Raw genomic sequence first — 115,343 nt, forward strand, 5'->3', positions numbered from 1 at the left:
AGCGCGTCTGCCAATTCCGCCACGACCGCATATGTTGAATGCGCCAACAGAAAATAATATATCACACGACCCGATAAAAGGTCAAGTTTTTGTTTCATTATTTCCCCGAACTTTCCCCGACCTAAAAAAAACACAAGCTCCGCAAAGCCATTCCATTGTCCGATGAACGTCATCTCCGTAGGATAAAGGTATGCCGGTGAACCAACAAATCAGCTTGCAACTTTACTATCGAAACGGAGGGCTCAGCTTGCCGCATATTTCAATCCGCATGTACGAAGGGCGTACGGACGATCAAAAAGAAGAGATTGTCCAAGTGTTCACGAAGGAGCTGTCGCGTATCATCGAGAGAGAACCAGCATTTATAACGATCGAGTTTAACGAAATTCCGATCGACGACAATGCGCCTGCTAATCTGAGGAACAAGAGGTGAAGAAGGATGGCCAGTAAGCTGGAACCTAGAGGAGCGGGAGCAGCGCCATCCCCTCGTATAAGAGCGGGCGGAGGCCACGTGCTGCTGGGCTATATGTGGAAGTATAAGGCGTTGTATTTCATATCATTGCCTGGGTTGTTTTATTTTCTGTTATTCAAGTACGTACCGCTCATGGGCTCCGTTATAGCCTTCCAGGACTTCAATCTGTTTACCGGCATAACGGGCAGCAAGTGGGTGGGGCTCAAGCACTTCGAGCGGATGTTCTCGCATTACGACTTCCTCAACATTTTAAAGAATACGCTGTTGTTAGGCATCTACGACATTCTGTTCGCGTTCACCGCGCCGATTATCCTCGCGCTGCTGCTGAACGAAGTACGGCTCATGCTTTACAAAAAAATCATCCAAACGATTATGTACGCGCCGCATTTCTTGTCCTGGGTAATTGTAAGCGGTATCTTCGTCGGCATTCTGTCGCCGGAATCCGGTGTTCTTAATGTAGTGCTCGGCTGGTTCGGCATCGATCCCATCTACTTCCTTGGAGACGACTCCTACATTCGGAGCGTACTCGTAGGCTCGGGATTATGGCGCGATGTCGGCTGGGGTACGATCATCTATCTGGCGGCGCTCGCGGGCATCAATCCCGATCTGTACGAAGCGGCGGAGATTGATGGCGCCGGACGCTGGAAGCAGACGCTCAGCATTACGATCCCGGCACTGTTGCCAGTCATAACGATTCTGTTCCTGCTCAAGATCGGCGACTTCCTGGATTACGGCTTCGAGCGCGTGTTCGTCTTCCAGAATCCGCTTAACATCCGCAATAGCGAAATATTGGACACGTATATTTACAAAGCCGGCCTCAAGCAGCTGCAATTCAGCTACGCAACGGCGATTGGCGTGTTTAAATCCGTAGTCGGCCTGTTCCTGCTGCTCATCGCGAACACGCTCAGCAAGAAAGCGACCGGAGAATCACTGTACTAACGAAGGGGTGACCACGAGGTGAGACACGCAAGCGTAAGCAGGAAGATATTCCTGATCGCCAATTATCTGTTTCTGACGCTGCTCGGCTTGACGATGTTCCTGCCGTTTATGAACGTCATCGCGCAATCGCTCAGCAGCGGAGGAGCAATTGACCGCGGCGAGGTCATGTTCTGGCCTGTCGAATTTACGACGCATTATTACAAATATGTATTCGAGGATGTGTCCATCTGGCGCGCGTTCGCCATCTCCGTTTATATTACGGTAGTGGGTACGACCATTAACCTGGCGGCAACATCCACACTCGCATACCCGCTCTCGCGGCAGGAATACGTTGGACGCCGTCTGCTTCTCATTCTGATTCTGTTGACCATGATTTTTAGCGCGCCGCTTATTCCGCAGTTCATCCTGATGCGCGAGCTTCATTTGACGAATACGTTATGGGCGCTTATGCTGCCGACGGCGATCAGCGCGTTCAACCTGTTCGTGCTTCGTTCCTTCTTCGCGCAGCTGCCGACGGAAATTATCGATGCAGCGCGGATCGACGGCTGCGGCGAAACAAGGACACTGTGGAGCATCGTGCTGCCGCTGTCCAAACCCGCTTTGGCGACGGTCGGCATCTTCTATTCGGTGACGAACTGGAACAAGTATATGGATGCGCTGTATTATATTAATGACCGGAGCTTGTACCCGCTTCAGGTAAAGCTGCGTGAGCTGCTCATTACGGACGATCTTGCCGATACCGGCAATCTGGCGTTCGAAGTGACGTCGCAATCCGTGCAAGGCGTGCAGATGGCCGTCATTCTGGTCGCTACGCTGCCCATTATTATGCTTTATCCGTTTCTGCAAAGGTTTTTTATCAGCGGCATGCTGATCGGTTCGATAAAGTCCTAAAAAAACGACAAGCCGACACAAAGACAGTCCATTGTGACTCCCGAAGCGAACCCAATATACTGGTAATGAGTTTGGAAGCGCTTTAGCGCAAAACCAACAACTTTAAGAAAAGAGGGGTAAACAATGACCAAATTCATGACTCGCGCCGGTATCCTGCTGACGACATTCGCCATGCTGGTCGCATGCTCCGGCAACAACGGAGGGAGCTCCAACACGGGCACAACCACGGAAAAGCCGTCCTCCACGAACGCCGGGGTGGAAAAACCCAAGGAGCCCGTTAAATTTTCGATTTCCATGAGAACGCTAAACGTAGCGTATGTCGAAAAACATCCCAACATCAACGATGACAAGTACGTAAAAAAGCTGGAGGAGATGACGAATGCCGATCTGGACATCCGCCTCATCCCGCATAACGAATATCAAGACAAGATGGTCCAGATGTTCGCGACAAACGATATTCCGGACGTCGTGCAAGGCAGCGGCGGCATCAGCGGCCCGGAGCTGGCCGGCGCGGTAGAGAACGGCGTGTTCCTCCCGCTGAACGATCTGCTTAAAGAGCATGGCCAGGATCTGCTGAACTTTATTCCGCAAGAGGCATGGGACCGGATGACGGATTCCAAGTCAGGCAATATTTACGGCATTCCCGAAGTACTGTCGAACCCGTCCCGCCGCGCAACCTGGATCCGAACTGACCTGCTCAAAAAAGTCGGCAAAGAAATTCCGACTACGGTCGAAGAGACGCTCGACGTGCTTCGCGCCTTTAAGGCTGCCGGCGTCGAGCAGCCGTTTGCAGGACGTCAGAACTTTAAGTACGCTGATACATTTTTCGGCTCTTACGACGTGTTCGGTTATTTGAACCAATTCAAGCTGTTCCCGGACGGACAGGTAAAACCAAGCTTCTTCGATACCGAGAACATGAAAAAAGCGATCGAGACCTACAAAACGATGTACGACGAAGGACTCATCAGCAAGGAATTCGCTACGATTGAAAGCACCGACTTCCGCAGCAACGTCACAAGCGGCAAAGCCGGCATGTGGTCGATGAATGCCAACGAACTGCCGATCTGGGGCGCTCAGCTCAAGAACAACGTGCCGGATGCAGAGGTTGCCCTTATCCCGTCTCCAGTAGGAACGGATGGGAAAGGCGGGTATGCCCACTACAACCCGGTCACTCGTTCGTTCTACATCAACGCGGCGGCCAAAGACAAAGCGGCGGACATCGTGAAGTTTTTCAACTGGATGGTAAGCGAGAAAGCGGAGCTGTTCTTCAGCTTCGGCATCGAAGGCGACGACTACAAGGTAGAAGGCGGAGAGGCCAAGTTCGAAGTGCCGACGGATACGGAAGGCACCGACAAGCTCCGGTATTTAAACGGTTGGCTGTGGATGATTCAGGACACAACGTATAATAAACGCGTGTCCTCGCTCTCCGAATCCGGCAAACAAATGATCGACGCTTTCGACAACATGTTGTCCAAGGAAGGACGCAGCGCCATCGAGTTCGACCCGCGTCTGGAAGCGCTCGTGCAGAACCCGGATCTAAATCCGAAGTCCGACGAAATGCCGCCGCTCATCCTGGAACAAGTTCTTCGCATCGTCTACGGCAAGGACAGCATCGACTCCTACGACAAAGTGCTGGAGGAGTATCTATCCAAAGGCGGAGCGGATATTATCAAAGAAGCGACGGAGCGTTACAATAACAAAGAGAACGCGTTCGAATAGGAGGAAGGGGTAACCCGCTTACCGCCAGCCAGAAGGCTCTCCAGCCCGGCACCGTGCCGAGCTGGAGGGCGTCTTGCCATCCTCCGCCCGTTCGCGAAAGCATACTAAGCAGAGAAGAGGGGATGTTCCATGTATCGTATCCTGGTTGTGGACGACGAGCCCATGATTCGCAAAGGATTGGAGAAGCTTATCTCCCAGACCGCCTCAGCAGAGGTGATCGTGGAGACGGCGGAGAACGGAGCCGACGCGCTTGATCGAATCCAGGCGAACAGACCGGATTTTGTCTTTACCGATATACGGATGCCCCGAATGGACGGGTTGGAGCTGTGCAAGCATATACGCGAAAATGACAGTTCAATCGACGTTGTCGTCGTCTCGGGCTACAGCGACTTCGAATACGCGCAGAAATGCGTCTCGTACGGCGTGAAGGAATATATTTTGAAGCCGGTTACGCGCCACGGCGTGGCTGAGACGATCGGCAAGCTGATTGCCGGGATGGCCGCCAAACGTTCCATCGGCTTTATCCCGATGGCGGAGCAGGAAGCATGGATTGAACAGTTGGAGGAAGCGGTATGGCATCTGGACGATTCGGCCCGATCGGTCGCCGAAGGGCGCATAAGGCAATATTGCGAGGAGCAGTCCATCTCGGCCGTTCAACTGCGCGACATGCTGTATGAAGTCATGCTCAAGCTGGTCAAAAACCTGAACAAACGCGATGTGTACAACTTCCCGGAGCCGACTGGGCCGGAAGAAGCGGAGCCCGGACCGGATTCCAGCTTCCGCTGGATGAGGGCAGAGCTGGACGATGTGATGAAGCTGATTCGCGGCAAGCGCCGCGGCAACGTGAAGGATCCCGTCGAGGAAGTGAAACAATACATTGAGCAGAATTTATCCAAGGAGCTGACGCTGGAGGACGTAGCGGATCGTCTCGGCCTCAATCCATCCTATTTCAGCCAGTTGTTTAAGCAGATGACAGACGAGACATTTGTGCAATACCGGATCAAGCGAAGGATGGAGCGGGCCAAGAAGCTGCTGGCGCTGCCTCATTACAAGATTACGGACATCTCGCACGAGGTCGGCTATGCGGATCACCCCCATTTTACAAAGACGTTTAAGAGGATGACGGGTTGCACGCCATCCGAATACCGCGACATGCTGGGGATCGACTGATGCGCAAGAGCTTATCGAAGCAGCTGTTTTTTTATTTTTTTGTGCTTATTCTGTTCTCGATGTCCATGGTGGGCATTTTCTCGTACGTGGAATCGTCCAGGGCGATCGACGAGCAGGTGGAGAAATATTTGACGACGGTCATTAACAGCGCGTCCATGCAGACGGACAACCAGCTGCAGACGTTCGAGCGCGTGACGGATTCCATTTTGTCGCAGCAGCAAGTGAAGAAATTTCTGGATATGACGCCAGGGGACAGCTACGCGTATTACGAGTTCACGAACGAGATTCGGAAAGATATTTTTAACAAAATTCATATTACGTACCCGACCCAAATCAATATGATTTATATTTTGGGGTATCACGGGCGTTCCATCTTTGACGGCAATCAAGGTTTTTCGTCCCATAGCGTCGATACGTCGGAGCGGCTGCAGGAGCTGAACGGGAAGACGGAGGATAACGGCCGAATCTCGATCTTAAGCACGAGTCTGCTGGAGAAGGATTCCGGGAAGGTCATTACGGTGACCCGCAAAATTAGAGGGTATTCCTCCTACAATATTAAGGGCGTGCTCGCCATCGAATTCCACGAGGAGCAGTTGACTCAGTTATGGAAACAGATGGATCTCGGCGAAAACGGGTTCTTCTTTATTCTGGACAGCCAGGGCGAGGTCGTCTACGCGCCGGATACGGAGCCGATGAAACAATTGCTGGCGACGGCCACTCCCGGACGGATCGTAAACGGTGGAGAAGAAAGATTTATAGCGGACGTAGGCGGGGAGGAGAAAATGATCGTCTCCCGAAGGTCGGACTACTCCGGCTGGAGTCTGGCAATAGCAATGCCTTTAAAGGAGCTGCGCGCGCCGATCTCGGCGATTCGCACGACAACGATCGGAGTCGGCCTGCTGACACTGGCGATTGCATTATTTCTCGCGCTGCGCTTCGGTCGGTCTATCGTAAAGCCCATACGCACGCTCATGAACGGCATGCGCGAGACGGAGAAGGGCAATTGGCAGACGGTGCAGGTAAAGCGTCGGGAAGATGAAGTCGGCGGCCTCGTCCATAGCTTTAATCTGATGGTCGGCCGCCTCTCGGAGATGATCGAGCGGGTGTACGACGCGGAGCTAAAGGGACAGAAGGCGCAGTTGGAGCTTCAGGATATCCAGCTGGAGCGCCAGAAGGCGGAATTTCAGGCGCTGCAGCTGCAGATTAATCCGCACTTCCTGTACAACACGCTGGAGACGATCAATTGTTACGCGATCGTACAGGATTCCGACGATATATCGGAGATCGTAGAGGCAATGGCGTTTATGCTGCGTTATTCCGTCCAGACGAATCTGGAGGAGAGCACCATTGTCAACGAGCTCAATCATGTCAGAAATTATTTGATTATACTCAAGCATCGAATCGGAAGAGAATTCGAGCTGGAGGTTGCGCTGGAGCCATCGCTGCTACTCGAGAGAATGGTGCGTCTGACGCTGCAGCCTGTCGTGGAAAACGTGTTTCAGCATGCTTTCCCGAACGGAATCGAGCCGCAGCATGCCATCCGCATCGATGCGCGACTGGAGTCCGATCGATTGCTTGTCACGGTAGAGGATAACGGGGAAGGGATGACCGAGAAACGGCTGGCGAAGCTGCGGCAGCGGCTGAAGGAGAATCGGTTGGCTGACGATGACGAGCCGCAGCAGACCAGAAGACGCGGCGGCATCGGCATTCTGAACGTACATCGCAGAATCCAGATGGTTTATGGAGACGATTACGGCATTGAGATCGACAGCACGTTAGGTCAAGGCACCGTCATTACGATGGTGATGCCTCGCGAGCTTAACAAAGGGAGATAACGGGAGGAGAATGGGACATGAACATGGATTTGACAGGCAAGATTGCATTGGTAACCGGGGCAAGCGGTGGAATCGGAAGAGGCGTTGCCGTGGAGCTCGCCAAACACGGAGCGAAGGTAGCAGTCAATTACTTGAGCAGCGAACAGGGCGCGGCAGAGACGGTCGCCGAGATCGAAGCGCTAGGCGGGAAAGCGCAGGCGTTCCAGGCCGACGTAACGGATGTTGAAGCTATCGGTCGGTTGGTGTCCAAGATCGAGAACGCATTCGGAGGTTCCATTGACATTCTGGTCAATAATGCCGGGCATCTCGTGCAGCGGCTGGCAAATGCCGAAATGACGGAAGAGCTGTACGGCAAAGTGATGGACGTCAATCTTAAGAGCACCGTATTCGTCAGCAAAGCCGTTCTTCCCGGCATGAAGGCAAGCGGCGGAGGCAGAATCGTCAATATGACATCCGTTGCCGCCCATAACGGCGGCGGCCCCGGCGCGTCCATTTACGCGGCGAGCAAAGCGGCAGTGTTGTCCTATACGAAGGGACTTGCGAAGGAGACGGCGAGCGACGGCATTCTTGTCAACGCCATATCGCCGGGCTTTATTGGAGGAACGGCCTTCCACGCAACGTTTACGCCGGATGCCGCGAGACAAGCGACGGTGCAGGGCATACCGCTGCGCAGGGAAGGAACGCCGGGCGACGTCGCCGGCGCCGTGCTGTATCTCGTCTCCGAGCTGTCCGCTTACGTAACTGGCGAGACGATCGAGATCAACGGCGGAATGTTTATGCGATGAGCGCGCCGAAGATGTTTCTGCGAGAAGGGAAAAAGGACGACACGCTGGGTCGGCTTGTCTCCGAGCTGGATGCCATTATGGCGGCGAATCCGGAAATTCCGACAGAGCCTGGCGGCTGGTGGCATCAATATGTCTGTCCGGTGCATCATACGGAGCTGCTGTTTGATGAGCTCAAGGAAGACGATGGACGATATGAATGTCCCAAAGGCTGTGTGCTGGAGGGCGAGCCTTACCATGGAGCGTGGCTCGTCTTCCGGCACCAGGCGATGGCAAGGTTCGCGTTGCAAGCCTCTGCCGTGTTTGCGGCAACGGGCGAACGCCGGTACGGCGATTACGGCAAGGGAATCATCGTCGCCTATGCGAGACAGTTCCCGCTATATCCCGTCCATCCGGACGCTCAGCCCTGGATGCTCAAAGGACGCGCCTTCCATCAGGCGCTGACGGAAGCGATCTGGGCAACGACGCTGCTGCGAGCCTATGTGCTGCTCAAGGACAACGGCTTGGATGTGGAGACGGGGCAAGACGATTTTAACAAATTTTTGGATATGCTCGGAAGCAGCATGGAGCAATACCATCATATTTTGACTGTGGAAAGAAATCAGCCGGAGAATAATTATACGGCCTGGTTAAATGCGGCTTTATGCTGCGTTTACGCTGCAAGCGGCGACGAGGTAAAGCTGCGTTCGCTGCTGGAGCGAAAGGGCGGTCTGCTCCACCATCTGGAGATTGCCGTCCAGGCCGACGGGCTGGAGTTCGAAGGCAGCGTCTATTATCATGTGTTCGTGTTGCGAGCGTATATGATAGCCGCGGAGATGGCGGCCAGATTCGGCATCGATCTTTATGCGATTCGCGGGCAAGGCGCGCGGAGCATGGAAGGGATGCTGGATGTTCTGACGAAACTTGCCGACGAACGGGGGTGGCTGCCTGCTCTGCATGACGGGCCATACGGGAGAACTCCCTATAGCCGCGAAATCGTCGAAATTTTCGAAATCGGATATACGAAATATCGCAAACCGGACTACAAACGAATTCTTGCCTTCTATTATAAGGAGTTAAATCCCGAGAGCGGACAGCGAGACGGGCTTGAATACATGCTTTACGGATATCCTTGGGGTCCTGATTCCGTTCTCCCCAATAAAGCTGAGGTTAATGAGCCGGGAGGACGTTCCTGCCTGCTGCCGGACAGCGGCTTCGCGGTATTGAGGCATCCCGATAATCTGCTGAGCGCTCTCGTCGATTATGGACCGCATGGCGGCTCCCACGGGCATTTCGACAAACTTAATCTCATGTTAAGCTTGGCGGGTTTGCCGCTGTCTCCCGACCCTGGAACCGTTCCGTACGGCTCCGAGCTTAAAAAGGGCTGGTACCCATCCACGCCATGCCATAATACCGTCAGCGTGAATCGGAGATCGCAGAACGAGACCGCGGGCCGCTGTCTGAGCTACAGCGCCCATGACCGCGTAGGCACATTTATAAGTATGGCTGCGGACGACGCCTATGAAGATGCGAAGTTGAAGCGTCATGTAGCGGTCGTCTCGGATTATGTGATTGATTGGATGCAGGTGAGACTGCAAGAAGAGAGTGAGTTGGACTGGTGGTTTCACTTTCTCGGGGAGCCGGAGGCTGCGGGGGAAGAGAGCCATTGGGAGCGTATGGAGCAGTCTGTCTCCTTAGGCGATAGAGACGGTTACCAGTATATAAAAGGGATCGGCAAGCTTCGTTCAGAAGCGGCGAGCGGAATCGATGAATACAAATACGCTTCATTCCGCATACGACTGACCGGCGAGCGCTCGGATGCCGGGATGAGCGCAGACGATCGTATGGCTTCCATCTCGCTGTTGTTCCCCTCGGGATCAACGTTGTGGCAAGTGGAGTCGCCTGGCATTGCGACGGATCCCAGCGTGCCCATGAACGGTGTTATGGTGCGTCATGTTGGCACGTCCATAGACTTGGTGGCCGTCTATCGCACCGGCGCCGAACGGGCTGAGATCCGGTGGAGCAGCAACAACGACAATGGCTCCGACAGCGGAAATCGTGTGCTTGTCATAACTACGGAAGCCGGTTGCCGGACGTATGAGCTGACGGAAAATGGATTAAAGGAAGGGGAGACGGACATTTGAACCTGATCAAGCTGTTCGAGCCGCGGAGCGGCGTATTGTCGGTGCCGTATTCGCCGCAAGAAGGAACGAAGCTGCTGGAGAATCCGCCTCGTTTTACCTGGATGCCGGCCCTTGCGGAAGGCGGAACGTACGTCCTCCAGCTATCCTCTTCGCCTGAATTCGCGGACCGTGAGACGACCCAATTTCATCCTATTCCATACAATCTGTTCACGCCGGATGCGCCGCTGTCTCCCGGCACTTATTATTGGCGTTACGCTCTGGCTCAAGACTCCGATGGAGGCGATAGAGCGAGCAGTTGGAGCAAGGTCCGATCGTTTGCAGTGGAATCAGGCCTGCCGGAGACGCCGTTGCCTGCACGATCGGTCAGATACGCGCATACTGGAGGTGCGCATCCAAGATTATGGCAGAGTCCGGACGGCGTCGCCGCTCTTCGGTCCCGTATCGCAGAGGATGCCGCATATTGCGGCTGGGATACGTTCTACGAAGGTTCAGTGAAGCCTTGGCTTTCGCGGGACCTTATCCCGGAGCCCTCCCCCTACCCAGGCAACAAACGTGTCGCGCATCTGTGGCGCAAGATGTACATCGACTGTCAGGAAATATTTTACGCCATCCGCCATCTTAGCGTTGCCGGAGTTATCTTGCAGGATGATGTTCTATTGGCCCGTGCAAAGCAGTGGCTGCTCCATGCCGCATTGTGGGATGCCGAAGGGACGACATCGCGGGATTACAACGACGAAGCGGCGTTTCGCGTGGCAGGAGCATTGGCTTGGGGGTACGATTGGCTGTACGACGAGATGACGGAGGAAGAGCGCCGGCTGGTTCGGGAGGCGCTGCTTGCGCGCACGCGTCAGGTCGCCTTCCATGTCATTGAAAGGTCGAAGATTCATCAGGTGCCGTTCGACAGCCATGCGGTCCGATCCTTGTCCTCCGTGCTTGTCCCCGCCTGCATCGCGTTGCTTCACGAAGTGCCGGAGGCGGCGGTGTGGCTGGATTACGCTCTGGACTATTTCTCTTGCCTCTACTCCCCATGGGGGGGAGAGGATGGAGGCTGGGCGGAAGGTCCGATGTATTGGACGACCGGCATGGCATTTGTGACGGATGCGCTTAATCTCATTAAAAGCTACAGCGGCATAGATCTTTACAAACGGCCTTTCTTTGCGCGGACGGGCGACTTCCCGCTTTATTGCTCCAGCCCGGATACCGTGCGGGCAAGCTTTGGCGATCAGTCTTCATTGGGCGAACCTCCGATTTTGAAGACGGGCTACAATATCCGGCAGTTCGCCGGAGTGACGGGCAATGGTCTGTATCAATGGTTTTATGAGCAAACCAAACATAATGATCCCGATCCCGATTCAAAATTTTATAACTACGGCTGGTGGGACTTCCGATTCGACAATCTACAGTATCTGCACGACAATCCTGCGGTGGAGCCCATCCTTCCGGAAAACGGCGTTATAGAACCTGTGAAGTGGTTCCGGGATATCGGCTGGGTCGCGATGCATGATCGGATGGACGATCCCTCGGAGCATCTTATGCTGCTGACGAAGAGCAGCGGCTACGGCTCCATCAGCCATAGCCATGGCGATCAGAACGCCTTCTTGCTGCATGCGTACGGAGAGCCGCTGGCTATCGAGAGCGGTTATTATGTCGCCTTCGGCAGCACGATGCATAAGCATTGGCGGCGGCTGACCAGATCGACGAATAGTCTACTAATCGATGGTCAGGGTCAATACGCCGGCGACAACAAAGCGCTCTGCAAAGCGGCGTCCGGCGTCGTGGAGGAGGTCCGTTCCAGCGCGGATCACGGCTACAGCCGATGCGACGCCACGGCAGCGTACAAGGAGAATGTCCCTTATCTTAAGCGATTCGTTCGAGAGATTTATTGGTTCGACCAATCGTATTTCGTTATTGTCGATTATGTCGATCTGGAGCGGAAGGGGAAAATAGAGTGGCTGATGCATACTCTATATGAGATGGAGCTGTCGAGAGCTTCATTTCTTGTGAAGGGAAAGAAGGCGGATATGGATGTCCGGTTCGTCTATTGCTCTTCGGGTCATCTGGGGCTCACGCAGCATGACGAGTTCACGGACGTGGATCCGGCCGAATACGAAGGTCAGCCGAAGCAGTGGCATCTGCATGCCGAGACCCCGGAGGCAGAGAGCCATCGGCTCGTTACGCTGCTCGTACCGAGAAAGAAAGGCGACACCAATTTCGTTTCGAGCATAATGGATGACCAAGGGCATGGCGTACATCTTTACTTCACTAATGAGACCGGCATCACTCGAATGATAGAGGTTGCCAAAGGATATTGACTATGATCACTTCTCGTGTAAAACACAAACAAGGTTCAAGCTTCCAGGCTTGGACCTTGTTTGCGTCTAACGCCCCTCCGCTAATGGACAAGAGATGTTTTTGTTGAATTTACGGCTGAAATAAGCGAATATAAGGATATTAAACTTTGCAAGCGTTTATCATTTCGACTGCAGGGAATTCAAGGCGGTCGTATTCGCAATTAATTTAATGACTAAATTATAAGGGCGGAAAAGCTGGGAAGTCCGTCTTGCGGAGGGGGCGGGAAGAGTGAACGGAATTCGGACGCACGGGCTCGCTTTCACCAATAAGTTGTTTATAAAGATTTTATTATGTTTTCTATCGTTGTTAGTACCGATTGTCATTATCGGCTCCTATGTTTACAACGACGTCAAGGGGCTTGCCGAAAGGGATGTGTCCCAGAAGTTGGCGAACAATTTGGTTTCGTCGATACAAACGATAGATTTGCATTTGGGCATGGCTCATTCTACAATTAACAATTTGCTGATCGGGGACATTATTCAACAGCATTTGCGGCCTTACTCGGAACTGGGCGATACCGGCAAGATGAATATGCAATTGATTGTCCGAGCGGTTGGAGCGCACCAGAATACGTACAGCTCGTTTATCGAAAGCATATTTCTGTATATTGACAAGGATAAGGTATACACTGGCGACGGAGTCATCGATTTCCCGATATTTTTCGAAAAGTTTTATCGCAGCAGCGAATACGACACTGATTATTGGTCGGAACAATTGGAGAAAAGCGACTTCTTCAAGCTATTGCCGGCTACCGTCATGAAAAATTACGGGAACACGGGTAAGCGGGTCATTCCCAGCGTGACGACGCGTTACATTAACGGCGAATTGGCGACGATGGTAACGAGCTTGTCGCTCAGGGCGATTGAACAAAATTTGCGAAGTCATTCCATCTATAACTCGACGGGCTATCTGGTGCTCGATCAATACAAGGATTCGATCATCAACGATCGTGTTGACGACGCTTCCATCGACCTTATCCGGCAGGAGGTTACGGAGCCCGGGCAAGCGGAATTTCTAACCGTTAACGGTAAGCGTTCGCTGGTGATCCTGACAGGTTCGGAGGACCTCGGCTGGGACTATTATTCCATTACGCCGGTTGCTTCGTTTAGTCATGAATCGCAGCGAATTCTTGATTTGCTTATTTGGATATGCATCAGCCTGATGATCATCGGCATATTCTTTTCGTTCGTCTTCAGCGTGCATTTATATAATCCGATACGGAATATCCACAATATTTTGACCCGCAACGAGCTTCGCGATAAGGCTGTTTACGAACGCCGCTCCAATGACGAATTAAAGATGATCGGCAATCGAATCTATCAGCTTATGAATCAAAACAATGAAGCGGTAAATCAGTTGAATCAATATTCCAACGAGCTGCTGGATCATTTTTTTATTACGCTGATTAACGGAAATCCGGCGGCTCAACTGGGGACGACCAGACAGATGCTGGACAAAATCGGCTTCCAGGGAGGAAGATACTTGTGCTGCTGCTTTATGTTCCAATACAAAGAGCGCTTTAACAGCGAAATTAAAAAGCCGGAAAGGGCGCTTATCCAGGATAAACTTAAAAACGTGCTTTGGGGGATCATGCGTCAATACGTGACCTGTTATACGGTTAAGCATGAACAGAATTTTTACGTTTGTCTGATCCAGCTTCAATCGCAGGAAGACCGTGCGCAGCTTAACAGGGCGCTGGACAATATTAAAAACACGTTCGCCTACGACATGGTTTATTGCGAGCTGACAATCGGACTTGGCAAGGTGTACGATTCCGTACATGATCTGGGCAAATCCTATAACGACGCGCTTACTGTCATTAACCGGATCGACGGGGATTCGTCCATTCAGATCGTGGACGCGATTGATATCAGGATCGAAGGCACCTATTACTACTCGTTCCCCGACCAGAAAAAAATAGTCAATGTGCTGCGCGCGGGCAACCGGGAGCAACTGGAGGCGGAAGTACGGGACTTGATCGAAATGAACGTGAGCCGCAATGTCGCTTATAAGTATATGGGCATGCTGCTTGTAGAGCTGATGAATACCGGCATCCGGTATTTGAACGAAAAGCAGATGAACCGTCAGAAGCTGCTCTCGCTCAGCGAAGAAACGGCTCTCGGGGGACCTTTGCTTAACAATGAGCTGGAGGAGCGGGTAGGCCTCCTTCTTGATTTTTATATGCGAATTATCGACGAGTCCGAAGCAGGGAAAATAGAAAATCGTAAGACCGAAGCGGTTGTCGCCTCGATCACGCAATATATTGAACTGCACTTTGCCAAAGATATCTACCTAGAGACGATCGCGGATGAAATCGGGCTTTCGGCAAAATATATATCGCGCATGTTCAAGGAATCGACGGGCGTCACGATTTCCGATTACATCAATGGCTTTCGCATGGACAAGGCGAAGCAACTGCTGGTCAACACCGATATGAAAATCACGGATATAGCGGAGCAAGTCGGAATCAACAGCCGTACGACATTTCTCCGCGTCTTTAAAAAACATGAAGGTTTATCGCCAACGGATTACAGAAATGTCCGTCCTGCCGGGCAAAAACACGATTAGTGGCCTTTTTGGTCACGTGGAAAAATGAATCGTCAACGACAAGGAGCCGAAATGGAGCACAATGCTCCCTTTTGGCTCTTTCGGCATAGAGGCATCCCGGCTTACACTAGGCTCGTAAACCAAACCAACAAAAAACGGAGGTCAAAACATGAATTTCAATGCGACAGGATTGAAAAGGAACAAAAGCCGGTTAATGCTCGCAATGTGCGTCATTATGACGATGGGACTCACGGCGGCCTGCTCCGGCGGAAATGCCGGCTCAAACGAGCCATCGGCAAAACCTCAGGAAACGGGCGGCGCGTCGAACGATTCCGGCAAAGGTTCCGAGCCTGAGCCGTTAACGCTTACCTGGATGCGTTATGAGCACCCGAATCAGGCGCTCCCGGAAGACGCTACGATTATCAAAGAGATTGCGCGAATAACGAATGTAACCATCTCGCTGCAAAGCGTTCCGCAAAGTAATTACGAAGACAAGAAAAAAACGTTGATCGCAACAAATAACGCACCGGATATTATGTTGGTAAAGCAGGACGATTTGTCCAACTTTGCCGATTCGGGCATCTTCCTGGATCTTACGCCTTATTTGGATCGAATGCCTAATTTCAGCAAGGTGCTTGAAGAGAAGCCGGAGATCAACAAAAATAAAATCGACGGCAAGCTGTACGGCTTCCCGCTTGTACAAAAGCTGGCTGCTTCGCAATCCGGTCAAGTGCCTGTCATTCGGGTTGATCTTCTGGAAAAACATAATCTGGAGGTACCTACAACCTATGAGGAGCTGTACGAAGTGTTAAAGGCGCTGAAAAGCGAATATCCGTCCTCATACCCTTTTGCCAGCCGCGCGGCAAACGGCTTGAGCGGTACGGAAAACTTGATTAATCCCATCGCCTTTGGTTTTGGCAGCGGTTATACCAACGTAAACGGCGCCAAGGTTTATTACGATCCTCATGCGGGAGAATATCGATTCGGGCCTTTCTCGGAAGCGTTTAAAGAGGCCATTGCCTACTTGCGCAAGCTGTACGAGAACAACTTGCTTGATCCGGACTACACGACGGCAACCTCGCAAATTTGGCAGGAGAAGCTGAGCTCGGGACAATCCTTTTATTATCAAGACAACACCGGCTTTGGCGTTAATTTCAACAAGGCGCTTCAGGAGAAGGATCCGGACGCCGGATTTGATTTGCTGCCGATGCTGGAAGGCGGAGACGGCAACGGCGTCAAGCGGGGCGAGCTATACCAGTTGGATCATTTGTCGGAATCGTATGCAATCAGCGCCGACGTGAAGAACCCGGAGAGAGTCGTCGAGTTTATGGATTGGCTGTACTCCGAAGAAGGCGTCAAGCTGACTTCATGGGGAATCGAATCCGAGCATTACACGATGGAGAACGGCGAATTTAAGATCAACGATTCATTTTTCAGCAAGTTCCTCGATGCTCCAAATCCTTATCTGGCTAAGGATAGCGAGCTTGGTACCGGTTATTTGGGATTGTCCCTGCATAACGACGCAACGTACGACTTGAACAGTCAGCCGGAATTGATGCAGGAATGGACACGCAAAAACATTCAGGCGGTTGAAGACGGCCTGGCGTTTAGAATGCCTTACGACCCTTCCTTTACGCAAGAAGAGCGCGAAGAACTGAAAAAGCTGAGAACGAAGCTTGATGCTTATTTGACGCAAACCATGGATAAATTCATTATGACCAAAAACGGCCTGGACGAGTGGGACAGTTTCCTGGAGCAGTGCCGCAGCAATGGCGCCGAAAGGATTGTAGAAATTTATAACACCGCGCTGGCTAGAGCGAAGTAAAAGTCTGGAGGTCGATCCGAATGTCATCAGAGCGCGCTTCGAGCAGCGGTTGGCTGCAGGTCAGCAGAAAGCTGAACAAAAGCAAGTTTCTGTACGCCATGCTTGTTTTGCCGATTTCGTATTTTCTCGTTTTTCATTATGCTCCGATGCTGGGCAATCTGATGGCTTTCCAGGATTTTTCGATCAGAAAGGGGCTGCTGGGCAGCCCCTGGGCCGGCTTCAAATATTTTGAACAGTTTCTGTTTGAGCCGTATTTCTGGAAGGTCGTTAGAAACACCTTGCTGCTTAATCTGTATTCGCTTATTTTTTATTTTCCTGCTCCGATTATTTTTGCCATATTGGTTAATGAGCTCATTGGGAGCAAGTTCAAACGCGTCATCCAGACCGTTGCATATGTGCCTCACTTTTTGTCCACCGTTGTTGTCGCGGGCATGCTGGTCAACTTCTTGTCCGTATCGGGACTGATCAATGAAATCATTACCTGGTTCGGCGGCTCGGCGCAAACGTTTCTGTCCCAGGCGGATTGGTTCCGTACCATTTTTATCGGCTCCGAAATCTGGCAAGGTTTGGGCTGGAGCTCCATCGTTTATTTGGCAGCCTTGACTGCCATCGACCCCGGTCTTTATGAAGCGGCGACGATCGACGGCGCGAACCGCTGGCACAAGATCAGGCACATTACTCTTCCCGGCATCTCCGCCGTTGCTACGATAATGCTGCTATTGTCCATTGGACAAATGCTATCGGTGGGCTTCGAGAAAATATTGCTGCTTTACAGCGGTCCTACCTACGAAACGGCTGACGTGATCCAAACCTACGTATACCGCAGGGGACTGATCGACGCCGACCTTAGCTTTGCGGCGGCGGTAGGCATATTCCAGTCCGTCATCTCGTTGATTCTGATCGTTTCTGCCAATCAACTCTCCAAAAAAATAAACGGAACAAGATTATTTTAAGAGGTAGTTCAAAAAGTCCATAACGGAGGGACGACATGCTGAAACGGAAAATGGGATGGTTCGATTACTTAAACGTCCTGCTGATGCTGCTTATAATAGTTGTTATATTTTATCCGATCTATTACATGGGAATTGTTTCGGTCAGCTCCGGTCTGGCCGTTCAGCGTGGAGAGGTGTACCTGTTTCCCGTGGATTTGACCTGGAAGGCCTATGAAATCGTATTAAACGACCCTATGATTTTACGCTCTTACGCAAACACGCTGTTGTATACCTCTCTCGGCGTTCTCATTAATTTGACGCTGACGATCATGTGCGCCTATCCGCTCTCGCGGAAGCACTTGTACGGCAAGGGGATCATTGCCTTTTTTGTGATCTTTACGATGTTTTTTGACGGAGGTTTGATTCCAAGATATATGGTGGTCCATTCGCTGAACATGGTCAACACGATATGGGCGATCGTTTTGCCGACAGCCATCAGCGTTTTTAATCTGATTTTAATGAGAACCTTTTTCGAAAATATTCCGGATGAGCTTCATGAATCGGCGATTGTGGACGGCGCCGGGGAGGCGCGCACGCTCCTGCAAATTATTTTGCCTTTGTCGATGCCGGTCATAGCGACGATCTTTATTTTTTATACGGTAGCCCATTGGAACAGCTTTTTCCCGGCGCTTATCTACCTGAACGAAAAAAGTCTGTACCCGCTGCAAATTATTGTGCGGAATATCGTCATCCAGGGCGAGCTCGCCGCGCAGGTTACGGAGATGGGGACCAGCGAAGGCATGTCCGTGATGGCACTGAACGTGAAATACGCGGTCGTATTTATTGCCATATTGCCCGTATTGGCCGTATATCCGTTCGTTCAGCGCTTTTTCGTACAGGGTGCGATGCTTGGCGCCGTAAAGGGATAACCGCACCCGTGCACCCCATAGACAACAAAGCGGCCTATCTGCTATAATCCAGTTATCTTAATGAATAAGTTATAGTATGATTATTCATGAAAATACTGATCGAAATTAACGGGAGGGCGGGTTTTATGAGTCATTATTCATTAATCCAATTAATAAGTAAATACCCTGAATTGGCGGAATGCGAGGCGGATATCGCCGCTGCCGCCGACACTATCGCGGCAAGCTACAGGGCAGGAGGCAAGCTTCTGCTGTGCGGCAATGGAGGCAGCGCATCCGATTGCGATCATATCGTCGGTGAGCTTATGAAGGGATTTATGTCGAAACGACCTTTGCCGGAAAAAGTACGGTCGGCGTTCTCGGCGCAATTTCCGGAGAACGGCGACTATTTGAGCGATCATTTGCAAGGCGCCTTGCCCGCCATTTCTCTAAACGGATCTTCCGCCTTGGCGAGCGCTTATGCAAATGATGTGGCCGCCGATATGGTATATGCCCAGCAGGTATATGGATACGGGCAGCCGGGAGACGTATTGCTGGGCATCAGTACTTCGGGCAATTCCGCCAATGTCATTCGGGCGCTGCAAACGGCCAAAGTCCGTAAGCTGATAACGATCGGATTAACGGGACGTAGCGGGGGCAAGATGTCCGACCTGTGCGATATTGCCATTAAGGTGCCATGGGACTTAACGCCGGACGTCCAGGAACGGCATTTGCCGATCTATCATACGCTTTGCATAATGCTGGAAGATTATTTTTTTCTTCAGGGTTGAACATTTTGAAACTTAAGGGGGATGGAGATGGATAATGCAGTGAAATGGGGAATTCTCGGCCCGGGGAAAATTTCGGACACATTTGCCGGGGAACTAAGATTTGCGCCTGAAGCCCGTATCGTTGCGGTCGGTTCGCGCTCGCTAAAGCGCGCGGAGGCGTTTGCGGCGAAGCACGGAATCGAACGCGCCTACGGCAGCTATGCGGAACTGGCCCGCGACCCGGAAGTAGACATTGTGTATATCGGGACGCCCCATCCGATGCACAAGGAGGATGCGTTGTCATGTCTGCGGGCGGGCAAGGCGGTTCTTTGCGAAAAAGCGATTACGATGAACGCGGCCGAGCTGCAAGAGATGATCGATGTGGCCCGGGCTAACGGAGTGTTTTTGATGGAGGCGATGTGGACGCGGTATTTGCCGGCGATTGCCAAAGTGAGAGAGTGGCTGGCGAGCGGAGTGATCGGGGATATCGGCTTGGTCGATCTCCGCTTCGGCAATATGTCGGCATGGGATCCTTCCAGCAGACTGTTCGATCCGGCACTGGGCGGCGGCACGCTTCTTGACGTAGGCGTATATTGCGTTTCCTTTGCATCGATGGTGCTGGGACGAGAGCCCGATACTATACAAAGTCTGGTCAAGATCGGTACAACCGGGGTAGACGAAGTTTTTACGGCGTTGTTCGGTTACGACAATGGGCAAATGGCCTCCATTATGGCCGGTCACCGCTTGAAATCGAAACACGAGGCGGTCATTCTGGGCTCTGAAGGCGAAATTCGTATTCCCGACTTTTGGAGGGCCAAGTCTGCGACTTTGACCCTGCATGGACGCTGCGTGGAAAATTTCGTCGATACCTTGGAGCTGAGAGGCTCCTTGCACGAGGCGAACGAAGCAATGCGCTGCGTCAAGGCAGGCAAGATGGAGAGCGACATTATGCCGCTTGCGGAATCGCTTGCGATTATGCGGACGATGGATCGCCTGCGGGCCGATTGGGGTTTGCAATATCCTTCCGACGCCTTGGCGGGAGGGATTAGAGCTGACTAAAGGAACGCTGCATATGATAGGCAATGCGCATATCGATCCGGTTTGGCTATGGGCTTGGCAGGAAGGCTTTCAGGAAGTGAAGGCTTCGTTTCGCTCCGCGCTGGATCGGATGAAGGAATTTGATTTTTTTGTATTTACCTGCAGCTCGGCGGCGATGTATGAATGGGTGGAACGCAATGAGCCCGTCATATTCGAAGAAATTCGGCAGCGGGTCGCCGAAGGACGATGGGTCATCGTTGGCGGATGGTGGATACAACCGGACTGCAATATTCCCGGCGGCGAATCGTTTGTGCGGCAGGGCTTGCTGGGCCAGCGATATTTTATGGAGAAGTTCGGCAAAACGGCCAGCGTCGGATACAATGTCGACAGCTTTGGGCACGCCGGCATGCTGCCGCAAATTTTGCGAAAAAGCGGCTTGGACGCTTATGTGTTCATGAGGCCGATGCCGCATGAGAAGTCGTTGCCCGCTCCCCTGTTCTGGTGGGAATCGGACGACGGCTCTCGCGTTATGTCATTCCGGATTATTCATAAATACGAAAGCTGGGGAAAAGAGCTTGAGCAGGGAGTTGCGCGAACGGCGGAGCAACTGATCGAGCCTATTAGCGACCTGATGATGTTTTACGGTGTCGGCAATCATGGGGGAGGCCCTACGATCGCCAATATCGAAAGCATCGTGGAGATGAATGAACGGACGGATTTGCCTGAGCTTGCGTTCAGCTCGCCGGACCGTTTCTTCGAAACGATTAGAGAAAGAGGCGATGTTTTGCCGGTTGTGCATGATGATCTGCAGCATCACGCGGTAGGCTGTTACGCGGCCCATTCCGGCATCAAAATGTGGAATCGGCGGGCGGAAAATCGGCTGTCAGCAGCAGAACTGTTCGCCGTCGTTGCCGAGAAGGAGACGGGGCTGCCGTATCCGGACGATTACAGGCGCGCTTGGAAAAACGTGCTGTTCAACCAGTTTCACGATATATTGGCCGGAACAAGCATACGCGAGGCCTACGATGACGCCCGTGACGAATTCGGAGAAGCGCTGGCGATCGCGGGCCGCGGGCTAAACGGCGCGTTGCAGTCGTTGTCGTGGAATATCGGAATTGACAAAGAAGAAGGCATGAAGCCCGTCGTCGTGTTCAACGGTCATTCGTGGTCGGGAACGATGCCCGTCAAGCTGGAGCTTGGGGCGATGGGAAGCAAGCCGCTTGTGTTGGATGAAAGCGGGCGGATCATCGAGGTGCAGGTCGGACAGGCCAGTTCGACAACCGCCGACCCGAACGGCCGTTTTAGCTATGCCTTTGTCGATGACCTGCCTGCCATGGGATACCGGGTGTACAGGGTGTACGCAGATCCCGCCAACGCGAAACCGACAGCGGCAGCCCGTCCGGGAGGCATGTTGCTTGCAGAGCCGCATGCTCTGGAGAACGGGAAGTTCCGCCTGGCATTCGATCCGGATACGGGCTGGATCAGCTCTTTATACGACAAGAAGCTGCAATCGGAGCTATTCGCGGGAGCGGCAGCGCGGCCCGCGGTTCTGGAGGATTTTTCCGACACATGGAGTCACGGCGTTTTCCGATACGATAAGGAGGTCGGCCAATTTAAAGCGGCGGATATTAGAGTGCTCGAAGCCGGCCCGGTAAAAGCGACGATAAGAGTCGTCAGTATGTACGGACAATCCAGGCTCGTTCAGGACTTTAGCATGTATCGCGATTTGGACCAAATCGAGGTTAAAGTGAAGGTGGACTGGCGGGAGCGGTTCAAGATGCTCAAGCTGATGTTTCCCGTGGCGCTTGCAGGCGTAAAACCGACCTATGAAACGCCATACGGTCATATCGTGCGCGAGTCGAACGGCGATGAAGAGCCGATGCACAGCTGGGTCGATTATTCCGGCTATCTGCTGAAGGACGGACCGGCGTACGGCATCAGCTTGATGAACGACGGCAAACACAGCTGCAGCATGAACAACGAGACGATCGGGCTCACCGTGCTGCGAAGCCCGATCTATGCCCATCACGTTCCGGCACAACCGGATCCGGAGCAGGAATACGAATTTATGGACCAGGGCATACAGCGGTTTACTTACGCCTTGCTGCCCCACCCCGGCAGCTGGGAACGGGCAGGCACCGTTCAGCGGGCGCTTGAACTCAATCAGCCGCCACTAACCGTCGTGGAATCGTACCATGACGGGCGGCTTCCCCAGCGAAACTCGTTTATCGACGTCGATCAGTCCACTATCGTGGTATGCGCATTAAAGAAAGCGGAGGATGGCGGCGGTTATATACTAAGATGCCGCGAAACCATTAAGAAGTCGACGGTCGCGCTAATCAAGCTGCCGCACTGGGGACGGGAGATCCGATCCTCTTTTGGACCTTGCGAGATCAAAACCTTTTACATCCCCGCGGACGGCGACCGACCCGTCGTGGAAACGGATTTGATCGAGAGGCCGCTTGGCGGGTAGGCAAAGCCGGAAAAAAGGACGTGAGATACGATGAAACTGCTGGCCGGACTCGATATCGGCGGTACCAAATGCGCGGCAAGCATCGGAGCGGCTTCGGACGGGACGATTGAGTTGCTGGACAAAAAACAGTTTCCGACGCCTTCGACGCCGGAGGAAACGATTATACGCCTGGGAGATACGTTAACCGAGCTGCTTGCCTTGCAGGGGGCCGATGCCGTCCCTGCAGGCATAGGCATTAGCTGCGGCGGACCGCTGGACAGCCGGACGGGACTCGTGTTGTCGCCGCCCAACTTGCCCGGCTGGGACAACATCGACGTTGTGTCCCCCATTCGGGAACGTTTTGGCGTCTCTACGCTGCTGCAAAATGACGCCAACGCATGCGCGCTGGCCGAATGGCAGTGGGGAGCCGGCAAGGGGCTGGACCAGATGATATTTTTGACTTTCGGCACGGGCATGGGAGCGGGACTTGTTCTTAATGGCAAGCTGTATTCCGGGACCAACGACATGGCGGGCGAAATCGGACATATTCGGATGGCCGACGACGGGCCGGGCGGATACGGGAAGACAGGATCGTTCGAAGGCTTCTGCAGCGGCGGGGGCATTGCGCATCTGGCTCAACTGGAGGCGCTAAAGCGGCTGCAGCGGGGAGAACGCCCCCCGCTTTGTCCGAGCCTCGAGCGGCTCCCTTTTCTTGACGCCCGAACGGTGGGGAAGGCAGCCGAGGGCGGCGACGAGTTGGCGTTGGCCGTCATGCGCCAAACGGGAGAACGGCTGGGCGCAGGGCTTGCGCTGCTGGTCGACCTGCTAAATCCGCAATGCATCGTAATCGGCAGCATATACGGCAGGCAGCAATCGCTGCTGGAGCCTTATGCCGTGGCCAAACTGAAAGCGGAGGCTCATCCAAGGGCCCTTGCCGCCTGCCGGATTGTGCCTGCCTTTTTCGGGGAACAGATCGGCGACTACGCAAGCCTTTCGGTAGCCTTGTATGCATCGGCTGACAATAACTGAAAAATAAAATTCGGACGAAAGGCGGGCACAAATGCCCGCCTTTCGTCCGTTTAATAGAGAGGAAAAAGGAAGGAATAAGATTACAGGCGTCGGCCAATGATTATCCCCGTTCCAACTGGCCTTTTTGCAGCCCGTACAGCGACTTGGTTGGCAGATGATTATAGACTGCACCATGGACACAGGGCTACATTGTGGAGGACAGCTGCTCAAATTTAGTTTAATCATTAAGAATTTATGCGGACGGAGGTGAATGCAATGTTGCGGCGAATCTCGATACGGAACGGCTGGTTGTACGCCATGCTGGTACCCGGGCTGCTGTTTTTCCTTCTGTTCAAATACTTGCCGATGTGGTGGGTTTTGATCGCTTTCCAGAATTACCAGCCCGCGCTGGGATTTGCCGGTAGCGAATGGGTAGGTTTTAGTCATTTTGTCCGTTTTTTTAACGAACCGACGTTTTGGATGTTGTTCCGCAATACGGTTATTTTGGCGGTTTACAACATCGGATTGTTTTTCCCGCTGCCGATCATAATCGCGCTGCTGCTAAACGAATTGAGGCGTCAATGGTTCAAAAAGCTTGTACAGACCTTTATCTATATCCCCCATTTCTTTTCCATCGTTGTCGTTGTCGCCATTTCTTATGTGCTCTTTACGACGGAAGGCGGCTTAGTCAATGAATCCATCGTGAGGATGGGCGGGGAAAAGGTCGCGTTTTTGACGGCGCCGGAATGGTTTCGGCCAATGGTTACGTTGCAGGTGATCTGGAAGGAAACCGGCTTTGGAACCATCATCTTTTTGGCTGCGCTGGCGGGAGTCGATCCACAATTGTACGAAGCCTCGAAAATCGACGGGGCCAATCGCTGGCACCAGCTCTGGCACATAACGGTACCGGCAATTAAAAGCACGATTATTATTTTGCTGATTTTGAGGCTGGGCAATTTTCTCGACACCGGCTTTGAGCAGATGCTGCTGATGATTAACGCGCTTAATCGCGACGTCGGCGAAGTGTTTGACACCTATGTCTATACAAACGGCATTATTCAGGGGCAATTCAGCTATTCCACGACGGTAGGATTGTTTAAGTCGGTTGTAGGATTGCTGCTGGTTGTCGGGGCGAACTATATGGCGCGCAAGATGGGCGAGGAAGGGGTGTATTGACAACCATGCTGCGACGAACATCCGTATCGGGTCTTATTTTCGATATTAGCAATTATTTGTTTTTGGCGGCCATGGCGCTTGTGACGCTCCTGCCGTTCGTTCATATTGCAGCCGGATCGTTTGCGACGTCGGCGGAGGTGCTTGGCAGCAAATTTCTGCTTTTTCCGAAAACGTTTTCTTTGGAAGCATATCGTTTCATTTTCTCCGAGCCTACCTTATTGCGAAGCATTGGCGCCACCGCCTGGATTACAATCGCGGGGACTGTCATCAATATGGCGATGACGGCTTTAATGGCGTATCCCTTGTCCAGAAACATTAAAGGGAAACGGCCCATCATGGCGCTTATCGTGTTCACTCTATTATTTAGCGGAGGAATGATTCCAAGCTTTTTCGTCGTAAAAGGTCTGGGGCTGCTGAACACGTATTGGGCGCTTTGGCTGCCTGTAGCCATCAATCCGTTTTATTTGATCATCTTGATCAATTTTTTCCGACAGCTGCCGGTCGATTACGAAGAATCGGCCAAAATGGACGGAGGCAGCGATCCCTATATTTTGTGGAAAATCATTATACCGTTGTCTTTGCCTGCCATGGCCACTTTTTCCCTGTTTTACGCGGTGGCGCATTGGAATACGTTTTTTAACGCTATTATTTATATAAACGATTCGGCAAAGTGGCCTATCCAGGTACTGCTGAGACAGATCGTTATCATGTCGTCCGGGGGCATTGGCGACGTAAGCTACAGCACCGAAGCGCAATACGTGGTGCCGCCGCAAACGATCAAGATGGCTGTTATTGTAGTAGCTACCTTGCCTATTATTGCGGTATATCCGTTTCTGCAAAAGTATTTTGCGCAAGGCATGCTGCTAGGCTCCGTGAAGGGGTAGGGTCGATATCCGGCACAGAGATTTCATCGACCCGGATTTATGTATACAATAAAATGAGGGAAGGCGGGTTATGAACATGAAAAAGAGATTAGGGTTCAATCGAGCAAACGGGTTTGTCGTCTGGTTAATGGTGTTGGCCATGATAGCGGGGTGCGCCGGCGGAAACAACAGTCAACCGGGAGGGACCGATCCGGCCAATCCAACATCCTCGGTCAAGCCGAGCGCATCCGAGGGAGAAGCGGCCCCCGGCGAACCGCTGCGCATCAGCGTCATCGCAACCTATTACACGCCGCAGCCGCCTGATACGACGAATTCGGCCTGGGTCAAGCTGCAGGAATTGACCAATACGAAGTTGGACATGACCTGGGTGCCGCGTTCCGCTTATGATGACAAGATCAGTATATCGCTGGCTTCCAACGATTTGCCGCAAGCGATGCTGGCGCTTAATTATACGGCGGCTCCGCTTGTAAATGCCATTAAGACAGGCGCTTTTTGGGAGATCGGTCCTTACTTGTCCGAATTCCCTAATCTGAGCCAAATGAATGAGCTGCAATTCAACTTTACGAAGGTCGAGGGCAAAACGTACGGTTTGTACCGTCCAAGATCGATTGCCCGCCATGGCATTACGTTCCGCCGAGACTGGCTGGAGCGGCTTGGCTTGCAAGAGCCTGCGAATCCGGAAGAACTGTATGAGGTGTTGCGCGCGTTTACGAAAGACGATCCCGACAATAACGGACAGGACGACACGCTGGGATTGGGCGAATACAAAGATATAGAAGCGTATTTGCTGCCGCACGTCACTTCGTGGTTCGGAGCGCCGAACAAGTGGAGCGTGGAGAACGGGGAGTTCGAAGCGGAATTTATGACTCCCGAGTATTTGGAGGGGCTTAAGTATATTAAGAGGCTTTACGACGAAGGGCTTATCAACCGCGATTTTGTCGTAACGGAGGAGTTGCAGCGGACCACGATGTTTTCGCAAGGGAAATCGGGCGTGCTGCTTGGCAACAATGACGGCGCGGCCACATTGAAAAACGAAACGCTGAAGTACAATGCGGACGCCGTCGTCGATTTGATGGGCAATATTGCTGGACCGAAGGGCGAACGCGTATTTGCGCAGCAAGGTTATACCGGCGTCTATCTGTTCCCGAAATCATCCGTAAAAACGGAAGAGAATCTGAAGCAAATTCTCGGATTTTTTGACCGCCTGCTGGAAGCGGACGCGATCAACGTGATGGCCTGGGGCGTGGAAGGCGAGCATTATCGCATCGTGGACGGCCATGCCGAACAATTGATTAAGCAAGAGGAGAAATCGCTGCTTACCGATGGGCTGAACGAGCTGAGCATCGACGACAAATCCCAGCGTCTGGTGGCCAAAGGGGCAGACGAATTGCTGCTTAAAGGGGAAAAACGCATACAGGACAATGCCGCCATCGCCGTTCCAAATCCGGCGCTGGGACTGGAATCTGCGACATGGACGCAGAGCAAAAGCGAATTGGACAAAATCATCAATGACGCCAAAATCAAATTCATTACAGGCCAGCTGGACGAAGCTGGATGGGAGTCGGCAATCGCTGCCTGGCTAAAGGCAGGCGGACAGAAGGTATTGGCGGAATTCGCCGACAGTTTAGCTAAATCGCAGTAGGAACCAGAGGCCGGGAGACGATAACTCCCGGTCCAATCCGGCAAATGCGGGGTGAGAAGGGATGGCAAAGTTTCGGGTCGGTTACTTTAGGAAGCTGTTTTTGTTTTGTTTTTGCATCGGGGTCGTGCCGGTTGTCGCGCTCGGATGCTTTGCCTATTTCAAGACATCCGAGCAATTGCTGGAGAAGGCGGGCAGCCGCAATGCGGATATGGTGGAACAAACGTTGCTGCGCATGGAGCAGAGGCTCAAAACGGTAGACAATACGCAGACCCAATTCGTAAATTCGCCGCTTGTCGTCAAAGCGATGGGGCAGCCCCTGGACGCCGGCAATTACTTGCTATACGAGGAATTGATCCAATCGCTGCATCGGCTGCAAACGTATGAATTCGGATTGAGCGACGTGTTTTTGATCAACTTCGGACAAGATTGGATACTGGGCAGCGGCGGGAAAAACGCGTACAAGGAAAGTGCTTTTGCGCCTGTTTTTGATTCTTATTCGGATACTGCCCGCTTTTCTTATTGGGCGAACGAGCAGATGCCGATGCTAAACAACGTCTATCATACGGTGCTTGTCAAAAAGGTGTTGTTCAGCAATTTGCAGCTGATGGGTCTGGTTGTGGCGTTGTTGCCGTCCGAGGAGCTCAGCCGCATGATCCCGGTGACGGATGAATACGGCGAAATGTTCGTGCTCGACGAGCATTATCGGATCCTAGCGGCGGGCAACCGGTCCTGGATCGGCACGGATCAATCCGATAACGTCTCGCTTGCGCGGCTGCAGTCGTCGGCAGAAGAAGCGGGACAATACGAGGTTGACGCAAGCGACGACAAACCTCATGTAATAACATATCGCAAATCGGGATATAACGGGTGGATCTATGTTTCCAAAGTGTATATTTCCGAAGTAACCCGGGAGTCCCAGGCGATCGGATGGGTGACGCTGGCTATTTGCTCGGGACTTATCCTGCTCGTATGCCTGCTGGCGCTGCAGGTTTCGCGAAGTTTGTACCGGCCGGTGGACCGCCTGTACGGTTTGGCGCTGCAGTCGGCAAGCACGGGCGGGGGATCGGGCAAGCGTGACGAGTTTTATTGGATCGAATCGACTCTGCACGGATTGTTGGGCAATCAGCGCCATATGAGCGGGCAATTAAGAGAATATTTCACCCACAAAATGCTGCAGGGCGCAGTCGGCAAGGAGGAGATGTTCAAGCGAATTCGTCGGCAGGAACTGCCCGATTGGCGCTGGATGCGCGTCATTTGCCTGCAAATCGAAACGTTAGAGGGCTCGAGATACAATGAGCAGGACAAGGATTTGCTTTTATTCGCCATCAACAATATCGCCGGGGAAATTATTCCGGAAGCTTCGCGCCTGTCGCCCGTTCTGACAGGCGGAATGCAAGTGACGGTTGTAGGCGGAGGCGCGCTTCCGGAAGAAGAAGACAAGCGGTTGACGAGCGAGCTGGCGCATGCCTTGCAACAAGCGGTGGAAAGGTACTTGCAGCTGAAGACCAATCTGGGAATCAGCTATGCCGTCGAGGAGCCGCTGGCACTGCCCGAAGCCTACCGGGAGGCAAAAGAAGCGATGTCGTACGGCATCAGGCTGGGACGGATGTCGGTTATCTTTCTGGAGGATGTCTACCAAGAGCTTGCGATTTCGCCTGCGGCGTTTCCTCAGCATATCGCTTCGGCACTGCTGGAGCAGATCAGGCTGCTGGACGTCGGGCAGGCGGTGACGCTGCTGAACGAGTTTTTGGCTTTTGTTGCAGGAAAGCCGATCAGCCATCAGGAACTGCAGCTTTATTTGATGCGACTGCAAGGGGAGTTGCTGCGCCTGCATCAGGACAGCGGCGGGACGATGCAGGAGCTGTTGACGGACGATAAAAGGATGTTGCCGGATGTGCTTGCGCTAAAAACTACGGAGGAAATCGGCCATTGGTTCGCGGATACGATGATTAAGCCGATTGTCGCGGCAATGGAGCGGCGCAGAAATAAGCAAGCAGCCTCCATCTCCGAGCAAATGCTGGACATTATCCATCAGGAGATCGAAACGCCGTTGACGCTGGAGGCATTAGGCTCCCGGTTGAACTATCATCCCGAATATATCGGACGTGTCTTCCGCAAGGAAACGGGCACGGCGTTTGGCGATTACGTAGCGAGACAGCGGCTGCAATTGGCCAAACGATACTTGAACGAAACGACGATGACCATAACGAGCATCTCCGAAAAACTGTTGTACAACAAACCGCAAAATTTCATTCGCTATTTCCGCAAAATGGAGGGCATTACTCCCGGCCAATACCGGGATCGCCATCAATTCGGGAGCAACGTAACGAAGGGGGAGGGCGAAGAAGAGACATGAAATTCAATCGTAAGAAAATGCGGGACGTCGAGACGGGCAGAGCGTACACCGTATTCGCTCAGCGCGGCTTCGATACCGGCTTGATGTATTTTACATCCATGTCCTGGTTGTCTGACAATCGCCATCTCGTGTTATGCGCAAGGATTAACGGAAAACGGCAATGCAGTTACGTCAAGATGGACACCGCGACAGGGCAGGCCGAAACGATCGCGGACAATCGTTCGTGGGCCGGCGGCGTCGTATCGGCCGACGACAAGCTGTATGTCGTTCGCGAACGACTCGTGGAGGTTCATGATCTGGTGACCGGAGAGAGCCGGACCGTATGCGAATTGCCGCAAGGCTGCGCCTTTCATGAGCCGCCATCCATAACGGCCGACAACCGTACGCTGGGACTGTATTGGTTCGACGGAACGGATTGGGTAATCGGCATCTGCGAGCTTGAAACGGGGCAAGTTGAAGTAGCGGCCACTCCGCGTTTTTCCGAGCCCTATCCCGTGGCTAACCATGCCATGATCAATCCCCGCAATCCGCATTTGGTGTTTTACGCGCATGAAGGCAAGACGGAGCATATTCCCGATCGCATGTGGGCGGTGGACAGGACGACCGGACAATCGCGCAATTTGTATCGGCATCGTACTGTGGGGGACGGCGGCGAGCTTGGCGAATATATCGGCCACGAGATGTGGGCGCCTCAAGGCAACGAACTGTATTACGTCAAATACGTGCATAGTCCGCTCAAGCCTACCGGCGTGTTTGCCGTGAATGTGCGGGACGGGGAGTCGAAACATCTAAACGGGGATTACCCGTATTGGCATGCCGCCCCCAGCCCCGACGGAAGATGGGTCGTCGCGGATACGTTTCAGCATCCCAGTCGAATTGTCTGTATTTGCACGACAACGGGGCACTCGGAATTGCTTTGCACCGTGCGGAGATGGAACGATCATCCCGGACATCCGCATCCGTCCTTCAGTCCGGACAGCCGCCGCATCGGCTTTACTTTGGCTGGGGCGAACAAACGGCTTCAAGTGGGCATTATGACTTTATTTTAGAAAGAAGGAGGAACAGGCGTGAACAGAATGGAGGAACAACGTGGCATGGCCGGACCGACGGTGCATATGATCGGCAATGCGCATCTTGATCCGGTATGGCTGTGGCAATGGCAAGAAGGGTTTGCGGAAACCAAAGCGACGTTCCGCTCGGCGCTTGACCGGATGAAGGAGTTTCCGGAGTTTATTTTCACTTGCGCAGGCGCCGCTTCCTATAAGTGGATCGAAGACAATGATCCCGCCATGTTCGCGGAAATATCCGAGCGGGTCGCGGAGGGCAGATGGGTCATCGCAGGCGGCTGGTGGGTGCAGCCGGACTGCAACCTTCCGTCCGGCGAGTCGTTCGCCAGACATTCGTTATACGGACAAAGGTATTTTCTGGAGAAATTCGGGAAGGCGGCCAAGGTCGGCTATAATGTCGATTCGTTTGGCCATCATGCGATGATGCCGCAGCTGTTGAAGTTAAGCGGCATGGAGCACTACGTTTTTATGCGGCCGGATAAGCGGGAGAAGGAGCTTCCGGCGGATTTATTTCTGTGGGAAGGCGCGGATGGAAGCCGCGTAACCGCGTATCGTATTCCTGGCGGCTACAACACCCATCAGTCGCAGCCGGCAAGACCCAAAATCGCGGAGGCACTGGAACAAGTTAACCAGACGGGAACAGATGCGATGTGCTTTTACGGCGTGGGCAATCATGGCGGAGGTCCGACGATTGCCAATATTCACGAAATCAGGGTTATGCAGCGCGAGTATGGCAAGGATGCCATTTCGTTTAGCTCGCCCGACGCGTTTTTTGACAAGGCGCTGCTTGGAGGGCATAAGCTGCCGGTCGTGACGGGCGACATGCAGCATCACGCCAGCGGCTGTTATTCGGCGCATTCCGAAACAAAGCGGCTTAATCGCAAGGCAGAGCAGCGTCTGCTCACGGCGGAGAAGCTGTCCGTCGCGGCGCATCGTTTGCTGGGTCATGCCTACGAAAAGGATTTCCTGCGTCAAGCCTGGGAAACGATTATGTTCAACCAGTTTCACGATATTATGGGAGGCTGTTGCATCGAGGAGGCCTATGAGGATGCCCGGGAGGGCTACGGCCATGCGCTGTATTTGGGAGGAGTCGTTCAAAACGGAGCGCTGCAGCGTATCTCCTGGGCCGTGGATACGATGCGCGAAGGCATCGGTTATTTGGACAAAAATCAGGAGAGAACCTTGTGGGAGCAACATGATCTAGGCGTGCCGGTCGTCGTGTTTAACCCGCATTCGTGGGCAGTGACCGCACCCGTCGTTGTGACCCAGCAGATGAAAGGGACAACCGACGAGTCGGGGAAAGCGCTGTCCGTTCAGCATGTACGCGCGTCGCGTACCAACGGCGGCGACAAGTACGATACTTTGTTCATGGCTGAAGTGCCGGCTTACGGCTATCGTTTGTACTGGATTTACCGGAACAAAAGCCATGGGGCTGCGACGGCAGGCCAGGTAGCCGCAACGGAGACTTCGTTGGAGAACGAGCTTGTGCATCTGGAGTTCGACAAGCGAAGCGGGGGGATTGCCAGGCTGCTCGACAAGCGGTCCGGCGTGGACTTGATAAACGGCATCGGCGGTCAGCCGATCGTGATCGACGAAAACGAATGCGATACATGGGGACACAATATGTTGAGCTTCCGCAAGGAGACGGGCCATTTTGGTGAAGCAAAGCTGTCAGTTGCGGAGTCCGGGCCGCTTCGCGCGACGCTCCGGACGACGAGCGTATACGGTCAGTCGACGCTGCGTCAGGATTTCACCATCTATGCGGGAAGTCCGGTCGTTCATGTGAAGGTGAAGCTGGATTGGCGCGAGAAGCATAATATGCTGAAGTTGGCTTTTCCGCTGGCGCTTAAGCAGCCTGCGGCCACGTATGAGATCCCTTACGGCTATTTGGAGCGTCCAGTCAACGGGGAAGAAGAGCCGTCGCAGCGGTGGGTCGACGTATCGGGTTTGACGGAGCAGGGAAAACGCGCGGGTTTGGCGTTGCTGAACGACGGCAAATACGCTTTCGACGTGCTGGATAGCGAATTGAGAATGACGGCGGCGCGAGGAGCGATATACGCCGATCATTACGGAGAGAGGGACGAATGGTGCGAGTATATGGATCAAGGCGTGCAAGAGTTCCGCTATGCGCTTGTTCCGCATGAGGGCGACTGGCGCGCGGCCGGCGTCGTTCGCGAGGCGGCTGTACTCAATCAACCGCTGCTGCATGTAGTGGAGACGTACCATAAAGGAAGTTTGCCTCCCGTTCTCGAAGGCGTTCGGGTGTCGGTATCCAATGTGGCGTTGGAGGCTGTTAAATGGGGGGAGGACGGAGATTGCTACATTGTTCGTTGCCGGGAGACGGACGGGAGGGGAGCGGAAGCGACGATCGAATGCCATTGGCTGAACCGGTCGTGGACCGCCAAATTCGGATGCGGCGAAATCAAGACGTTTAAACTGCCGTTCGATCTGGAGCTAGAAGTGTCGGAAGTCAATTTGCTGGAAATGCAATAATCTTTGCGCTGCAAATTTATCTTTACAATTGGGTTGTTTGTCTAGTATGATTAAAACGTATTAACTTAATGATAAAGATAATGTTGTAAAAAACAATACGCAACGGAGCCGGTCAGACCGATGAAACGGGGGTATAACCATGTGCGCATCTCAAGATCGTTTTATAGACAACCGTTTGCTGCTGCAGACTAATGTGGATGACATGAATCCCGAATTTTGTCCCTATGTGATCGATAAGCTGCTGGCAGCGGGCGCGAGCGACGCTTATTGGATCCCTGTTATTATGAAGAAAGGCCGGCCCGGGCTGATGCTCAATGTCACGTGCGGACCTCAAGCGGTGGACGCCGTGGAGGAAGTGATCTTTACAGAGACCACGACGCTAGGCATTCGCCATGTGCCGGCCCGGACGCATTGCTTGGGCAAAGAACTGAAAAAAGTGCGAACGCGCTTTGGGGAATTAAGGGTCAAGGCGGGCTATTATAAGGGGCGCATGGTTCAGTTTTCTCCGGAATATGCGGATTGCGAGTCGGCGGCAGCCGCTTACCAAGTACCGTTGAAGACGGTTTTTGACGAAGCGAGGATCTGCTTTGCTTTGCAGGAGGGGCAGCTGCCGGATTAAGGGGGCTTGGCGGATGCAAGGAATCGTTCCACCCAATAAACTTAATCAATAAGTAATAAAGTGAGGAGAAGGAGAGACCATGAGTACGGTTAAAGCGATAATATTCGATTTCGACGGTACCATTTCCACGCTGCGCGCCGGCTGGGAGGAAGTCATGATACCATTTATGCAAGAAAGCATCGCGGGCGGCCGTGCTTTAACGGAGGCGGAGGAAGCGCGGCTGAAGGCGGAGGTGGAAAGCTACGTAGATCAATCGACCGGCATTCAGACCGTGTTTCAGATGCAGTGGCTGGCGGAGACGGTTCGGCGTTACGGCTGGAACAACGAGGTTATGGATCAGTGGCAGTACAAGGCCGAATACAATCGGCTTCTGATGGAGAAAGTGGAGCGGCGCTTGCAGCTTCTCGAGAGCGGCGAGCTGGAGAGAGAACATTTCTTGATCAAAGGATCGGAGCAATTGCTGGATCGGCTGCGCCAGGCGGATATTGCGCTATACGTAGCCAGCGGAACGGATCACCCCGATGTAGAGCGCGAAGCGAAGGCACTTGGCGTTTATCGTTATTTTGCCGGGATACATGGCGCGCCGCTTCGCCAGGCGGAATGTCCGAAGGAGAAGATCATCTCGGATTTGCTCGGCTCCGGCGCGACGGCTGCGGAACAAATGGCGGTTATCGGAGACGGCAAAGTGGAGATTACGCTGGCCAAGGCCAGCGGTGCTGCGGCCTACGGGCTGGCAAGCGACGAGCTGCGGCGTGAAGGCATCAATCCGGTTAAAGAAGCCAGGTTGCTGGCTGCCGGGGCGGACTGGATTGCCGGGGATTTCCTGAACTTGGAGGAATGGCTCGGCAGGCTTGGTTTAGGATAGGTTGTAAACGCTGCACGAAACAGAAGATGATCGATTTGAGAGAGGAGAGTGATCGCAATGGCCGATGTATTGCCGTTCCCGAGATTGTCGCTTGCCAAGGTATCGACCAATTCCGTGCATGATCGGCACAATCTTGTGACCATTCGCAATATGGCCCGACCCTATGAAGACGAACGACCGGCCTGGAACGGGGCGACTTCGCCCCAATGGACCGATCTCATCGATCGGATCGTAGAGGCGCGTTGCGCAGGGAAACCGGTCATCTGGTCCATGGGCGCTCATGTCATTAAAAACGGATTGTCCAGATACGTTATCGAACTGGTTCGCAACGGCGTCATCACGCATGTGTCCGGCAACGGGGCAACAAGCATCCACGACTTCGAATTGGCCTTTCTCGGCGAAACGTCGGAGGATGTGGCCCAATCGATCGAGGACGGATCGTTCGGGATGTGGGAGGAAACAGGCAGATACATGAATGAAGCGATAAGGCAAGGCAGCGCGACTGGCCTTGGGTATGGCGAAAGCTTGCATCGTTACTTGTCGACCCACCCGGAACGTTTCCCCTATTATGATGATTGCGTCTTTGTTCAGTGCCAACAGTTCGGCGTGCCGTATACTTGCCATATTTCGATCGGAACAGACATCATTCATCAGCATCCTATCGCAGATTATGAAGCGCTGGGGCAAGCAAGCGGCCGTGATTTTCGCACAATGTGCCAGTCCATCGCAGGATTAAGCGAAGGCGGCGTCTTTCTTAATTTCGGCTCAGCCATTTCGGGTCCCGAGATATTTTTGAAAGCGGTCAGCATGGCTCGCAATACCGGGTTAGGCATGAAGGGCATCACCGCTGCGAATTTCGACATCGTGCCGGCTGACGCCAGCAGGAAACCGCCAGAGACGGCGTCCGACTATTATTATCGTCCAAGGCGAAATTTCGTAGATCGGTTGGGGCAGATTGACGGTACCGGCTACCTGTTTCAGGGATTGCATCAGGAGACCATCCCTGCCCTGTTCCATACGGTGCTGGATCGGATAAAGGAACAATCCTTGACTTTTCGGCCTGTAGACCGCGGGGCGGCGCCGAAGCTTGAGCGGGAACGCATGCAGCTGTTCCCGATCGCGGAGAGGAACAGTAAATTCAAGCTGGGGTCGGCAGTATCCGAACATCGGCAGTTGTCGGAGAAATATGACCCGCCTCAATTCGCTGAAATGGCGGAGCGGCTGAGAGAAAGCAAAAAAAACGGCAAGCCCCTCCTGGTTTCGTTAGGCGGCAATGTGCCGGGCAGCGGAACGACTGCTGCCATAGGCGAGTTGGTAAGGCAGGGCATGATCGATCATGTGGCGGTAAACGGCGCTTGCGCTTTTCAGGATTTGGAATTGGCTGCCTTTGGTCATACGGAAGAGGATAGCAACGGAGCGTTGAGCAACGGCAGGCTTGGCATGTGGCGGGAACCGTCGGAGATCGTTAACGAGGCGCTTGCTGCCGGTTATCCGCTCGGGCTGGGCTACGGTGAAAGTTTGATCGCTTATGTACAGCAACATACCGAAAAGTTCCCGTTTCTCGCCCATAGCCTGATCGGCAGTTGCATAGACGGAGGCATTCCTTATACGGTGCATATTACGATCGGCACGGATGCGGTGCAGCAGCATCCTGATGCTGATTTTCGACAGCAGGGAGGAGCGAGCGGCCGGGATTTTCTGATCTATTGCTCGACGGTTTCGCAGCTTGAGGGCGGGGCTTTTCTGAATTTCGGCTCCACGGTCATCGGCCCGGAGGTTTTTCTCAAGGCTTTGTCGATCGTACGCAATTTGCAGCATACGGTCAAAAATATTACAACGGCTAATTTTGATATTGTCAAGCTTGGCAACTACCATATGAAAGTTGGCTATGAGGACTGGGACTATTACTATCGACCAAGGAAAAACATAATTCATCGGCCGACGAGCCTTGGCGGCAAAGGGTATCATTTCGAAGGGATGCATCAGGAGACAATTCCGGCGCTGGCCAAGCAATTGCTGAGAGATGTCAACGGCAGAGAGGAACACATATAAATGGAGAACAAACATTTAATTGCTGCGGGGCATCTGCATGTTTATGAAGGAATGTCCAGGGAACGCGTGGAGGAAATTATCGAACGGATCGGCTATTTGCGGGCGGCGGTAATCGGGGATGGCTGTCTGGATGTCTATTGGGATGCGGATATGTCGTTGAGCACGCTATCCCGGGAAACGCCGCATTATTCGTTGCCGATCATCGGAGAGCGGGTGTCTCCAGGAGCGGGCGGCAATGTGGCTATGAACTTGCGGGCGCTTGGCTGCCGGGAAGTGTCGTTTTGCACGGCAACGGCGGATGATTGGCGAGGAAATTTGCTGCATCGATGTTTGGAGGATAGCGGGATTAACGATAGCTACAGTCTGAGTCTCAAACAGTGGGTGACGCCGGCATATTGCAAGCCTATACGCCATGGGCTTCAGGGAGTCAGTCAAGAAGACCCGCGTCTGGACTTTATTAATCGGCGTGCTTTGAGTGCGGATGAGGAGAAACAATTGATAGCGGCGCTTGATGAAATGATGCAATCGGCGGATATAGTGGCAGTTACCGACCAGTTGCCGCTAGGGATCATAACGGAAGCAGTGCGAGTCAGATTGCGGTTCTGGTCGGCTCGGGGAAAACAAATCGTGGTGGACAGCCGCGACCGGATCGGCAAATTTAACGGCATCTGCATCAAGCCTAACGAAATCGAATCGCTGCGGGCACTGGGCCTGGATCCTCGCGAAGGCGAGATTTCTTGGGAACAGCTTCTAAATGCAGGTAAGCAGCTTCAGAACAATAATGAAGCTCCGTGCTGTATGACGATCGGCTCCCGTGGAGCCTTGTGGTTCGACGGCGGAACGCCGGTCTGGGTTCCGGGTCAACCGGTGCAGCCTCCCTTGGATATTGTCGGTGCCGGAGATCATTTCGCATCCGCGTTTCTTTGTGCAAGAGGTGCGGGGTGCAGCGGTCCGGAGTCCATGTTTTTTGCTCAGCTTGGCGCCGCGGTAGTCATTCGTAAGTTAGGTATGACGGGAACAGCCGACAGGCGCGAAATACTGGCGAGGTATGATGAAATCATAAATGGGAAATCGGAAAGCAAGCAGCAGTAATCGGCCTTGCGACCAGGCAGGATGACAGGGATTTCGCTTGTGTTTGCCGGAGCGGAAGATTAGAATGAATAGCAAGCGAGATTGCGAGTTTGCAATTTATTATTTTTTCGCATAAGGGAGCTATGGAGATGGCGGAATCAAAAGTGTTATATCTGCAAAAGGTCAAAAATCAAAATGTGTCGCATATCCTTCATAAAATATGGGAGCATGAGGCGGTATCCAGAATCGAGCTTGTACAAATGACGCACTTGACTTCTGGCACAATTACAAATTTGACGCAGGAGCTCATATCACACCGCCTGATTAAAGAATCGGAATCGATATCGGATTCGGTTGGCCGCAAGCGCGTGAATTTGAGATTTGACAACAGCTACTTTTATATTATCGGAATTGATATTGGCAGAACTTCCGTCAGTGTCGTATTAAGCGAGTTGACCGGCAATATTGTTGATACGGTGGAATACGGTACGGAAGGGATTACCAACCCGGAAGAAGTGCTGGCGCTCATCGAGCCGTACGTACATAAATTGCTGGGTCAGGCGGAATCCCGAAAACGAAAAGTGATTGGCATTGGCGTTAGCATTCCGGGGCCAATGGATCAGCGCACCGGCAAATTGATCAATCCGCCGGGATTTCCCGGATGGGCGGGATATCCGATTCGCCCAACGCTGGAGGAGCGCTTTAAGACAAGAGTTTTTATCGAAGATGACGCGCGAACTTCGGCACTGGCAGAACGTTGGTACGGCATAGGACGAGATGGACGCGATTTGGTATTCGTTACGATGGGAATGGGTATTGGCGGCGGAATCGTTCAGAATGGCCGAGTGCTGCATGGTACAAACGGCTTGTACGGCCAAATCGGGCAAATGAGCCTGATGACGCATGGCGGCGCCGGAGATGCTATTAGTTATGACTGCTGGGAAAATCTCGGATCAATCCCCGGCATCCTGAAACGATGGTCAGGCAATGGGGACTTTCGCGATTATATCGTTCAGGTTCGGGCGCAGGAACCGCATGCGGTTAAAGTCATGGAGGATACGCTTCGCATGCTGGAGGCCTCGCTTACTTCGTTAATCAACTTGTATGATCCTGATGTCATTGTGTTGGGCGGCAAACTTTATCCTTATCTTTCTCCACATATGGAGGCCATTGTTGAAAACGTTCGTTCTCGCGTCTTTGATTTTGTGCAGGAACGCGTCATTATCGAGAAGGCTTTTTATGGGCAAATGCAGAGCTTGATGGGAGCCGTTGCGCTTGTTTTTGGTCATGTGCAGGAAAATCCCCTGCTCGTTCTAGGAGCCGACTAATGTGCCGATAGAACCAGAGCATGCCGGAAACGGCGCTTGACCGTTAATTAACTTAATCTATAAATTATATACCGTTGATTATGGAGGTTGTTCGGATGTTGCTAACGGTTGAAAAGCTCGAGAGACGGGTAAAGGAATTATCGCCGTTTCGTTATACGAATAGGCAGGAGATTGGCCAGTTCTTATTTTGGAAAGATGAGGCTGCGGAAGTTGCGGCAATGCCGCCGCAAGATGCGGAGTGGACTGAAGTAGGTCTTGGATATCGCTGGGGAGATCGTGACGTAACGGCTTGGCTCCGAACGGAAGTCACGCTGCCTGCGCATCAGGGGCGCAACATTGTGGGTCTGTTCAATTTCGGCAAAACGGGGCCCGGACACACTTCCGGCTTCGAGTCTCTGTTATTCATTGACGGTACGCCGTTTCAAGGGGTTGGCACCTTTCATCAGGAAGTGTTTTTTCCGGAGGAATTGGCCGGTCGGAAGATTGAGCTTTTGTTCAAGGTATGGAGCGGGCTTCCCGGGTTCGGGCCGCTGTCCGAACTTCGCCATATCCTTCAACAAGCCGAACTGACGCTGCTCCAACAGCAGACGGATGATTTGTACTTTACCGCCAGTGCTGCAATGGAGACGATTAAGGTGCTGGATTCTAATAGTTGGGAACGCCATGCGCTGGTTAAAGCCGTAGATCGGGCATTTCTGTTAGTGGATTATCGGAACCCTGGCAGTGCAGCATTTTATGAAAGTGTAACTGCCGCCGCGGTCAAGCTGCACGAAGAAATCGAAAGCATACCGAAAAATAATGAGGTTACGGTACGTGCCATCGGCCATACGCATATTGATGTCGCTTGGCTTTGGCGGTTGAAACATACACGGGAGAAGTCGGCTCGTTCATTTTCTACCGTACTTCGGCTGATGGAGAGATATCCCGAGTATGCGTTTCTGCAAACACAACCTCAGCTATACGATGATTTGTCACGAGATTATCCCGTGCTGTTCGAACAGATCAAGAAACGCGTCAAGGAAGGACGCTGGGAAGCTGGCGGCGCCATGTGGCTGGAATCGGATTGCAATATTCCGAACGGAGAGTCGCTGGTGCGCCAGTTGATGTACGGCATGCGTTACTATGAGCAAACCTTCGGCGTAAGCTGCGACTATCTCTGGCTTCCGGACGTATTCGGATATAGCTGGGCTTTGCCGCAAATTTTAAAGAAATCCGGCATCAACTACTTTATGACGACCAAAATCAGTTGGAACGTATACAATCGTTTCCCGCATGATACGTTCTACTGGCGCGGCATTGACGGCACGGAAGTGCTGACGCACTATATAACTACGCCCGAACCTGGGCAAGCAGCAGATAGCTTGACCAAGTATTATACCTACAATGGTCAGGTATTGGCCGAAACGGTGAACGGGATATGGAAAAATTATCGCGACAAAGAGGTCAACGATGAATTGCTGCTTGCATACGGCTGGGGAGACGGCGGAGGCGGTCCTACCCGCCATATGCTGGAGATGCGTCGAAGATTAGAGCATATGCCGGGCTTGCCTCGTGTTACTACCGGAAGGGTAGACGAGTTTTTTCACCAACTGGAGCATACGGTGGATAAAAGCGATCGTTATGTGCATCGTTGGAACGGCGAGCTTTATCTGGAGCTCCATCGCGGCACGTATACGTCGCAAGGCTATGTGAAACGCATGAACCGCGAGATGGAATCGCTGCTCCATACAGCGGAAGCCGCAGGGGTACTTCATGGGATTGTAAGCGGGTTCAAAGATTATCCTAAAGACACGCTGGATGAAAGTTGGAAAATCGTATTGCGCAACCAATTTCACGATATTCTTCCGGGTTCGTCTATTGCCGAAGTTTATGAGGATTGCCATGTGGAATATGGCGAAGCAGAACGACTTGCGCGCGAAGCGTTAGGAACCAGCTTGTCGGGCCTTGCAGGACGTTTGCCGTTAGCGCCTGCCGGGGAACAATGCTGGATCGTTGTAAATTCGCTAGGAATGGCAAGAGACGAATTGGTCGAACTGGCATGGCAGGAAGATTTTGCGATTGGAGGCAGCTGGACGGATGCGGACGGCAACCATCTGACAGCCGAGGCGGTTGTCAAAGAATCGGGAGAGCGTTCGGTACTCGTTCGAATTCCGAACATTCCCGCATTTGGTTATAAGACCATTTCGTACAGTTCGGCCGTGGAGTCTGCCGTAAGCGTTGCAGAGCCATCCATTATCGTCAAAGAGCAAGGTTTATCCACGCCATTTTATGAGTTGACCTGGAATTCGCATGGCCAATTGGACCGTTTATATGACAAGCGAACGGAAAGGGAATTAATTGCCCCGGGCGAAGCTGCCAACCGTTTTGATGTTCACGAAGATAAGCCGACTGCTCATGACAACTGGGAAATCGATATTTTCTATTACGAGAAACATCGCCAGATTAATGGGCTGCAGTCGGTTGTAATCGCAGAGAACAATCCATTGCGGACGGTCGTGCGCATGACCTGGAATGACGGCGAAACGACGATCAAGCAGGATATGATCGTATATCCGGACAATCCGCGAATCGACTTTGTGACTTGGGTGAACTGGCAGGAGCGCGAGCAGCTGCTGAAGGTTGCATTTCCGTTGAATGTCAGCTCTACCTATGCCACGCACGAAATTCAGTTCGGCAATGTACGCAGGCCGACACACTGGAATACGAGCTGGGACTTTGCCCAATTCGAAACCTGCGCGCAGCGGTGGATTGATCTATCTGAGCGCGGCTGCGGAGTCAGCTTGCTCAACAACTGCAAATATGGCCATGATGTCCGGGACAATGTGATGCGGCTGACTTTAATCAAGTCCTCCAACGATCCGGATCCGACTTGCGATTTAGGAGAGCATGTATTTACCTATTCCTTGCTGCCTCATGACGGAGATTGGTTCGAAGCCGGAACGTTGGAGCAGGCCGCAAGGTTAAATACAAAGCCTGAAACGTTAAAGCTCTCTAATCTGGCGCAAGGTTCTGCAGAAGCGATACCACTGACTTTTGGCCTGTTAGCTATAGAAGGCGGACATGTGGTCGTGGACACGGTTAAACGTGCCGAGGATTCGGACGCTTTGATTGTGCGCTGTTACGAGTACGCAGGCATGCGCGGCAACGTATCCCTCAGGTTTAACGCTTCCGTAGCGGAAGTGGCGGAGGTGAACCTGATGGAACGCGAAGCACGGGAGATCGCTCATCAGTCAAATCAGTTTGCGGTTCACTTCACCCCTTATGAGCTTAAGACGTTCAGGGTGGTACTAAGTTAGGACATGAGGAAAAGCCGACCACGAGGTCGGCTTTTTGGCGTCGGCGGTTAGAATGGCGATGCATGATGCCTTGCTACGCTTCCCGTGCTCCATGGTTAGTTTCCTTGCAGCGCCGGATCTAGCGTTTCATGCCAAATACGCAGCGCTTCGGCTGTAGACGGCTGCAAGGAAGCTCCGGTTCTGGTTTTTAGGGTGAAAGGAAGACCTTGCAAAGCGGCCAAATATTTGGCGGTAGCGGTAAAGCCGTTGGAAATCAGCGCATCCAGGCATATAAGTTCGCGATGTAGCGGTTGAACTTCATCATCCACAATTCCGCCGTTTTGCTGCAATCGGTTCCAAAGTCTGATATTGAGATTAGCCATGGCTGTGGAGGTAATGGCCATAATGCCGTTCGCTCCAGCGGTGATAGCCTGCACAAGAAAAGCCGTATTCGCTTGAAATACAAGGCTGTCCGGCGCTATGGCAAGTTTGGCCGTGATGCCTTCCAACGTCGAAGTGGTATCTTTGATCCCGCTTATCCCATGTTCGGAGACCAGTGTCCCGTACACTTCCGGCGGGATATAGTGCGGGGCTACGCCGGGAAATTCATACAGGATGAGCGGCAAGGGTGAGGAAGTCGCCAACTCGGCGAAATAATGCAACAGACGACTAGGATCATGTCCATAATCATTGGGCGGTACGGCTACCAATGCAGAAACTCCGGTTTCGGCCATCCGCAGAAGCTCGTCGCGATGGGCGGTCGGGTCGCTTCCAGCGTTGGCAGTTGCTACAACAGGGATATTTCCGGCACGTTTTACGGCGATTCGTGTCAGTTGCAGCCGTTCTTCGGCGTTTAAAGTAAGCAATTCGCTGCTGCCGCATGAAGCGAAAAGCGCTTGGGGCTGTTGCGACAATTGCCAGTCGACATAACGTTCATAGGTTGCATAATCGATTTCTCCCGATTCGTGAAAAGGGGTAAGCAGCAGAGAGTAAACACCTTTGACTGGTACAGATGCAGTTGGGTTATTCATATGATCGCGTCCTCCTGTTTGTGGGTATGATGTTCGTTCGGGCTATGATGATGATGATCACCATGGTGGTGATGGTGATGGTGGTCGGAATGCCGGGATTTTTCCTGGTGCGAAGAGGGGGCGTCTCTCTTTTGACGCGACTGTCCAAGCGTTGTCGATTGATGCGATGACAAACGTCCGACAACAGCGCGCAGCACATTGGGACGATTAGGCAGATCCCGTGTACCTGCGCCATAACCAATATGCTCTACAATCATGGATGGCAGCCCGGTCAGGAAATAATCGGCCAGTCCCGCCACGATTGCAGCGCCTGTTGGCGTCGTCAATTCGGCATTGACTTCGGAATGGACGATCGGAACATCCAGCAACAACTCGAGAGTAGCTGGCGCGGGTACGGGATATAAGCCATGATCGCACCAAATATAGCCGCTTCCAAGCGGAATTGGAGACGCGATGAGAAGGTCGGCGCCCAACGAATCGAGGGCAAGAGCGACGCCGATCATATCGATAATCGAGTCCAGGGCGCCTACTTCATGAAAATGAACATGTTCGATCGGAACATTGTGAATACGAGCTTCCGCTTCCGCCAATTTGGCAAACATGGTTAAGCTGTCTTTGGTCACCCTCTCGTTAAAATTTGAAGCTTTTATGATTTGAATAATATCCGAATAATGACGATGATGCGATGGAGCCGTTTCGTCGTCAGTCGTTATCTCCAGCTTGATAGAGGAAATACCTTCCTTCATAACGGGCCGCCAGTGCAGAGTGAAGGGCTCTGTTTGCAACTTTAACAGCTCTTCCGCGATATATTCGCGGCTCGCCCCGGCGTGGACCAAAGCGGCTAAAGTCATGTCGCCGCTAATGCCGGAGAAACAATCCAAATAAACGGTTTTTAGCATAAAGGGCTCCTTTCCGTCATAGAAAGCAACTTGATGATGCGTATGGCGGCACAAGCCGCGCCGAATCCATTATCGATATTGGTGACCGTCAGTCCTGGGGAGCAGGAGCTGAGCATAGCCAGCAGCGGGGTGATACCGCCAAGACCTGCTCCGTATCCGACGCTGGAAGGAACGGCAATGACCGGTTTGGATACAAGCGAGCTCAAAACACCAGGCAGAGCGCCCTCCATGCCGGCTATAACGATTATGACGGCCGATTGGCGAATGTCCGGCAGTTTGACGAGCAACCGATGCAATCCGGCAACTCCCACATCATAGATACGATTGACAGGGAGTCCAGCGAATTCAATGGTCAAAGCGCTCTCTTCGGCAATCGGCAGATCGGAAGTTCCGGCACATACGATAGCTATCGTTGGACGATCTTCCGCCACTTCGGGCTGCATGTTTCCGATAGTAAGCACTCGTGCGGCATTATGATAGATTGCGCCAGGTATATGTTGCTGTATATAAGACGCTTTGTCCGCAGATACCCTGGTGGCTAGAACAGGGAGTTGATTGTCGGCAAGTTTTCTCGCAATGGCGCTGATCTGCTCGGCGCTTTTGCTTTCGCCATAGATGACCTCGGGAAAACCGGTGCGTCTTTCCCGGTCCAGATCGATCCGCGCGAAATCAAATTCTGCGATTTGACCTTCGGGCATGCCGCCAGCGATCATGCCGATCTGCCTGGCCGCGGTTGCGATATCCGTTTCTCCTGCTTTCACGGATTGCAGTAACTGTTCCAAATGGTTCATCATGCACCTGCCTCGTTAACGTGGGGGGGAGCTCCCAGCCGTTCATTCATGCTGCCAGTTCGATACCCTTGCAAGTCGAGCGTCACATAGTTAAAACCGAGCTGCCGCAGGCGGCGATCAACTTCGGCGTTGTATTTAAACATTAATTCCATCTCATCGGGGTCGATTTCAATACGGGCGATTTCTCCATGGTGTCTGACTCTGACCTGATAGAAGCCGAGAGAGAGCAGATAGGTTTCAGCTTCATCCAGTTGATCGATTTTTTTCCTGTCGATTTCAGTACCGTAAGGAATACGCGACGACAGACAGGCAAAGGACGGTTTGTTCCAGGTCGGAATCCCCATCGCGTAGGATAATTGCCGAATTTCCAACTTGGATAAGCCGGCTTCCTGCAAAGGACTGCGCAGTCCTTGCTCTTGCTTGGCTTTAAGGCCAGGCCGGTAATCGCCCAAGTCATCGATATTGGATCCGTCCCAAATAAATGAACAGTTCAGCTGCTGCGCCGCCTCGTTTAGATGGGAATAAAGTCCGGTTTTGCAATGATAGCATCGATCGGGTTGGTTAGCGACGAATTGCGGGTTAGCAAACTCGGAAACCGATGTTTCGTGCACCGCGATGCCGTAACGCCTAGCAATCAAAATGGCGGCATTATATTCGCGGGTCGGGAAGGTTTCCGATGCGGCGATGGCTGCGACAACTTTTTCTCCCACAAGCCGATGCGCGCGAATAAGCAAGTAGGTACTGTCGACGCCGCCGGAATAAGCCAACATTATTTTTCCTTCCCCGGCCATTTGGGTAATGATTTCGCCTAGGCGGCGGTCTTTATCTAACGTTAGCCGGTCAGGCGGCTCCGTTGCTTGCTTTATCGACATGGGAATAGTTCACCTCATTTCAACAAGGATGTTATGGTTTACATTCAATCGACTCCATTATACAATAATCTTAATCAATAAGTAAATTACATTTCGCCAATTATGCAAAAGGATTAGAGAGGGGATTTGGCATATGCACGCAACAAATCTGTACAGAAGCTTTCGCAACTATGGTTGCAGGATTACCGATGATTTAATGTACAAAGGTTATCGTTCGCTCATTGTGGAGAATGAGCTTTTGCTCATTCATATCCTGCTGGACAAGGGCAGCGAACCTATCCGGTTTTTACACAAACCGACCGATATGGATTTGATTTGGGTAACCAGAATGGGTATCCAGCCCGCTCATGCTCTGTTTCCCGATTATCAGACGACCTATACGGGAGGGTGGCAGGAAATGTTTCCGGAGGTCAGTTACACGCATGAGCTGGGCGATGCGATGATCCATCGCGGAGAATCTGCGGTAACTCCCTGGGATTACGAGATATTGTGCGACAATGAAGCGGAAGTGAGGATAAAGCTGACTAACCGCTTGCGTTCGATGCCTTTTCTCATTGAAAAAGAAATCTGTTTAAAATCCGGAGAAGCCATTTTTAGAATCAATGAAAAAATAACGAATGAATCGCCAACGGTCGAATTGCATGCTAATTGGGGACATCATCTGGCCTATGGCAAGCCGTTCCTTACTGAGGCAACCAAGGTCGAGTTTTCGGAAGGCGCCGTTGTTTGCAATCCGGTTAGCGGAGAAAGCTGGAGCTGGCCGCACGCAAAGCAGGACGGACAAAGCATTGATCTATCGCAAATGGCTGCGCCGGGTACAGCGCGAGATTTATTGTATATAGAGGCGCCGGATTATCGTTACACGCTGCGAAGACCGGAGGATGGAATTCGCTTAAATGTCTCGTGGGATGGTAATACCTGGCCTTATTTATGGTATTGGCAAAACTTCCAGCCTGCGAGCGGCGCTCCTTTTTATGGCTGCGAATACAATATCGGTCTGGAGATGTTTAACGTGATTCCAAAGCTGAAACTTGCCGAAGCGGCGAAAGCCGGTCAAGCTATCGTTTTTCCGCCCAGGCATACCGTCAGTTCTTGGCTGACCTTCGAAGTAACGGTGAGTTAATTTTTTTTGACAAAACAGGAACAAATGTTCTAAAATGGAGAAAAATGATTCGGAGTTGAATGCCGGTGACCGCGAAATACGAATGGAAAAAGAACGACAAAGCTTTGTATCTGCCGAAGGAGGAGCCGGCCATTATCGAGGTTCCTGTCATCAGGTATTTTATGATCAGCGGAGAGGGCAATCCCAATTACGAACCATTTCGGGAAGCCGTCGGAGTCTTGTACTCGTTGTCGTACGGGGTAAAGATGCTGCCCAAAAAGGGCGTGGCGCCGGAAGGGTATTACGAATATACGATTTTCCCTTTGGAGGGAGTATGGGATCTCGCGGTAGAGGCACGAGGATTAGAGGTACTGGACAAGGATAAACTTCTGTATACGATCATGATCAGACAACCGGATTTCGTTACGGAACCGCTGGCGATGGACGTGCTGAAAACCGTAAAAGCGAAGAAGCCGCATGTCTTGCTGGACAAGGTTATGTTCGGCGAGCAGGAGGAAGGATTATGCCTCCAGATGATGCACCACGGTTCATATGACGATGAGCCGAAAAGCTTCGCTAAAATGGAGCGGTATTGCGATGAGCACGGGTTAAAGCGAATCTCGAAGCTTCATAAGGAAATATACATATCCGACCCAAGGAAAACACAGGCTGACAAGCTTCGTACCGTGCTTCGTTTTCGAGTGGAGAAAAACGAATAAAAAACGATCGTCAGCAACGCATTGGCCAAGAAAACGTTAGGCTGGACGCCTCGGCATTCGTGGATCGATCATCGAGGAGAAACATCCTAATGAGTGCCGGTAAAAACATCAAAAGTCCAAGCTCTTGAGCTTGGACTTTTTGTTGATGCGGTCGAGAGGACTCGAACCTCCACGGCTGTTACACCACTAGAACCTGAATCTAGCGCGTCTGCCAATTCCGCCACGACCGCATGTCTGAAGTAACGAAATTTATAATAGCATGGCTTCCAAGAAAAAGTCAACGCCAATGCTAAAGTTTAAATTTTCAGCTTATTCCATCATTTTCTCGGCGCAATGGCATGGTACATAAATCCTTATAAATCGTGGAAAGGTAAATGAAGGAATCGATGATGGAAAAAGAAAATAGACCCTAGGGGGCAGCGGAACAATGAATAGAAAAAAAACTAGTCAATCGCCGCAAGTGCAGCATACGAATAGGATGATGCCCAGATGGAAACGGGCTGCAGCCGTGCTCTCCATGACTCTTGCTATAACGGCTGCTTTGCAACCCACAACGCTTAAAGCCGCAGTCGATCAACCGTCTGAATCGCTTCAGCCATCCGTTAGAACCGAAAAAACGGTCTCGATCGTTATCGACGACTTCGGCAACGGGATGGCTGGTACGGAGGAGATGCTGAAGCTGCCGGTAAAAATCACGGCTGCCGTCATGCCGTTTTTGCCTACGACAAAGAAGGATGCCGAAGCAGCTTACAAGCTCGGACATGACGTGCTGATTCATATGCCTATGGAGCCGAAACATGGCAAAAAGAACTGGTTGGGCCCCGGCGCCATTACAGCCGATCTTAGCGATGCCGAAGTGCGGGAGAGAGTAGAGGCCGCAATTGCGGATGTGCCGCATGCCGTCGGCATGAACAATCATATGGGCTCCAAAATAACAGCAGACGAACGTATCATGCGCGTCGTGCTAACCGTATGCAAAGAGCGCGGTCTATTTTTCCTGGACAGCAAGACGAACTACCGCTCCGTCGTTACCAAGCTGGCCCAAGAGATTGGTTTACCCGTACTCGAGAACAATGTGTTTCTCGACGATGTGTATACGGCTGAGCACATATCCAGGCAAGTTAACGTTATTCGCAAGCATATGGAGACCCATAATCGTACCATTACGATCGGCCATGTCGGTTCCCCGGGTCTCAAGACGGCAGCTGTGCTGCAGCAATCCATTCCGGGCTTGCAGGCGGAAGCAAAGATCTTGAAGCTGTCGGAGCTTATAGGTGCTTCAATTGGCGACCCATTGGTAGTGCCCAATCCCTGAAGCGATCGCCTCGGCAATCTCGAGTTGCTTGCGTGAATCGGTTAACATGCTCCGATCTTGATCATTGCTGATAAAGCCCATCTCCACAATGACCGAAGGCTGCTCCACTCTCCGCAGCAAATAAAATGGTTTTCCCTCGCGCGGAAGCTCGGAAGTATTTTGCTGTCGATTAAGAACTTCTTGCAGGCAGAAGGCGAGCAAGGCGCTTTCGCCCGTGTTCTGAAACAGGACAAGAGGACCTCGTTTCCTGCTGTTGCGCGCCGAGTTTACATGAAGGCTGACCATAAGCTCGCTACCGATCTCTTCTGTTAATCCTCGGCGCTGCGACAGGTCGCGCCTATGCCGGGAGCCGGTACGGTGCCAGCGATTATCGTCGCTGAGCGCATAGTCGCCTGTTCGGTTCATGACGGCGGCAATGCCTCGACTTCGCAATAACAAATAAAGCTTGCTCGCGATGGCTAGATTAATGTCCTTTTCCAGCAGGTCGCCATGCGATGCTCCGCCGTCGATTCCGCCATGCCCAACGTCAATAATGACGGTAGTCGTTGGCAATGCCCAGCGATCGCTGGACTGGGAAGGGAATGAGGCGGCCGCCGCAACGGGATGAACCAAAAACATAAATAATACAAGCAATGTCAGCAAAGTTCGAATCATGATCAACGTCAACCTCCTGCGACCGGATCAGAATGATTTATTTGACGTTAGCGTGGCTGTTCGGAGGTAATCTCATACATGATTATGACCGACCTAAAGCGGGAATAATGATCGTAACAACTCGCATTATAAGAAGCTGGAGGTGGCGAAGATGAAGGGCGGAAGCGATCTTGTGAAGTATATGACGGAGCAATTCATTACGTATATGGAGACGCCGGCAGAGACGCGCAAGCAAGCAAAAACGTCAGCCAAAGCGGCAAAAGAGCCTTGGCTGACGCGATGGTTCGGATTCGGCGGCATGAGTCTGATGATGTGGTGGCGAGGTCGGACAGGACGTCAAAGGTAAAAGGATCCTAATGATTGCAGCAAGGAAGCAGGTATATATCGTCGGATCGGAGCATTCTCTTCGCTGTCGAGCGAGATAAACAGCTCTCCGCCCGACCACTCCGAATATCCCGTGACGGACCACACATACGTCATCTTTCCCTTGAAGGACTTGCTGACGTACCTAAGCTCACTATTGTCTCGCAGGGCATCGGATAAAATGGATAGAGGATCGGCAGCAATCGAATAAGGACTTTGGGTGAGCCATGGCAATCGGCCATAAGGATCGAAAGAAGCCATGGCTCCAGCCGAAGAGATCGAAGCATGGGCGTTTTTAATCCCATGCTTGTCTGCGTTGGCGGCTTGAGCAGCGGCAGCGGCCCACTGTCCGGCATCAATCGGCAATTGTTCGCCCGAATAAGCATCTGTATAATGATTTTCGGTTATTGATCCATTACCGGCAATGCCGCCCGATATTTGCCAAGCAGCCAGCAAAGGATGGATATAGAGTCGAGTCGCTTTCATGGACGTCTCGCTCAGACCTAGTCTGGTTATAGCGGATTTTAATATTGCCGAGCTAAAGGGCGGGTATTCCCCGATGCCGTATTCGCCCAGTACATAACCTCCGCCATCCTTGGCATAAACAATCATATATCCGACAACATTTTGACCTCGTTTCATCATTACGAGCCAGCTATGCGTACCGGGTCCGAGCGCTGTCGCGCTTACCCAAGCTCCCTTCCATTCCGCAAAAGCTCCATCCGGAGAATTCGCTAGCTGTTCGGCCCATAACCGTGCTTGTTCTTTTAATGTAACGTCTTGTTCCTTGTCCAGCGTCGTCATGGCTTGTCCGGTTGCATAAATTCTTGCGTCCGTCCCGCTCGACATGCTTAACATAACCGCGAGAACGGTCGCGGCCGTTGCGATCTTCCAGCTTGTTCGCATAGCAATCACCTCTCTGGATTCATTGTAGCGGACGAGCCCCAAGAAGACTGTTGCAACCTGTCGCCCAATAGCTGCCGGGGAACCGATTCTTTTGCCGTAATGAAACGATTCCCGTCACAATGTCATCAATCTATGCCTTCCAAATGGAAAATGCCGCAGTTAATGGCGGAAGCCGTCACGCGCGGCTCGTATTGCCACTTGATTTCGGCTTGCCGCTGCATGTATTGTTCCTGAATGGCCGACTTGTTCTCGGGGAGGGCATGCTCCAGCAACGGCTCGTAATAAGCCTGAATGCGGGAAAGCTCCTCTTGCAGCCTCGCAGCGGCTCCTTCCGCCCAAGTGTAGTCGTATCCCTTGAGCTTACGCTCCAACGCCTGCTCAATTAACGTCAGCGCTCGGTTGTAGGATATGCCGTTGCGGGCTAGATGAATATTGGCAGGGAGTCTTGGCGTAAGTTTTTTATGCTGAAGACGGTCGTGAAAGTTTTCAATAATATGCCCGGTCACAAGCGAAACGCCGAAGCTGTGGATTTCCTCCCGCTTGCGATCGCAAGTCAGCTCCACTCGCATATTAATGCCGAGCCATGCCGTATAAGGCGTCGAGCTGTACGGATTTCCGCCGCGCTTGTCCGGTTCCTGAAACAGGAACACAAAGCTGCCTTTATTTCGAGTAGCACCAAACAGCTGATCCAGCCGGCGCGAGCCGAAATAGAGATCGTCGCGAGGAACGCGGGCGGGCGCAGCAAGGGTCGTGTGGACGAAGCCGAACGATCGTGCGAGGGCGGCATCCGCCGCTGGCGCAAGGCTTTCGCCGGCGGAGGAGTCGGGTGATGGAGCTGGCGCTTCCAGCATCGTCTCGTATCTAGTCTTGTCGGTGACAAACAGAAACGTCATGGTCTCCGGCTCCGCGCCTACACGGTCAACAAAGCTCCAGTAATAGGGACGATTCGTCAGCTCTCGATCGGCTTCCGGAGACAGCTTGACCATATAATGGGCATTCGATTTCTCCAGGATGGAGCAGCCCGTTGCTTCCAGAAATCGGCCAACGAATTTATGGATTTGTTTCTCGTTCACGGCTTCACCTCCACAGTCTGCCCCAGTCGGTCCAGCTTTACCAGCAAGTCTGGACTCTTGGCAAGTCCGCCTTCGGACTTCGCCCCTTCGCGCAGCTCGGATATGGAGCTGCCGAGCTCGTCGAGCTGACGTTTCAGCTCTTGCTCGTTTCCGGCTTCTAGCAGCGCCTTCGCCAGCCGCTTCTCGATCGATTCGCCTCCGTCGAGCCTCTCCAGTATATGGTCCAGTTCGCCGATCACGAGCTCGAACAAGTTGATCTTTTCGTGCAGCAAACCTACGATATGCTCTTCGATCGTGCCGAGCGTGCACAGATTGTAGATCTTCACATCTTCGGTCTGGCCGAGTCGATGCACGCGTCCGATCCGCTGCTCCACGCGCATGGGGTTCCATGGCAGGTCGAAGTTGATCATGTTGTGGCAGAATTGCAGATTGATGCCTTCGCCCCCGGCTTCCGTTGCGATCATAACCTGAGCTCTGCCGCGGAAGAGGTCCATCATCCAATCTTTTTTGCCACGGTTCATGCCGCCGCGATAGGGGACGGCGATCATATCGTTAGCGCGGAAAAATTGCAGCAGATATTCCTGCGTCGCCCGATACTCCGTAAAGATGATGACTTTTTCGTTCATCTCCTTTACAAGCTCCATCGCTTTCTCTGCTTTCGTATTGGCTTTAATGCCTTTGATCTTTTCGACGAGCCCCCAGATTTTGGCCCGGAGCGGAGAATCCTCCGACGTTTTCTTGAACAGATTGACCAGCGTCAGGAAGACGGCATCGCGGCTGCTGCATACTTCGCGCTGCAAAGTAACGAGCGACAGCATGCTGGTCATGTCGCCCTCGCTTTCTTCGTAACGTTCTTTCACAAATCCGGTGACGGCATCATATAGCGCCTTCTCATCTTGGGACAGCGAGAGCGGGATGTTTTTAACGAACCGCTTGGTAAAGTGAATGCCTCCGTCGCCTCGCCGATTGCGAATCATGACATTCGACAGAGCCTCTTGCAGCTGATCTTCATTTTTCGGCAGCCGTTTATCCACGACGAAATTGGCGGCGAATTCGCTTTGCCCGCCTAACTGTCCCGGTTTGAGCAGCGTAATAAGGTTGTACAGCTCGTCGAGATCGTTCTGGATCGGCGTTGCCGTCAGCAAGAGGCAATATTTTTTTCGAAGCAGGTTGGCGAACTGATAGTTCGTCGTTTTTTTGTTCTTCAGCTTATGGGCTTCGTCGATAATGATGAGATCATAGTCGGTGCCCAGCACGAGCTCCCGATGGGGATCCCGCTTGGCGGTGTCGATGGAGGCGACAACGACGTCGTAACCCCAAGTATGATCCCGTTTCTGGGCGACGGCCGAAATGCCGAATTTCTGGTTGAGTTCCCGCACCCATTGCAATACTAAAGAAGCGGGAACGAGAATAAGCGCTCGCTTGACCAGGCCGCGGACCATATATTCCTTGAGCACAAGCCCGGCTTCGATCGTCTTGCCAAGTCCCACTTCATCTGCGAGAATGGCACGGCCTCCCATTTCATGCAGCACCTTGCCGGCCGTGCCGATCTGGTGGGGGAGAGGCTCGAAGTCCGGCAACGAGCGCAGGCATTGCAATTCTTCGAAACTCTCAACGCGCTTGGCATGTTCGGCTTCCATAGCGAGCTGGTATAACGTCCAGTCATCCCACGGACCGCCTCGGGATATTCGATTCTGGAGCTCGTCGTACCAGGAACGGTCGAATTGCAGATCGACCAGAGGATGAAGTCTACGCGTAACGGCGGTATCGCTGCTTGCCGATCCCGTGCTGGACGGCTGGTGCGGAGACGTAAGTTGATCGGTCATAGGAAGCTCCTTCCATTCTAAAAAAAGGGTGAAGTTGTCATTAGTATTGCCTTGTTGGACCATAATCATAAGACAGACTGGAAAATGAAGTGAATATCCATATATAGTGTGATATAATATGTGAGGTATACTATATGTAGATGTTGTCGGTGTCCGTAATTGTGAATTTATTCTCGGAATGCAAAAACAAAGGAGAGAATACCCATGCGGCTCGAAGGTCTAAGCGAAAAAATATTTCTTGATCGGTATGCCAAAAAACATCCTAACGGTCAGTTATGCAAACCTGGCGATACGGTGCTCGTGCTTGTAAAGGACGATCCTAAATTCCCGACGAAGGAAGTAGGGGTAGTCACCGCTCGCCAAGGAAATGAAGTTACGGTTCAACTCCGTGGAGGAGACTCGGTGGAGACGACCGCAGACAAGCTTGTGCTGCCTCTAGAGGTTACGCCAACCGGCATGTGGAACCGTCTTGCGGAGTCTATCGCCTCTGCCGAGGAACGCCCCGATAAACGCGTAGAATGGGAAGGGCGGTTCCTCGATGCGCTGCAAGACTGGAAGCTTGTGCCGGGCGGACGCATTATGGCGGGAGCGGGAGCCAGCGACGAGCTTACGCTTTTTAACTGTTACGTCGTACCGTCGCCGAAGGACAGCCGCGGCGGCATCATGACGACGCTGGGCGACATGACGGAGATTATGGCTCGAGGAGGCGGCGTCGGGATGAATCTCTCTTCGCTTAGACCTCGTCGCGCCGTCGTGGCAGGGGTTAACGGCTCCTCCAGCGGATCCGTCTCCTGGGGCGGCCTTTTCAGTTATGCTACGGGGCTTATTGAGCAAGGTGGTTCGCGCAGGGGCGCTTTAATGATCATGCTTAACGACTGGCATCCCGATCTGCTGGAGTTTATTACGGTGAAGCAGAAGATGGGCGAGGTAACGAACGCAAATCTCTCTGTCTGCGTGAGCGACGCCTTTATGGATGCGGTGAAACGGGATCTGGAGTGGGAGCTTGTATTCCCGGACACGAAGGAAACGGGTTACGACGAGCTGTGGGACGGAGATTTGGCAAAGTGGCGCGAGCTCGGCAAGCGGGTCGTTACCTATCGCAAGATACCCGCGCGAGAAATATGGCATGTCATCATGGAGTCGGCATGGCGTTCCGCGGAACCGGGCGTCGTGTTTATGGAGCGGTATAACAAGCAATCTAATAGTTGGTATTTTAATCCGATCGTATCAACGAATCCTTGTTTCCATCCGGATACAAGAATTTCAACGGAATATGGATTAATTAAAATATCCGAATTATTTAAGTTAAAGGCCGAAGAAGCGTTTCGAATTGCAACCGATAATCGCCTTGTAGAGCAGGCAAGAGTTGTGAACGGCAGATCCTATGAAACTCCAGGGGTATCGATTAGACAGGCGTCCGTTTTTTTTACAGGAGTCAAAAAGACATTAAGCATCGAATTAAAAAACGGGATGCAATTGAAAGTGACGCCTGAGCACAGAATTTATACGAATAGCGGATGGAAGGAAGCAAGGGAGCTTTCCCAAGAGGATTCCGTCTATATTCAATCAGGTGAAGGTTTGTTTGCCAGACAGGATAAACTTGGAGAAACTTGGGGAATGTTTCTCGGATGGCTGATCGGCGATGGTTGGCTATCCAAAAGGGGCGACATTGGAATGGCGTTCGGCAAGGACGATGCCGAAATCATACCGCTTATCATTGCTGCAGGCGAACAGCTGAGCGGAGCAAATGCTAAGCTGTTCGAACGAGAGAATGGCACTTTTAATCTCTTTTGGTGGAGGAAGGCTTTCCGGGACAAATTGCTGGAAATCGGCGTGAAAGCGATAAGCGCGCCGAAGAAGTCCGTACCGGAGCAAATTTTTACCTCGACCAAAGAAACCGTTACCTCTTTTCTGCAAGCTTTGTTCTGCGCTGATGGAACTGTGTACGATAAAGACGAAATGCATCGTACTGTTCGTTTGACCTCAGCTTCCATGACATTGCTTAGAGATGTCCAGCAGCTATTATTGAACTATGGGATACATGGCCAAATCTATCCTCGTCCGAAGCGGGATCAGGCAGCCTTCTCTTATACAACGATTGACGGAGAAGAGAAGACCTATGAAAGCAACCCATTCTTCGAATTGATCCTGAGTGGGAACAACATCGTTGTTTTCCATAAAGAAATTGGATTTAAGTACATTCAAAGAAAACAGGAAGCCTTGAATCGTATTGCTCGTCCTTCGCGAAAATCCGAGAAGTTTATTTCCAAGGTGTCGAGTATTTCCGAGGCCGACGAGGAAATTCCTGTATTTGATATTCATGAGCCAGTAACGAACTCCTTAATTGCTGGTGGCATGGTCGTTCATAACTGCGGAGAGCAGGGCCTGCCGGGCTGGGGAGTATGCAACCTGTCCGCCGTGAACTTGTCCCAGTTTTATGAAGCGAAACGGGGGGACGTGGATTGGGATGAGCTCGCCCAAGTGACCCAGTCTGCCGTGCGGTTCCTGGACAATGTCATCGATAAGACGCCATACCACTTTGAGCAAAATGAACGAAATCAGAAGCTGGAGAGGCGAATCGGACTAGGCACCATGGGTCTGGCGGAGCTGATGATCAAGCTGGGAATCCGTTATGGGGGAGAGGAATCGATTGATTTCCTGGACCGTTTGTTCGGCTTTATTGCGAAGGAGGCGTACCTGGCATCCTCCCGGCTTGCGGCGGAGAAAGGTTCGTTCCCGGCGTTCGATGCGGATCTATATCTCCAAAGCGGATTTATGAAAGAGCTGGTTGCGGCCTATCCCGAGGTTGGCGAGGCGATCCGCAGGGACGGTATTCGTAACGTAACGGTGCTGACGCAAGCCCCTACAGGAAGTACGGGCACGATGGTAGGCACGTCGACGGGTATCGAGCCCTACTTCGCCTTCGAATATTACCGGCAGAGCAGGCTGGGTTACGACAAGCAGCTTGTGCCGATCGCGCAGCAATGGCTGGATGAGCATCCCGGAGAGGAGCTTCCCGATTATTTCGTGACGGCGATGAGTCTCTCGGCGGAGGATCATATTCGGGTCCAGGCGACCATCCAGCGTTGGGTCGACAGCTCCATCTCCAAGACGGCCAACTGTCCTGCAGATTTCACCGTTGAGGAGACGAAGCATCTCTACGAGCTGGCTTATGATCTGGGCTGCAAAGGCGTCACGATCTATCGCGACGGCAGCAGGGATGTGCAAGTACTGTCGGCGGGAGAGAAGGAGTTCTCCGTCAAGGATGTAGAAAAGTCCGATGCGGAATCCCAAGAAAAAGCGGAATCTCCGACAGAATTTGAACAGACAGGCAACCTCACTGTTCCATCGACTTTTACAGATACATCCAGCCTGGAGAATCCTGTATCTATGGATAAACAATACAAGCGCCGCCCGTCCGTCTTGCGCGGAGCGACCTACAAAATGAACACGCCGTTCGGTATGGCCTACATTACGATTAACGATCTGGACGGCTCGCCGGCGGAAATATTCCTCAACGTTGGCAAGGCCGGTTCCGACGTGTTCGCCATGGCGGAGGCGCTCGGCCGCGTATGCTCGCTGTTCCTGCGTTACGGCGACCACGGCAGCAAAGTGAAGCTGCTGGTCAAACATTTAAAGGGGATCGGTGGCACCGGAGCGATCGGCTTTGGTCCGAATCGCGTAGAATCTATTGCCGATGCCGTCGCGAAGGCGCTGGAAATGCATGTAGAAGGCGGTCTGGAACCGCTTGACGTTGTCTTCCAGTCGGAGATCGTATCGGATGAGCTGGCGGCAGCTCAAGCTGGTTCGAACGGAACGGGCGCTTATCCCAACTACGCGACCGACTCGGAAACCGGCTCCCCGCGAGATCATTTCAAACATAAGGCCGAAATGGAGGCTCATCCGGATCTCTGTCCTTCTTGCGGCTCCGCTACATTAATGAGTATCGAAGGCTGCAAACAATGTACGGTATGCGGGTTTAGTAAGTGTAATTAAGAAAGTTGGTTCCCTTTTGAAAGCTTACGGTTTGTTCTGGTATACTCGAATAGATAGACAAACCTAGAGATCGAAGGGAGCGATTGACATGTATGATGTTGCTATTATCGGGTCTGGACCTGCAGGAGCGAGCGCTGCTATCTTTACGGCCAAGGCTGGCAAAAAAACGATCGTGCTGGACGCCGATCAAAGTGTTACTAAAAGGGCTTGGATCGAAAATCATTACGGCGCGCCCGAAATCAGCGGGCCGGATCTCGTAGAGACAGGCAGAAAGCAAGCGGCTAAACACGGAGCGGAACTGGTTGCTTCCAAGGCGGTTGCACTGGAGACTGCAGGCGAGAACCTCCGTGTGCAAGCGGAGGATGGCACGGTCTACGAGGCGAAGCACGTCATTTTAGCAACCGGCATGTCGGTTGAGCTGGCTGAAGCTAGCGGCGTGGCGGTGAAGCCGGGAACGGAGCCGCGCATCAAAAGTATTGTGGATTGCGATGCGGAAGGCAAAACTAGCGTGGCCGGCGTATGGGCAGCGGGCACTGTTGCAGGCGTAAGCATGCATACGATTATTACCGCGGGAGACGGCGCGAAGGTCGCTATTAATGTGATCAGCGAGCTTAACGGTGCCCGTTATGTCGATCATGACGTACTGAAAGTGAACGGTTAGTCTAAGAGATTCAAATCGATAGGGCCCAATTTATAACGTAATGATGAAAACACATATGATAACAGCTAGTCCGGGCGCTGCCCGGACTTTTTGTGTTGTCAAATTTTAGTAGGCAAATAGACCCTGATATAGTATGATGATAGTCATATTTTGAAACAAAGGGGAGGGTAAAGGATGGATAGGGAGCTGCCGCCGCAGTCGGATATTGTTATGCAGTCAACGCGCAACAAGTCTTTGTCGGAGAGAATTTGGCAATACAAATTTCATTATATCATCGTCATACCTGCATTTTTTCTCGTTTTTGGATTAAAGATCATGCCTTTCCTGAACGGACTGTATGCGTCATTTCTGGAATACAAACCTCATTTGGGGATCGGAGGCAGCCCATGGGTCGGGTGGGATAATTACAAGGCACTCTTTCAATCGCCCGAATTCCGGAGCGCATTGGGTAATACGTTGACTTACAAGATCATCTATATCGTTGCCGGAGGCGTGCTTGCCTTTGGAGCCGCATTGGCGTTAAGCGGTATTCGATCGGGAAAGCTGAGAAGCTGGATCACTTCGATGTTTGTGTTGCCCTACGTCATTCCTTCCGTCGTACTTGGGCACTTCGCGATGCTGATGTTTTCCGCCACTTCGTCTCCTTTGGGACCGACAGACCGCTTGCTGCTTGGAGAACCGGGACCTTTCCGAATGATTCTGCTGGCGTTGGAGCTGCTGAAGTATGGCGGCATTTCGATGATTATTGCTTTGGCGGCGATTTCTGCGACGCATTCCAGGTTCGGCGACGGTATTAGCGGTGCGACGTTCGGTCGTTTGAATGCGCTTCCCGCCGCGAAGGCGGTTGCGGCTGTTATGCTGCTCCAGCTCGCCATGATTACAACGACGGATTTCGAGCTGCTGCATCCGCTGATAAGTCCGCTGGTCATGCAGACAGCTGCAACGGTTGATATATTTGTATACCAGATGGGCTTTATGAATATGAATTTTGGACCGGCGCTTGCGGGCACTTTTTTTAGTTATGGACTGCAGTTGGCGCTCGCGCTGGCAGCCTATTTTATCGTACGAGGAACCTTGCTGGATTCGTTGTTTCAGCGCGATGCCGATCCGGCTGCCGATTTAAAAGGCGGCTCTGCGGTTGCCGGAGGAGTCGTTGGGGTTGCAGGCACGGGACTCGTGTTGTTTGTGCTTTACTTTATCTTCGTAGATCCGTTTCTAAGTCAAAGCTCAACGGAAATTCCTTTAACCGAGCTTCTACGGCTGCCAAACGTGGCACTGAGCGCCGTACTTTTTTGGGGAGCGATGCTGATTAGCATGCTCGTTACGATTACCCTCGCGTATCCTATGACGGCGCGCCGCCTGCCGGGCGGAACGTTGTATCGGATCATGCTGATTGCCGTCATGGGTATCGGAACGGGGACGTTATTCGAATACTTGCAATTCCGTTGGCTGGGCATGGTGAATACCATATACCCGATAGCCATCGTAGGTTTTATAAACATTGTTTCGGCATTCGTGCTCAAAAGCATCTTTAACGGCCAATACGGCCACTTGAAGGAGCAAGCTGAGCTCGAGGGACGGGGAGAGTTTGCCACGCTGTTCACCTTGTTTTTGCCGAAGATATGGAAACCTTTGCTGGCATTAGGCGCGCTTCAATTTATCGTGTTATGGAACAGCTATCTTCCATCGTTACTGTACATTGCGGATTATTCCAAACACCTAGGCATGATGCAATTTCTTAATGCGATAAATATGAGCGATCAGTTGGGCATCGACCGCAGCGATCCCATCCTGTATCGGATCGGTGCGCTCTTGAGCCTGCCGCCGCTTGTTCTATTCCTGCTTTTGCGCAAATGGATCGTTGGCGGGGTGCTGTTAGGAGGATTGTTTAAAAGGTAGTTCATTTATTAGAATGATGAAAACGGCTATTCTAATACGAGTTCAAAAAGTTTGGTTTTCAGCACCGAGAAGATTGAATGAAGGTAGAAAGTGAGGAGCGGAGCGTAGTGGAGCTACGTGAGCACCGGAAGTTTCGCCTGAATTCAATATTCGATGTCGAGTAAGCTTCTTGGCATACTTCGTGATCAAAAGCGGACTTTTTGAACAACCTCTTCTATGAAATTCGGGTGCTTCATATAGTAGTAACAACGCTAGATTGAATTGGGGGTTGTTACTATGATGTACAAGCTTCGCGAAAGACTCGTTTCAGGCACCTTTTTTGCATCCACGTGTTTGTTGTCCATGGTATTAAGTGTAGGGTGGGGGCTGGCCGCCGACTCTCACCCGACTACATATGCTGCCGTGCATACGGAAACAGAAGGAGCAGTCGGCATTTCAACATTCCTGCAGCCCGCTCCGGAGCCGAAGGTTTCGTTCCTCGGCGGGATTCAAATGTTTCCGGGATGGGATGATGCTTCGTTAACTGCTCCAGATCAAGACGGAGCAGCTCTGGCAACAGCTGCCGCTCCTCCTGCATCTGCGGCTCCCGCTCTACCATCCGCCTCAAAAACTCCGGACAAGCCCAACCCTGCGTCAGCTCCAATTGACAAGACGGACAAGCCAGCTGCACCGGATGCCAAATCAGCGACTGTACCAGTGACTCCCGCCAAGGACAAGCCGGTCAGCATTGCAAGCGCCTCGCCTCGCGTATTGGTCTATCATACGCATAATCGCGAATCGTATTTCCCTGAACTCCAGGAAGGGACCAAAAACGCCAGCTCCAAGACGGTGAACGTCACGCTTGTTGGCAAAAGGCTTACGGCCAGTCTGCAAAAGCTTGGCATTCCCGCCCTGCAAGAGAAGATGGATTATCCGACCACGATCTCCAAGTTTAATTATGCCTACTCCTATAAGTATTCCAAGCAGACGGTTGTCGACGCGTTAAGCGAGAACAAGGAGCTGACGTACCTGCTCGACATCCATCGCGATTCCTTAAAGCGCAATAAAACGACGGTCGAGATTCATGGAAAAAATTACGCTAAAATCCTGTTCGTTATCGGCGAAAAAAATCCGAACTGGAAGGACAACAAAGCTTTTGCCACGAAACTTCACGAAGCGTTGAACGCCAAATTCCCGGGCATCTCGCGAGGCGTGCTCACCAAGGCGCCGGGAACGGGCAACGCAGAGTATAACCAGTCGCTGTCGAAAAACAGTCTCGTCGTCGAGATGGGCGGTGTCGACAATACGCTGGAAGAAAGCTACCGTACTGCGGACGCCTTGGCCGCCATCTTGCATGAGCTTGACCAGAACGGCAAGGTTTAGCTGTCCCGCAGCAAACCTGTATTTTGAATAACCGTCACGAATTCAACCTCGCAGTTGAGCCGGGGCAAATAATCTTCTCTCCAATGCTCCAGCTGATCGCGGGTCAGATTCGACCGGAAATATTGCCCGGTAGCCAGTATATCCGCCTGGGTAACCTTCATCTTGCCGATAATGCTGTCGTATCGGTTCTGCAGCAGCTTGTTGACCTCCTGTCTGATGCTCTCCTGGGAAGGCGAACCCTTCGTCTCCAGCAATGTCACCTTAAGCCGAAACTTCGATTTTAGATAAGGGATGCCATTTTTCATCGTATGCCGGTGGACGGTGGCGCTGCTCATGATCTCGACCGTCGCGTTCTTCATGACTTCAATCTTGCCCTGCGCGCTGCTGCCCTTAAACGCATTGACAATCAACGTCTCGCCGGGGGTTAAGTTGCCGACCATCCGTCCGCCGCCGATGATGGCCGAACCTCTGCTCTCGATCACGGTTCCGGTGCCGGAGCGTATGATCGGTATGGAGACGTCATGCGTATAAGAGTTCATGCTTCGGAACACTTCCCAAATGGAGGATTGCGCGACCTGCGGATTCCAGCCGGCGTTTTTCTCGAAAAAGCTGAGCAGCACGGTTCCGTTGTTTTTATGGAAGGTATTAATGTTTTTAAAGAAAGACTCCAGCGGCTCGTCGCAGATCGCTACCATAACCTTTGCGGATATGTCGTGCGCGCGCATAAACGATTCGATGACGTCTCCCAGCCCTTCCTTGGCGAATTCATCCTCGAATAAGATGAGCTTTAGATGCAGCAGATCGATTTGGCTTTCCATATTGGTGCTTATTTTATCGACAATATCGTTAATGGTAGTTCCCTTTCCTTCAATCACGCGAAGATCGGTGGTTCCTTCCGTCGGCTCCGGCACCTGCAGGACGACCTTGTATATGCCATCCCGCTTGGCGATGCCCATGACGATCGGGAGGGAGCGATGATTAATGTCTTTGTTATCCCAGCAGCCGCCAGCGGGAACCGTGAGCAGCATCGACAGACAGACGGCAATCCAGCGAAGTTTAAAGGATCTACCCATACGCCGCGCCACCCTTCCGCTTGTAAAGAAGTCCCAGGGTCAGCGTAACGCCCGGAATAACAAACATGACATATAGGCGGAGGAATGTATTCCACCAGATCAGCTTCTCCAACTGCTCCCAGTCGTCGATGCTTACGCAGATAACGAACAAGACAATGGCGATGGTCCATACGATAGGCCAAGTCCGTAATGCAATCACCTTTTGCACCAAGTAGGCAGCGTTCCACAGCATAAGCGAGATAAAAAGAAGGACGAACGCGATCATGCTCATCGTAAAGAACAACGACGAACGCTCGAACATGAGCCAGTTCACCTCTACGATATCTGTCACGAAGATAAACGGGAACATCAACCTGGAGGCCGTGCTATGGCCGAAGGTCAGGAGCGGAACATAGACGGCAATCCCGTACAACGGCAGCAACAGGAAGCTGGCATACCGAATATAACGCTGATTGAATGCCACTTCCGGTTGAACGAATCCGAGAAAGACGAAACTGCCGCCCACCGCTAATAATCCCATCAGGAAGGAGCGATTGTAAACGAATGACCATTGGAATGCGCCGCCTTCGAATAGGGGGAGCAGGTAATGCCAGTCCACATGCTGAAAGGACGAGACCAGCACGAACAAGGTGGGAGGCATGCATAACACGAGCAGCAATAATCCCGTTCGCAAAATGGCTTCGATGCCTTGCATCGCGAGAAAGGCTGCAAGGATGGCCGTTAACAGCATCGTTGCCCAGAGAGGCGTGCTGGAGAGAAAAATGATCGTAATCATTTCCCCGTACGACCGGATCGAGATGACGATGACTGCAAGCAAATACACGAAGACGGGGGCGAGCAGCAGAAAAGCGATCCACTTGCCGGCGTCAAGGAAGATGTCCACGACATTTCGGCGATCGAAAAGACTTAGCCCTTTCATGTAACTCCATACGACTAGAATATGAAGCAGGAAACCCGTCAGAATGCCGATCCAGTGACTGACCTCCATCGCTTGGATCATATTGTCCGGATAGAGGAAGAAGATGACGCCGATATGCGTCAGAATATACAGATTCGCCACTTGCCAGGTCTTAACCATTCGGCTCACCTCTCGGTTTCATCAGGTGCATGTAAGGGATGCCGAACGAGGTGACGCCGGCCATATAGGAGCAGACCAGGAACAGCCCTGCGAGCAGCCCCATTACGCCGTAGATCGCCGATAATACGACAAGCAAATATTTGAACATCCGGATGGTGACCGAGTTCTGGAAGCCGACTACCGCCGAGTTTGCGATCGTTGTCGCCGCGAGAATGATAATAAGCAAATTGCTGACGAGTTTCGCGCTGACGACGGCTTGTCCCAAAATAATGCCTCCAACCATGGTGAGCGTGGGACCGATGCTTTTGGGCAACCGAATGCTCGCTTCCAGAATCAGCTCCAGGATGACGAGCAGCAGCAGCGTTTCGACCAAAGACGGATAAGGCACATCGATCCGACTCTTGGCGATCGTCAGGGCGAGCTCGATGCGCAAGACGTCCGGATTAACCGAAACGAGAGCGACATACAAGCCCGGAATGAGAATGTTGATCAACACTCCGAATACGCGCAAAAAACGAATGGCATACATAAAGATGACGGGGAAGCTGCGATCGTTCTCCACGGCAAACATATCCCACATCAGGCTGGGCAGGATGATGGCGAAGGGCATCCGGTCCATAAACAGGACAACCTTGCCTTTGCTTAAGGCGGTCTCCGCTTCCTGCGGCAGCTCGGAGGTGTTGAACTTGGTCACGAGCGACCACTTGGAGAAGCCGAGAGCAGTCGACAGCTGCTGCAAATTTTGAATGTTCATTTCTTTGTTCTTCTCGAGCATCGCGACGATCGCGTCCCGAAGCCGAACGTCCACGACGGTATCGTTGCATAACAACACAATCCGCTTCTTCTGAATCGTCCCCAGCAAATAGGAATGAACATGGAGAGAAGGGGAGGCGACATGCTTGCGAATAAGTCCTATGTTTGTATCGATATCCTCCACGAAAGCGCTGATCGAGCCGCGCAGCACATTTTCCGTCGTAGGCGGTTCAATCGTACGCGAGAGGGGACGGCTGACAGGCGCGACAAGCACGTAGGCGTCGATTCGCTCGAACCAGAGAATGAGGTGACCGGCCAGCATGGATGTCAATAATTGATGCTCTGTCGGCTCTGCTACGATAGGTCCAAGGTTGCCGATCACCGATTCTAGCGGCAATCCCGTGTTAGTATCCTGGTGAACTTGCTGCTGAATATGCAGGAGCGAGGCGTTAAAATCGATCAGGGAGCTCAACCCCGTCAGTTCTATTTCCAGGCCGGACAACGTCATTTTCTGAAAACGTATATCGGCATTTAGGCTTGCCCGATGCTTCAAAGCTTGCAGAATCGTCATGAGATGCTCCTAAGTGTATGCTTTTCTTAGCAGTATCCCCATAGCGGCTATCTCGCCATACCAAAAACCGGCAGACAGAAGTCTACCGGCCAATTGTGGATAGGGATCGGATTAAAAGATGCGTTTCGACCAGCCGTTTAACTTGGCGAACGCTTCCGCATAATAATAATCGCCATAGATTAACGATACGTTGATGTTTTGTCCGGCAGGCTTGTGGCCTGTGCCTTCAACGAGAATGGCTTCGTGCCCAGGACGATCCCAGGTGGCGTAGTTTTCTGTCAGAGAATGCAGGATACGGTGCGCCGCATCGCCATAAATGCGTTTCTCGTCCGCGTCTACTAACTCGGCTAGCTCCAGCAAGCCGGAAGCGGCGATGGCGCCTGCCGATGTGTCGCGCGGTTCGCCTTCGATCGGATGCGCCCGGAAGTCCCAATGCGGAACATGATCTTCGGGCAGCGAGGCGATAAAATAGTGCGACACGCGTTTCGCCGCTTTCAGGTAACGATCCTCACCCGTACAACGATAGGCAATCGCGAGGCCGTATAAAGCCCATGCGTTGCCGCGGCTCCAGGCAGAAGTGCCCGACAGGCCTTGTCCGCCCAACTGCTCCAAGAACTCGCCGCTCTCCGGATCAAACGACAGAATATGGCAGACAGAGCCGTCGTCGCGAATCGCATGTTTCAAGAACGTATCGGCATGACGGATGGCGATATGCTTGTAGCGGGGATCGCCGGTCGTGCGGCTCGCCCAGAACAAAAGCGGAATATTCATCATGCAGTCCACGATGGCCCAGCCGATGGCTTCATCCGTATTCCATGCGCGGATAAACTCACCTTCGACGTTAAAGCGTCCGGCCAAATAATTGGCGGCTTTCAAGCCGATGCGCAGCGCTTCCTTATCTCCCGTGAGCTCGTATTTAAATACGGCAGTAGGAAGGAACTGAAAGCCTACGTCATGATGCAGCCCGATGGGATGCTCGGAGAAGCAGCGCTCAAGCTTCGCGTCCCAGTCCCAAGCCCCTTCTTTAAACGATTCCTTGCCGGAGACGTCGTACATCAGCCACTGCAAGCCCGGCCAAAAGCCGGATGTCCACCAGCTATGGCGCAGGTCGTCGTAGATGCCATCCTCTCGGGCCACATGGGGCGACTTGCCGCCGATTTTTTTTATCATATCTTCTACTTTGTTCGTGATAGCGGTCATCGTTTGGTTAACATAGGTTTGATCCATCGATTGGTCAGCTCCTTGTCCTGTTTCTTATGCTCCAAGTATAGCGCCTGACAAACTAACAAAGTTGCAGTACAATGAGTGAAAATGTTGTTGTATTGACATTACATATTACGCGGAGATGAAGGACATGAAGGATTTATTCTATAAGTCGATCAATCCTCAGGGCAAGCCGTTCCTGTGGTCCCATCGGAGATGGACGCAGGAGCCGTTCGACGGTTATTATCATTGGCATTGGGGTTTCGAGATGCTGTTCGTGCATCAGGGGAGCGGAGTTGTGATCGTCAATCAGAGGAGGTATGAAATGCGGCCTGGATCGCTTTTCTTCTTTTTGCCGAATCAACTGCATAAGGTGCATGCGGATATAAACGAAGCGCGGCCTTACGAGAGAAGCATTATCCATTTCGAGCCGGCATTCCTGGAGCGTTTCCTGCCGCCGTTTCCTTCACTTAGAGATACGTACATGCGGATGAAGAAAGGGCTTCTTCTTAAGCAGAGCTTGGAGCTTTCAGCCTGCCAGACCGAGCTGGGAGCAGCGTTCGACAGCTTTCAAGGAGTCATTTATGACAGTGGTGCAGGTGGCGGGGAGGAAGAGGGGGCAGCGATTCTTCTGCTTCAGCTGCTGACCTTCATTCAGCGCGAAATTGCGGAGCCGATAGCCGGGGAAGGTGTTAAGCCGATCCGTCATTCCGACGAAATCATGGCCTGGATAGAGCGGCATTATTCGGAGCCGTTCCAGCTGGATAAGCTTGCGGCGGAGCTGCATATGTCGGGTTCTTATCTGTCGCGGCTGTTCCGTCAGGAGACGGGCAGCAGCATTACGGGATACCTGGCTGCGCGTCGGATCCAGCAAGCTTGCAGTCTGCTGCGCGGGAGCGACAAGCCGATCGAGCTGATCGGACAGCAAGTCGGCCTGCCTAACGTTTCTTATTTTATCCAGCTGTTCAAACGAACCATGGGCATTTCCCCGCATCAGTACCGTCTTAAGTTGTAAGAGGTTGTTCAAAAAGTCCGATTTTGATCACGAAGTATGCCAAGAAGCTTACTCGACATCGAATCTTGAATTCAGGCGAAACTTCCGGTGCTCACGTAGCTTCCACTACGCTCCGCTCCTCAGTTTCTACCTTCTTTCAATCTTCTCGGTGCTGAAAACCGAACTTTTTGAACTCGAATATAAGAAGCGGCCTGCCCATCACTTTACCGTTTCAGCTTGAAGTGCACGACGGCGCTATAAAGGAGCCGTTCTGTACGGGGATTGAACACCACCTGGTGAGAGACGGAATAAACGTCGAGCATTAGCGCCTTATTGATATCAATCGCCCGTTCGATCTGGCCTTCCAGCGACTTCAAGTCATCCGCCTCGTATAACTCGACCTTGGAATCCAGTAGGTCCAGCTTAAAATCCATAACATTACCCTCCTGCTTGTCAACTGAATCGTAATATGAAGATCGAATTCTATTCTAACCGATCTTGCGGCGGTATCCAATAACGATCCAATTATGATACTATAAAGAACATTAGGCTGGTGGAAGGGAGGGGCGGCTAATGGGCAATGTGCCCGGTTCTGTATGGATATTTTCGGTGATCATTATCGTATTGGTGACCTGGATTACCCTTTGGGTGACGAGGAAAGCCTATTCGAAAAAATGGGACGAAACCGATGAATGAGATGACCTCTATCGTGGCCTTTCGGAGATGAGCGACCGAGTTTTGAGGTGAAGGCGATCATCGCCCTCAGTAAAGCCAGGCGGCGGCGCCTGGTTTTATTGGCGTGTCGCGGGAAAAAAACATAATCACCTGATGGTGATTCGAAAACCCAAAACGGTCCAGTCACTCACCGCTTATCGGACATATATGACGCTATTCATCGATTTTTTAGGTTTTCGAAAATCTAACGGACATACACGACCTTATTGGCATATTCATCGCGTAAATTGGCTCCGTTACGACTCAGTGTTTTTCCTGTCCGTTAGATTTGTTTGAGGTTAAAAATCGGACAAACAAAAAAACTTCCCCCGACCAGGTCGGCGAGAAGTCTTGAAATTACTAGTTGTGAGAAAAAAATGGTGCCGTCGAGAGGACTTGAACCCCCAACCTACTGATTACAAGTCAGTTGCTCTACCAGTTGAGCTACAACGGCACATGTTGTTATCCCTGTGTTACCGGGGACAAGACATATTATTGCACAAAACCAAAAATGAATGCAAGCCATTTTTTGAAGTTCTAATTTTCAGAAAAGTAACAACTTTTAAGGAAATGAAACGCGCTGTTCTGCCAAAGGACGACGACAGCCGTTTCACCTTGGGCTTCGACTACCTCGCAAACCAGGCCATGGATAATTTCCGCACTCCTTCGCGCAACATGTCTTCCTGCATGCCGCCGAAGCCTAACATAACGAATTCACGCGCCTCCGCATCCGGGTTGCTCCAATGTTTGGCGGCGGGGTACACGAGGCAGCCGGCTTGCTCCGCTAACGCAACAAGCTCCATGGCATCTCTGCCCGGCACGCGCAGCAGGATGTGCATCCCCGACGAATCGCCGACGATGCGAACACGTTCTCCCATCGTGGAAGAAACGGCATCCGTCAGCGCCCGATACCTGGCTTGATAGACGCGCCTCATCCGGCGGATATGACGTCCGTAATGGCCTTGCTTGATGAAAAGCCAGACCGCTTGTTGAATCATGGGGGAGACGGAGCAGCTGTAATTCGCCATACGTTCCGTCATGACGGGAACAAGCCTGCGCGGAACAATCACATAGCTGAGTCTGGCGCCGGGCAGGAACGACTTCGACAAGGTGCCCAGATAGATGACGCGATCATCGTAATCCATCGCCTTTAAGGAAGGCACAGGTCTGCTGCCGTAACGGAACTCGCTGTCGTAGTCGTCTTCGAGGATGAGCGCATCGCTTGCGGATGCCCACTTTAGCAGTCGTTGACGTTTCTCGATGGACATGACCATTCCGAGCGGGAATTGATGCGATGGCGTCACGTAAGCGACCTTGGCCTTCGATTGCTCCAGAGCCGTGACATAGATGCCGTCCGCCTCGATCGGGATGGAAGTAATGCGGCAATCCATGCCGGCAAGAACGCTTCGAACGCCGTTATAACCAGGCTCCTCCATGGCGAATTCGGCCTGTCGAAGACCGAGAATCTGAAGCAGGAGAGAGACGGTGTACTGGGTGCCCGCACCGATGAAGATCTGATCAGGGGAGCAGACCGCACCGCGAGATTGATACACATAATCGCAGAGCTCTTCCCGCAGTCCGAGATGTCCAAGCCGATCGCCGTAGCCTAATATGCCGAATGGCGCTGCTGCTGCCGCATCGTTAACCGATTGCGAAAGGCACGACTTCCATATATCGTATGGGAAGCGGTCGAAGGCAATATCGCCGTACCGAAATTCGTAAGGGAGGAAGGAGGACTCCCTCCTGTCGTTCCTGTTAGTTGAGTTCATGACCTCGTTTGCCTGATCGCCACGCTTTTTATTCATTTCCACATAATGAACGGGGAGAGGATTCCACAGCTCATCCAACGGCTGTATAAGGTAGCCGCCCCTCTCTTTGCTCTCGACATACCCTTCGGCAACCAACTGGCCATAAGCAGCCTCCACTGTATTTTTGCTTATGCCCAGATGCTGGGACAGTGCCCGTATCGCGGGCAGTTTGCTTCCGCTTGTCAGCTTGCCGGCTTCGATCGCTTCGCGAATATAACGATACAGCTGAGTATAAAGCGGGGTACCTTTTTCCTTGCCAAGCGCAGGCGTAATGGATTCAATCATCGATGGATCTGTCCCCTTGAATTTAGATGTTTTTGTCACTTTTCTTGGTGACAATAGTTGCATATAGTGACAATAGCACAAGATTAGCGCAGTTGAGAAGGGGAGAAGCCCATGTTTACCGTAAGATTGAGCAAAAGATTATGCCAAGACGAAAACAAAATAGCCGCATTTCTGGAGCAGGCTCAAACGGCTTTTCTCGGTTTGGCGGACGGTGGTATTCCTTACGTCGTACCGCTGAATTTTGTATGGCTTAACGGATCATTTTATTTCCATGCGGCTGAGGAGGGGAGAAAGATGGACATTATGGGTCGAAATCCGGAGGCTTGCGTAACAATCGGGGAATCGTACGGCACGATCCCGCATCCCGTTCCCGCCAAGACGGATACGGCATATATGAGCGTGATGGCATTTGGCGCCATCGAACCCGTCCCGGGACTTGCGGAAGCAACGGCGGCTATGCAGGCGATGCTGGACAAGTATGCGCCCGGTTTCCATAAGGAACGTCTGGCGAGCGTGCATGTGGAGCGGTACGTGTCGTCCATGGGCAGCAAAACCGCCGTCTTTAAGCTGACGGCAAGACAGTTGACGGCGAAGGAGAGCGAGAAACCTGCGGGATAGGCTGGAGGGCGACGGTTGGCAATTTCTTTTTTGGAATAGGAAAGGGGCAGCCCCAGGTCTTTGAACCTGGCGGCTGCCCCTTTGAACTATATTTTAAGCCGTTTCTCCTTCAAGCTGGAGCTCCTCGATCTGCATCTCGATCTTGCGGATCCTGTTCTTGCTTGTCTCGCGAATGATGAATTTCATATTTTCGTGCGTATATTCCTTGCCTGGCTTCGGATCCTGCAGCTTGCTGTACAGCCAGCCGCCGATCGTATCGACGTCTTCTTCGTCGAAGTGTTTGCCGGCGATGGTTTCCAGTTCGTCCAGCAGCACCTTGCCGTCCAGCAAATAACAATTGTCGGCAAGCTGCTCGATTTCCTTGCGCTCGTCGCCGTCGAACTCGTCTCGAATCTCGCCGACGATCTCCTCCAGAATATCCTCGATCGTGATCAGTCCGGATGTGCCTCCGTATTCGTCGACCAAAATGGCAATGTGCACGCGTTCTTGCTGCATCCGTTTGAGCAGCATCTTGACGGGAGTAACCTCGGATACGCTCAGTACGGGATGAATCAGATTTTTGATGTCGAATTCCTTGTTCTCTTGGTAGGAGAGGAACAGTTGCTTCGTGTTAATCATACCGACGATATTGTCCTTGCTCTCGAGAGCAACGGGAAATCTTGTATATTGTTCCTTGCGGATAATCTCGAAATTTTCCGCAAGCGTATTGTTTGTGTATAAGCAGATCATATCGGTACGAGGAACCATTATTTCTTTGGCCAGCAGCTCATCAAATGCGAAGATCCGGCTAACGTAACCGTATTCGGTGTTGTTGATCATGCCGCTTTGGTAGCTCTCGTTCAAAATAATCTGAATCTCTTCTTCCGTATGCGCCTCTTCATGCTCCTTCATGGGTCTCAGTCCGAAGGCGCGCACTAGCGCGTTGGCCGATCCGTTAAGCAGCCATATGAATGGGAACATCAGTCGATAGAAGAAGATGATAGGTTTGGCCGTCAAAAATGTAATAAATTCCGCTTTCTGAATGGCCCATGATTTCGGCGCGAGTTCGCCGACGACGACGTGAATAAACGTGATGATAACAAACGCGATTCCGATAGACAATGCATGGCTCATTGCTTCGCTGAGCTGAACGTTTTCGAACAGTGGTAAAAGTATTTTCTCAACCGTCGGTTCGCCAAGGAAACCAAGCCCCAGCGCCGTGATCGTAATTCCCAACTGACAGGCGGACAAGTAAGCATCCAGATTGCTCGTTACCTTCTGAACGGCAAGCGCATTTTTCCGTCCCTCCAGCACGAGCTGATCGATCCGGCTTCCGCGAACTTTAACGATGGCGAACTCCGTTGCGACGAAGAACGCGGTCAAGAAGATAAGCAAAGCGATCATGAATAAATTAAGTCCTATACCACTACCCATTTTCGTGTCTCACTACCCTTTTTTTTATAATTTTTGTAGGACAGCAAACTATTGTTCTATTTACTTATGAATTAATATAACGAATCATGACTCGAACTGACAACCGGCAAAAGGGTCGTAATTCGCCTTGTACGTTCGTTTAAGTCGATTTACATGCGATTATTGCGCTTTTCCCATTGTTTTTCGCTCCTTTACAAGCTTGTTTCGCAGCCGTAAGATGAGTTCATATGAACTCCCATGCGACAGGGAAGGAGGCGATGTCATGGATGGATTCTCTTTGACTCGCGCTGAAGTCGGCCATTTATTGATGGCGATGGAGTCCGGAGGTCAAGAGCAGCCGGCCGATATTATGCAGAAAGCTTGGAGCGCGCGAAGCCAGACAAGACGTTTGAACGATCATCCCGTATTGTCCGAGCCGCTCCCGGCGATCGCCATGAAATTAATGAAAAGCGGTACTCCAAAAGGATTGTCGCTGCACGAAATCGCCGAGCTGGGGCAGCTCGTCGAATTTGCCAGTCCTTCTGCCACCTCCATGCAGAATTGGGTGAAACGCGATTTCAAATCTATATTCGTCTGCCCGCAAGCGGGAAAAAAATATGCGCCTGGTCAAGCGGCACTCCTATATATGATCGATGATCTGAAGTCCAGCCTGGATTTCGAATCCATACGCAATCTGTTCGCGATTCTATTTGGCAAGCCGGATTGCAGGGAGGGTTCTTCTGCCAAACCCTTCATTGAGCCTGTTGCTTTGTACAAAAGCTACGCCGCGTTATATGAAGAGATGAAAGTTTTGGGACGATCCGGCGTCCGTATTGGAAGCCAGCTGGAGGAGCATGTTCGCATGCGTGCAGACAAAGCGGCTAATCTGCTCGCGCTTGGGACGGAGCCGGAGCGTGAAGCGCTGCGAAATTTTTTGCTGGTTGCTGTCATCTCGGTTCAGTCGGCCTATTGTCAGGCGTTGGCACGTCGTTATAGCGAAGCCACTTTGTTTCTGGGCGGCCATTAAATTAACCTCTTGATGCGAAGCGAGGGGTTCCGCTATTAAAGAGAGGATGAAGACATCGATGCTGCAATCATTTATGAAAGCCTCGCGATTCAAAGTGCTGCCGGTCATGCTTATTCCAGTCGTGCTCGGAGCGGCTGGAGCTTATGTTTGGACAGGGCGATTCCAAATCGGATTAATGTTGTTGACGCTGTTGGGAGCGGGTGCGGCACATCTGTTCTCCAATATGATTAATGATCTCTGGGATTATTACAACGGGACGGATGAAGCTGCCAAAGCGACGGAAGGCGCTATCTCGACCAACTCCGGATTTCTGACGGGGGGCGCCTGGAGCGTCGGCAAGTTCCGCGCCGTCACCTGGCTGCTCTTTCTCGTTGCGGCAGCCAGCGGCGTTGCGCTTGGCGTAATCAGCGGCTGGCCGGTTATTGTGTTTGGACTCGCAGGGGCGTTTATTGCGTACTTCTACGTAGCGCCACCCGTGAAGTTCGGCTATCGCGGCAAAGGCTACAGCGAGCTTGCGATTTTGCTTGCCTTCGGCGTGCTGCCTGTAACGGGAGCCTATTATGTTCAGACGTCGCATCTCGATTATCGTGCACTGCTGTTGTCGCTGCCGATCGGATTATTGACGACGCTGATTCTGTTTAACCATCACTTCCTGCATTGGGAGGCTGATCGCCAAGCGGGCAAGCGGACGCTAGTCGTCGTTTGGGGAGAGAAGAGAGCCTTGCAATTTTCCCGGCTGTTATTGGTCCTGGCCTATGCCGCGCTCGTTCTGTGCGTCGTATTTGGAGCACTTCCCCTATATGCCTTGCTTGCCGTGTTTACGGCGGTTCCTTTATATTTGGTATACGGCAGACTTGGCGCGCATAATAAGTCGACGGCGTATTTGCCGCTGATGGGGGCATCGATGCAAGCGACCAAACGATGCGGCGCTGTCCTCATCTTGGCGCTTGTACTCCAAGGTATCCTGCAATAACTGGCAAGCGGAGTGAACACTTTACAACCATACCAGGAAAGAAGGAATGCCGACATGGCTACTACTACGAAAATACTCGGTGATTTCCATACCATATTAAATGACGGAGAAGTGTGGAAGATAGGAGGTTTTCCGTTGCAGGACGGTACCTTCTGGCCTTATCGCGAGCCGGAGGCCGTTGTCATCGTTCGAAACGGCATTCTTTATGTTCGCGCGGCAATCAGCCGATCCAACGACCAAGTGCAGATACTCGATAATGCGAAACATATGTATTATTCCGCTGAGCAGGTAGCGGTGCCGGAGAACGGGGAAATCAGCTTCGAGCTGAAGATCCGCGCCCGCTCCAAGGACACGGCGCCAGGAGACTTGTACGACGGCTACGTCTCTTTGAATTTACTGGATTTTACGACTGGCGGGGCATTGGATTTCTTTGTAGGCAATGATCAATATGCCAGCGTGTACGCCGTGCTGCCGTTCCCGGGCGTGAAGGTGCCGGAGACGGACGGAACGAAATACTTCTGTATATTCAAGGAAGATACGGACTTCGCTCCGCGCGAGTTTAATACGTACCGGATTACGTACAACCGGAACAAGGACGAGGTGGTCTTTTTCGTTAACGGCCGGGAAGTTCGCAGAGAGACGGGAACGCCAGTCAAGTTCAACAGCTTCACGGTAGCTCTCGGCATTATGACGGAGAAGGACCTGACGCCGGAAGGCAGCGTGTCGGCGCATGGACAAACCGTGATCGCGGAATGGTCGCCGATTACGATTGAAGTGACCGAAGTGGGATAACATCGCTGACGGCGGTGAATATGGCGCGGCTTGGAGCCGCGAAGGGGCGTAACGATGCTGTTTGTATTGATTGCCTTATGGAGCATAGCGGCGATTGTATGGATATCGGAGCCGGGCTCTGCGGTAAATCGCAGGCTTGGCGGACTTGCGTTTACCGGCGGAACTGGCGCGTTGGCGGCAATGATCGATTTGAAGTGGCTGCCGCAAGCTGAGGAGGCCGGGGCGGGTCAATCGACGCTGCGCCTTCTGTATGAAGTGCAAGCGCTGTCATCGATTTCGTCCTATTATGGCATTCCTTATTTTTTCTTGCTGTTCGCGATAGCTTACAGCGGCCTTCGGCTTAGCCGCGGACTGGCGGTTGCACTTCCAGTTCTCTTGCTTATTCCGATCATTCTGTGCATTTTTCTAACGCCTTATTATACAATATATTACCCTATCAGCTTTAAGGTAGTCGTCTGGTGGGCCGTTCCTTATATGTTGACGGGAGCTGTGCTGGTGCTATCGAAGAGGGTGCCGCCATCGGTATACGCCAGAACCCATTGGACCGTTTGTTTCGCCGTACTTCCGCCCGCGCTGTTCTGCATGTTCATGAACTACATATTGCCCAGTCTGGGCATGCTTCGCATGTGGGTGTATAATACTTGGTTAGTTGGCCTTGGTGCGGCCGTATTCGTGATCGGGCTGTTCACCTATGGTTTCATGGGCATGCGCGTACTCATTCAGCGCAGAAGATACGATTCCACTTTGCGGGCCGTAACGTCAGGTACGGCCATGCTTAATCATGCCATTAAAAATGACGCGGGCAAGCTGCGGTTGTTCGGCGAAAAGATGAAGCGTCACGCCATCGCCACATCGCAGCAGGAACTGCTGGCCGATGTGGAAGCGGTTCTGTCGGCTTCCCGGCATATGGAGGAGATGGTGCGGCGCGTCCACAGACGTACGGAGGATCTGGAGCTTCGTCCGGAACGCGTCGAGCTGTCTTCCGTACTTCGAGAGGCGCTGGAGCTGGCAAAGCCATCCGCAAGCTCCGTCAGGCTTGAGACAGCCTTTGCGGAGGGTTGGCAATGCGAGGTGGATAAGACGCAGCTGGCGGAAGCGTTCGGCAACATTGTGACCAATGCGATTCAGGCGATGTCGGAGCGTGACGATGCCATGCTGAAAGTTAAGCTGACGGCAACCAAGCGGGAGCTTGTCATCGAAGTGGCGGATAACGGCCCCGGTATGGATCGGGAGCAGCGGCTGCAAGCGTTCGAACCCTTTTATTCGACAAAGCGGGGGAGCGGAAGTTTCGGGCTGGGCTTGCCTTATGCCTATCATGTCATGAGCAAGCACAAGGGCTCTTTGACCATGCGAAGCCGGCCGGGCGAAGGAACGACCTTCTATATGACTTTGCCGAAGCGGGCGGTCAAGGCAGTAAGGATGGATTAAGGAATGACAATGAGGATTCGCGACGACTGGAGGAACGGGCCGAATGGGGAAGGAAGAATCGAAGATACGAGTGGGACTGCTGGAGGATGATCCGGACTGGCGGCGCGGCTTGGCCGATTATTTGGCCGGCCAGCCTGATGTATCATTAGCATGGATTGCTTCCTGCGGCGAAGAGCTGCGCGCAGCGATCCGCGATGCGGGCGAGGACGGGGGCGCTGACGTTGTGCTGATGGATATTATGATCGACGGCAGTCCGGAAGGGATCGCGCTTGCCGAAGAAACCTCTCTAACGACGGGGGCCCGCGTCATTATGCTGACATCGATGGAAGAGAAGGAGCTTATCTTCCGATCTTTCCAGGCGGGAGCCATCGACTATCAGTTGAAGTCTGGCTTCGAGGAGCTTCCTGATGCGATACGGGCGGCTTATGCGCGACAGTCTCCTATAAGCGCCGCCGCAGCCGAACGGTTGCGTGACGAATTCCGGCGATTGAAGCAGGTGGAGAAAGAGTTCGAAACCAAGAAGATCGCCGACCTCATTACCCCGTCGGAGCGACAACTGCTTGGTCTGATCCATCAGGGCTACTCCCAGCCGCAGATTGCGGATAAGCTGTTCATTACGCTGCGGACGGTCAAAAATCATGTAGGCAATATTCTGCGAAAGCTTGGCACGCAAGGCTCCAAAGAAGCTGCCGACAAAGCGAAGGAGCTTGGCCTGCTGGACCAATCGAATAAGGACATCTAACGGTACCAGTTATAATTGGTACTATTTTTTTTTCCCCCAAAAGGTAATATTTCCTTATAAGGAAGTTCAAAAAGTCCGCTTTTGATCACGAAGTATCCCAGGTAGCTTACTCGGCATCGAATATTGAACTCAAGCGAAACTTCCGGTGCTCACGTAGCGCTGCTACGCTCCGCTCCTCAGTTTCTACTTTCATTCAATCTTCTCGGTGCTGAAAAGCGAACTTTTTGAACTTTTATTTGAAGCTTCAACACAAAGTCAAAACCGCAACACAAAATCAAAACCGCAGCCCAAAGTCAAAACCGCAAGACACAAAATCAAAACCGCAAGACACAAAGTCAAGAGCGCAAAAAAGTCAAAACCGTAATAAACCTAAAATTGTGCGTGCGAAGGGGAGGTGAAGTCATTGTTTGAAATGTTTTCGGGATCGCACCTGGCCGCGCTGACCGTCACCGTAGCCGTATTGGCTGCCATTGCGGCGGGGCGGACGAAGTTGAGGGAGGAAAAGACCGGGCGCGCCATGCGCGTAGGACTCGCGGTTCTGCTCCTTGCCTGCGAAGTATCCTTCCAGCTGTCTTATGTGCTGGAGGACAACTGGAGTGCGGGATCGCTGCCGTTCCAGCTCTGCAGCCTCATGGTGCTGCTGTCGGCGGCAATGCTCTTGTCAAATGCAAAGAGGTTGTACCCGGTCGTCGTCTTCCTGGGAGTGGCAGGAGCCCTGCAGGCGCTGATCACGCCAAACCTGGACGCGCCATTTCCGGAATTCCGATACTTCCACTTCTTCGCCGCTCATATCGGCATTATGGCAGCCGCGATGTATCTGATTGCCGTGGAACGTTATCGGCCGACGTTGCGAGCTACGTTCGGCGCGTTGCTGTGGCTCCACGTCCTCGCCATTCCGGCTGCTATTACCAATATCGCGACGGGCACGACGAACTTCATGTTTCTGGCCCGCAAGCCGGGCACCGCGTCGCTGCTTGACGCACTGGCTCCATGGCCATGGTATTTGCTTCAACTGGAGCTGATAGCCGCAGCCATGTGCCTGATGATGTACGGTATCATCCATTTCGTCCATTGGACGCTTAGGGGGAAAACGAGATGAAGGATACGATTAAGAACCATTGGACTTCACTGCTGGGCGCGTTGTTCGTCATTACCGCTTTTATTACGATGTTCCAATTCTCCATAGATAAAGGCTGGATCACGAATGCGATGAAGATCGGCATCGGAATTGCGGCAGGCATCGCCTTCGCATTAGGCGGAGGAAGAATCGCGCAGAAGCCTAAATGGGAGTTGACCGGCCAAATCTTATTAGGCATCGGAGCGTGTATCTTGTACGCGACCTTTTCGTTCGCGGGCATCTATTACGATATGTGGGAGCCTACCCTGGTGCTGCTAGGCATGACGGCCGTTACGGCGGGCATGCTCGCATACGCCCATAAGTTCAACTCGCGTATGCTGACGAATATTGCTCTGGCGGGCGGGCTGTTGGCCCCGATGCTGCTTCGTCCGGATTGGGATTCCGTGCTGACGCTTTTCCTGTACTTGCTGGTTTTGAATATCGCGCTCTTCTATCTGAGCATTACAAAAGGCTGGATGGAGCTGCGCATCATCGCATTCGGCGGAACATGGCTGCTGTATACGATCTATTTCATCCATTTTTCCCCTTCTACCGAAGGCCTCTGGAACATGCCGATCCGATACGCTATATGCGCGTACCTGTTTTACACGTTCGCTTTGCTTGCGGCCACTTGGACCAGCAAGTTGAGCTTCGATAGCGTTGATCTGTATCTCAATGCCATCAACGGACTGTTGTTCGGCGTTTGGGCGCTGTTTATCTGGCAAGGAGATGTTCCTTACGGCTATGTCATCGCGGGAATGGGCGTCATCTATGCCGCTGGCGGCTTCGTCCTCTTTCGATTGAGCCGTTCCTGGTCAGTACCGGCTGTTTCGTTCGTATTAGCCGGCGTGCTTCTGATGCTCATGTCGCTGAACAACTTAGGCGAAGGTACATTGTTTAATGTGATGATGTGGACCGGCTTTGTTGCGCTGCTGACCGGCGTGGGCCATATCAAACGCTGGTTCCCCGCCGTGCTGATCGCCGCGATCGTCTGGTTCTACCTTGGCGCCTACTGGTACGTTGTCACTTGGACGACGCCAAGGGGCGAATGGTTTGGCGTCTATATCCCGTTTCTGAACTGGGGGGCGATGGCTTGGATCGCTCTTGCCGCACTCGGCTTCTACTACTCCAGACAGCTGCGGCTGCCCGGCGCAGGCGAGCTTATGAACAGGGCAACGTCAAGGCTGTTTGCTCTGCTGGCCCATCTGATTGTCGGCGGATTAATGACGAGACAGATCGAGAATATTTTCACCGAATATTTCCAAAGCGGTTATGGCGTGTATATGGATCTTACGCTGTCTGTCGTATGGGGAATCTACGCCTTGCTGCTCATTCTGTGGGGCAATTATTACAAGGAGCGCACCTTTAGGTGGTTCGGATCGATCGTACTGGTGCTGGTCGCATTTAAAGCGATCTTTGTGGATCTAAGCGGACAGGAGCCGCTGTACAAGGCAATCGCCTTGCTGGCGCTTGGCGCCATCTCGTTCGCCATTACCTGGGTTAACAGCAAGTGGAGGGGCGGAGAAGCGGAGAAGCGCGCAAGGGACGAAGGTCCAAACGAAGAGCCGGTCTCCGGCGAAACGATATTTGTAGCGGATTACGCAGTCCAGAATATCCAAGCGGATCGGAAGCATGAAGCAGGCGGAGGCAATGCCGAAAGCCCCTCCGATGAAAGGGATTAGAGAGCTCCTTGATGCGCCGTCCCCTGGTTTTTAGACGAGTTCTGGCAGAATGGGCTAAAAAGTTGTACAATGGATACCGATAATACTCATGTACCTGCAGCAATGCGGTTGTTCCGCAATTGTACGGATTCATGTTATCTCTAGGGGGCAACGAACGTGAGTATAGATCCGCGAACATTAAAATCAATGATACAGGCACAGCTGGCGCCATCCCTGAGCTTTGGAGCAAACACCAAAAAAGCGTCGGGTCAGGACAGCGACGATGTTTCCTTATTCAACAAAATGTTGAGCGCGCAGCTTGGCAATTCCGATATCGGCGAAGCAGTCAGCGGGGACGGGACGTCGCCCGCCGCAGTATGGTCCAATCAGCTATGGGCCCAGGTGGAGTCCTCAATGGGCTATGAGGGCAGACTGATCTGGGGGGACGCCAGCGCACAATCGGCCACGGATGGCGGGAGCTTTTCGGAAGCAGCGGCACCGTTCGCCGGCATCATTGCTAGCGCGGCTTCGAAATACGGCGTAGACAGCGCCTTGATCGAAGCGGTGATCGCGACGGAGTCGGGCTTTAGGCCGCTTGCCGAATCGCATGCGGGTGCCAAAGGTCTGATGCAGCTGATGGACGGAACGGCAAGAGGGCTTGGCGTAACCGATTCCTTCGACCCCGTCCAAAATATCGAAGGCGGGACGCGTTACTTGTCTCTGCTGCTGCGCAAATACGCCGGCAACGAGTCGGTAGCTCTGGCAGCTTACAATGCAGGACCAGGCCGCATAGACAGGCTGGGCATCTCGACCGATGCGGAATTGCTGTCCAGACTGAGCGAGCTGCCGCAGGAGACGCAGCGTTACGTCGCGAAAGTGCAAGAAGCCAAGTTTTAGATGTAGCACGCGAACTAAAACGTATTCGGGGATCACGGTTGCTACCGCAGTAACAGGCGGAGCGGCGCTGGTCCCTTTTCTCATGAACGAGGAGGTTCACCAACATGCAGAACCCTATTTATTTCGATCATTGCGCTTCGACGCCCCCTTACGAGGAGGTAGCTCGCACCGCCATGGAGGTTATGCTAAAGGCTTATGCCAATCCTTCTTCCCTGCACGGTCCCGGAGCGGAGGCGGCCAAGTTAATTGAACGCGCCAGAACGCAGCTGGCAGCCAAGCTCGGAACAAGCAAAGGAACATGGCTGTTTACTTCGGGCGGGACGGAATCCAATAATTTGGCAATCAAGGGGAGCGCGCGTTATTATCGGGAGAGAGGTCGCCATATCGTGTCGACCGGCATCGAGCATTCCTCCGTAATTGAAGCCGTAAGGCAACTGGAGGGAGAAGGGTATAACGTTACCTTTTTGCCTGTGAGCCGTTCCGGTCATGTGAGCGTGGAAGATATTCGATCGGCATTAACAAAAGAGACAGTGCTCGTAAGCGTCATGCACGTCAATAACGAGATCGGAACGGTTCAGCCGATACGCGAAATCGGAGAACTTCTGCGCGGGTATCCCAAGGTGCTGTTCCATGTGGATGCCGTGCAGAGCCTGGGCAAGCTCCCGATCGACGTCGAAGGCTGGGGCATCGACCTGCTGTCGGGTTCCGCTCACAAATTCGGCGGAACGCGCGGAGTCGGCTTCCTGTACGTCCGCGACGGCGTCCACCTTCAGCCTCTGTCCTCCGGCGGTTCCCATGAGAAGGGATTTCGTGCGGGCACGGAAAATGTCCCGGGCATCGTGGCTTCGGCAAAGGCGGTGCGGCTGGCCGTCGAAGGAATGACCCTGCGCGAACATAAAATGATTGTACTTAGGGACAAGCTTAAGGCATTTATAGAAGCGGTACCCGAGCTGACGCTTAATGGAAGCGAGCCGCTGGCGCCGCATATCGTGAATTTCTCCTACGCCGGCATGAAGCCGGAGGTTATCGTGCACAGTCTGGAGCAGAGAGGCATCATCGTCTCCACGAGATCGGCCTGCTCATCCAAGGACAACAAGCCGAGCCGCGTGCTTTTGGCCATCGGGGCGAGCGGACAAGCCGCGGCAGGAGGCGTCAGAATCAGCTTTGGCGACGAGCATGACGAAAAGCACGTCGATATCCTGATTACGGCGATTAAAGAAGTCATTGAGCAATTGAAGCCGCTTGAGAGGAGCACTTAAGTTGATATTCGACCAGATCGTTTTAAGGTACGGGGACTTGACCATGAAGGGAAGAAACCGAAACCAGTTCGAAAAAAAAATGCTGCAGCAGGTCAAAAATGCGCTGTCGGGTTACGAAGGGGTCACCTATTGGAAAACGTACGGAAGGCTGTACGTCAAGCTGAACGGACATCCCTGGGAGCCTGTGGCCGGACGGCTGAAGGAATTATTCGGCCTTGTTTCTCTTAGTCCCGTACGCAGTACGGAGAGCGGGCTGGAGGAGATTCGATCCGCGGCTATGACCGTAATGAATGCGCTCGGCAAGCCGCCGAAGACGTTTAAGGTAAGCGTCAAAAGAGCATGGAAGGGTTTCCCGCACAGCTCGCACGAGATGAACCATCTCGTCGGCGCACATATTCTGAGAGCCTTCCCGGAGCTGAGCGTAGATGTCAGAAATCCGGAGGTCGAGCTTAAGGTCGATATCCAGGAGGAAGCGACTTATGTGTTCTGCGAAGTTATTCCAGCGGCAGGAGGGTTTCCGTTCGGCTCCAACGGGAAGGCTTTGCTTCTTCTCTCCGGCGGTATCGACAGTCCCGTAGCGGGCTGGATGGCCATGCGCAAAGGACTCGAGGTGGAAGCTGTCCACTTCCACAGTTACCCTTACACAAGCGAACAAGCGAAGGATAAAGTCGTAGAGCTTGCCAGAAGATTGACCTACTTCAGCGGGGTATCGATGAAACTTCATTTGGTTCCGTTTACGGAGATCCAGACCACCCTTGCTCAATCCGGTCAGGAGCATCTTATCATTACCCTCATGCGAAGAGCGATGCTGCGAATAACGGAGCGTATCGCTGAGAGCAGCGGAGCTGGCGGCATCGTCACCGGCGAGAGCCTCGGCCAGGTTGCCAGTCAGACGCTTGCCAGCATGAACGTGATCGGGCGGGCGACGCAGCTGCCCCTGATCAAACCGCTGATTATGATGGACAAGCAGGAGATTATTAATATTGCCTACCGGATCGGCACTTATGAAACGTCGATATTGCCTTACGAGGACTGCTGCACGTTGTTTTTGCCCAAGTCGCCGAGCACGAATCCCAATCTGCGTGTAGTCGAGAGGATAGAAGCGGGACTCGGCGGTCTGAGCGATATGATCGAGACGGCCGTGCGGGATACGGAAGTGATCAAGCTGTATCCTAACGCCCCTGCAGCGAAAAGCGACAACCCGTCACAAGAGGATGCATGGTTCTGATCTTAGTATAAAAAGAAAAGCAGCGAACCCTAGTGGGCTCCGCTGCTTTCTTGTTTCTTGGCTGTTTTGGCCATATTGCGTTTGTTCGTTAAGTAACCCGCGAGAACGGTCAGAATGACGACTACGATGATGAAGGACCAGTAAATGACTTTGTCGTCTTCCAGGAAGCCGTTAAACTTCTTCTCGTGCGTGATCATCTTGGCAGCCGTGTATGCAAGCACGGCGGATCCGATATAGACGATCCAACTGAATTTGTTGATCAGCTTGATGAACAGCGTGCTGCCCCATACGACGACTGGAATACTGATCAGCAGTCCCAGAATAACGAGAATCAGCTCGTGATCGCCATGCGATGTGCCTTTGGCAGCGCCCGCTACAGCGATGACGTTATCAATGCCCATCGCCGCGTCGGCGATAATAATTGTCCGGATCGACTGCCAGAGCGTGTTGCCCGCTTTGATGTTATCGTGGCTTTCCTCTTGTACAAGCAGTTTGTATGCGATCCATACGAGGAGCAGGCCGCCGGCCAAATTGAGCCATGGCACGTCCAGCAAGTACACGACGAGCACCGTTGCAATGACACGAATGCCGACAGCGCCGACGGTTCCCCAGATAACGGCTTGTTTCTGTTGATGCTTGGGCAGCTTCGCAGCCGCAAGTCCTATGACAATGGCGTTATCCCCGGCCAGAATGAGGTCGATGAAAACGATGGTCATCAGAGCGGTGAAAAACTCGACCGAGAAAAAATCCATATTTTAGTTCCTCCTTTCGATAAGCTTCGCATTATGAAGTCTACATCAAATATGTCCGTTCGTGAAGATGGTCAATCATTTTTTTTGGACATATTCTCCAAAGCTTGGACATACCCCTGTTATGAAAGGGGAGTGTTCGCGTGTGGACAGCACACTTATTTTTCTACAAATCGTCTTAATTAATGTATTGCTAAGCGGAGACAATGCCATCGTCATCGCAATGGCCAGCCAGCACCTCCCTTCAGCGCAGAGAAAAAGGGCCATCTGGTGGGGAGCATTCGCCGCCGTCGCGCTTCGATGTCTGCTTACGGTCGTCGCGCTGCAGCTTTTGCAAATTCCGTTCCTTCAAGCCGTCGGCGCATTCCTGCTGTTATACATCGCAATCAAGCTGCTGCAAGATGCCGGCGCCGGGCAAGGCAATGGGAGCGTCAAGAGGGCTACCACGCTCGGACATGCCATCTGGACCATCGTGACTGCCGACTTCATCATGAGTCTTGACAACGTATTGGCTATCGCTGCGGTTGCGGACGGCGACCTCGTGCTGGTGCTTCTCGGCATTGCGCTCAGCATTCCGATGATCGTGTGGGGAAGCCAGCTGCTGGGCAAGCTTCTTCAGAAGGTGCCGGCGCTTGGGTACATAGGGGCTGCTCTGCTGGCATTCGCGGCGGGCGAGATGCTGATGAAGGATCCCGGCATGAACGCCGTGCTGTTTCATAACTCCAAGATGCTGTCCGAGCTGATTCCGCTATTATGCGTGCCACTAGTCGTTGCCCTAGCCGTTTGGAAGAAAAAAACCGTTTAAGAGGTTGTTCAAAAAGTCCGCTTCCCAATACGAAGTAATCCAAGAAGCCTACTCGACGTCGAATATTGAATTCAGCCGAACCTTCCGGTGCTCACGTAGCGCTGCTACGCTCCGCTCCTCAGGTTCTAGCTTCATCCAATCTTCTCGGTACTGAGAACCGAACTTTTTGAACACACACTTTAATTTCTTTTTTTTGAACGACCTGTAAAAATGCAAAAATACGCTTCGGCTGCGCCTTTTGGAAGGCGCGGTCGATTTTTTTTTGCTCTGGCAACTCTTCGTACTGGTTTTTTTGCCGCAGTTCCTATAAACTAATATAGATAAAATTCGCCGTCTTTCGTCTTGTCTATACGATCGATGTTGTAAGGAGCGGAAGAGTTATGCCATCTAACAAATATTCCGCTGGAATTATTTTGCTGTTAGCCGGGGTTGTTATTCTGTTGGGCAAAGTAGGCGTGTTCAGCTTTCTGGGCGCGATCTTCTGGCCTTTGCTCGTCTTGATCCCGGGCGTGCTTTTGCATGTGCTCTATTTCGGCAGAATCGTTCCGGCTGTCGCGCTTGTACCCGGCGGTATGCTCGTTGTGTATTCGCTGCTGTTTATCGTCTGCAACATTGCCGGATGGGAGAGCCTTAAATACCTGTGGCCGCTGTTCGTATTCGGGGTTGCTGCAGGGCTCTACGAATATTACATGTTCGGCAGCAATGTGCCGCGCGTCGTATTCACCGCATCGCTCGGTACCGGTATCGCGTCTATCGTATTCCTTCTCTTGATCCTGCTATGGAGCTGGGGCATCTACCTTGTTGCGGCCGCGCTCATCGCAGCAGGGGCTTGGATGATGTTCGGTACTCGCAAACGTTGGTAAGTCAGCCAGACCGCAAGACCGCAAGAACTTAATACAAGAATATGTTCAAAAAGTTCGATTTTCAGCACATGAGCGTATGCTTCCGATGCTGCGTTTTTTTCAAAAACGCTGTAGAAGATTGGATGAAGGTAGAAACTGAGGAGCAGAGCTTAGCAGAGCTAAGTGAGCACCGGAAGGTTCGCCTGAATTCAATATTCGATGTCGAGAATGCTAAGTGGCATACTTCGTGATCAAAAGCGTACTTTTTGAACTACCTCTAAGAAGAAATTTAAAAAGTGGAGTGGTTATTTCTTATGCAAGCAAGAGAGAACATACGCAACATCGCCATCATCGCGCACGTAGACCATGGCAAAACAACGCTGGTTGACAAGCTGCTTCAACAATCGGGCACATTTAGGGAGCATGAATCCGTACAGGAGCGTGCGATGGACTCGGGCGATCTGGAACGCGAGCGCGGCATTACGATTTTGGCCAAGAACACGGCCATCAATTACAAGAACTTCCTGATCAACATCGTAGACACGCCTGGACACGCCGACTTCGGCGGCGAAGTAGAACGGATTATGAAGATGGTTGACGGCGTATTGCTCGTCGTTGACGCCTTCGAAGGTTGTATGCCGCAGACGAAGTTCGTACTGCGCAAGGCGCTTGAGCATCAGCTTACGCCGATCGTAGTCGTGAACAAGATCGACCGTCCTAACGCAAGACCGACAGAAGTCATCGACGAGGTGCTGGACTTGTTTATCGAGCTTGGCGCCAACGACGAGCAACTGGAGTTCCCGGTTGTGTACGCATCCGCTCTGATGGGCAAATCCAGTCTGGATCCCGAGAAACAGGACGACAACATGCAGGCGCTGTACGAGACGATCGTCAGCCATATCCCGTCCCCGACGGAAAGCACGGTAGACCCGCTTCAATTCCTGGTTACGCTGCTTGACTATAACGAATATCTTGGCCGCATTGCGATCGGCCGCGTTAACCGCGGCACAATCAATCAAGGCCAGTCTGTCGCGGTAATCGACCATGACGGCAAGACGAAGCAGGCTCGCATCGAGAAGCTGTTCGGCTTCCAGGGGCTTAAACGCATTGAAATTCCTGAAGCCGGAGCAGGCGATATTGTCGCCATTGCCGGCATTCGCGAAATCAACATCGGCGAGACGATCGCAGATCCGCAGCGTCCAGAAGCGCTGCCGGTGCTCAAGATCGACGAACCGACTTTGCAGATGACATTTCTGGTCAATAACAGTCCGTTCGCTGGCCGCGAAGGCAAGTGGGTGACGTCCCGCAAGCTGCGCGAGCGTCTCTTTAAGGAGCTGGAGACGGACGTGGCGCTTCGCGTCGACGAGACGGAAAGCCCGGATGCCTTCGTCGTATCCGGACGCGGCGAGCTGCATCTCGGCATTCTGATCGAGAATATGCGCCGCGAGGGCTTTGAGCTTCAGGTATCGAAGCCCGAAGTAATCGTGAAAGAAATCGATGGCCTTAAACAAGAGCCGTACGAGCGTCTGTTGATCGACGTGCCCGAAGAAAGCATGGGTTCCGTTATGGAGTCTCTGGGCACTCGCAAAGCAGAGATGGTTAACATGATCAACAATGGCAGCGGACAAGTACGTCTGGAGTTCATTATCCCGGCTCGCGGTCTCATCGGCTACCGGACCTCGTTCCTGACGCTGACTCGCGGCTATGGCATTATGAACCACGCATTCGACAGCTACGGTCCGCTTGCCGGATCCAGCGTGGGCGGCCGTCACCAAGGCGTTCTGGTTGCCAGCGAAAACGGTACATCTACCTTCTACGGCATGATGGGCGTAGAAGATCGCGGCTTGCTCTTCTTGGAGCCGGGCGCAGAAATCTATGAAGGAATGATCGTCGGCGAGCATAACCGCGACAACGACATCATCGTCAACATTTGCAAGGAGAAGCAGTTGTCCAACGTTCGTTCCGCGGGCAAGGACGACACCGTTAAGCTGAAGACGCCGGTCATCTTCTCCTTGGAGCAGGCTCTCGAGTATCTGAACGATGACGAATATTGTGAGATTACGCCGAAGTCGATTCGTCTGCGCAAAAAAATTCTGGTGAAGAGCGAGCGCGAGCGTGCGGAAAAACACCGGAAGATGTCGCAAGCTGGCGTGTAATCAACCAGCGCACCCGCGAGGGAAGGCCTATTACGGGGAGTTCGCCGCCAAGGCGGACTCCCCTTAACGTTGTAGGAGGGAATATCCATGCAGGAATGGTTAAGCGATCATAAGTTGGTTTCATATCTGATCATTTTGGCTTTTACGATCTACATATTTAATTCAGTCTTCCGTCCGCAAGCGAGGCTACCTATTCTTAAGGAGATTCTTGTTTATCTGCTGATGGCATTCGGATCCTTTATTCTTATGATTCTTCAGGTGGACAAGCTGCCCATCATCCAGTGTATGGCTGTCGCCGTCATTATGATGCTCATGCTGAGAGGCAGGCAGCTGTACGATAAGTGGAAGAAAGGCAAAGGGCCCCAAGACGGTACGGGCAAGCCGGAGTCGGGACGATGAGACTGGAGGACGCTTTGTTTTATTGGCTGCAGATCAAGCTGGTTGCCGAAGGCCGTCCGGATGACGATGCGGCGCTTCGCACGCTTGCGTTCTTCGAAGACATTTTGCGCGAGGACCATGGACTGGATCAAGTTGCAGTCTCGTCGATGGACAATGCACGGATTGAGGTAACCTACGAGAAGGCAGGCAAGCCATACAGCCAGCACTATCCTCGCGAGCTAGGCGAAGCGTTGCTTCAAGACATTATTTCGAATCCCAAATATAACTAACGAGAAGGTGGACTCCATGAGCCAAACATCCTTGCCCCCACGCTCGGAATCGCGCGGACAGACGAAGCCAACCCCCGCAAAGGGCAAAAAACCGAAGAAGGTAAAAAAACGAAAAAGGGGATTGTCCATTTTTCTGGGCGTCTTCGCAGGTCTGCTCATTCTTGTCGCAGCTGCGCTTGGTTATGTCGTACTCAAGACGACGGATGCGATCGACAATATAAGCAGCGTAAGCAATAACGATGAAGGTGTAAAGGTGCCCGTCGCAGAGTCGGTAAAGAAGAAGCCCGTAGCTATGGTGCTGATGGGGCTCGATTCGAGAAGCCACGGCGGCGGATTGAATACGGACGTCATGATGGTGGCGGCATTTGATCCCGAGACAAAAAAGGCAACCGTCGTCTCCATTCCGCGAGATACATATATTGCCGTTGAAGGCTACAAAGGACGTAAAGCCAACAGCATCTATGCAGCTTTCTATAGCGATGCAAAGAGCAAGGGGGCCGATACGGAAAAAGCGCAGCTAGCCGGCAAAAAGGCGGTGAGCGACGTACTGGGCAAGCTGTTCGAAATTGACATCAAATATGCGGGAATCATTAATTTCCAAGGCTTCAGCGATGTTGTAGACGCCGTGGGAGGCGTGAAGGTCAACGTCGACATGCGAATGAAATACACGGATAACGCCGACGGCACGAAAATTGATCTGCAGCCCGGCATTCAGAACCTTGACGGCGACAAGGCGCTTGACTTCGTACGATATCGGAAGTCGAATGACGGCCGCAATATGTCGAGCGACTTCGACCGTAACCGAAGACAAAGCGAGGTAATTGGCGCGATCGTTGACAAGCTGACTTCCCTTGGAGGCGCGGCCAAGATTGGTTCCGTCATCGAGGCGGTTGGCAATAACATTCGAATCGATATGCCAAGCAGGGAAATTACGCGGATGCTGGAGACGTATTATTCTGTCCGAAGCGATGACATTACGTTTCTTGCCCTTGACGGCGTCTGGCGCAGTCCCTATGTATATGCCGACGAAACAAGCCTTGCGAACGTCCGTACCGCCCTTAAGGAGAAAATGGGAGAATGAGCGTAGACTAACCTTAATATGATAACTTATAATGGAGCTAAGCTGCAGCTTATTCCCCCACATTCCAAGCCAAGGAGGTTGTGCGGATGACCGAAGAGAGAAGAAAGGGCAACCCGCTGCTTAATAGCACCTGGCGCTTGCATCAATTGGCTGAGAGCATGTTTGCAGACAACTTAATGGACAAGGAAGGCCGAGCTATGCCCGGCCTATGTAAAAAAGCCTAGTGAACCTCACTAGGCTTTTTGCAATTACAGGAAAGCAAATGTCGTCTGCGCTCCTTATTTGTCGCCGTTCATCGTATTCGGCCGGCCGGACTGCTGCCGCGATTTTGGATCATTATCGGCAGGCATAATGTCTCTCGGAACCTGCGGTATAATGCGTCCCATCATATCGGCCAGCTCCTCCGCGAATCCTGCAATGGGACGTCCATGGCGGATATCTTGACCAATCTCTGCCAGCCGGTTCGAAATATCAAGATCGGCCGTGACGAAGGCATCCACGCCGTAAGGATCGTTGCGCAATGCTTCCGCAACGGAATATTTGATGACGCCGACTCGGGATCGCTCCAGATTGCCGTCGACGTTGATGCCGACGATGGCCGTATTGCCGACAATAACGCAATGTGCGCTTTCTACGCCCTCTACGCCCGCAGCCAGCTCCTCCAGACGAACTTCTACGGCCGCCGGATCCTCGATCAGCTTTTTGCCAGGCTCGTTCTGCTGGGTTCTAACGGACCCATTATGATATGGAGAGGGTGATGGTTCATTCCGCACGCTGGTGCCGCAGCCTGATACGACAACCGCCGCAGCGATCATGATTATTATCCATTTGTACATGTCTGCCACCTCATTCATGTGTGTACTCGCATGCGCGAACGCGCGAGCATCGTATGTCCAGTAGTTTGTCCGCTGCCAATTGAGGCTATGTATGCAAATGTATAACCGATGCCGGGAGGGGTACCATGAAAAAAATATTCGTGCTCGATACCAATGTGTTGCTGCATGATCCTCAGTCGCTCTTTGCATTCCATGATAACGAGGTCATCATCCCCGCGATCGTACTGGAAGAACTGGATTCCAAAAAAAGGCTGGCCGACGAGCTTGGCCGCAATGCCCGCTCCGTATCGCGACTGCTGGATCAAATGCGCGAGGAAGGGCATCTTCACGAAGGAATCACGCTACCGGGCGGAGGCTTGCTCAAGGTAGAGCTTAATCATAGAAGCTTCTTGCGCGTTCAGGAGATGTTCGGAGAGATGTCGAACGACAACCGGATTCTGGCTGTTGCGCTGAACTACAAGATGGAGCAAGAGGACGTTCTCGAGGAAGAAAAGCGGAGCGTCGTGCTCGTCAGCAAGGATGTGCTGGTACGCATTAAGGCGGATGTGCTCGGACTGCAAGCGCAGGACTATCTCTCCGACCGCAACGTCGTCGACTCCGACCTGTATACCGGCTATCTGACGTTGTTCGTTCATCCATCGGTTATAGACGAATTTTATACGTATCGCTTTCTGAGCATCAATCAACTCCAGCTTAAGGCCAAGCTCAATCCCAATGAATTCGTCATTTTGCGGGACGAGATGGGGACGTCCAAGTCGGCGTTGCTCAAGGTCAGTCCGGACGGCTTAAGGCTGGAACCTCTCTATCTCAGCAACGAACCCGTATGGGGCATTACCGCCCGCAACGCCCAGCAGCGCATGGCGCTGGAATTGCTGCTTAACGACGATATTCCGCTTGTTACTTTGTCCGGCAAGGCAGGTACGGGGAAGACGCTGCTCGCCCTCGCGGCAGGACTGCTGAAGGTTGAGGACGAACACAAGTATAAGAAGCTGCTCATTGCCAGACCCGTTGTTCCGATGGGCAAGGATATCGGCTATTTGCCTGGGGAGAAGGAAGAGAAGCTGCGTCCGTGGATGCAGCCCATCTATGACAATCTGGAGTACCTGTTTGATACGAAGAAGGCAGGTGATATCGATAAAATTCTGATGGGAATGGGCAGCATACAGGTCGAAGCGCTGACCTACATTCGCGGACGCTCCATTCCGGGACAGTTTATAATCATAGACGAAGCTCAAAACTTGACGAAACATGAAGTAAAGACAATCGTCTCGCGGGTCGGCGAAGGAAGCAAAATCGTTCTGATGGGCGATCCCGGCCAAATCGATCATCCTTATCTCGACTCGCTTAGCAACGGACTGACGCATATCGTAGAGAAGTTTAAATACGAGGGCATCAGCGGCCATATGACGCTGGAGAAGGGCGAACGCTCCAAGCTGGCCCAGCATGCGGCTGATTTGCTGTAAAACGTATCTGTTGGTTTAGCTGACAGCCATATCCTTCAGGAAACCAAGCACGGTGCACGAGAAGCGGCAAATCTCGGCAACGGCTTGGTTTTTTGCTGCTGGGGGGGATGGTCGGCCCATTCTTAGGATATGGGCTTGGACAAAAGGGAGAAAAGCTGGTATCCTATACGCAACTATGAACGGAAGCCGGAAAGGACGAATACGTTGACCTTGCGCAGAATTGTCCCGCTGCTGATCGGCGCGCTTCTATTGGCTGCCTTGCTGCTCCTGCATTTTACCCGCGTACTGGACTGGAATTGGGCGAGGGAAAGTCAGGGCGACAGCCAGTCGCCCGTTGTTTACGTCGGAGCGGAGAGGGTGGATACGCAGCCTTCGGAACTTTATGTAACCGTTTCCCTTGATGACGCGAGCTTCGCTCGCTTGACAAAGTTAAACGACAGATTTATAGCGCAATACCCGCACATCGAGGTCCATCTCCGCAACGAAGCTCCCGGAAGTCTGAGCTTCGAAGACTGGCTGACTGCAGGCAAGCGGGGCGATGCGCCGGATGTGATGTTGTTAAATAATGCCTTGGTGCTTCCATTGGCCGTACAGGGATACTTGAAGTCCGTCGACGCGCTTATGACGGGAGACATGCTGACGGATCAGCTCGCGGGCTTATTGGAGCCGCTGCGTTGGAATGGTTATCTGTGGGGCGTCCCGGCCGACATTGAACCGTATCTTCTCTTCTGGAACAAAGATATGTTAGCCGAGCTCGGTCAGCAATCTCTAATCCCGGATATCGCGAGACTGGATGAAACGTTAAAGAAGATGGCAGACGCGAATGCGGGGGAGCCTGCATACTTTACAAACCTGAGTCCTGGCGATTTGCATCAATTGCTGATCTGGGAAGCCAAATTTCATCAGGGAGAAGGAAAGTTCATTGCCTTAAAAAAAGCAGAAGAGACGGGAAGCGCGCCTCATCTGGAGTGGCTGAACAGCCATGCGGAATATGTCTCCGGCATTCCGATGTCCCAGCCCTTTAAGCTTAGCGAGCTGCTGATAGACAATCGCTTGCTTAGCGCCGTTATGACATGGGGGGCTTATTCGAAGCTGAATAAGGGGGTGCAGGAGAAGCTGATCCTTGATTCGGAAGGTTTGTCGTATCCGTGGCTTAATGGCAGCAGCTTCGCGATCTCCGCGGGCAGCAAACACGATGATGACGCCATTATTTGGATCGAGGGGATGACGGGGGCCGCCAATTCTGATGCCGCCTTTGGAGACGCCGGGAAGCTGCCTGTTCGAGCTTCGTTATACGGCGAGCAAGACCAGCTCGCATTCCGCAACGGGCCAATGCCGCCGGTATGGTGGTACGAAGCGCTTAACGCCAAGCAGCCGGAAGGAGAGAATGCCTTGGCCGATCCCTTGTGGCCGCTGCGCTGGCAGCAGTGGGAAGCGGAGTGGCGTCTCCATTCCGGCGACGGCGGACTTCGTATCGCGGAATTTCTAGCGGTTGTTACGAGCAAACATCATGAATAAGTACAGATTCTCCCAAATCGAGCGTATTCGTTTTGCGATATTGGTTCCGCTTTTAGAGTGACACGCTGAGCTTGATAATCAGCTCGCCATCTTTTATTTCCACTTCCTTCGCTTTCAGGAAGGACAATACGAGCCCGGGGTAGAAGCCCAAGTCGAATTCTTCCTCCAACGATTGACGCGTCGTGTCAGGCAAGGCGAAGCCGTTAAACAATAATTCATCCACGTGGAAAATAATGCCATTCTTCGGCTTGTCTTGAATGCTGTAACGGCCGGATACGCTAATTTCCATTCCATCGCGCTTGCCGTGCGCCGTTATCTCGTTCTCTTCGAACGTAAAGGAAAACTGGTTAAAGCGTTCATCCTGCTCCCGAAGAAACTCGTTCAGCTTCTCCTCTGTCACGCGGATCGTGTAATTGAAGCCTTTGATCTCCAGCATATCCTTATTGTCTTGCACCCAGCCCGGGAGCTTGCCCATGGCCGATGACAGCGCCTTAAAATATTCGCGAACCTCGGCGAGACCTGCCGTCTCCCAGAAGCTGGTCAGTTCCTTCATGAGAAGTCTGATTCGCTCGCTGTCCGATCGTCCGTTTAATTGTCCTTCGAGGTTCTTTTCCAGAGCCTGTACGCGCTCGCGCTGTTCTTTTAACCTGCGCTCCACCTCGGCTAGCTCTGTCTGCCTGCCTTCCAGCTTCCGATAGTCATCCTGCATGCTGCGGTATTCGCCGATATAGTCGTTCATCCTGGATTGGTCTTGTGAGACGATGATATCAATATAATCGAGTACCTGGAAAAAAGAAGTCCAGGACTTCATCGTCAGCAGGGCTGTAAACATGGAATCCCGTTCTCCAGTGTAATAAGCATGAATCACATCGCCGGCTTGTTCGCGCTTGTCCGCGATACGAAGCTCTTGCTCGTGCAGCGCTGCCTCGGCTTCGGTCATCGTGGAGAGCAGCTCCTTGCGTTTTTCTTGAATGCGAAGGATTTCTTTGTCGATCTCAACGACGGACAGACTTTGCTCCAGCAGCTCGCGAATGCCGTCATCAGGCGGATTCTCTTGCTTCTCGGCCATTACAGGAAGCTGAAGGGCGAACGTAATGCCGACGAGAATCGCTGCGAGCATACCGATGATCCTTCGTCGATAATAGATAGCGGCCAACGTCATCCTCCCTTCTTACCCCTCTATTGTATGCGACAGCCATTTCTATTACCACATAAGATTGCAGGAATCTGAAATTCTTATTGGCGATAAAACCCACCTCTTGCTTACGAAGCGGCTTTGCTTTGCAAAGCTGGAGGTCGCACATCTTCGAAAGGCCTCGATAGAGGTTTTCTCATATCTTAGTTTAAGAAAAGGATGAATAACCCATGACGATCATAAAAGGACCGGCTTCTGCGGCAATCGAGAAACGAATATCCGAGTCCGGCTTGCGCGGAGCGGAGCTGTCGGCTGGCGGCGGGGCAGCCTGCATCACGTTCGCAGACTATATGGAGGCTTGCTTGTACGATCCCGAATCCGGCTATTATCGTGTCGGAGGCGCCAGAGTAGGGAAGTCAGGCGACTTTTATACCGTATCCGGCGTTGGAGATCTTATGGCCAGAGCGATCGCCGGAGCCGCTCTCCAATGGCGCTCGGAGACTGCGAGAGATGATCTTGCGTCACTGCTGCTTGCAGAATGGGGAGCGGGCACGGGCAGGCTGTCCGCTCAGCTGGCTGCCGTCTTGTCGGAAGTCGAAGACGGATCGGGGATTCCCTTCAGGCAGCTCCTCGTCGAGGACCATAAGGGCCATCAGAATGAGATTGCCGAGACGTACAAGATGCTGCATGGGGGACCGCCCCCCGTGGTAAGAAGCTCGGACGAGGTTTGGGAACAGGCGGAACGTTTGCTTGCCGGACCATTGTTGTTGATAGCAAATGAACTGCTGGACGCATTTCCCGTCCACCGGGTAACTCGCAAGGATGGAGTAATAGTGGAGCTCGGAGTGGCGGGAGATGCGGAGAACGGCTTCCGTTATGTCCGGCTGCCTCTTACTGACAAACGCATTCGGATGGAAATGGACCGGGGCGAGCTCACCTTGGAGGAAGGGGATATAAGGGAAGTTTGCCTGGCGGCAGGGGATTGGATCAGACGATTGGCGAGCGCGATGGGGCACGGAAGGGTTCTGATCATCGATTACGGAGATTGCGGCGAGGAGTTGTCGGCTCCTTATCGAAGCGAGGGTACTTTTATGACCTACAGCAATCATCTTGCTTCCGATGAGCCGTTTCATAGGCCGGGCGGACGGGATTTGACGGCGCATGTTAATTTTACGGCTGTTAGACGCTGCGCCGAGGAAGCGGGCTTTACCACCCTTTATTACGGCACTCAGAAGGAGTTCCTGCTGGAGCAAGGGATGCTACAGCTGCTTGTCGAGCATGACGGTGCCAATCCGTTCTCGTACGAATCACGGCGCAACCGTGCCATTCGTCAGTTGCTGCTTGGAGACAATATGAGCGAATCATTTAAAGTGTTGTTGCTGGAGAAACGTGAAAGTTCCGAATAGCGCACCTAAAAAGAGCTGTCCGTACGCAGAACGTATTCTGCATTCGGACAGCTCTTTGTGCTTCAGGATTGACTAGAACGGCAAACTCATCTTGAAGACGGACCAATACGTGAATCCAATAAATGAGATCGCCATATATCCCCAGAACATCGTTATGTAAGTGCGTTCGGAGAAATTCAAGTAGCCTAGAAATACGAACGCTACAGCTTGCGCGAAGAACAGAAGCGCAAATTCGGTCATATGGCCTGCAAAAGCCATGAGCCCGATTACTAAGCACCAGAAACCAAGTACCCGATACATGCGTGCCATGTTACATCCCCCTTCCGCCTTGGCCCATTTTTTCTAAACTTCATTATAACGCCTGTCATCTGGAGTGTAAACCTGAAAGCGTGACTAATTCGCAATTTTTTGTGACGAGATGATATCCGCTTCTGACAGTTTGCTCAACCTTCTCCGAATTCATGTATGAGGAGTTCAAAATTTGGTTATACAATTTAGTATCCAATAGATTCTATGAACTCTACCAAGGGCATAGAGATAAAGTAAGCGCCTTTACGTTAGGAGGTTTCGATGGCATGACAGCAGTAAGACAAGATGCGTGGAGTCCGGACGACGATCTTATTCTCGCCGAAGTGACGCTGCGCCATATTAGAGAAGGCAGTACCCAGCTTGCCGCGTTCGAAGAAGTAGGGGAGAGGATTGGACGTACGTCGGCTGCTTGCGGCTTCCGTTGGAATAGTTGTGTCCGTAAGCGTTACGAGGATGCCATTCAGATTGCGAAGCAGCAACGCCAGAAACGCAACTATTTGAAAAAACAAACCGTAACGGCAGCTTCGGCTGCTACCTCGCAGGTTTCTTCGATCTCGGTATTCGAGACGGAGGAGCGTATCTTCAAAGGGGATACAAACTCGTTGGACGAAGGATTGTCCGTCGATGCGGTGATCCGATTCTTGCGTACATGGAAGTCGACTTATCAGGATTTGTCCCGTCAAATCAAGCTGTTCGAAAAGGAAATGAAAGACAAGGAAGAGGAGTTGTTCCGGCTCCGCAGTGAGAATGAGAGATTGAACCACGAAGTCAACAACGCCCAAACCGATTACCGGACGGTCAACGATGACTACAAGACGTTGATCCAGATTATGGATCGAGCTCGCAGACTTACCGTTCTCTCGGGTGAAGAGGAAGCGAAGCCAAGGTTCAAGATGGATGCGAACGGAAATTTGGAACGAATCGAATAAGTTATGCGCCATGAAAACCCGCCGTTCTTGGAACGGCGGGTTTCTCTATTGTATAATGGCAGAATATGAGCAATTACGGGAGGAACCAGCTTGCGGATCGGAATTATTGGAGGGGGCTCCATTGGGCTGCTATTTGCATCGAAGCTGGCAGCGGTCGGCGCGGAAGTCACGGTCTGGACCCGAACGGAGGAACAAGCTTTCGCTATTGCGGCAGAAGGCATTCGGCTTTGGGATGCGGAAGGCGGGGAACATACGATTGTCGCGGGCGGAGAATGGCTGTCCAGGGAACGATTGGCGAAAATGGAGGCTGGTCAGTTGGAACGGGCTGATTGGTATCTGCTTGCGCTTAAGCAGACGGACTTGTCGAAGGAAACTTCCGAACTCATCGCGGAGCTGATCAGACGGACGCCGGATCGTCCGCCTCTCCTTTGCATACAGAATGGCACAGGACATCTCGGGAAGTTGACGGCCGCATCGGCTGGAGACTTCTCCATCTATAATGCGGTGACAAGCTCAGGCGCAAAGCGCGAAGACATGCGCTCGGTACGACATACCGGCCAAGGCTCCTTATTCCTTGCAGGGACGCCGGAATGGAGTCAAGGGGATCGCAGAAATCAAGGGGCAGAAGATGATATTCGTCAAAAAATGTTGCTTACCTTCCTTAATCGGGCAGGATTTGACGCTTCGTTGTCGAATGACATCCATAATCGGGTTTGCCAAAAATTGCTCATCAATGCCGTCATCAATCCATTGACGGCGCTGTACGATATACGAAACGGCGAATTGCCTGCCCATCCGGCGAGGCGTTCGCTCATGAAGGCGCTTCACGACGAGACCAAACCCGTTTTGCTTGCTGCAGGCATGAAGGAGTGGCCGGACAGCTGGGAGTCCGTGCTCGGCGTGTGCGAACGGACAAGCTGCAACGTGTCCTCCATGTTGGCCGACGTTAGGGCCGGCAAGGGAACGGAGATTGATTCCATTAACGGAGAGATCGCGCGTATGGCAGCCGCAAGGGGATTGTCTGCGCCGCTTAACGAGTCGATGCTGCGGCTGGTAGAGGCTCTCGGCAAGAGATAGATCGGAAGCGGGGGGAGAGTAAGCGACATGTTTGCAATTATAGATAGTCTGTGGAAGGCGACGACTGCGCTGGCTTTATTTCCAATCGTGCCTTTCGTTATTGTGCTGTTCGGTTATGGCGCATATGTGAGAGACCGAAAGAAGGCTCTCCGCATGGCGATGGATGTTTCGACGATCTTTTTGATCTTATGCGTATCCGGACAGTACAGCCTGATGTTCGACAGTACCTTCGGCTTCTACGGCATTTTGCTGATTATGATTCTGGCGGCGGGATTGCTTGGCAATGCGCAGTTCCGCAAGCGCGGGAGCGTGGATGTGAAACGGATATTCCGCGCCATATGGCGGCTAAGCTTTTTCGCCATGAGTTTTCTCTACGTCATCTTCATGATCGTGCTGCTAGGAAAAGTTATCTTTTCTGTAGCGTAGTCGCGATCTTGGCAGTATCGTAACGTCTCCGCCAGCGCGGAGACGTTTTTTCTTTTTGACGTCCGTGCGGATGTTCCTGTACAATTGGGAATGGTCTCACTATATTTTTCTCAGTGCATAAGAGCTGGCAGGATGACATGGAGGTGCAAGACCGGGATGAGTCAAGAACGTTATCAGCTTCCTGTCGCGCAGGCGCTGACGCAAGCATACATAGAAGGCAATCGCGAGGTAGTGGAAGGCTTGTATGGCTATCACGCCGGATCTCTCCTAGATTGGGAGAAGCGATTCGCTTGGCTGCAAGGCAGTACGAATACACGAGCAGCATCGGCGGAGGTCGCTTCCGTGCTGCGGGAATATAATGAACGACATGGGGCGGCGCAAGCTGCCATGCGCAATATAGCGGCTCTGGCGGAAGGGGCGCCAGTGGTTGTCGGCGGTCAGCAGGCCGGACTGTGGACGGGGCCTCTGCTCGTCATTCACAAGGCCGTATCCGTCATCGGGGCGGCGAAGTCGGCAAGCGAACAGCTTGGCGTCCATGTCGTGCCTGTCTTTTGGATCGCCGGCGAGGATCACGACTGGGATGAGGCTAATCATGCCTATGTCGTAACCGCCGAACAAGAGCTGCGCAAGCTGACGGCTTCCAAGCCGGAGGGCAGCAGAACCTCGGTGAGCCGGACTCGAATTGCCGAAGAGCAATGGGAGAAGCTTGTCGGCGAGTTGGAGCAGAGTCTGCCATCCTCGGAATTCAAAGCTTCCTTTATGGAAAAGCTTCGTCAATTGACGAAATCCAGCGGGACATTATCGGATATGTTTGCGTCCATCATGGCGATTATGTTCGGCGAAGAAGGACTCGTCCTGCTGGATGCCGACGATGCTGCGCTTCGCGCGCTGGAGGCGCCAATGTTCCGCAGAATGCTGGAAGAGAATGATGTGCTCAGCTCCGCTTATTCGTCGGCCGCCGAGAAGGTGCAAAGCTTTGGCTTCCCGCTGCAGGCCGAAGTGGCGGAAGATGCCGCCAATCTGTTCCTGTTTCAGGGGGACAAGAATGATGAGCGCACGTTGCTGTACAAGCGGGAGGGCGGCTTCCGAGACAGGAGAGATACGGTCTTCTGGTCGAAGGATGAGCTTCTGAGGGTTGCCGGGGAACGGCCTCAGCAATTCAGCAACAACGTCATGACCCGCCCCATCATGCAGGATTATCTGCTGCCGGTGCTTGGCGTCGTGCTGGGACCCGGCGAAATCGCCTATTGGGCAATGACGGGAGAGGCATTCCGGACGTTTGGCATGGAGATGCCGATTGTTGTGCCACGGATGTCCTATACGCTTGTCGAAGGCGGCGTCGTTAAGAACATGGCCAAATACGAGCTTTCCTTCCATGACGTCATGGAGTCGTTCGAGGAAAAGAGAGCGGCATGGCTGAAGGGGCAGGACAATTTGCATATCGAAGCCCGTTTCGGCGAGGCAAGGGCTGCCTTCGAGACGATGTATACGCCGTTGCTGGAGCTTGCCGGCTCCGTTCAGGCTGGTCTGATCAAGCTGGGCGAGACAAATATGGCGAAGATCATGGAGCAGATCAGCTATATGGAATCCAAGACGATCGAGGCGTATAACAAACAATTCGAAGCTTCGACCCGACAGCTGGATCGTATCCGAATCTCGCTGCTGCCTTTGGGCAAACCGCAGGAACGTGTCGTCAATATGGCGGTGTATTGGAATCGCTACGGCGACGACTGGCTGAAGAAATTGCTGGAGACGCCTTTCAGTCGAACCGGCGGTCACGAAATCGTATACTTGTAAATAACAGGAGGCAATCAGAATGAGCGCAAAAGACAATAGCATTATCGCAGATCTGACGTTGGCGCCGGAAGGACATCTAAAGATTGATTGGGCAAGCTCGCATATGCCCGTGCTGAACCGGATTCGCGAACAGTTTGAGAAGGAGAAGCCTTTTCAAGGGCTGAAAGTATCCATCTCGCTCCACCTCGAGGCAAAGACGGCTTACCTGGCCAAAGTTGTTCAAGCAGGCGGCGCGGAAGTGACGATTACAGGCAGCAATCCGCTTTCCACGCAGGATGATGTGTGCGCGGCGCTTGTGGAGGACGGCATTACCGTATTTGCGAAATACAACCCGACATCGGCGGAATTCAAAGCATTGAATATGAAGGCGCTGGAAAACAATCCGGATCTCATCATCGACGACGGCGGCGATCTCGTAACGCTGCTGCATACGGAGAGCAAACAACATGCCGTTAATCTTCGCGGCGGAGCGGAAGAAACGACAACAGGCATCATCCGTCTCCGTGCTTTGGAGAAGGAAGGCGAACTCCAATTCCCGATGATCGCCGTTAACGACGCGTATTGCAAATATTTGTTCGATAATCGCTATGGCACGGGACAATCCGTGTTCGACGGCATTAACCGGACAACCAATCTTGTCGTAGCCGGCAAGACGGTTGTCGTTGTCGGTTATGGCTGGTGCGGCAAAGGCGTTGCAATGCGCGCCAAAGGCCTTGGCGCCAATGTGATCGTCACCGAGATCGACGCGATTAAGGCGGTAGAAGCCTATATGGACGGCTTTGCTGTCATGCCGATGCTGGAAGCGGCCAAGCTTGGCGACATGTTCGTCACTGTAACCGGCAACCGCGACGTCATTCGCGGCGAGCACTTCGAAGTGATGAAGGACGGCGCGATTTTGTCCAATGCCGGGCACTTCGACGTAGAAGTAAACAAGGTAGAGCTGGAAGCGATGTCCGTCAGCAAACGTACGGTACGCCGCAACATCGAGGAGTACAAGTTGAACGATGGCCGCAAGTTCTATCTGCTTGCGGAGGGCCGTCTTGTTAACTTGGCGGCCGGCGACGGCCATCCGGCAGAAATCATGGATATGACTTTCGCCCTTCAGGCGATGTCGCTCAAATACGTAAACGATCAATACAAGTCGATCGGCAGCAAAGTGGTCAACGTGCCTTATGAGCTTGACGAGCAAGTAGCGCGCTACAAGCTGGAGTCTCTGGGCTTCGGCATCGACAAGCTGAGCGCCGAGCAAATCGCCTATCTGGACAGCTGGGCGGAAGGCGAATAAAACTGCCAATTTGCCTGGGGAAGTCGGTTACAGAATAACGCCAAGAATCATAAAACCTTTCGCGTTGAGTTTTGCGCGGAAGGTTTTTTTTGACTTATTAGGAAATCAAGCGCCCCTCTTCGCTGGAACCTTTATCTTCCAATAATCGTCTGATAAGTTGAAGCCAATGGTCAATGGCTTGGTTTGAAGACTGCCATAACGAAAAAGGGGGAATTAACGATGGGGTTAATGTCTGAAACAAAAAGAAGACGAACCAAATGGCTGCTCGCAATGATGCTTGTTCTGGTGGCGGCCATGCTGATGACGGGATGTCAGGCATCCGATTCGGATTCGGCTAAAAACGCCGGAGGAAGCGGAGGCATGGCGGATTCTCTTGAAGTCCCGGCAAACGTTGAAAGCGAAGAGAGCGGCTCGATTGCGAATACAAACACATCCAACCAAGCCGCTTCGGGCGAAAAGTCAATCGTAAGCTCGGGAGGGACTGTTACAGGGGGAGGCGCCGGCGCTTCCGGCATGGGATCGGCTGCGAACGGCGAACCATTCAGCGGTAAAATTATTTATACGGCCAAAATGGCGTTGAAGGTAGAAGATATTGCGAAGGCGGGAACGGAGCTGCGCGATATCATTCATGCAAGCGGAGCTTATATTCTGCAATTTAATGACTCCAGATACGACGGGGAGATCGCTTCTCTCTATACGATTAAAGTGCCTGCGGGGGGCTTCATGTCGTTCGTGGACAAGATGGCGGAAATACCGAACGTCAAATTCCAGCAGGACATTTCCGGTAAGGATGTATCGGAGGAATATGTCGACCTGGAGTCGCGTTTGAAGGCTAGAAGGTTAGTTGAGGAACGACTGCTAGGCATGATGGAAAAAGCAGACAAGGCCGATGACTTATTAAAGTTCTCCAACCAGCTGGCGGAGGTACAGGAGCAAATCGAGCAGCTATTGGGCCGAATCAGGTATCTTGACGCGAATGTTGCCTATTCTACCGTTGAGTTAAGAATTTACCAGGTCGATCAGAAGATGGCCACCGGCTTGGAATCGGATTCCCAATCTTTCGGTGCCAGACTGTCAGGAGCTTTAACCGGCAGCTCCAAGGCGGTCTGGGCCGGAATTCAGGGATTAATGGTCATACTTGCGGGGGCGCTGCCCGTTCTGGCCATCCTTGCCGTAATTGGAATTCCGGTATTCTGGTTCGCGAAGCATAGACGAAAAGGAATAAATTCGCGCTCGGGGATGCCGCAAGAAAAGAACGCGCCGCCGGAAAGTTAATCTTTAACAACCTAAAATATTTAAAGAAAATCCTGCTGACCAAGCAGGATTTTTATTTTAGGTGGCGAACTACTGTATTCAGGTGGGGAAAAGTGGGGCAAAGTGGAGCGTTAGGGGGAAGGAGTGGAGCGGAATTATGTTTATGGGTGAATATCAACATAGCATTGACGAGAAGGGGCGTATTATCATTCCTTCGAAATTCCGCGAATCGCTCGGTACGACCTTTATCGCCACGCGAGGCCTTGATAACTGTTTGTTTGTGTACCCCATGAGCGAGTGGAGCGTGCTGGAGCAGAAGCTCAAGTCGTTGCCGCTGATGAAGTCCGACGCGCGGGCGTTCACGAGGTTTTTTTTCTCGGGAGCTACAGAATGCGAGCTGGACAAACAGGGCAGGGTAAACATACCCGGCCATCTGCGAGATTATGCCAAGCTGGATAAAGATTGTATGGTGCTCGGCGTTTCAAGCCGGGTGGAAATTTGGAGCAAGCAGACATGGGAAGGCTACTACGAACAGTCGGAGCAAACTTTCAACGAAATTGCGGAAAAACTGGTTGATTTCGATTTTAACTTCTAGAGCATATCGGACATCGAGAACGGGAGGAAAGACGGCGTGTTTCAGCATACGACAGTATTATTGGAGGAAGCAGTTGACGGATTGGCCATCAAGCCTGGCGGCGTCTACGTAGATTGTACGCTCGGCGGAGCCGGGCACAGCGAACTGATCGCATCCAGACTAAGTGAAGGCGGAAGGTTGATTGCGTTCGACCAGGATGACTGGGCGCTAAGCAACGCGCGAGAACGGCTGGCTCCCTATATGGATAAAGTAACGCTGGTCAGAAGCAATTTCCGCTATCTGGAGCAGGAATTAAGAGGCTGCGACGTGCGCATCGAGAACGGCGTGCCTCAGGTAGACGGCATTCTGTTCGATCTTGGGGTATCCAGTCCCCAATTGGACGAGGCGGAGAGAGGTTTCAGCTATAACCACGACGCGCCGCTGGACATGCGGATGGATCGCGAAGAGTCGCTTACGGCGCATGAGATCGTCAACGAGTGGGAGGAGCGGGAAATATCCCGCATCCTTGATCGCTACGGCGAGGAAAAGTTCGCGCGCAATATCGCCCGCAACATCGTGAAGGCAAGGGCAACCGCGGCGATAGCCACCACGGGAGAGCTGGCGGAGCTGATCAAGGTTTCGATACCCGCGGCGACAAGAAGAACGGGTCCGCATCCCGCGAAACGTTCTTTCCAGGCGCTTCGCATTGCCGTCAACGACGAATTGGGAGCGGAAGAAGAAGCGCTGGAGAGCGCGGTTCGCTGCCTGGCGCCTGGCGGCAGAGCTTCCGTGATTACATTTCACTCGCTTGAGGATCGTATTTGCAAGTCGATTTTCGCCAAATATGTGGAGAAATGCACGTGTCCGCCGGACTTCCCGCTATGCGTATGCGGGAACAAAGGGACGCTCAAGCTGATTAACCGGAAGCCAATCCTGCCGAGCGAGAGAGAGCTGGAGGATAACCCGAGAGCCCGTTCGGCCAAATTGCGAGTAGCGGAAAAATTATAGAGTGGCGAAATAGGAACATTTTATTCATAAGGGGGATTACATTGTGGCGTATGTGAATGGAAATCTGGCACTTCAACCGAAGAAGAAACCGCAGCAGGAGCCACTTATCCGGGAAACCAAAAAACTTGTCGTTAAACGGAAGTCGTTGCCGGTTCAGGAGAAGCTGCTATATTTGTTCACCGTACTGATTTGCGTAGTGGTTGCAGGAGTCATCATTTTCCGATATGCGCAAATCTACGATATGAATATTCAAATCACGAAGCTTAACTCAGAATACCAAGGTTTGAATGTAGAGATCGAGGAACTGAAGAGGCAAGTGGAGACGCTCAACGATCCAGAGCGGATTAGGCAGCTGGCGGAGACGCAAGGCATGGTCAGCAGCGAGGATGCTGGCATTACGGTGAAGACGGGCGGCGAGCAATTGACGACAGTCATGCAAGAATAGGGTGATCGCAATGGGGAAACGAATTAAACTGCGGACATTGTTTTTTGGAGGGATCATGACCCTCCTTTTCTTTGTCCTGATAGGTCGAATCTATATGGTGCAGGTCGTAGACGGCGCGATGTGGTACGAAGAAGCGAAAAAAAGATGGTCGGCCGCCGACACGATGAAGGCGAAGAGGGGAGAGATTACGGACAGGGACGGCAACGTTCTTGCGATGGACACGATAGCTTATAACGTATCGGTAGACCCGCAGATTATTAATGATGCGGACATAGCAGAGGAGGTCATTGACGGACTGCATGAAACCCTCGGGATCGACAAGGACGAGCTGACGAAGCAGGTGACGGCCCAGAAGGAAGACGGCACCTTTTATCGATCGCGGGAGCTGCGCAAGGGAGGCTGGCTGATCGACAAGCCGGTGGCGGATGGCGTAGCGGCGTTCCGCGACGAGCTGAAGGGAAAACTGAGGGAAGATGGCAAGAAGCTGGATACGGGCATCTATATGGTAGAGACGCATAAACGTTTCTATCCCAGGAATTTCCTGGCCTCGCAGCTCGTAGGTTATGTCAGTCTCGATGGCGAGAACAAAACGGGGGTCGAGGCGTACTTCGACGATCAGTTGCAGGGCGCTGACGGTTTTATCCGGTATGAGAAAGACGGCAAACGCGTCCAATTGTCCAAGGGAGAGGTCGATTTCCAGGCGCCGAAGGACGGCAACAATATTAAGCTGACGATCGATAGCGACATACAACAGTATGTAGTGGAGGCGCTGCGCGATATTGTGAAAAAATATTCGCCGAAAAGCGCAACGGCAATCGCGGCGGATCCCGACACAATGGAAATATTGGCCATGGCCAATATGCCGGAATTTGATCCTAACGAATACGCGAAGTACGATTACGCCAACTTCTACAACCATGCTGTAGGCTCGTTATATGAGCCGGGTTCTACGTTCAAAATCGCTACGCTGGCAGCCGCGGTGGAGGAAGGCGTGTTCAACCCGGATGAAATTTACCAATCAGGCAGCATTGTCGTGCCCGGGGATCCCAGACCGATACGCGAACATAACCGTAGAGGGTGGGGGAAGATCAGCTTTCTGGACGGCTTGAAATATTCCAGTAACGTCGCGTTCGTTAAACTGGGCTTCGAGAAGCTCGGCGGAGAAAAGCTTCGCGATTATTTTACGAGATTCGGTTTCGGTCAGAAAACCGGCATTGAGTTGACAAACGAACTGGCTGGGAAAATAGATTTGCTGGGCAACAGGGATATCGCTTCGGCTTCGTTCGGACAAGGCAGGGTACAAGTAACCGCTATCCAACAAGTAGCGGCTGTCGCAGCTGTAGCGAACGGCGGCAAGCTGATGGAGCCGCATATCGTTAAGAGCATTACAGATCCTTCGACGAATACGACGACGGTGACGGATCCGAAGTTCGTTCGCCAGGTCATTTCCGAACAAACATCCAAGCAAGTCGGCGAATATCTGGAGCAAGTCGTCTCCGACCAGGACAAGGGAACGGGGAAAAACGCGTATATCGAAGGCTACCGAGTCGCAGGCAAGACGGGTACCGCGCAGAAGGTTATCAACGGCAAATATTCCGATAATAAATTTATGGTTTCTTTTATTGGTTACGCACCTGTGGAAAATCCCAAGATCGTGCTTTATATCATGGTCGACGAGCCGAACAATCCGCTTGCCGGGGGCGGTTCGGTCGCGGCACCTGCTTTTCGGGAGATCGTTTTAAAAAGTCTGAAAAAGATGGGGATCGCGCCAGACTATAACATTGAAAGCGATGAGGAATCTGACAATAAGGAAGCGAAGATTGCAGTTCCGAAGGTGCAAGACTTAAGCGTTGCGCAGGCGAAGGCCGAGCTGCAGGGCAAGGGATTATCGTTTGAAGTCGTAGGCGGCGGCGACAAAGTGCTGAAGCAAATTCCGGCAGCAAGCTCGCTCATCTATCCCGCGCAGAAGGTATATATTGTGACGGAGAAAAAGGATCAGCTGGCCGTGCCGGATCTGACGGGCGTCTCGCTTCGGGATGCGCTGGAGCTGACCTCCTTGATTGGCGCGCGCCTCGTAACGGAGGGGACTGGTTACGTCGTCAGCCAGCAGGTTGTAGAAGAGAACGGCGGGCGGCTGGTCAAGGTGCAGCTGGTCCCTCCAGAGGGCGCTGAAGGCTACGACGAAGCGCTAAGCGCCTCCGGCGGCGGTGGCGAAGAGTCCGATACTGGCGAAGAGGGCGGCGAATCCCAATCGGATGACGAATCAGATGCCGGAGAATCCGGCGGTTCCGAGGATTCGACGGACGCCGACATCGAACCGCCGGTTGGCATGCAGGGCGGCGAGAACTGACCGATTTCGAGCTTGGCTGGCAGCGCGCAAGATTCGACGTCGAATAAGCTTCTGGGTGATGTTTTGAACTTCCATTCCAATAAAGGTTCAAAATGTTCGCTTTTCAGCACCAAGAAGGTTGTACGAAGTCGGGAAATGAGGAGCGGAGCGTAGCTGTAAGCTACGTGAGCACCGGAATGACTGGCAGCGTGCAAGATTCGACGTCGAATAAGCTTCTTCGAGCAGCATCGTGATCAAGGGTGGATGTTTTGAATTACCATTCCAATAAAGGTTCAAAATGTTCGCTTTTCAGCACCAAGAAGGTTGTACGAAGTCAGGAAATGAGGAGCGGAGCGTAGCTGTAAGCTACGTGAGCACCGGAATGACTGGCAGCGTGCAAGATTCGACGTCGAATAAGCTTCTTCGAGCAGCATCGTGATCAAGGGTGGATGTTTTGAATTACCATTCCAATAAAGGTTCAAAATGTTCGCTTTTCAGCACCAAGAAGGTTGTACGAAGTCAGGAAATGAGGAGCGGAGCGTAGCTGTAAGCTACGTGAGCACCGGAATGACTGGCAGCGTGCAAGATTCGACGTCGAATAAGCTTCTTCGAGCAGCATCGTGATCAAGGGTGGATGTTTTGAATTACCATTCCAATAAAGGTTCAAAATGTTCGCTTTTCAGCACCAAGAAGGTTGTACGAAGTCAGGAAATGAGGAGCGGAGCGTAGCTGTATGCTACGTGAGCACCGGAATGACTGGCAGCGTGCAAGATTCGACGTCGAATAAGCTTCTTCGAGCAGCATCGTGATCAAAAGCGGACATTTTGAACTTCATCTAAAGGGGCTTGTTCTATCCCTCTCTTGTGTTTCATAGTCTGGGAATGAGCGTCAGTGTACGCTTATTCGCAAGGCTGGAGGCGAAGAGGGGGATTTCTACGATGAAGGTATCTAACGTAACGGTTAGGCGACGGTTGTTCGTCGTGCTCATTCTCGCAGGCGTGGCGTTTATCGCCCTATGTTTAAGGCTTGGCTATGTACAGCTGTACAAAGGCGCAGAGCTTGCAGAGAAAGCGGAAAATTCGTGGAGGCGCGACATTCCGTATGTCGCGAAGCGAGGCGAAATCTGGGATCGCAACGGCGTGCAGCTAGCCTATAATATAAGCACGCCCACTGTATGGGCGATACCCGTGCAGGTCAAAGAGAAGGAAGCGGCGGCAGCTACGCTGGCGCCATTGCTCGACATGTCCCAGGAAACGCTGCTCAAAAAAATTTCAACGAAAGAAATGATCGTCCGGTTGGGGCCGGGCGGTAGAAAGATGACGCCTGAGAAGGCCGATGAGATCCGTGCGCTCAACCTCCCAGGCATCGTCGTCGCGGAGGACAGCAAGCGGCATTATCCGTTCGGCAGTCTCGCAGCCCACATGCTGGGCTTCACGGGCATCGACAATCAAGGACTCACCGGCATCGAGTCGAAATACAACGAAGCGCTGACCGGCATTCAAGGCAACGTATCCTTCTTGTCCGATGCGGCTGGCCGGCAGATGCCGAATTCGTCCGATACATACGTTGAGCCGCAAGAAGGCCTGACGCTGCAGCTCACGATCGACAAGGAAATACAGGCTGTCATGGAGCGAGAGCTGGATCAGGCCATGACGGGCCTGCAAGCGGATAGTGTCATCGCGATCGCCATGAATCCGAAGAACGGAGAAATTCTCGGCATGGCGAGCAGGCCTACCTACGAGCCGGACAAATACCAGGAAGTGCCGAGCGAGGTGTACAATCGGAATCTTCCCATCTGGATGACGTACGAGCCGGGTTCCACATTCAAGATCATTACGTTGGCCGCCGCGCTCGAGGAGAAAAAGGTCAATCTCAAGAACGAGCATTTTTTCGATCCGGGAGCGATAGAGGTCGGCGGAGCGAGGCTTCGCTGCTGGAAAAAAGGCGGTCATGGCAGCCAAACGTTCCTTGAAGTCGTCGAAAACTCCTGCAACCCTGGTTTCGTTACGTTAGGCAACCGGTTAGGCAAGGAAACGCTGTTCCAATACATCAGGGACTTTGGCTTCGGCTCGAAGACGGGGATCGACATTAACGGTGAAGAGAACGGGATCCTGTTCAAGCTGAGTCAGGTAGGGCCTGTAGAACTTGCGACGACGGCGTTCGGTCAAGGCGTCTCTGTGACCCCGATTCAACAGATCGCGGCGGTATCGGCTGCGATTAACGGCGGAACGTTGTATAAGCCCCACGTGACGAAGGCGCTCATCCATCCGGATACGGGAGAGGTCGTCAAAGAAGTGGAGCCTGAGGCGGTGCGTACCGTGATTTCGGAAGAGACGTCGAAGCAGGTGAGAGAAGCGTTGGAGAGCGTCGTAGCAAAGGGTACAGGACGCAACGCGTTCATCGACGGTTACCGGGTCGGAGGCAAGACGGGAACGGCGCAAAAGGTCGTTAACGGGCGTTATTCGCCCAATGAGCATATCGTGTCGTTTATCGGCTTCGCGCCGGCGGACGATCCCCAGATCGTCATCTACGTGGCGGTAGATAATCCGCAAGGCATCCAGTTCGGAGGTTTGGTCGCGGCCCCTATCGTACGCAATATGATGGAGGATGCGCTAACGATTTTGGAGGTTCCTCGCAGGGAGTCGCAGATTGACAGGCTGTATAAGTACGGAGAAACGCCTATCGTTACCGTGCCGAATCTGATCGGCAAGAGCGTCTCCGATCTGTATGAGGATTTGAATATGAACTTCAATCTGACCACCGCAGGCTCCGGCAAGGTGGTCATCCGGCAGGCGCCGGCGGAAGGGGCGAGAGTCGACCGGGGCTCGACTATCCGGATCTATCTCGGCGATGAAGAAGACATTCCGCATTCCCACTAGCCATTAACGCGTTTACTCTGGGCGGCATATAGTATTCCGTCAGAGTATTCGAGGGAGGCATGGAAGGGATGCGTCTAAGAGAACTTACGGAGCTGATCGTTACAGCGAGGTTAATAGGGGACGGAGATACGGAATTTACGGGGATAACACGAGACTCCCGGCTTATTGCGGAAGGAGATCTGTTTATCTGCATTCCCGGGCACAAGGCGGACGGTCATAGTTATGCCGAAGCGGCGGTTCATTGCGGAGCGGCGGCGCTTGTCGCAGAGCGGCCCCTTCCGCTGGATATCCCGCAGCTGATCGTAAAGGATGCGAGAGGGGCGGCTGCCGTCATTGCGAGCCATATCAATGGTTATCCCAGCAACAGCGTGCGTCTGATCGGCGTAACGGGCACGAACGGCAAAACGACGACAACTTATCTGGTGGAAACGATTTTAAACGACAGCGGAAAATCCGCCGGCGTGATCGGGACGATCGAGCGGCGTTTCGGAGGCCGTTCTTATCCCATGGAAGGCACTACGCCGGATTCGCATGAGCTCCAGCGTTATTTGGGAGAGATGAGAGAAAGCGGCGTTAAGTACTGTGCGATGGAGGTGTCCTCGCATGCGCTGGACCAAGGGCGGGTCAAGGGCTGCCGGTTTCGGACAGCGATCTTCACCAACCTGACGCAGGACCACCTGGATTATCACGGCACGATGGATAAGTATGCGGATGCCAAAGGGTTGTTCTTCTCGCGGCTCGGCAACGTCTATGAAGCAAGGCAGGAGGAACGTTCCTTCGCCGTGCTCAACGCGGACGACGAGGCCTCCGAGCGCTTCCGGAAAATGACGGCGGCCGAAGTCGTGACTTACGGCATCGAAAATCCGGCGGATGTCCGGGCAAGCGATGTTCGGATTACGTCGAGGGGGACATCGTTCCGGGTATCGACGTTTCGGGGCGAAGCCAAGATCGAGCTCCGCCTGCGAGGCAAGTTCAACGTATACAACGCGCTTGCCGCAATAGCGGCGACGCTGCTGGAAGGCGTGCCTCTTGCTGCTATAGCGGAGTCTCTGTCTGCTATTCTCGGCGTGCCTGGCCGCGTGGAGAGCGTGGAGGAGGGCCAGCACTATGCCGTAATCGTCGATTATGCCCATACGCCGGACGGCCTGCAGAACGTGCTGCAGGCGACGCGAGAATTCGCGGAGGGCCGTATTATTTGCGTATTCGGCTGCGGAGGCGACCGTGATCGGGCGAAGCGCCCAATGATGGGCCGAATCGCGTCCGAGCTTGCGAATTATATGATCGTGACGTCCGACAACCCCCGGACGGAAGACCCGCTTGCCATCATCGACGATATAATGGAAGGGGTGATTGCGGCTGGTTCGGATGGAGATCGCTACGCCGTCATTCCCGATCGGAAGCGCGCGATTGAAAAAGCGGTTGAAATGGCAAGCCAAGGCGATGTAGTATTGATTGCGGGGAAAGGTCATGAAACCTACCAGCTGATCGGCGGAGAGGTGCATGACTTCGACGATCGATTAACGGCAAAAGACGCGATAAGGAGATTTTTACATTGATTAAACGTACTGTAGGACAAATAACGGCCATGTGCGGCGCCAAGCGCCAGGGCGGCTACGAGGATATGCTGCTTCGCGGAGTGACGACGGATTCGCGAGCGGTTGGAGGCGGAGGAGACCTGTTCGTCCCGCTTGTCGGAGAACGCTTTGATGGACACGACTTCGCGGCGCAGGCGGCCGAGAACGGCGCCAAAGCGATGCTGTGGCAGAAGGGACGCGACATCCCCGCTGATCTTCCCGATGTGGCGTTCCTAGTTGTCAGAGACACCCTGGCTGCACTGCAACGGCTTGCTTCCGCTTACCGGAACGAGCTGATGGTGCGAGTAGTAGGCATTACAGGCAGCAACGGCAAGACGACAACCAAGGATATGACGGCTGCTTTGTTGTCCACACAGTATTCGGTCCTTAAGACGGAAGGCAATCTGAACAACCACATCGGCCTGCCCCTAACGCTTTTGAAGCTGGACGAGGAGACGGAGGTTGCCGTGCTGGAGATGGGCATGAGCGGCTTCGGCGAGATCGAGCTGTTAACGAAGCTCGCGTCTCCCGATCTAGCCATTATTACGAATGTCGGCGACGCGCATTTGCTTCATCTTGGCTCGCGGGCCGGCATCGCGAAGGCAAAGCTGGAGATCGCGCTTGGCCTTGGCGAGGACGGCGTCCTGCTCTACAACGGCGACGAGCCGCTGTTGAAGGAAGGACTTGCAGAGTCGGCGCTGCCTGAAGGCGTTACTCTCCGGACATTCGGTCTTGGAGCGGATAACGAATGGTCTGCGGACGACATTCGGCTCCATCCGGATCAGAGCGTATTCGCGGCGCTGCACCGGGGACAAGTAAGCGGACTCGGAACCGTTCATATTCCGGTGCCTGGTCGTCATAATATTAGCAATGCCCTTGCCGCGATTGCCGCCGCCAGATTTATGGGCGTGCCTGCGGAAGCCATCCATCGCGGCTTTAAAGAGCTCAAGCTGACAGGCATGCGCATCGAGCCGGTAAAGGCGTTTAACGGCGCCGTCATTTTAAACGACGCGTACAATGCCAATCCCACTGCCGTACGCGCGGCTATCGATTTGGTTGGCGGACTCGAGAGCTTCGGCCGCCGCTGGATCGTGCTGGGCGATATGCTGGAGCTCGGCCCGGAAGAAGCGGAGCTTCACCGCGGCGTCGGCGCTTATCTGACGCCGGATGCGGCAGAGGGCGTACTTACCTGCGGACCGTTATCGGCCAATACGCACGAAGGCGCGAAAGCAAGCCTTCGCGAGGCTGACGAGGCGGGACGCGTGATCCATTTTAATGACAAGGATACACTCGCGGACTGGCTTAAGAACCGGCTGCAGCCCGATGATCTGGTGCTTGTAAAGGGCTCCCGAGGAATGCGGATGGAACAAGTTGTCCAAGCTTTGGAGAAGGGGTGAAGAAATGGACATGATGGTCAACTTATTCGCAATCGGCGTATCCTTCCTTATAACGGTTCTGCTGGGACCATTGTTCATTCCTTTGCTCCGACGCCTCAAGTTCGGTCAGCAGATTCGTACGGAAGGTCCCGAGAGCCATCTAAAGAAAAGCGGCACGCCGACAATGGGCGGCATTATAATAATGATTGCGCTGATGATCGCATTCGTGAGATTCGCCGACAAATCCAGCGAGTTCTGGGTGCTCCTGACGGCGTCGCTCGGCTTTGGTCTCGTCGGCTTCCTGGATGACTATATCAAGATCGTTTTCAAACGTTCGCTTGGCTTAACGGCCTGGCAGAAGCTGTTCGGACAGCTCCTTTTTTCGGCCATCGTCTGCGTGCTGCTGTACAATATGGGGCATAGCACCGAGATTACGATTCCCGGCACAAGCGCGGGGCTGGATCTCGGCTGGTTCTATTATCTGTTCGTCGTCATCATCATGTTCGCGGCCAGCAATTCCGTCAATTTCACGGACGGACTCGACGGACTGCTGGCAGGGACGAGCGCAATCGCGTTCGGCGCGTTCATGATTGTGGCGCTGCAGACGTCCGAACATGAATCCGCGATTTTCTCGGCGGCCATGATCGGAGCGGTGCTCGGCTTCCTGGTCTACAACGCTCACCCGGCCAAAGTATTCATGGGCGATATGGGTTCGCTCGGCATCGGCGGCGGAATCGCGGCTGTCGCGATTCTGACGAAGACGGAGCTGCTTCTGATCGTGATCGGCGGCGTGTTCGTCCTCGAGATGCTGTCCGTCATTTTGCAGGTCGCCTCCTTCAAGCTGCGGGGCAAGCGGATCTTTAAAATGAGTCCGATCCATCATCATTTCGAGCTCATCGGCTGGTCCGAATGGAAGGTCGTTACCGTGTTCTGGACGGTGGGGTTGTTGTTTGCGGCCGCAGGCATCCTGTTCGTCATTTAAGAGTTAACATGTATTTAATATTCACACTCCATAAAACAGGCGCAAAGGCGGTTCTCGCTTACGAGAGCCGCTTCCTGCGTACTTATGCACATAGAAGGGATTGTCGCTGCATGAATCACCCTGCGGACTACCGCGGCCGGCGCGTTGTCGTTCTCGGCCTTGCGAAGAGCGGCGTCAGCGTAGCCAAGCTGTTCCACAAGCTGGGCGCCGACGTCGTCGTCAATGACAAGAAGGATAGGGAGAGCAGCCCCGAGGCGGGCGAGCTTGAAGAACTGGGCATTACCGTTATTTGCGGACATCATCCGGAGGATCTGATTGACGCCGATACGGCGCTTATGGTCAAAAATCCAGGCATTCCGTACAGCGCGCCTCCCGTACGGGAAGCGTTGGAGCGCGGCGTAGACGTCGTGACCGAGGTGGAGGCGGCTTATCTGATCTCGCCTGCTCCGATCATCGGCATTACCGGCTCTAACGGCAAAACAACGACAACTACGCTGATCGGCATGCTGCTGGAAGCGGCGGGCAAAAAGCCTATCGTCGCAGGCAATATCGGCTTGCCGTTATGCGATGCCGTCCAGGATGCAACGCCGGACAATTGGATCGTCGCCGAGCTCAGCAGCTTCCAGTTGAAGGGGACAGAGACGTTTCGGCCGCGTATCGCGATGCTGCTGAATCTGGCTGAGACGCATCTCGACTATCACGGCGGCATGGAAGATTACGTCGCATCGAAACGCAAGCTGTTCGCCAATCAGCAGGCATCCGATACGGCGGTG

94 protein-coding genes and 2 tRNA genes (1 of these 96 running past the window's edge) are annotated in these 115,343 nt (G+C 52.7%); 75 read left to right on the plus strand and 21 right to left on the minus strand.

Annotated features, from left to right (window positions below):
• The first annotated feature begins 247 nt into the window (after positions 1-247).
• The 29 genes from B1748_RS09180 (at position 248) to B1748_RS09320 (ending at position 42,606) form a co-directional block, all read left to right on the plus strand.
• Positions 248-430, plus strand: coding sequence for a tautomerase family protein (locus tag B1748_RS09180; protein ID WP_087567849.1), 183 nt, complete (start codon positions 248-250; stop codon positions 428-430).
• A 6-nt stretch (positions 431-436) separates the two neighbouring features.
• Positions 437-1,408 (plus strand): ABC transporter permease, encoded by a 972-nt coding sequence (locus B1748_RS09185; RefSeq protein ID WP_087567606.1) that lies wholly within the window; start codon positions 437-439, stop codon positions 1,406-1,408.
• Between the two features lie 18 nt (positions 1,409-1,426).
• The gene (locus B1748_RS09190; protein WP_087567607.1) at positions 1,427-2,299 is read left to right on the plus strand and encodes a carbohydrate ABC transporter permease; all 873 of its coding nucleotides are present in this window, start codon (positions 1,427-1,429) and stop codon (positions 2,297-2,299) included.
• A gap of 123 nt (positions 2,300-2,422) precedes the next feature.
• Positions 2,423-4,018 (plus strand): extracellular solute-binding protein, encoded by a 1,596-nt coding sequence (locus B1748_RS09195; protein WP_179215495.1) that lies wholly within the window; start codon positions 2,423-2,425, stop codon positions 4,016-4,018.
• A gap of 129 nt (positions 4,019-4,147) precedes the next feature.
• Complete coding sequence (locus B1748_RS09200; RefSeq protein WP_087567608.1) at positions 4,148-5,188, plus strand: response regulator transcription factor; 1,041 nt, start codon at positions 4,148-4,150, stop codon at positions 5,186-5,188.
• Positions 5,188-7,023 (plus strand): sensor histidine kinase, encoded by a 1,836-nt coding sequence (locus B1748_RS09205; protein ID WP_179215496.1) that lies wholly within the window; start codon positions 5,188-5,190, stop codon positions 7,021-7,023. Before B1748_RS09200 ends, B1748_RS09205 begins: the two co-directional genes overlap by 1 nt.
• A gap of 17 nt (positions 7,024-7,040) precedes the next feature.
• Positions 7,041-7,808, plus strand: coding sequence for an SDR family NAD(P)-dependent oxidoreductase (locus B1748_RS09210; RefSeq protein ID WP_087567609.1), 768 nt, complete (start codon positions 7,041-7,043; stop codon positions 7,806-7,808).
• Complete coding sequence (locus tag B1748_RS09215; protein ID WP_087567610.1) at positions 7,805-9,928, plus strand: heparinase II/III domain-containing protein; 2,124 nt, start codon at positions 7,805-7,807, stop codon at positions 9,926-9,928. Before B1748_RS09210 ends, B1748_RS09215 begins: the two co-directional genes overlap by 4 nt.
• A 2-nt stretch (positions 9,929-9,930) precedes the next feature.
• The gene (locus B1748_RS09220) at positions 9,931-12,240 is read left to right on the plus strand and encodes a DUF4962 domain-containing protein (protein ID WP_087567852.1); all 2,310 of its coding nucleotides are present in this window, start codon (positions 9,931-9,933) and stop codon (positions 12,238-12,240) included.
• A gap of 268 nt (positions 12,241-12,508) precedes the next feature.
• Positions 12,509-14,848: a helix-turn-helix domain-containing protein gene (locus B1748_RS09225; RefSeq protein WP_087567611.1), complete on the plus strand. Its 2,340-nt coding sequence runs from the start codon at positions 12,509-12,511 to the stop codon at positions 14,846-14,848.
• 148 nt (positions 14,849-14,996) lie between these two features.
• Positions 14,997-16,652, plus strand: a complete 1,656-nt coding sequence (locus B1748_RS09230; RefSeq protein ID WP_087567612.1) for an extracellular solute-binding protein — start codon at positions 14,997-14,999, stop codon at positions 16,650-16,652.
• Positions 16,653-16,672: 20 nt separating this feature from the next.
• Positions 16,673-17,605 (plus strand): ABC transporter permease, encoded by a 933-nt coding sequence (locus tag B1748_RS09235; RefSeq protein WP_087567613.1) that lies wholly within the window; start codon positions 16,673-16,675, stop codon positions 17,603-17,605.
• A gap of 35 nt (positions 17,606-17,640) precedes the next feature.
• Complete coding sequence (locus B1748_RS09240) at positions 17,641-18,513, plus strand: carbohydrate ABC transporter permease (protein WP_087567614.1); 873 nt, start codon at positions 17,641-17,643, stop codon at positions 18,511-18,513.
• A gap of 125 nt (positions 18,514-18,638) precedes the next feature.
• On the plus strand, positions 18,639-19,280 hold the full coding sequence (locus tag B1748_RS09245) for a D-sedoheptulose-7-phosphate isomerase (protein ID WP_087567615.1): 642 nt from the start codon (positions 18,639-18,641) through the stop codon (positions 19,278-19,280).
• Between the two features lie 27 nt (positions 19,281-19,307).
• Positions 19,308-20,318, plus strand: coding sequence for a Gfo/Idh/MocA family protein (locus tag B1748_RS09250; protein WP_087567616.1), 1,011 nt, complete (start codon positions 19,308-19,310; stop codon positions 20,316-20,318).
• Between the two features lie 13 nt (positions 20,319-20,331).
• Positions 20,332-22,770, plus strand: a complete 2,439-nt coding sequence (locus B1748_RS09255; RefSeq protein ID WP_087567617.1) for an alpha-mannosidase — start codon at positions 20,332-20,334, stop codon at positions 22,768-22,770.
• A gap of 30 nt (positions 22,771-22,800) precedes the next feature.
• On the plus strand, positions 22,801-23,778 hold the full coding sequence (locus tag B1748_RS09260; RefSeq protein ID WP_087567618.1) for an ROK family protein: 978 nt from the start codon (positions 22,801-22,803) through the stop codon (positions 23,776-23,778).
• A gap of 234 nt (positions 23,779-24,012) precedes the next feature.
• Complete coding sequence (locus tag B1748_RS09265) at positions 24,013-24,933, plus strand: ABC transporter permease (RefSeq protein WP_246608606.1); 921 nt, start codon at positions 24,013-24,015, stop codon at positions 24,931-24,933.
• 5 nt (positions 24,934-24,938) lie between these two features.
• Positions 24,939-25,817, plus strand: a complete 879-nt coding sequence (locus B1748_RS09270; RefSeq protein ID WP_087567854.1) for a carbohydrate ABC transporter permease — start codon at positions 24,939-24,941, stop codon at positions 25,815-25,817.
• A 76-nt stretch (positions 25,818-25,893) separates the two neighbouring features.
• Positions 25,894-27,459 carry an extracellular solute-binding protein gene (locus tag B1748_RS09275; RefSeq protein WP_179215497.1) on the plus strand — a complete coding sequence of 522 codons (1,566 nt, stop codon included), beginning with the start codon at positions 25,894-25,896 and terminating at the stop codon, positions 27,457-27,459.
• Between the two features lie 61 nt (positions 27,460-27,520).
• On the plus strand, positions 27,521-29,815 hold the full coding sequence (locus B1748_RS09280; protein WP_087567620.1) for a helix-turn-helix domain-containing protein: 2,295 nt from the start codon (positions 27,521-27,523) through the stop codon (positions 29,813-29,815).
• Positions 29,812-30,864 carry a hypothetical protein gene (locus tag B1748_RS09285; protein ID WP_087567621.1) on the plus strand — a complete coding sequence of 351 codons (1,053 nt, stop codon included), beginning with the start codon at positions 29,812-29,814 and terminating at the stop codon, positions 30,862-30,864. Before B1748_RS09280 ends, B1748_RS09285 begins: the two co-directional genes overlap by 4 nt.
• A 27-nt stretch (positions 30,865-30,891) precedes the next feature.
• Positions 30,892-33,375: an alpha-mannosidase gene (locus B1748_RS09290; RefSeq protein ID WP_256975612.1), complete on the plus strand. Its 2,484-nt coding sequence runs from the start codon at positions 30,892-30,894 to the stop codon at positions 33,373-33,375.
• A 139-nt stretch (positions 33,376-33,514) separates the two neighbouring features.
• The gene (gene larC2 / locus B1748_RS09295) at positions 33,515-33,994 is read left to right on the plus strand and encodes a nickel pincer cofactor biosynthesis protein LarC2 (RefSeq protein ID WP_087567623.1); all 480 of its coding nucleotides are present in this window, start codon (positions 33,515-33,517) and stop codon (positions 33,992-33,994) included.
• Between the two features lie 79 nt (positions 33,995-34,073).
• Positions 34,074-34,859, plus strand: a complete 786-nt coding sequence (locus B1748_RS09300) for an HAD family hydrolase (RefSeq protein WP_087567624.1) — start codon at positions 34,074-34,076, stop codon at positions 34,857-34,859.
• A gap of 57 nt (positions 34,860-34,916) precedes the next feature.
• Positions 34,917-36,911, plus strand: a complete 1,995-nt coding sequence (locus B1748_RS36795) for a GSU2086 family protein (RefSeq protein WP_179215498.1) — start codon at positions 34,917-34,919, stop codon at positions 36,909-36,911.
• The gene (locus tag B1748_RS09310) at positions 36,912-38,003 is read left to right on the plus strand and encodes a bifunctional heptose 7-phosphate kinase/heptose 1-phosphate adenyltransferase (protein WP_087567625.1); all 1,092 of its coding nucleotides are present in this window, start codon (positions 36,912-36,914) and stop codon (positions 38,001-38,003) included.
• 128 nt (positions 38,004-38,131) lie between these two features.
• The gene (locus B1748_RS09315) at positions 38,132-39,310 is read left to right on the plus strand and encodes an ROK family transcriptional regulator (protein WP_179215499.1); all 1,179 of its coding nucleotides are present in this window, start codon (positions 38,132-38,134) and stop codon (positions 39,308-39,310) included.
• A gap of 95 nt (positions 39,311-39,405) precedes the next feature.
• On the plus strand, positions 39,406-42,606 hold the full coding sequence (locus B1748_RS09320; RefSeq protein WP_087567627.1) for an alpha-mannosidase: 3,201 nt from the start codon (positions 39,406-39,408) through the stop codon (positions 42,604-42,606).
• 95 nt (positions 42,607-42,701) lie between these two features.
• Here the strand turns inward: B1748_RS09320 and B1748_RS09325 are convergent, their stop codons facing one another.
• From B1748_RS09325 to larE, 4 genes are read right to left on the minus strand one after another with little or no spacing between them, the layout of a single operon-like run.
• The gene (locus B1748_RS09325) at positions 42,702-43,616 is read right to left on the minus strand and encodes a dihydrodipicolinate synthase family protein (RefSeq protein ID WP_087567628.1); all 915 of its coding nucleotides are present in this window, start codon (positions 43,614-43,616) and stop codon (positions 42,702-42,704) included.
• Positions 43,613-44,515 carry a nickel pincer cofactor biosynthesis protein LarC gene (gene larC, locus B1748_RS09330; protein WP_087567629.1) on the minus strand — a complete coding sequence of 301 codons (903 nt, stop codon included), beginning with the start codon at positions 44,513-44,515 and terminating at the stop codon, positions 43,613-43,615. Before larC ends, B1748_RS09325 begins: the two co-directional genes overlap by 4 nt.
• Positions 44,509-45,309 carry a nickel pincer cofactor biosynthesis protein LarB gene (larB, locus tag B1748_RS09335; RefSeq protein ID WP_256975594.1) on the minus strand — a complete coding sequence of 267 codons (801 nt, stop codon included), beginning with the start codon at positions 45,307-45,309 and terminating at the stop codon, positions 44,509-44,511. The genes larC and larB overlap by 7 nt, the downstream gene beginning before the upstream one ends.
• Complete coding sequence (gene larE / locus B1748_RS09340; protein WP_087567630.1) at positions 45,306-46,178, minus strand: ATP-dependent sacrificial sulfur transferase LarE; 873 nt, start codon at positions 46,176-46,178, stop codon at positions 45,306-45,308. Before larE ends, larB begins: the two co-directional genes overlap by 4 nt.
• A 133-nt stretch (positions 46,179-46,311) precedes the next feature.
• Between larE and B1748_RS09345 the strand changes: the two genes are divergently transcribed.
• The gene (locus B1748_RS09345) at positions 46,312-47,301 is read left to right on the plus strand and encodes a DUF4432 family protein (protein WP_087567631.1); all 990 of its coding nucleotides are present in this window, start codon (positions 46,312-46,314) and stop codon (positions 47,299-47,301) included.
• A gap of 59 nt (positions 47,302-47,360) precedes the next feature.
• Positions 47,361-47,999 (plus strand): GyrI-like domain-containing protein, encoded by a 639-nt coding sequence (locus B1748_RS09350; RefSeq protein WP_087567632.1) that lies wholly within the window; start codon positions 47,361-47,363, stop codon positions 47,997-47,999.
• A gap of 146 nt (positions 48,000-48,145) precedes the next feature.
• Here B1748_RS09350 and B1748_RS09355 read toward each other — a convergent pair.
• A tRNA-Leu gene (locus B1748_RS09355) sits at positions 48,146-48,229 on the minus strand.
• A 197-nt stretch (positions 48,230-48,426) separates the two neighbouring features.
• On the opposite strand from B1748_RS09355, the gene B1748_RS09360 reads away from it, so the two are divergent.
• Positions 48,427-49,314, plus strand: coding sequence for a divergent polysaccharide deacetylase family protein (locus B1748_RS09360; protein WP_256975596.1), 888 nt, complete (start codon positions 48,427-48,429; stop codon positions 49,312-49,314).
• Here the strand turns inward: B1748_RS09360 and B1748_RS09365 are convergent.
• Positions 49,279-49,968 (minus strand): N-acetylmuramoyl-L-alanine amidase family protein, encoded by a 690-nt coding sequence (locus B1748_RS09365; protein WP_087567633.1) that lies wholly within the window; start codon positions 49,966-49,968, stop codon positions 49,279-49,281. The two genes, B1748_RS09360 and B1748_RS09365, sit on opposite strands and share 36 nt — an antisense overlap.
• A 151-nt stretch (positions 49,969-50,119) precedes the next feature.
• On the opposite strand from B1748_RS09365, the gene B1748_RS09370 reads away from it, so the two are divergent.
• Complete coding sequence (locus tag B1748_RS09370) at positions 50,120-50,314, plus strand: YqzE family protein (RefSeq protein WP_087567634.1); 195 nt, start codon at positions 50,120-50,122, stop codon at positions 50,312-50,314.
• Here the strand turns inward: B1748_RS09370 and B1748_RS09375 are convergent.
• From B1748_RS09375 to B1748_RS09385, 3 genes are all read right to left on the minus strand, one after another.
• Positions 50,305-51,237, minus strand: coding sequence for a hypothetical protein (locus B1748_RS09375; RefSeq protein ID WP_087567635.1), 933 nt, complete (start codon positions 51,235-51,237; stop codon positions 50,305-50,307). The genes B1748_RS09370 and B1748_RS09375 overlap by 10 nt on opposite strands.
• Positions 51,238-51,362: 125 nt before the next feature.
• Complete coding sequence (locus B1748_RS09380) at positions 51,363-52,310, minus strand: YqhG family protein (protein WP_087567636.1); 948 nt, start codon at positions 52,308-52,310, stop codon at positions 51,363-51,365.
• Positions 52,307-54,136 (minus strand): DEAD/DEAH box helicase, encoded by a 1,830-nt coding sequence (locus tag B1748_RS09385; protein ID WP_087567637.1) that lies wholly within the window; start codon positions 54,134-54,136, stop codon positions 52,307-52,309. The genes B1748_RS09380 and B1748_RS09385 overlap by 4 nt, the downstream gene beginning before the upstream one ends.
• A gap of 204 nt (positions 54,137-54,340) precedes the next feature.
• Here B1748_RS09385 and B1748_RS09390 point away from each other — a divergent pair, with 204 nt between their 5' ends.
• From B1748_RS09390 to B1748_RS09405, 4 genes are all read left to right on the plus strand, one after another.
• Complete coding sequence (locus tag B1748_RS09390) at positions 54,341-58,132, plus strand: TSCPD domain-containing protein (RefSeq protein WP_087567638.1); 3,792 nt, start codon at positions 54,341-54,343, stop codon at positions 58,130-58,132.
• Between the two features lie 88 nt (positions 58,133-58,220).
• Positions 58,221-58,793 carry an NAD(P)/FAD-dependent oxidoreductase gene (locus B1748_RS09395; protein WP_087567639.1) on the plus strand — a complete coding sequence of 191 codons (573 nt, stop codon included), beginning with the start codon at positions 58,221-58,223 and terminating at the stop codon, positions 58,791-58,793.
• Between the two features lie 174 nt (positions 58,794-58,967).
• Positions 58,968-60,692, plus strand: coding sequence for a hypothetical protein (locus B1748_RS09400; protein ID WP_087567640.1), 1,725 nt, complete (start codon positions 58,968-58,970; stop codon positions 60,690-60,692).
• Positions 60,693-60,968: 276 nt separating this feature from the next.
• Entirely contained in the window at positions 60,969-62,054 is a 1,086-nt protein-coding gene (locus B1748_RS09405; protein WP_087567641.1) for a stage II sporulation protein P, read from the plus strand.
• On the opposite strand, the gene B1748_RS09410 is transcribed toward B1748_RS09405, so the two are convergent.
• The 4 genes from B1748_RS09410 to B1748_RS09425 form a co-directional block, all read right to left on the minus strand.
• Entirely contained in the window at positions 62,051-63,127 is a 1,077-nt protein-coding gene (locus B1748_RS09410; protein WP_087567642.1) for a Ger(x)C family spore germination protein, read from the minus strand. The genes B1748_RS09405 and B1748_RS09410 overlap by 4 nt on opposite strands.
• Positions 63,120-64,205, minus strand: a complete 1,086-nt coding sequence (locus B1748_RS09415; RefSeq protein WP_087567643.1) for a GerAB/ArcD/ProY family transporter — start codon at positions 64,203-64,205, stop codon at positions 63,120-63,122. The genes B1748_RS09410 and B1748_RS09415 overlap by 8 nt, the downstream gene beginning before the upstream one ends.
• On the minus strand, positions 64,198-65,529 hold the full coding sequence (locus B1748_RS09420) for a spore germination protein (protein WP_087567644.1): 1,332 nt from the start codon (positions 65,527-65,529) through the stop codon (positions 64,198-64,200). Before B1748_RS09420 ends, B1748_RS09415 begins: the two co-directional genes overlap by 8 nt.
• A 111-nt stretch (positions 65,530-65,640) precedes the next feature.
• Positions 65,641-66,756 (minus strand): glycoside hydrolase family 88 protein, encoded by a 1,116-nt coding sequence (locus tag B1748_RS09425; protein ID WP_087567645.1) that lies wholly within the window; start codon positions 66,754-66,756, stop codon positions 65,641-65,643.
• 127 nt (positions 66,757-66,883) lie between these two features.
• On the opposite strand from B1748_RS09425, the gene B1748_RS09430 reads away from it, so the two are divergent.
• Positions 66,884-67,747 (plus strand): AraC family transcriptional regulator, encoded by an 864-nt coding sequence (locus tag B1748_RS09430; RefSeq protein ID WP_179215500.1) that lies wholly within the window; start codon positions 66,884-66,886, stop codon positions 67,745-67,747.
• Between the two features lie 203 nt (positions 67,748-67,950).
• Here B1748_RS09430 and B1748_RS09435 read toward each other — a convergent pair whose 3' ends face one another.
• Positions 67,951-68,160 (minus strand): DUF2536 family protein, encoded by a 210-nt coding sequence (locus B1748_RS09435; RefSeq protein WP_087567647.1) that lies wholly within the window; start codon positions 68,158-68,160, stop codon positions 67,951-67,953.
• Between the two features lie 139 nt (positions 68,161-68,299).
• Here B1748_RS09435 and B1748_RS37400 point away from each other — a divergent pair, with 139 nt between their 5' ends.
• The gene (locus tag B1748_RS37400) at positions 68,300-68,422 is read left to right on the plus strand and encodes a hypothetical protein (RefSeq protein ID WP_256975597.1); all 123 of its coding nucleotides are present in this window, start codon (positions 68,300-68,302) and stop codon (positions 68,420-68,422) included.
• 396 nt (positions 68,423-68,818) lie between these two features.
• Here B1748_RS37400 and B1748_RS09440 read toward each other — a convergent pair.
• Together B1748_RS09440 and pdxR are read right to left on the minus strand one after the other, a co-directional pair.
• Positions 68,819-68,894 (minus strand) — tRNA-Thr (locus B1748_RS09440).
• Between the two features lie 172 nt (positions 68,895-69,066).
• Positions 69,067-70,533, minus strand: coding sequence for a MocR-like pyridoxine biosynthesis transcription factor PdxR (gene pdxR / locus B1748_RS09445; RefSeq protein WP_179215501.1), 1,467 nt, complete (start codon positions 70,531-70,533; stop codon positions 69,067-69,069).
• A gap of 111 nt (positions 70,534-70,644) precedes the next feature.
• On the opposite strand from pdxR, the gene B1748_RS09450 reads away from it, so the two are divergent.
• Positions 70,645-71,151 (plus strand): pyridoxamine 5'-phosphate oxidase family protein, encoded by a 507-nt coding sequence (locus B1748_RS09450; RefSeq protein ID WP_087567649.1) that lies wholly within the window; start codon positions 70,645-70,647, stop codon positions 71,149-71,151.
• Positions 71,152-71,244: 93 nt separating this feature from the next.
• Here B1748_RS09450 and B1748_RS09455 read toward each other — a convergent pair whose 3' ends face one another.
• Positions 71,245-72,534, minus strand: a complete 1,290-nt coding sequence (locus B1748_RS09455) for a hemolysin family protein (protein ID WP_256975598.1) — start codon at positions 72,532-72,534, stop codon at positions 71,245-71,247.
• A gap of 292 nt (positions 72,535-72,826) precedes the next feature.
• Here B1748_RS09455 and B1748_RS09460 point away from each other — a divergent pair, with 292 nt between their 5' ends.
• From B1748_RS09460 to thiI, 10 genes are all read left to right on the plus strand, one after another.
• Complete coding sequence (locus B1748_RS09460) at positions 72,827-73,570, plus strand: DUF1836 domain-containing protein (RefSeq protein WP_179215502.1); 744 nt, start codon at positions 72,827-72,829, stop codon at positions 73,568-73,570.
• Between the two features lie 58 nt (positions 73,571-73,628).
• Positions 73,629-74,543 carry a prenyltransferase gene (locus B1748_RS09465; RefSeq protein ID WP_087567652.1) on the plus strand — a complete coding sequence of 305 codons (915 nt, stop codon included), beginning with the start codon at positions 73,629-73,631 and terminating at the stop codon, positions 74,541-74,543.
• Positions 74,544-74,597: 54 nt separating this feature from the next.
• Positions 74,598-75,335 carry a DUF6081 family protein gene (locus B1748_RS09470; RefSeq protein ID WP_087567653.1) on the plus strand — a complete coding sequence of 246 codons (738 nt, stop codon included), beginning with the start codon at positions 74,598-74,600 and terminating at the stop codon, positions 75,333-75,335.
• Positions 75,336-75,389: 54 nt separating this feature from the next.
• The gene (locus B1748_RS09475) at positions 75,390-76,763 is read left to right on the plus strand and encodes a sensor histidine kinase (RefSeq protein ID WP_087567654.1); all 1,374 of its coding nucleotides are present in this window, start codon (positions 75,390-75,392) and stop codon (positions 76,761-76,763) included.
• A 43-nt stretch (positions 76,764-76,806) separates the two neighbouring features.
• Positions 76,807-77,505 carry a LuxR C-terminal-related transcriptional regulator gene (locus B1748_RS09480; protein WP_087567655.1) on the plus strand — a complete coding sequence of 233 codons (699 nt, stop codon included), beginning with the start codon at positions 76,807-76,809 and terminating at the stop codon, positions 77,503-77,505.
• Positions 77,506-77,917: 412 nt separating this feature from the next.
• Complete coding sequence (locus tag B1748_RS09485) at positions 77,918-78,604, plus strand: YwaF family protein (protein WP_256975613.1); 687 nt, start codon at positions 77,918-77,920, stop codon at positions 78,602-78,604.
• On the plus strand, positions 78,601-80,304 hold the full coding sequence (locus tag B1748_RS09490) for a DUF2339 domain-containing protein (RefSeq protein WP_087567657.1): 1,704 nt from the start codon (positions 78,601-78,603) through the stop codon (positions 80,302-80,304). Before B1748_RS09485 ends, B1748_RS09490 begins: the two co-directional genes overlap by 4 nt.
• A 156-nt stretch (positions 80,305-80,460) precedes the next feature.
• Positions 80,461-81,180: a lytic transglycosylase domain-containing protein gene (locus tag B1748_RS09495; protein WP_087567658.1), complete on the plus strand. Its 720-nt coding sequence runs from the start codon at positions 80,461-80,463 to the stop codon at positions 81,178-81,180.
• Positions 81,181-81,284: 104 nt separating this feature from the next.
• On the plus strand, positions 81,285-82,439 hold the full coding sequence (locus B1748_RS09500) for a cysteine desulfurase family protein (protein ID WP_087567659.1): 1,155 nt from the start codon (positions 81,285-81,287) through the stop codon (positions 82,437-82,439).
• A gap of 1 nt (position 82,440) precedes the next feature.
• Complete coding sequence (thiI, locus tag B1748_RS09505; RefSeq protein WP_087567660.1) at positions 82,441-83,667, plus strand: tRNA uracil 4-sulfurtransferase ThiI; 1,227 nt, start codon at positions 82,441-82,443, stop codon at positions 83,665-83,667.
• 29 nt (positions 83,668-83,696) lie between these two features.
• Here thiI and B1748_RS09510 read toward each other — a convergent pair whose 3' ends face one another.
• Entirely contained in the window at positions 83,697-84,419 is a 723-nt protein-coding gene (locus tag B1748_RS09510) for a TerC family protein (protein WP_087567661.1), read from the minus strand.
• 142 nt (positions 84,420-84,561) lie between these two features.
• Here B1748_RS09510 and B1748_RS09515 point away from each other — a divergent pair, with 142 nt between their 5' ends.
• The 7 genes from B1748_RS09515 to B1748_RS36800 all read left to right on the plus strand — a co-directional run bounded on the left by B1748_RS09515 (position 84,562) and on the right by B1748_RS36800 (position 90,192).
• A complete protein-coding gene (locus tag B1748_RS09515) occupies positions 84,562-85,221 on the plus strand; it encodes a TerC family protein (RefSeq protein ID WP_087567662.1) in 660 nt (219 codons plus the stop codon).
• A gap of 380 nt (positions 85,222-85,601) precedes the next feature.
• Entirely contained in the window at positions 85,602-86,084 is a 483-nt protein-coding gene (locus B1748_RS09520) for a hypothetical protein (protein ID WP_087567663.1), read from the plus strand.
• 293 nt (positions 86,085-86,377) lie between these two features.
• Positions 86,378-88,219 carry a translational GTPase TypA gene (gene typA / locus B1748_RS09525; RefSeq protein ID WP_087567664.1) on the plus strand — a complete coding sequence of 614 codons (1,842 nt, stop codon included), beginning with the start codon at positions 86,378-86,380 and terminating at the stop codon, positions 88,217-88,219.
• A gap of 87 nt (positions 88,220-88,306) precedes the next feature.
• Entirely contained in the window at positions 88,307-88,618 is a 312-nt protein-coding gene (locus B1748_RS09530) for a YlaH-like family protein (protein ID WP_087567665.1), read from the plus strand.
• Positions 88,615-88,887: a hypothetical protein gene (locus B1748_RS09535; RefSeq protein WP_087567666.1), complete on the plus strand. Its 273-nt coding sequence runs from the start codon at positions 88,615-88,617 to the stop codon at positions 88,885-88,887. Before B1748_RS09530 ends, B1748_RS09535 begins: the two co-directional genes overlap by 4 nt.
• A 16-nt stretch (positions 88,888-88,903) precedes the next feature.
• Positions 88,904-89,968, plus strand: a complete 1,065-nt coding sequence (locus tag B1748_RS09540; protein WP_087567667.1) for an LCP family protein — start codon at positions 88,904-88,906, stop codon at positions 89,966-89,968.
• 86 nt (positions 89,969-90,054) lie between these two features.
• On the plus strand, positions 90,055-90,192 hold the full coding sequence (locus B1748_RS36800) for a hypothetical protein (RefSeq protein ID WP_179215504.1): 138 nt from the start codon (positions 90,055-90,057) through the stop codon (positions 90,190-90,192).
• A 54-nt stretch (positions 90,193-90,246) separates the two neighbouring features.
• Here B1748_RS36800 and B1748_RS09545 read toward each other — a convergent pair whose 3' ends face one another.
• On the minus strand, positions 90,247-90,804 hold the full coding sequence (locus B1748_RS09545) for a YhcN/YlaJ family sporulation lipoprotein (RefSeq protein ID WP_087567668.1): 558 nt from the start codon (positions 90,802-90,804) through the stop codon (positions 90,247-90,249).
• 125 nt (positions 90,805-90,929) lie between these two features.
• On the opposite strand from B1748_RS09545, the gene B1748_RS09550 reads away from it, so the two are divergent.
• Both B1748_RS09550 and B1748_RS09555 read left to right on the plus strand, forming a co-directional pair.
• Entirely contained in the window at positions 90,930-92,267 is a 1,338-nt protein-coding gene (locus B1748_RS09550) for a PhoH family protein (protein ID WP_087567669.1), read from the plus strand.
• Between the two features lie 135 nt (positions 92,268-92,402).
• Positions 92,403-93,785, plus strand: a complete 1,383-nt coding sequence (locus tag B1748_RS09555) for an extracellular solute-binding protein (protein ID WP_179215505.1) — start codon at positions 92,403-92,405, stop codon at positions 93,783-93,785.
• Positions 93,786-93,837: 52 nt separating this feature from the next.
• Here the strand turns inward: B1748_RS09555 and B1748_RS09560 are convergent, their stop codons facing one another.
• Positions 93,838-94,941 carry a coiled-coil domain-containing protein gene (locus tag B1748_RS09560; RefSeq protein WP_087567671.1) on the minus strand — a complete coding sequence of 368 codons (1,104 nt, stop codon included), beginning with the start codon at positions 94,939-94,941 and terminating at the stop codon, positions 93,838-93,840.
• 209 nt (positions 94,942-95,150) lie between these two features.
• On the opposite strand from B1748_RS09560, the gene B1748_RS09565 reads away from it, so the two are divergent.
• The gene (locus B1748_RS09565; RefSeq protein WP_087567672.1) at positions 95,151-96,326 is read left to right on the plus strand and encodes a class I SAM-dependent methyltransferase; all 1,176 of its coding nucleotides are present in this window, start codon (positions 95,151-95,153) and stop codon (positions 96,324-96,326) included.
• A 72-nt stretch (positions 96,327-96,398) separates the two neighbouring features.
• Here the strand turns inward: B1748_RS09565 and B1748_RS09570 are convergent, their stop codons facing one another.
• A complete protein-coding gene (locus tag B1748_RS09570) occupies positions 96,399-96,635 on the minus strand; it encodes a DUF2626 domain-containing protein (RefSeq protein ID WP_087567673.1) in 237 nt (78 codons plus the stop codon).
• 266 nt (positions 96,636-96,901) lie between these two features.
• Between B1748_RS09570 and B1748_RS09575 the strand changes: the two genes are divergently transcribed.
• From B1748_RS09575 to murD, 15 genes are all read left to right on the plus strand, one after another.
• Complete coding sequence (locus tag B1748_RS09575) at positions 96,902-97,564, plus strand: RsfA family transcriptional regulator (protein WP_087567674.1); 663 nt, start codon at positions 96,902-96,904, stop codon at positions 97,562-97,564.
• 90 nt (positions 97,565-97,654) lie between these two features.
• On the plus strand, positions 97,655-98,641 hold the full coding sequence (locus B1748_RS09580) for a ketopantoate reductase family protein (RefSeq protein ID WP_179215506.1): 987 nt from the start codon (positions 97,655-97,657) through the stop codon (positions 98,639-98,641).
• Between the two features lie 27 nt (positions 98,642-98,668).
• Complete coding sequence (locus B1748_RS09585; RefSeq protein WP_087567676.1) at positions 98,669-99,067, plus strand: DUF3397 domain-containing protein; 399 nt, start codon at positions 98,669-98,671, stop codon at positions 99,065-99,067.
• A gap of 156 nt (positions 99,068-99,223) precedes the next feature.
• A complete protein-coding gene (gene bshC, locus B1748_RS09590; protein ID WP_087567677.1) occupies positions 99,224-100,864 on the plus strand; it encodes a bacillithiol biosynthesis cysteine-adding enzyme BshC in 1,641 nt (546 codons plus the stop codon).
• A gap of 19 nt (positions 100,865-100,883) precedes the next feature.
• Positions 100,884-102,149, plus strand: coding sequence for an adenosylhomocysteinase (locus B1748_RS09595; RefSeq protein ID WP_087567678.1), 1,266 nt, complete (start codon positions 100,884-100,886; stop codon positions 102,147-102,149).
• A 219-nt stretch (positions 102,150-102,368) separates the two neighbouring features.
• Positions 102,369-103,424 (plus strand): DUF4349 domain-containing protein, encoded by a 1,056-nt coding sequence (locus B1748_RS09600; protein ID WP_087567679.1) that lies wholly within the window; start codon positions 102,369-102,371, stop codon positions 103,422-103,424.
• Between the two features lie 136 nt (positions 103,425-103,560).
• Positions 103,561-103,998, plus strand: coding sequence for a division/cell wall cluster transcriptional repressor MraZ (gene mraZ, locus B1748_RS09605; RefSeq protein ID WP_087567680.1), 438 nt, complete (start codon positions 103,561-103,563; stop codon positions 103,996-103,998).
• 36 nt (positions 103,999-104,034) lie between these two features.
• A complete protein-coding gene (gene rsmH / locus B1748_RS09610) occupies positions 104,035-104,985 on the plus strand; it encodes a 16S rRNA (cytosine(1402)-N(4))-methyltransferase RsmH (RefSeq protein ID WP_087567681.1) in 951 nt (316 codons plus the stop codon).
• 43 nt (positions 104,986-105,028) lie between these two features.
• The gene (gene ftsL / locus B1748_RS09615) at positions 105,029-105,430 is read left to right on the plus strand and encodes a cell division protein FtsL (RefSeq protein ID WP_087567682.1); all 402 of its coding nucleotides are present in this window, start codon (positions 105,029-105,031) and stop codon (positions 105,428-105,430) included.
• A 10-nt stretch (positions 105,431-105,440) separates the two neighbouring features.
• Positions 105,441-107,780 carry a penicillin-binding transpeptidase domain-containing protein gene (locus B1748_RS09620; RefSeq protein ID WP_087567683.1) on the plus strand — a complete coding sequence of 780 codons (2,340 nt, stop codon included), beginning with the start codon at positions 105,441-105,443 and terminating at the stop codon, positions 107,778-107,780.
• A gap of 917 nt (positions 107,781-108,697) precedes the next feature.
• Entirely contained in the window at positions 108,698-110,638 is a 1,941-nt protein-coding gene (locus tag B1748_RS09625) for a stage V sporulation protein D (protein WP_087567684.1), read from the plus strand.
• Between the two features lie 68 nt (positions 110,639-110,706).
• Positions 110,707-112,194 (plus strand): UDP-N-acetylmuramoyl-L-alanyl-D-glutamate--2,6-diaminopimelate ligase, encoded by a 1,488-nt coding sequence (locus B1748_RS09630; protein ID WP_087567685.1) that lies wholly within the window; start codon positions 110,707-110,709, stop codon positions 112,192-112,194.
• On the plus strand, positions 112,191-113,609 hold the full coding sequence (locus B1748_RS09635) for a UDP-N-acetylmuramoyl-tripeptide--D-alanyl-D-alanine ligase (RefSeq protein WP_179215507.1): 1,419 nt from the start codon (positions 112,191-112,193) through the stop codon (positions 113,607-113,609). Before B1748_RS09630 ends, B1748_RS09635 begins: the two co-directional genes overlap by 4 nt.
• Positions 113,610-113,613: 4 nt before the next feature.
• Positions 113,614-114,570: a phospho-N-acetylmuramoyl-pentapeptide-transferase gene (mraY, locus tag B1748_RS09640; protein ID WP_087567686.1), complete on the plus strand. Its 957-nt coding sequence runs from the start codon at positions 113,614-113,616 to the stop codon at positions 114,568-114,570.
• Between the two features lie 110 nt (positions 114,571-114,680).
• Positions 114,681-115,343: the beginning of a UDP-N-acetylmuramoyl-L-alanine--D-glutamate ligase gene (murD, locus tag B1748_RS09645; protein WP_087567687.1), read on the plus strand. 786 nt of this gene lie beyond the right edge of the window; the window shows 663 of its 1,449 coding nt (coding positions 1-663); its start codon is at positions 114,681-114,683; the stop codon falls past the right edge of the window.

It is taken from the genome of Paenibacillus sp. MY03 (genome assembly GCF_002165585.1).
GTDB classification, from domain to species: Bacteria; Bacillota; Bacilli; order Paenibacillales; family Paenibacillaceae; genus Pristimantibacillus; species Pristimantibacillus agaridevorans.

Excerpts from the sequence above, each read along its gene's own strand:
- B1748_RS09470 (WP_087567653.1), top strand. The coding sequence starts at position 74,598 with ATGGCTACTACTACGAAAATACTCGGTGATTTCCATACCATATTAAAT.
- B1748_RS09315 (WP_179215499.1), top strand. The coding sequence starts at position 38,132 with ATGGCGGAATCAAAAGTGTTATATCTGCAAAAGGTCAAAAATCAAAAT.
- B1748_RS36795 (WP_179215498.1), top strand. The coding sequence starts at position 34,917 with ATGGCCGATGTATTGCCGTTCCCGAGATTGTCGCTTGCCAAGGTATCG.
- B1748_RS09435 (WP_087567647.1), bottom strand. The coding sequence starts at position 68,160 with ATGGATTTTAAGCTGGACCTACTGGATTCCAAGGTCGAGTTATACGAG.
- B1748_RS09245 (WP_087567615.1), top strand. The coding sequence starts at position 18,639 with ATGAGTCATTATTCATTAATCCAATTAATAAGTAAATACCCTGAATTG.
- B1748_RS09490 (WP_087567657.1), top strand. The coding sequence starts at position 78,601 with ATGAAGGATACGATTAAGAACCATTGGACTTCACTGCTGGGCGCGTTG.
- B1748_RS09215 (WP_087567610.1), top strand. The coding sequence starts at position 7,805 with ATGAGCGCGCCGAAGATGTTTCTGCGAGAAGGGAAAAAGGACGACACG.
- B1748_RS09540 (WP_087567667.1), top strand. The coding sequence starts at position 88,904 with ATGAGCCAAACATCCTTGCCCCCACGCTCGGAATCGCGCGGACAGACG.
- B1748_RS09195 (WP_179215495.1), top strand. The coding sequence starts at position 2,423 with ATGACCAAATTCATGACTCGCGCCGGTATCCTGCTGACGACATTCGCC.
- B1748_RS09250 (WP_087567616.1), top strand. The coding sequence starts at position 19,308 with ATGGATAATGCAGTGAAATGGGGAATTCTCGGCCCGGGGAAAATTTCG.
- B1748_RS09185 (WP_087567606.1), top strand. The coding sequence starts at position 437 with ATGGCCAGTAAGCTGGAACCTAGAGGAGCGGGAGCAGCGCCATCCCCT.
- B1748_RS37400 (WP_256975597.1), top strand. The coding sequence starts at position 68,300 with ATGGGCAATGTGCCCGGTTCTGTATGGATATTTTCGGTGATCATTATC.
- B1748_RS09350 (WP_087567632.1), top strand. The coding sequence starts at position 47,361 with ATGCCGGTGACCGCGAAATACGAATGGAAAAAGAACGACAAAGCTTTG.
- larC2 (WP_087567623.1), top strand. The coding sequence starts at position 33,515 with ATGTGCGCATCTCAAGATCGTTTTATAGACAACCGTTTGCTGCTGCAG.
- mraY (WP_087567686.1), top strand. The coding sequence starts at position 113,614 with ATGGACATGATGGTCAACTTATTCGCAATCGGCGTATCCTTCCTTATA.
- B1748_RS09405 (WP_087567641.1), top strand. The coding sequence starts at position 60,969 with ATGATGTACAAGCTTCGCGAAAGACTCGTTTCAGGCACCTTTTTTGCA.
- B1748_RS09265 (WP_246608606.1), top strand. The coding sequence starts at position 24,013 with ATGCGGACGGAGGTGAATGCAATGTTGCGGCGAATCTCGATACGGAAC.
- B1748_RS09235 (WP_087567613.1), top strand. The coding sequence starts at position 16,673 with ATGTCATCAGAGCGCGCTTCGAGCAGCGGTTGGCTGCAGGTCAGCAGA.
- B1748_RS09320 (WP_087567627.1), top strand. The coding sequence starts at position 39,406 with ATGTTGCTAACGGTTGAAAAGCTCGAGAGACGGGTAAAGGAATTATCG.
- B1748_RS09285 (WP_087567621.1), top strand. The coding sequence starts at position 29,812 with ATGAAATTCAATCGTAAGAAAATGCGGGACGTCGAGACGGGCAGAGCG.
- B1748_RS09480 (WP_087567655.1), top strand. The coding sequence starts at position 76,807 with ATGGGGAAGGAAGAATCGAAGATACGAGTGGGACTGCTGGAGGATGAT.
- B1748_RS09500 (WP_087567659.1), top strand. The coding sequence starts at position 81,285 with ATGCAGAACCCTATTTATTTCGATCATTGCGCTTCGACGCCCCCTTAC.
- B1748_RS09300 (WP_087567624.1), top strand. The coding sequence starts at position 34,074 with ATGAGTACGGTTAAAGCGATAATATTCGATTTCGACGGTACCATTTCC.
- B1748_RS09630 (WP_087567685.1), top strand. The coding sequence starts at position 110,707 with ATGCGTCTAAGAGAACTTACGGAGCTGATCGTTACAGCGAGGTTAATA.
- B1748_RS09385 (WP_087567637.1), bottom strand. The coding sequence starts at position 54,136 with ATGACCGATCAACTTACGTCTCCGCACCAGCCGTCCAGCACGGGATCG.
- B1748_RS09595 (WP_087567678.1), top strand. The coding sequence starts at position 100,884 with ATGAGCGCAAAAGACAATAGCATTATCGCAGATCTGACGTTGGCGCCG.
- B1748_RS09310 (WP_087567625.1), top strand. The coding sequence starts at position 36,912 with ATGGAGAACAAACATTTAATTGCTGCGGGGCATCTGCATGTTTATGAA.
- B1748_RS09460 (WP_179215502.1), top strand. The coding sequence starts at position 72,827 with ATGGATGGATTCTCTTTGACTCGCGCTGAAGTCGGCCATTTATTGATG.
- pdxR (WP_179215501.1), bottom strand. The coding sequence starts at position 70,533 with ATGATTGAATCCATTACGCCTGCGCTTGGCAAGGAAAAAGGTACCCCG.
- B1748_RS09205 (WP_179215496.1), top strand. The coding sequence starts at position 5,188 with ATGCGCAAGAGCTTATCGAAGCAGCTGTTTTTTTATTTTTTTGTGCTT.
- larB (WP_256975594.1), bottom strand. The coding sequence starts at position 45,309 with ATGATGAACCATTTGGAACAGTTACTGCAATCCGTGAAAGCAGGAGAA.
- B1748_RS09450 (WP_087567649.1), top strand. The coding sequence starts at position 70,645 with ATGTTTACCGTAAGATTGAGCAAAAGATTATGCCAAGACGAAAACAAA.
- B1748_RS09365 (WP_087567633.1), bottom strand. The coding sequence starts at position 49,968 with ATGATTCGAACTTTGCTGACATTGCTTGTATTATTTATGTTTTTGGTT.
- B1748_RS09390 (WP_087567638.1), top strand. The coding sequence starts at position 54,341 with ATGCGGCTCGAAGGTCTAAGCGAAAAAATATTTCTTGATCGGTATGCC.
- B1748_RS09475 (WP_087567654.1), top strand. The coding sequence starts at position 75,390 with ATGCTGTTTGTATTGATTGCCTTATGGAGCATAGCGGCGATTGTATGG.
- B1748_RS09425 (WP_087567645.1), bottom strand. The coding sequence starts at position 66,756 with ATGGATCAAACCTATGTTAACCAAACGATGACCGCTATCACGAACAAA.
- B1748_RS09465 (WP_087567652.1), top strand. The coding sequence starts at position 73,629 with ATGCTGCAATCATTTATGAAAGCCTCGCGATTCAAAGTGCTGCCGGTC.
- bshC (WP_087567677.1), top strand. The coding sequence starts at position 99,224 with ATGAGTCAAGAACGTTATCAGCTTCCTGTCGCGCAGGCGCTGACGCAA.
- B1748_RS09535 (WP_087567666.1), top strand. The coding sequence starts at position 88,615 with ATGAGACTGGAGGACGCTTTGTTTTATTGGCTGCAGATCAAGCTGGTT.
- B1748_RS09570 (WP_087567673.1), bottom strand. The coding sequence starts at position 96,635 with ATGGCACGCATGTATCGGGTACTTGGTTTCTGGTGCTTAGTAATCGGG.
- B1748_RS09395 (WP_087567639.1), top strand. The coding sequence starts at position 58,221 with ATGTATGATGTTGCTATTATCGGGTCTGGACCTGCAGGAGCGAGCGCT.
- B1748_RS09585 (WP_087567676.1), top strand. The coding sequence starts at position 98,669 with ATGTTTGCAATTATAGATAGTCTGTGGAAGGCGACGACTGCGCTGGCT.
- B1748_RS09530 (WP_087567665.1), top strand. The coding sequence starts at position 88,307 with ATGCAGGAATGGTTAAGCGATCATAAGTTGGTTTCATATCTGATCATT.
- B1748_RS09420 (WP_087567644.1), bottom strand. The coding sequence starts at position 65,529 with ATGACGATTCTGCAAGCTTTGAAGCATCGGGCAAGCCTAAATGCCGAT.
- B1748_RS09270 (WP_087567854.1), top strand. The coding sequence starts at position 24,939 with ATGCTGCGACGAACATCCGTATCGGGTCTTATTTTCGATATTAGCAAT.
- typA (WP_087567664.1), top strand. The coding sequence starts at position 86,378 with ATGCAAGCAAGAGAGAACATACGCAACATCGCCATCATCGCGCACGTA.
- B1748_RS09545 (WP_087567668.1), bottom strand. The coding sequence starts at position 90,804 with ATGTACAAATGGATAATAATCATGATCGCTGCGGCGGTTGTCGTATCA.
- B1748_RS09550 (WP_087567669.1), top strand. The coding sequence starts at position 90,930 with ATGAAAAAAATATTCGTGCTCGATACCAATGTGTTGCTGCATGATCCT.
- larC (WP_087567629.1), bottom strand. The coding sequence starts at position 44,515 with ATGCTAAAAACCGTTTATTTGGATTGTTTCTCCGGCATTAGCGGCGAC.
- B1748_RS09370 (WP_087567634.1), top strand. The coding sequence starts at position 50,120 with ATGAAGGGCGGAAGCGATCTTGTGAAGTATATGACGGAGCAATTCATT.
- B1748_RS09430 (WP_179215500.1), top strand. The coding sequence starts at position 66,884 with ATGAAGGATTTATTCTATAAGTCGATCAATCCTCAGGGCAAGCCGTTC.
- B1748_RS09345 (WP_087567631.1), top strand. The coding sequence starts at position 46,312 with ATGCACGCAACAAATCTGTACAGAAGCTTTCGCAACTATGGTTGCAGG.
- B1748_RS09400 (WP_087567640.1), top strand. The coding sequence starts at position 58,968 with ATGGATAGGGAGCTGCCGCCGCAGTCGGATATTGTTATGCAGTCAACG.
- B1748_RS09200 (WP_087567608.1), top strand. The coding sequence starts at position 4,148 with ATGTATCGTATCCTGGTTGTGGACGACGAGCCCATGATTCGCAAAGGA.
- B1748_RS09275 (WP_179215497.1), top strand. The coding sequence starts at position 25,894 with ATGAAAAAGAGATTAGGGTTCAATCGAGCAAACGGGTTTGTCGTCTGG.
- mraZ (WP_087567680.1), top strand. The coding sequence starts at position 103,561 with ATGTTTATGGGTGAATATCAACATAGCATTGACGAGAAGGGGCGTATT.
- B1748_RS09485 (WP_256975613.1), top strand. The coding sequence starts at position 77,918 with ATGTTTTCGGGATCGCACCTGGCCGCGCTGACCGTCACCGTAGCCGTA.
- B1748_RS36800 (WP_179215504.1), top strand. The coding sequence starts at position 90,055 with ATGACCGAAGAGAGAAGAAAGGGCAACCCGCTGCTTAATAGCACCTGG.
- B1748_RS09625 (WP_087567684.1), top strand. The coding sequence starts at position 108,698 with ATGAAGGTATCTAACGTAACGGTTAGGCGACGGTTGTTCGTCGTGCTC.
- B1748_RS09230 (WP_087567612.1), top strand. The coding sequence starts at position 14,997 with ATGAATTTCAATGCGACAGGATTGAAAAGGAACAAAAGCCGGTTAATG.
- B1748_RS09510 (WP_087567661.1), bottom strand. The coding sequence starts at position 84,419 with ATGGATTTTTTCTCGGTCGAGTTTTTCACCGCTCTGATGACCATCGTT.
- B1748_RS09455 (WP_256975598.1), bottom strand. The coding sequence starts at position 72,534 with ATGATCGCTTTGCTTATCTTCTTGACCGCGTTCTTCGTCGCAACGGAG.
- B1748_RS09210 (WP_087567609.1), top strand. The coding sequence starts at position 7,041 with ATGAACATGGATTTGACAGGCAAGATTGCATTGGTAACCGGGGCAAGC.
- B1748_RS09290 (WP_256975612.1), top strand. The coding sequence starts at position 30,892 with ATGGAGGAACAACGTGGCATGGCCGGACCGACGGTGCATATGATCGGC.
- B1748_RS09240 (WP_087567614.1), top strand. The coding sequence starts at position 17,641 with ATGCTGAAACGGAAAATGGGATGGTTCGATTACTTAAACGTCCTGCTG.
- B1748_RS09255 (WP_087567617.1), top strand. The coding sequence starts at position 20,332 with ATGATAGGCAATGCGCATATCGATCCGGTTTGGCTATGGGCTTGGCAG.
- B1748_RS09410 (WP_087567642.1), bottom strand. The coding sequence starts at position 63,127 with ATGGGTAGATCCTTTAAACTTCGCTGGATTGCCGTCTGTCTGTCGATG.
- B1748_RS09260 (WP_087567618.1), top strand. The coding sequence starts at position 22,801 with ATGAAACTGCTGGCCGGACTCGATATCGGCGGTACCAAATGCGCGGCA.
- B1748_RS09280 (WP_087567620.1), top strand. The coding sequence starts at position 27,521 with ATGGCAAAGTTTCGGGTCGGTTACTTTAGGAAGCTGTTTTTGTTTTGT.
- B1748_RS09325 (WP_087567628.1), bottom strand. The coding sequence starts at position 43,616 with ATGAATAACCCAACTGCATCTGTACCAGTCAAAGGTGTTTACTCTCTG.
- B1748_RS09415 (WP_087567643.1), bottom strand. The coding sequence starts at position 64,205 with ATGGTTAAGACCTGGCAAGTGGCGAATCTGTATATTCTGACGCATATC.
- larE (WP_087567630.1), bottom strand. The coding sequence starts at position 46,178 with ATGTCGATAAAGCAAGCAACGGAGCCGCCTGACCGGCTAACGTTAGAT.
- B1748_RS09565 (WP_087567672.1), top strand. The coding sequence starts at position 95,151 with ATGACGATCATAAAAGGACCGGCTTCTGCGGCAATCGAGAAACGAATA.
- B1748_RS09620 (WP_087567683.1), top strand. The coding sequence starts at position 105,441 with ATGGGGAAACGAATTAAACTGCGGACATTGTTTTTTGGAGGGATCATG.
- B1748_RS09600 (WP_087567679.1), top strand. The coding sequence starts at position 102,369 with ATGGGGTTAATGTCTGAAACAAAAAGAAGACGAACCAAATGGCTGCTC.
- B1748_RS09360 (WP_256975596.1), top strand. The coding sequence starts at position 48,427 with ATGAATAGAAAAAAAACTAGTCAATCGCCGCAAGTGCAGCATACGAAT.
- B1748_RS09520 (WP_087567663.1), top strand. The coding sequence starts at position 85,602 with ATGCCATCTAACAAATATTCCGCTGGAATTATTTTGCTGTTAGCCGGG.
- B1748_RS09375 (WP_087567635.1), bottom strand. The coding sequence starts at position 51,237 with ATGCGAACAAGCTGGAAGATCGCAACGGCCGCGACCGTTCTCGCGGTT.
- B1748_RS09575 (WP_087567674.1), top strand. The coding sequence starts at position 96,902 with ATGACAGCAGTAAGACAAGATGCGTGGAGTCCGGACGACGATCTTATT.